Raw genomic sequence first — 81,040 nt, 5'->3', positions numbered from 1 at the left:
GAGCGTGAACCTGAAAAGGCCCACGACCTGGCTACCGAATTTCTTGACGACCATAGAGCATTGGAACCACCTGATCCCATCCCGAACTCAGCAGTGAAACGATGCATCGCCGATGGTAGTGTGGGGTTTCCCCATGTGAGAGTAGGTCATCGTCAAGATTAAATTCCGAAACCCCAATTGCGAAAGCAGTTGGGGTTTTGTTTTGTCCGTATGAAAGTGCTGGCTCTCGGGTTTTCTATGCAACGGCTCGAGGCATGGCTATCATGCGGGCCTCATTGTGAGGCGAGACTTGCATGCTGACGTTGTTAAAGCTTCTTAAGGATGGCAAGTTCCATTCGGGTCAGGCCCTGGGTGTCGCCTTGGGTATCAGTCGTAGTGCGGTATGGAAGCAGCTTCAGCATCTAGAGGCTGAGCTAGGCTTGTCTATCCACAAGGTGCGCGGTCGCGGCTATCAAATGGCTGCGCCATTGACGCTGCTTGATCCTGCGGACATAAAAGAGCAGGCGCCCTCGTGTGACTGGCCTATTCTGGTCTTTGACTCAATTGACTCCACTAACGCTGAAGCCTTGCGCGCAATCGAGCGTGGCCAGGCTGCGCCATTTTTGGTGCTCTCCGAGCGGCAGACTGCGGGGCGCGGACGACGTGGCCGTAATTGGGCCAGCCCTTTCGCGGAAAACATCTATTACAGCCTCGTATTGCGTATCGAAGGTGGAATGCGTCAGCTCGAGGGCTTGAGCCTTGTGGTTGGGCTTGCTGTCATGCAGGCTTTGCGAGATCTCGGTATTCCGGGCGCGGGCTTGAAGTGGCCCAACGATGTTTTGGTTGGCCAGAAAAAAATTGCCGGAATATTGCTCGAGTTGGTGGGAGATCCTGCTGATGTGTGTCACGTAGTGCTGGGCGTTGGAATTAATGTGAACATGCAGGCGACCGATGAGATTGATCAGCAATGGACATCCATGCGGCTGGAGTCGGGCAGAGTGTTTGATCGCAATCACCTCGTCGCGCAATTAGGGTTAATGCTTCAGAAGTATCTGGCTCGTCATCAGATCGATGGGTTTTCCGCCATACAGCGGGAATGGGAGCAGAACCATCTTTGGCAAGGGCGGGCAGTCTCGTTGATTGCTGGCGTTAACCAGATAGATGGCGAAGTATTGGGTATCGACAGTCAAGGTGCCTTGCGCTTGAAGGTAGATGGTGTGGAAAAAGTCTTTAGTGGTGGTGAGCTCAGCCTGAGGTTGCGCGATGATTCTTGAGCTCGACTGCGGAAACAGTTTCATAAAGTGGCGTGTTCTCCATGCTGATGCCGGGCGGGTGTTTGGTGAGGGCGTGGTGGATTCGGATCTCGCATTGCTGGAAAGCCTGAATGGACTTGAAGGGCTGGTCCTCAAGCAGTGCCGGCTGGTCAGTGTCAGAACGACCGAAGAGACTGGCGGGTTGACTTCTCTGCTGGCGCAAGCATTCTCTGTGTCCGCGATATGCGCTGCGCCGGCGTGCGAAATGGCTGGCGTTCGAAATGGGTACGAGGAGTTCGAGCGGTTAGGGCTTGATCGCTGGCTTGCGATGCTCGGTGGATTTCACCTGGCCGCAGGAGCGTGCCTGGTACTCGATTTCGGAACTGCAGTGACTGCTGATTTCATTGCGGAGGATGGAGAGCATCTTGGTGGGTTTATTTGTCCAGGAATGCCTTTAATGCGCAATCAGTTGCGAACCCATACCCGCAAGATTCGCTACGGCGATATTGCTGCCGAGCGCGCCCTGGAAAGCCTCGTGCCTGGCCGAACAACTGTTGAAGCGGTTGAACGGGGATGTTCGCTTATGTTGAGGGGCTTCGTTCTGACTCAACTGGAAATGGCGCGTAGTTATTGGGGGGAGGATTTTGCTGTATTTCTCACGGGAGGTGATGCGGCGCTCGTCTCTGAAATCGTGCCCGATGCCAGGCTGGTTCCGGACCTGGTGTTTGTAGGTTTGGCAATGGCATGTCCTTTGTCTTGAGGTTTTTATGCGTTGGTTGTTTCTGCTGCTTCTTGTTCTCAATGTCTTCTATTACATCTGGCATCAACAAGAAGCTCCGCTGCGTGCGAAAGACGTCACGCCATTAAGTTTGTATCGAGGATCGCAGCAGGATATCCGCTTGCTGAGCGAGGCGACTGATGCGGCTCGTGAGAAAGGAAAGTCAGCGTCGACGGACAGTGGGTGCCTCTATTTGGGTGGCTTTACTCGTCAGGAGATCGCGTTGGCAGCTGAGCGGCGATTGGGCGGGATGGATATCAAATTTCAGTCTTTGCCAAAAGACTCCTCTGATTCTGCTGGTTACTGGGTCCGTGTAGCGCCCGAAAGCCGGCGTTTAGTGGATGATCTTCAGCTGCTAAACCTTTCCAGAGAATTCAATGAGTTAAAACATAAAATAATGCCGTGCGAGGGGGTTGCGCCTGCGGAATAGTTTGCATAGAATGGCGCCCGCTTCGCAGTGAAGACCTTTAAGGGTCAACGGTGCAAAGCGGTGTCAACGCAGCTAACCTCAGGTTTTTAATGAGAAAATGCTTGACAGAAGGTCGGCATGATATAGAATGCCGGCTCGCTTAGGAGGGGTTCCCGAGCGGCCAAAGGGATCAGACTGTAAATCTGACGTCTACGACTTCGAAGGTTCGAATCCTTCCCCCTCCACCATTTTTAGCGAGAGCTGCAAGCTCCGCGGGTATAGTTTAGTGGTAGAACCTCAGCCTTCCAAGCTGATGATGCGGGTTCGATTCCCGCTACCCGCTCCAAGTTTGCAGATCCTGCAAAGTGTTACGCTCTTGTAGCTCAGTTGGTAGAGCACACCCTTGGTAAGGGTGAGGTCAGCGGTTCAAATCCGCTCAAGAGCTCCATATAACAAGGCAGATATGAAAATATCTGCCTTTGTTTTAATGGTTACGGTCGCATCTTGTTGTTTTTGCTGGGTGATCGTGCGGGTGGTTTTGGTGATGAAGTCAAGGCTGTCGAGTAAATTGTTGTAATGTCTTTTTCGGGTCGGCATAATGGTCGGCCTGATTTTGTTTTAGGTCAGTAGCTCAATTGGCAGAGCGACGGTCTCCAAAACCGTAGGTTGGGGGTTCGATTCCCTCCTGACCTGCCAGATTCACTAGGTGTGTCTGGCTTTCTTTTCACAGGATCTCATAGATGACTCCTAAAGCTGAAGCTCAAGGCTCTCGCTTCGATCTGCTCAAGTGGCTTGTAGTAGTCGCCTTGGTGATTGTTGGCGTTGTTGGCAACCAGTATTATTCTGCTTCGCCAATCCTGTACCGCGTACTTGCATTGCTCGCCATTGCTGCTGTAGCTGCCTTTGTAGGTCTGCAGACAGTCAAGGGCAAGTCTTTCTTTGTATTGGTTAAGGAAGCTCGCACCGAAATTCGTAAAGTCGTATGGCCAACTCGCCAAGAAACCACGCAGACCACGCTGATTGTTGTGGCTGTTGTTCTGGTTATGGCGTTGCTGTTGTGGGGGCTTGATTCCCTGCTCGGCTGGCTTGTTTCCTTGATTGTCGGCTAAGGGTGTCCCGTGGCTAAGCGTTGGTACGTTGTGCATGCTTACTCCGGTTACGAGAAGCATGTCATGCGCTCGTTGGTTGAGCGCGTAAAGCTGGCTGGCATGGAAGATGGCTTTGGCGAAATTCTGGTTCCCACTGAAGAAGTGGTTGAAATGCGTAATGGCCAGAAACGCAAAAGCGAGCGCAAGTTCTTCCCAGGTTATGTGCTGGTTCAGATGGACATGAATGAGGGTACTTGGCACTTGGTCAAGGATACTCCTCGGGTGATGGGTTTCATCGGCGGTACCGCTGATAAGCCTGCACCGATCACAGACAAAGAGGCAGAAGCGATTCTGCGTCGCGTTGCTGATGGTAGCGACAAGCCGAAGCCGAAGACGTTGTTCGAGCCGGGTGAGTCGGTGCGTGTCAATGACGGTCCGTTTGCCGATTTCACTGGCACGGTCGAAGAAGTTAACTACGAAAAGAGCCGGATCCAAGTGGCGGTGCTCATTTTCGGTCGCTCTACTCCGGTAGAGTTAGAGTTCAGTCAGGTCGAAAAGGTCTAGCTGAACAAGCATCCCAACCCCGCAGCCTAGGCTGTGGGGTTTTGTCGTCACTGGGATAAACGCGCAAGTAACCGGGGAGCCTTTCGAGGCGTTCGAACCCGTAATTGGAGTGCCTCATGGCCAAGAAGATTACCGCTTACATCAAGCTGCAAGTGAAGGCCGCTCAGGCTAACCCAAGCCCACCTGTTGGTCCTGCTTTGGGTCAGCACGGCGTGAACATCATGGAATTCTGCAAGGCTTTCAACGCCCGTACTCAGGGTATTGAACCAGGTCTGCCGACTCCAGTGATCATCACTGTCTACAGCGACCGTAGCTTCACTTTCGAAACCAAATCCACCCCTGCTTCGGTTCTGCTGAAGAAGGCTGCCGGTCTGACTAGCGGTTCCGCTCGTCCGAACACCGTTAAGGTTGGCACCGTGACCCGTGCTCAGCTGGAAGAAATCGCGAAAACCAAAAACGCGGATCTGACTGCAGCTGATATGGACGCAGCCGTGCGTACTATCGCCGGTTCTGCTCGTAGCATGGGCCTTAACGTGGAGGGTGTGTAATGGCTAAGTTGACCAAGCGTCAAAAGGCTATCGCCGGCAAAATCGAAGCAGGCAAGTCCTACAACTTTGTAGACGCTGCTGCTCTGCTGGCTGAGCTGTCGACTGTCAAGTTCAGCGAGTCGTTCGACGTTGCTGTAAACCTTGGCGTTGACCCGCGTAAATCTGACCAGGTTGTTCGTAGCGCTACTGTGCTGCCACACGGCACTGGCAAGACTGTTCGCGTAGCTGTGTTCACCCAGGGTCCAGCTGCTGAGGCCGCTTTGGCTGCCGGCGCTGACCGTGTAGGTATGGACGACCTGGCTGCCGAAATGAAAGGCGGCGACCTGAACTATGACGTAGTTATCGCATCCCCGGATGCAATGCGCGTTGTGGGTCAGTTGGGTCAGATCCTCGGCCCACGTGGCCTGATGCCTAACCCTAAAGTCGGCACCGTAACTCCAGATGTAGCTACCGCGGTTAAAAACGCCAAGGCTGGTCAGGTTCGTTATCGCACCGACAAAAACGGCATCATTCACACCTCCGTTGGCAAAGTCGGCTTTGATGCCGTCAAGCTGAAGGAAAACGTTGAAGCCCTGATCTCTGATCTGAAGCGTATCAAACCGGCTTCCTCGAAAGGCATTTATGTCAAGCGCATCACCCTGAGTACCACCATGGGGCCGGGCCTGGTCATCGACCAAGGTTCGCTGGAAGCGTAAGACAAAAATTGGCGCAAGCGATTGCGCCAATTGAAAGATTGGGGTCCCTGCCTGGCGGGGGCTATCCAAGACCGTAGGCGACGCAAGTCTTAAACCTCAAGCCTACGCAGATGGTGCTCCCGGTTCCTTACCGAATCAGACACCAAAACGACATCTGGCCTCGGTTGGATGAAACGGTAACAAGCAGGAGTTTTTCCCGTGGCAATTAAACTTGAAGACAAGAAGGCCATCGTCGCTGAAGTCAACAAGGCTGCCCAAGTTGCTCTGTCCGCTGTCGTGGCTGATGCCCGTGGCGTAACAGTAGGCGCTATGACCGGACTCCGTAAAGAGGCTCGTGAAGCTGGCGTTTACGTACGTGTTGTACGTAACACCCTGCTCAAGCGCGCCGTTGCTGGCACTCAATATGACGTGCTCAACGACGTGTTCACTGGCCCGACCTTGATTGCATTCTCCAAAGACCATCCGGGCGCTGCTGCCCGTATCTTCAAAGAGTTCGCAAAAGGTCAGGATAAGTTCGAGATCAAGGCAGCTGCGTTCGAGGGCAAGTTCCTCGCAGCTAATCAGATCGACGTACTGGCAAGCCTGCCGACCCGTGACGAAGCAATTTCTCAGCTGATGAGCGTGATTCAAGGCGCAACCAGCAAATTGGCTCGTACTCTGGCGGCTCTTCGCGACCAGAAAGAAGCAGCTGCAGCCTAAGGCTGAGCGACTCCTTTCAGCGTTTATTGTTTATTTCGATGGCCGCGTAGGCTGTCACCCCAATACAGGAATTTATAGTCATGTCTCTGACTAACGACCAAATCATCGAAGCAATCGGCGAAAAATCCGTTCTGGAAATCGTTGAGCTGATCAAGGCCATGGAAGAGAAGTTCGGCGTTTCCGCTGCCGCTGCTTCCGCTGGTCCAGCTGCTGTCGCTGCCGTTGTTGAAGAACAAACTGAATTCAACGTCATGCTGCTGGAAGCTGGCGAGAAGAAAGTTAACGTGATCAAGGCAGTACGTGAACTGACCGGTCTGGGCTTGAAAGAAGCCAAGGCTGTAGTTGACGGCGCTCCTGGCATGGTTCTGGAAGCTGTTTCGAAAGACGCAGCTGACAAAGCCAAAGCCACTCTGGAAGAAGCAGGCGCTAAAGTCGAGCTGAAGTAAGCATCGACTTTGCTCCTCCAGCCCGAGCGTTAAGCGAAAGGCTGATGGCTGGTGGCTCTTGCCACCGGCCTTTTTCCGTTATTGGCAGCCGACTGGGTCGGTGCTGGTAACGAGCTGTAACCACCCGATGCGGTGGCGCAAACCATGGGGTTTGCACGATTTTCTGGCTGCTCCCGTCGGGAGGGGCCAAACAAGCAGGTGACCAAGCTGGGGAACGCTGATGGCTTACTCATATACTGAGAAAAAACGTATCCGCAAGGACTTTAGCAAGTTGCCGGACGTCATGGATGTGCCGTACCTCCTGGCCATCCAGCTGGATTCGTATCGTGAATTCTTGCAAGCGGGAGCGACTAAAGATCAGTTCCGCGACGTGGGCCTGCATGCGGCCTTCAAATCCGTTTTCCCGATCATCAGCTACTCCGGCAATGCTGCGCTGGAGTACGTCGGTTATCGCCTGGGCGAACCGGCATTTGATGTCAAAGAATGCGTATTGCGCGGTGTAACTTACGCCGTACCTTTGCGGGTAAAAGTGCGCCTGATCATTTTCGACAAAGAATCGTCGAACAAAGCGATCAAGGACATTAAAGAGCAAGAAGTCTACATGGGTGAAATCCCCCTGATGACTGAGAACGGTACCTTCGTAATCAACGGTACCGAGCGTGTAATCGTTTCCCAGCTGCACCGTTCCCCGGGCGTGTTCTTCGACCACGACCGTGGCAAGACGCACAGCTCCGGTAAACTGCTGTATTCCGCGCGCATCATTCCTTACCGCGGTTCGTGGCTGGACTTCGAGTTCGACCCGAAAGACTGCGTGTTCGTGCGTATCGATCGTCGTCGCAAGCTGCCTGCATCGGTACTGCTGCGCGCGCTCGGCTATACCACCGAAGAAGTGCTCGACGCGTTCTACACCACCAACGTTTTCCATCTGAGCGGCGAAACCCTCAGTCTGGAACTGATTGCTTCGCGTCTGCGTGGTGAAATTGCGGTTCTGGATATTCAGGACGAGAAAGGCAAGGTCATCGTTGAGGCTGGTCGTCGTATTACTGCGCGCCACATCAATCAGATCGAAAAAGCCGGTCTCAAAACCCTGGAAGTGCCTCTGGACTACGTCCTGGGTCGCACTACCGCCAAGGTCATCGTGCATCCGGCAACCGGCGAAATCCTGGCAGAGTGCAACACCGAGCTGAACACCGAGATCCTGGCGAAAATCGCCAAGTCCCAGGTTGTTCGCATCGAAACTCTGTACACCAACGACATCGACTGCGGTCCGTTCGTCTCCGACACGCTGAAGATCGACTCCACCAGCAACCAATTGGAAGCGCTGGTCGAGATCTATCGCATGATGCGTCCAGGCGAGCCGCCAACCAAAGACGCTGCCGAGACTTTGTTCAACAACCTGTTCTTCAGCCCTGAGCGCTATGACCTGTCTGCGGTCGGCCGGATGAAGTTCAACCGTCGTATCGGTCGTACCGAGATCGAAGGTTCGGGCGTGTTGTGCAAAGAAGACATCGTCGCGGTACTGAAGACTCTGGTCGACATCCGTAACGGTAAAGGCATCGTTGATGACATCGACCACCTGGGTAACCGTCGTGTTCGCTGTGTAGGCGAAATGGCCGAGAACCAGTTCCGCGTTGGCCTGGTACGTGTTGAGCGTGCGGTCAAAGAGCGTCTGTCGATGGCTGAAAGCGAAGGCCTGATGCCGCAAGACCTGATCAACGCCAAGCCAGTGGCTGCGGCGGTGAAAGAGTTCTTCGGTTCCAGCCAGCTTTCCCAGTTCATGGACCAGAACAACCCGCTGTCCGAGATCACCCACAAGCGTCGTGTGTCTGCACTTGGCCCTGGCGGTTTGACTCGTGAGCGTGCTGGCTTTGAAGTTCGTGACGTACACCCGACTCACTACGGTCGTGTATGCCCGATTGAAACGCCGGAAGGTCCGAACATCGGTCTGATCAACTCCTTGGCTGCCTATGCGCGCACCAACCAGTACGGCTTCCTCGAGAGCCCGTACCGTGTGGTGAAAGACGCTCTGGTCACCGACGAGATCGTGTTCCTGTCCGCCATCGAAGAAGCTGATCACGTGATCGCTCAGGCTTCGGCCACGATGAACGACAAGAAAATGCTGGTCGACGAGCTGGTAGCTGTTCGTCACTTGAACGAGTTCACCGTCAAGGCGCCGGAAGACGTCACCTTGATGGACGTTTCGCCGAAGCAGGTAGTTTCGGTTGCAGCGTCGCTGATCCCGTTCCTCGAGCACGATGACGCCAACCGTGCGTTGATGGGTTCGAACATGCAGCGTCAAGCTGTACCAACCCTGCGTGCTGACAAGCCGCTGGTCGGTACCGGCATGGAGCGTAACGTAGCTCGTGACTCCGGCGTTTGCGTCGTGGCTCGTCGTGGCGGCGTGATCGACTCCGTTGATGCCAGCCGTATCGTGGTTCGAGTTGCTGATGACGAAGTTGAAACCGGCGAAGCTGGTGTCGACATCTACAACCTGACCAAATACACCCGCTCCAACCAGAACACCTGCATCAACCAGCGTCCGCTGGTACGTAAAGGTGATCGGGTTCAGCGTAGCGACATCATGGCTGACGGCCCGTCCACCGACATGGGTGAACTGGCACTGGGTCAGAACATGCGCATCGCGTTCATGGCCTGGAACGGTTACAACTTCGAAGACTCCATCTGCCTGTCGGAACGAGTTGTTCAAGAAGATCGCTTCACCACGATCCACATTCAGGAACTGACCTGTGTGGCACGTGACACCAAGCTTGGGCCAGAGGAAATCACTGCAGACATCCCGAACGTGGGTGAAGCTGCGCTGAACAAGCTGGACGAAGCCGGTATCGTTTATGTAGGTGCCGAAGTTGGCGCAGGCGACATTCTGGTCGGTAAAGTCACTCCGAAAGGCGAGACCCAGCTGACTCCGGAAGAGAAGCTGTTGCGTGCCATCTTCGGTGAAAAAGCCAGCGACGTTAAAGACACCTCCCTGCGCGTGCCTACCGGCACCAAGGGCACTGTCATCGACGTACAGGTCTTCACCCGTGACGGCGTCGAGCGTGATGCTCGTGCTCTGTCCATCGAGAAGACTCAACTCGACGAGATCCGCAAGGATCTGAACGAAGAGTTCCGTATCGTTGAAGGCGCCACTTTCGAACGTCTGCGTTCCGCTCTGGTCGGCCGCAAAGCCGAAGGTGGCGCCGGTCTGAAGAAAGGTCAGGAAATCACCGACGAAGTTCTCGACGGTCTTGAGCATGGTCAGTGGTTCAAACTGCGCATGGCTGAAGATGCTCTTAACGAGCAGCTCGAGAAGGCCCAGGCCTACATCGTTGATCGTCGCCGTCTGCTGGACGACAAGTTCGAAGACAAGAAGCGCAAACTGCAGCAGGGCGATGACCTGGCTCCAGGTGTGCTGAAAATCGTCAAGGTTTACCTGGCAATCCGTCGCCGCATCCAGCCGGGCGACAAGATGGCCGGTCGTCACGGTAACAAAGGTGTGGTCTCCGTGATCATGCCGGTTGAAGATATGCCGCACGATGCCAACGGCACCCCGGTCGACGTCGTCCTCAACCCGTTGGGCGTACCTTCGCGTATGAACGTTGGTCAGATCCTTGAAACCCACCTCGGCCTCGCGGCTAAAGGCTTGGGCGAGAAGATCAACCGGATGATCGAAGAGCAGCGCAAAGTCGCTGAGCTTCGTAAATTCCTCGACGAGATCTACAACCAGATCGGCGGTCGTAACGAAGATCTGGATAGCTTCTCCGACCAGGAAATCCTGGATCTGGCGAAGAACCTGCGTGGCGGCGTTCCAATGGCCACTCCAGTGTTCGACGGCGCCAAGGAAAGCGAAATCAAGGCCATGCTGAAACTGGCAGACCTGCCAGAAAGCGGCCAGATGCAGCTGACCGACGGCCGTACCGGCAACAAGTTCGAGCGCCCGGTTACTGTTGGCTACATGTACATGCTGAAGCTGAACCACTTGGTAGACGACAAGATGCACGCTCGTTCTACCGGTTCGTACAGCCTGGTTACCCAGCAGCCGCTGGGTGGTAAGGCGCAGTTCGGTGGTCAGCGTTTCGGGGAGATGGAGGTCTGGGCACTGGAAGCATACGGTGCTGCTTACACTCTGCAAGAAATGCTCACAGTGAAGTCGGACGATGTGAACGGCCGTACCAAGATGTACAAAAACATCGTGGATGGCGATCACCGTATGGAGCCGGGCATGCCCGAGTCCTTCAACGTGTTGATCAAGGAAATTCGTTCCCTCGGCATCGATATCGATCTGGAAACCGAATAACACGTGACGCGAATCGAGAGCGGGGCAGGATTGCCCGCTCTCTGCTCCGCCAGGAGGAAAGGCCTTGAAAGACCTACTGAATTTGCTGAAAAACCAGGGTCAAGTCGAAGAGTTCGACGCCATCCGTATTGGATTGGCATCGCCTGAGATGATCCGTTCGTGGTCGTTCGGTGAAGTTAAAAAGCCGGAAACCATCAACTACCGTACGTTCAAACCTGAGCGTGACGGCCTGTTCTGCGCCAAGATCTTTGGCCCGGTAAAGGATTACGAGTGCCTGTGCGGTAAGTACAAGCGCTTGAAGCACCGTGGTGTGATCTGCGAGAAGTGCGGCGTTGAAGTCGCGCTGGCTAAAGTTCGTCGTGAGCGCATGGCGCACATCGAACTGGCCTCGCCAGTTGCCCACATCTGGTTCCTGAAATCGCTGCCGTCGCGTATCGGCTTGCTGATGGACATGACCCTGCGTGATATCGAACGCGTTCTCTACTTCGAGAGCTATGTCGTTATCGACCCAGGCATGACCACCCTTGAAAAAGGTCAGCTGCTGAACGACGAGCAGTACTTCGAAGCGCTGGAAGAGTTCGGCGACGATTTCGATGCCCGCATGGGTGCCGAAGCTGTCCGTGAACTGCTGCACGCTATCGACCTGGAACACGAGATTGGCCGTCTGCGCGAAGAAATTCCGCAAACCAACTCCGAAACCAAAATCAAGAAGCTGTCCAAGCGTCTGAAGTTGATGGAAGCCTTCCAGGGTTCCGGCAACCTTCCAGAATGGATGGTGCTGACCGTTCTGCCGGTTCTGCCGCCAGATCTGCGTCCACTGGTCCCGCTGGATGGCGGTCGCTTCGCGACTTCCGACCTCAACGATCTGTATCGACGAGTGATCAACCGTAACAACCGCTTGAAGCGCCTGCTTGATCTGTCCGCTCCGGACATCATCGTGCGCAACGAAAAGCGTATGTTGCAGGAGGCCGTCGACGCACTGCTCGACAACGGTCGTCGTGGCCGCGCTATCACCGGTTCGAACAAGCGTCCTCTGAAATCCCTGGCTGACATGATCAAGGGTAAGCAAGGTCGTTTCCGTCAGAACTTGCTCGGTAAGCGTGTTGACTACTCGGGTCGTTCGGTAATTACCGTAGGTCCGACCCTGCGTCTGCACCAGTGCGGTCTGCCGAAGAAAATGGCTCTCGAGCTGTTCAAGCCGTTCATTTTCGGCAAGCTGGAAATGCGTGGTCTCGCAACCACCATCAAAGCTGCCAAGAAGATGGTCGAGCGCGAGCTGCCGGAAGTTTGGGACGTTCTCGCTGAAGTAATCCGCGAACACCCGGTTCTCCTCAACCGTGCACCGACCCTTCACCGTCTGGGTATCCAGGCGTTTGAACCGGTACTGATCGAAGGTAAGGCTATCCAGCTGCACCCTCTGGTCTGTGCTGCGTACAACGCCGACTTCGACGGCGACCAAATGGCCGTGCACGTACCGCTGACACTGGAAGCCCAGTTGGAAGCGCGTGCGTTGATGATGTCGACCAACAACATTCTGTCGCCAGCCAACGGTGAGCCAATCATCGTTCCGTCGCAGGATGTTGTATTGGGTCTGTACTACATGACTCGTGAAGCGATCAACGCCAAAGGCGAAGGTCGTGTGTTCGCGGATCTGCAAGAAGTTGACCGTGTGTTCCGTGCCGGCGAAGCCGCACTGCACGCTAAAGTCAAAGTGCGGATCAACGAAACCGTCAACGATCGTGATGGTGGCAGCGTCAAGAACACCCGTATCGTCGACACCACTGTCGGCCGTGCGCTGTTGTTCCAGGTTGTTCCACCTGGTCTGTCGTACGACGTCGTCAACCAGCCGATGAAGAAAAAGGCGATCTCCAAGCTGATCAACCAATGCTACCGCGTGGTTGGTTTGAAAGAGACCGTGATCTTCGCTGACCAGTTGATGTACACCGGTTTTGCCTATTCGACCATTTCCGGCGTTTCCATCGGTGTTAACGACTTCGTTATCCCGGATGAAAAAGCCCGCATCATCGGTGCTGCTACCGACGAAGTGAAAGAGATCGAAAGTCAGTACGCCTCCGGTCTGGTAACCCAGGGCGAGAAGTACAACAAGGTGATCGACCTTTGGTCCAAGGCGAACGACGAAGTTTCCAAGGCGATGATGGCCAACCTCTCGAAAGAGAAAGTCATCGACCGTCATGGCGTCGAAGTCGACCAGGAATCCTTTAACTCGATGTACATGATGGCCGACTCGGGCGCACGGGGTTCTGCTGCGCAGATCCGTCAGCTCGCCGGTATGCGTGGCCTGATGGCCAAGCCGGACGGTTCCATCATCGAAACGCCGATTACTGCGAACTTCCGTGAAGGTTTGAGCGTACTTCAGTACTTCATCTCCACTCACGGTGCTCGTAAAGGTTTGGCGGATACCGCGTTGAAAACTGCGAACTCCGGTTACCTGACTCGTCGTCTGGTAGACGTGGCGCAGGATCTGGTTGTGACCGAGATCGATTGCGGCACCGAACATGGCCTGGTAATGACTCCGCACATTGAAGGCGGTGACGTTGTTGAGCCGTTGGGTGAGCGCGTATTGGGTCGTGTCATTGCCCGTGACGTGTTCAAGCCGGGTACCGAAGAAATCATCGTTCCTGCCGGTACGCTGGTAGACGAGAAGTGGGTCGAGTTCATCGAGCTGAACAGCATCGACGAAGTGATCGTGCGTTCGCCGATCAGCTGCGAAACCCGCTACGGCATTTGCGCCAAGTGCTACGGCCGTGACCTGGCTCGTGGTCACCAGGTGAACATCGGTGAAGCGGTCGGCGTTATCGCTGCCCAGTCCATCGGTGAGCCGGGTACCCAGCTGACCATGCGTACGTTCCACATCGGTGGTGCGGCAAGCCGGACTTCCGCAGCCGACAGCGTTCAGGTGAAGAATGGCGGTACCGTCCGTCTGCATAACCTGAAGCATGTTGAGCGAGTGGATGGTTGCCTGGTTGCTGTGTCCCGTTCCGGTGAGCTGGCGATCGCTGATGACTTCGGTCGTGAGCGCGAGCGTTACAAGCTGCCGTACGGTGCTGTGATTTCGGTTAAAGAAGGTGACAAGGTCGACGCTGGCGCAATCGTGGCCAAGTGGGATCCGCACACTCACCCAATCGTTACCGAAATGAAAGGTACCGTGACCTACGTGGGCATGGAAGAAGGCATCACGATCAAGCGTCAGACTGACGAATTGACCGGTATGACCAACATTGAAGTACTCGACGCCAAAGACCGTCCAGCTGCCGGTAAAGATATCCGTCCTGCTGTGAAGATGGTTGATGACAACGGCAAGGATCTCTTGCTGCCGGGTACCGACGTAATTGCTCAGTACTTCCTGCCTGCCAACGCCCTGGTCGGTGTAGCGGACGGTGCGAAAATCGCGATCGGTGATGTTATCGCTCGTATTCCGCAAGAGACTTCGAAGACCCGTGACATCACCGGTGGTCTGCCGCGTGTTGCCGACCTGTTCGAAGCTCGTCGTCCGAAAGAAGCCTCGATTCTGGCTGAAGTCAGCGGCACCATCGCGTTCGGTAAAGAGACCAAAGGCAAGCGCCGTCTGGTTATCACCCCGAACGACGGTAGCGATCCGTACGAAGAGCTGATTCCGAAGTGGCGTCACCTGAACGTCTTCGAAGGCGAACAGGTAAACCGCGGCGAAGTTATCTCCGACGGCCCGAGCGATCCACACGACATCCTGCGTCTGCTGGGTGTGAGTGCGCTGGCCAAGTACATCGTGAACGAGATCCAGGACGTTTACCGTCTGCAAGGCGTGAAGATCAACGACAAGCACATCGAGACCATCCTGCGTCAGATGCTGCGTAAAGTTGAAATCGCTGAATCCGGCGATTCCAGTTTCATCAAGGGCGACCAGATGGAATTGACTCACGTTCTGGTAGAGAACGAGCGTCTGGCTGGCGACGAGAAATTCGTTTCCAAGTTCACTCGTGTGCTGTTGGGTATCACCAAGGCGTCGTTGTCCACCGAATCGTTCATCTCGGCGGCTTCCTTCCAGGAAACCACTCGCGTACTGACCGAAGCGGCGGTAACCGGCAAGCGCGATTACCTGCGCGGCCTGAAAGAAAACGTGGTCGTGGGTCGTCTGATCCCGGCAGGTACCGGTCTGGCTTATCACAGCGAGCGCAAGCGCCGTCGTGATGCTGACAAACCGTTGCGCGTAAGCGCCAGTGAAGTGGAAGCTGCACTGACCGAAGCGCTGAACTCGAGCGGTAACTGAGTTCTGCGGTAAGTGAGCGTAAGGCCCTGGCCGTTCCGTTCATCGAATCGAGACAATTTGTCGAGGTTGGATGAGCGGGGAGGTCGGGGCCTTGCCTTGACTGGGGACAAGATCCTCTTTAGACTCTTGTACCCCTAAATTTGGCGGGAATTCGTTCCTGCCATTTTGCTTTTCTTGCAAGACAATAGCGTCGCAAGACAACAGTGGAGCTAGTAGATGGCAACTATCAACCAGCTGGTACGTCAGCCGCGTAAGCGTATCGTCGAGAAATCCGACGTACCTGCGCTGCAGAACTGCCCGCAACGTCGTGGCGTATGCACCCGTGTGTATACCACCACGCCGAAAAAACCTAACTCGGCACTGCGTAAAGTATGCCGCGTGCGTCTGACCAACGGTTTCGAGGTTTCCTCGTACATCGGCGGTGAAGGCCACAACCTGCAAGAGCACAGCGTCGTACTGATCCGTGGCGGCCGTGTAAAAGACTTGCCAGGTGTTCGTTACCACACCGTTCGCGGCTCTTTGGATACTTCCGGCGTTAAAGGTCGTAACCAAGGTCGTTCGAAGTACGGTACCAAGAAGCCTAAGTAGTAGTGGCTTTTTGTAAAACTGATTTTCTATTTTTCTGAGTCGATAAGAGTAAGGTCGGAGGCGTCCTGAAAGGGCACCGATTCCGAGCGAACCTGAAGACCGTTTGAGGGCTTATCCATGCCAAGAAGACGCGTAGCAGCCAAGCGCGAAGTGCTTGACGATCCGAAATACGGCAGCCAGATCCTGGCCAAGTTCATGAACCACGTGATGGAAAGCGGCAAGAAAGCCGTTGCCGAGCGTATCGTTTATGGCGCGCTGGAAAAGGTTAAAGAACGCAAGAACAGCGATCCCCTGGAAATCTTCGAGAAAGCTCTCGACGCCATCGCTCCGCTGGTCGAAGTAAAGTCGCGCCGTGTAGGCGGTGCTACTTACCAGGTTCCGGTCGAAGTTCGTCCGTCCCGTCGTAACGCTCTGGCAATGCGCTGGTTGGTAGACTTCGCCCGTAAGCGCGGCGAGAAGTCTATGGCTCTGCGTTTGGCTGGCGAACTGTTGGACGCCGCTGAAGGCAAAGGTGCTGCAGTTAAGAAGCGTGAAGACGTGCACCGTATGGCTGAAGCCAACAAGGCTTTCTCGCACTACCGCTTCTAATTTTAGCGTCACTAATTTTGCGAGGGCTTTATGGCTCGTACAACACCGATTAACCGCTACCGTAACATTGGTATCGTTGCTCACGTGGATGCTGGTAAAACCACCACCACCGAGCGCGTCCTTTTTTACACTGGCAAAAGTCACAAAATGGGCGAGGTGCATGACGGCGCCGCGACCACAGACTGGATGGTTCAGGAGCAGGAGCGTGGTATTACCATTACTTCTGCTGCCATTACCGCCTTCTGGCAGGGTTCCGAGAAGCAGCACAAGGACCAATACCGTTTTAACGTCATCGACACCCCGGGCCACGTTGACTTCACTATTGAAGTTGAGCGTTCCCTGCGTGTTCTCGACGGCGCGGTCGTTGTGTTCTGCGGCACCTCGGGTGTTGAGCCTCAGTCGGAAACCGTATGGCGTCAAGCCAACAAATACGGCGTTCCACGTCTTGTTTACGTAAACAAGATGGACCGTGCTGGTGCGAACTTCCTGCGCGTGATCGGTCAGATCAAGCAGCGTCTGGGTCACACCCCGGTGCCAATCCAGTTGGCCATCGGTTCCGAAGACAACTTCCAGGGTCAGATCGATCTGATGGCTATGGAAGCTGTTTACTGGAATGACGCTGACAAAGGTATGGTTCCAGTTCGCAAGCCTATCCCTGCTGAACTGCAGGAACTGGCTGACGAGTGGCGCGGTAACATGGTTGAGGCTGCGGCCGAAGCCAGCGAAGAGTTGATGAACAAGTACCTCGAAGGTGAAGAACTCACCAACGCGGAAATCAAGGCCGCTCTGCGTCAGCGTACTATCGCTGGTGAGATCGTTCTGGCTGTTTGCGGTTCTTCCTTCAAGAACAAGGGCGTTCCCCTGGTTCTCGACGCCGTTATCGACTACCTGCCTGCGCCTGTTGATATTCCTGCCATCAAGGGTACTGACCCGGATGACGAGACTATCGATCTGGAGCGTCATGCAGACGACAACGAACCGTTCTCCGCTCTGGCATTCAAAATTGCCACCGACCCATTCGTGGGTACCTTGACCTTTGTTCGAGTTTACTCGGGCGTGTTGGCCTCCGGCGACGGCGTGATCAACTCGGTTAAAGGCAAGAAAGAGCGCGTGGGTCGTATGGTGCAAATGCACGCAAACGCCCGTGAAGAAATCAAGGAAGTACGCGCTGGTGACATCGCGGCCTTGATCGGCATGAAGGACGTCACCACCGGTGAGACTTTGTGCAACGCTGACAAGCCAATCATCCTGGTTCGCATGGACTTCCCGGAGCCGGTTATCTCGGTTGCCGTAGAGCCTAAGACCAAGGATGACCAGGAAAAAATGGGTATCGCTCTGGGCAAGCTTGCTCAGGAAGACCCATCTTTCCGCGTCAAGACTGATGAAGAGACTGGTCAAACGATCATCTCCGGCATGGGCGAGTTGCACTTGGACATCCTGGTTGACCGGATGCGCCGCGAGTTCAACGTCGAAGCCAACATCGGTAAGCCTCAAGTTTCGTACCGTGAGCGCATCACGAAGAGTTGCGAAATCGAAGGCAAGTTCGTTCGTCAGTCCGGCGGTCGTGGCCAGTTCGGTCATTGCTGGATTCGTTTTGCTCCTGCTGACGAAGGTCAGGAAGGTCTGCAATTCCTGAACGAAGTAGTGGGTGGTGTGGTTCCTAAGGAATACATCCCGGCTATCCAGAAGGGTATCGAAGAGCAGATGAAGAACGGCGTTGTTGCCGGCTATCCGCTGATCGGCCTGAAGGCTACCGTGTTTGATGGTTCCTACCATGACGTCGACTCCAACGAGATGGCGTTCAAGGTGGCTGCTTCCATGGCGACCAAGCAACTGGCCCAGAAGGGTGGTGGTGAGTTGCTCGAGCCGATCATGGCGGTAGAGGTTGTTACACCTGAAGACTATATGGGTGACGTGATGGGCGACCTTAACCGTCGTCGCGGCATGATCCTGGGTATGGAAGACACGGTCTCCGGCAAAGTAATTCGTGCCGAAGTTCCGCTGGGCGAGATGTTCGGTTATGCGACCGACGTCCGTTCCATGTCCCAAGGTCGCGCAAGCTACTCTATGGAATTCAAAAAATACAATACGGCTCCGTCGCACATCGTCGAAACCGTTACCAAAAAACAAGGCTGATTCAGCCCCTTTAGGCTAGGAGTTAATTGTCGTGGCTAAAGAAAAATTTGTACGTGACCTCCCGCACGTCAACGTTGGCACCATCGGTCACGTTGACCATGGTAAAACCACGCTGACCGCTGCTCTGACTCGCGTCTGCTCCGAAGTTTTCGGTTCGGCCGTTGTTGCTTTCGACAAGATCGACAGCGCTCCGGAAGAAAAGGCTCGTGGTATCACCATCAACACCGCGCACGTTGAATACAACTCGCTGATCCGTCACTACGCTCACGTTGACTGCCCAGGTCACGCTGACTACGTGAAGAACATGATTACCGGTGCTGCTCAGATGGACGGCGCTATCCTGGTTTGCTCGGCCGCTGATGGTCCGATGCCGCAAACCCGTGAGCACATCCTGCTGTCCCGTCAGGTTGGCGTTCCGTACATCGTTGTCTTCCTGAACAAGGCTGACATGGTAGACGACGCTGAGCTGTTGGAACTGGTTGAGATGGAAGTGCGCGATCTGCTGAGCACTTACGACTTCCCGGGCGATGACACTCCGATCATCATCGGTTCGGCTCTGATGGCTCTGAACGGCCAAGACGACAACGAAATGGGCACCACTGCCGTTCGTAAACTGGTTGAGACTCTGGACAGCTACATTCCAGATCCAGTCCGTGTTATCGACAAGCCGTTCCTGATGCCAATCGAAGACGTATTCTCGATCTCCGGTCGCGGTACTGTTGTAACTGGCCGTATCGAGCGCGGTATCGTCAAGGTTCAGGATTCGCTGGAAATCGTTGGTCTGCGTGACACTACCGTCACCACCTGCACCGGTGTTGAAATGTTCCGTAAGCTGCTCGACGAAGGTCGTGCTGGCGAGAACTGCGGCGTTCTGCTGCGTGGTACCAAGCGTGACGACGTTGAGCGTGGCCAGGTTCTGGTCAAGCCAGGTTCGGTTAAGCCGCACACCAAGTTCGAAGCTGAAGTCTACGTGCTGAGCAAAGAAGAAGGCGGTCGTCACACTCCGTTCTTCAAAGGCTACCGTCCACAGTTCTACTTCCGTACCACTGACGTGACTGGTAACTGCGAACTGCCGGAAGGCGTTGAAATGGTAATGCCAGGCGACAACATCAAAATGGTTGTCACCCTGATCAAGACCATCGCAATGGAAGACGGTCTGCGTTTCGCTATCCGTGAAGGCGGTCGTACCGTCGGCGCTGGCGTCGTAGCCAAAATCATCGAGTAAGCTCTTTTTGAGTAAGCTTTGATGAATTGAAAAAGCCCCCGCTTAGCGGGGGCTTTTTTATTGGGTTGACACCTATATGGGGCGTCTATAGAATTGCGCCTCCTTTTAACGGGCGTATTGCGCTCGGTGGGAATAGCAGCCGGAGTCTGAAATCCAATGCAAAATCAGCAAATCCGTATCAGGTTGAAGGCTTTTGACCATCGCCTGATCGACCAATCCACCCAGGAAATCGTGGAAACCGCGAAACGTACTGGTGCTCAAGTGCGTGGTCCAATTCCACTGCCTACCCGTAAAGAGCGGTTCACCGTTCTGGTCTCCCCGCACGTCAACAAAGACGCGCGTGACCAGTACGAGATCCGTACTCATAAGCGCGTTCTGGACATCGTCCAGCCAACGGATAAAACCGTTGATGCGCTTATGAAGCTTGATCTTGCGGCCGGTGTGGAAGTGCAGATCAGCCTCGGCTAAGACTCGGTCTTAGTCGTGTAACGCTCTGAAATGGGCGGCCATAGCGGGTGAAAGCCCCGTACACTCATGAGGTTTACAACATGACTATTGGTGTAGTCGGTCGTAAATGCGGTATGACCCGTATTTTCACCGAAGAAGGTGTCTCCATTCCGGTCACGGTCATTGAGATCGAGCCGAATCGCGTCACCCAGTTCAAAACTGAAGAAACCGATGGCTATCGTGCAGTGCAAGTCACTGTAGGCGAGCGTCGTGCTTCGCGTGTTACAGCTGCTCAAGCTGGCCACTTCGCTAAGGCGAGCGTTGCCGCTGGTCGTACCGTAATGGAATTCCGCCTTGAAGAAGGCGAGTACCAGGCCGGCGATCTGATCAACGCTGAAATCTTCGCCGCTGGTCAACTGGTTGATGTAACCGGTCAGTCCAAGGGTAAAGGCTTCCAGGGTACGATCAAGCGTTGGAACTTCCGCGGGCAAGATAATACCCACGGTAACTCCGTGTCCCACCGCGTTCCAGGCTCTATCGGCCAGTGCCAGACTCCTGGTCGTGTATTCAAGGGCAAAAAAATGTCCGGTCATATGGGCGCTGAGCGCGTGACCGTGCAGTCCCTCGAAGTAGTGCGCGTGGACGCTGAACGCAATCTGTTGTTGGTCAAGGGTGCTGTTCCTGGCGCTACTGGCGGCAACTTGGTTGTACGTCCAGCAGCCAAGGCTCGCGGTTAAGGGGAAGCTGACATGCAATTAAATGTAAATGACGCTCAAGCGATCGAAGTTTCCGAACTGACATTTGGCGGCGAATTCAACGAGACGCTGGTTCACCAGGCAGTCGTGGCCTACATGGCCGGCGGCCGTCAAGGTAGCAAGCAGCAAAAGACCCGTTCCGACGTTCGTGGTGGCGGTAAGCGCCCATGGCGTCAGAAAGGTACTGGCCGAGCTCGTGCCGGTACTATCCGTAGCCCAATCTGGCGTGGCGGCGGTACCACTTTCGCAGCTCGTCCTCAGGATCACACTCAGAAGCTGAACAAGAAGATGTATCGCGCAGCAATGCGTTCCATCCTTGCTGAGCTGGTGCGTACTGATCGTCTGGTTGTGGTTCAGGACTTCGCTGTTGATGCACCGAAGACCAAAGATCTGCTGAACAAACTGACCGGCATGGGCCTGACTGACGTCTTGATCGTGTCTGAAGTAGTTGATCAGAACCTGTACCTGGCTGCTCGCAACCTGCCACACGTCGATGTGCGTGACGTGCAAGGTTCCGATCCAGTTAGTCTGATCGCATACGACAAGGTGTTGATCACCGTGTCGGCCGTGAAGAAATTCGAGGAGCTGCTGGGATGAACCAGGAACGCGTATTTAAAGTTCTGCTTGGCCCGCACGTTTCCGAGAAGGCTACGGTTCTGGCTGACAAAAAAGGCCAGTTCGTTTTCAAGGTTGCAACTGACGCAACCAAGCTGGAAATCAAGAAGGCCGTCGAAAGCCTGTTCAGCGTGAAAGTAGAGCGTGTTACTACCCTGAATGTTCTGGGTAAGAGCAAGCGCACTGCTCGCGGTCTGGGCAAGCGTAATGACTGGAAGAAGGCAGTTATCTCCCTTCAGCCAGGCCAAGATCTCGATTTCAGCAGCAGTGCTGAGTAAGGAAGGGGTGCATCATGGCAATCGTTAAATGCAAACCGACTTCCCCTGGCCGCCGTTTTGTGGTCAAGGTGGTCAACCAGGAGCTGCATAAAGGCGCTCCTCACGCACCGCTGCTCGAGAAAAAATCGAAGACTGGTGGTCGTAACAACAATGGTCGCATTACCACTCGTCACATCGGTGGTGGCCATAAGCAGCATTATCGTCTGGTCGATTTCCGTCGCAACGACAAAGATGGCATCTCTGCCACTGTCGAGCGTATTGAATACGATCCAAACCGTACTGCTCACATCGCTCTGCTGCTGTACGCAGATGGCGAGCGTCGCTACATCATCGCCCCTAAAGGCGTGAGTGCTGGTGACCAGCTGATCGCAGGTGCTTTGGCACCGATCAAGCCGGGCAACGCTCTGCAACTGCGTAACATTCCAGTTGGTAGCACCGTACACGGCATCGAATTGAAGCCAGGTAAAGGCGCGCAAATCGCTCGTTCCGCTGGTGCTTCGGCTCAGCTGATCGCTCGTGAAGGTGTCTACGTGACCCTGCGTCTGCGTTCTGGTGAGATGCGTAAAGTGCTGGCTGAATGCCGCGCGACCCTGGGTGAAGTCTCGAACTCCGAGCACAGCCTGCGTTCGCTGGGTAAAGCTGGTGCCAAACGCTGGCGTGGCGTTCGCCCAACCGTTCGTGGTGTTGCCATGAACCCGGTTGACCACCCACATGGTGGTGGTGAAGGTCGTACCTCTGGTGGTCGTCATCCGGTATCGCCATGGGGCTTCCCGACTAAGGGCGCGAAGACTCGTGGTAATAAGCGTACCGACAAAATGATCGTCCGTCGTCGCAAGTAAATAGAGGGATACGACAGTGCCACGTTCTCTGAAAAAAGGTCCTTTTATTGATCTTCACCTACTGAAGAAGATCGAAGTGGCGGCGGAAAAGAACGATCGCAAACCAGTTAAGACCTGGTCGCGCCGTTCCATGATCCTGCCACAAATGGTCGGTTTGACCATTGCTGTGCATAACGGTCGTCAACATGTTCCAGTTCTCGTGAACGAAGACATGGTCGGCCACAAACTAGGCGAGTTTGCCGGTACCCGCACATATCGTGGGCACGTGGCAGACAAGAAAGCCAAGCGTTAAGGGGTAAGGAACGATGGAAGTAGCCGCTAAGTTGTCGGGCGCTCGAATCTCCGCCCAGAAAGCCCGCTTGGTCGCCGACCAGATCCGCGGGAAGAAGGTGGGCGAAGCGCTCAACCTGTTGGCTTTCAGCAGTAAGAAAGCCGCCGAGATCATGAAGAAAGTGCTGGAGTCGGCCGTAGCCAACGCCGAGCACAACGAAGGCGCAGACGTTGATGACCTTAAAGTCAGCACCGTTTTCGTCAACGAAGGGCGTTCGCTGAAGCGAATCATGCCACGTGCCAAAGGCCGTGCTGATCGCATCGTCAAGCGGTCTTGCCATATCACTGTCAAGGTTGCTGACAAGTAACGGAGTCGAAGAGATGGGTCAGAAAGTACATCCCATTGGCATTCGCCTGGGAATCGTCAAGGAGCACACCTCCGTCTGGTACGCAGACGGTCGGACTTATGCGGACTATTTGTTCGCTGATCTGAAGGTGCGCGAGTATCTCCAAGACAAACTAAAAAGCGCGTCCGTAAGCCGTATCGATATCCATCGTCCGGCTCAAACTGCACGTATCACCATCCACACCGCTCGTCCAGGTATCGTTATCGGGAAGAAAGGTGAAGATGTTGAGAAACTGCGTCAGGACCTGACCAAGCAAATGGGTGTGCCTGTGCACATCAATATCGAAGAGATCCGCAAGCCGGAGCTCGACGGTATGCTGGTTGCGCAGAGCGTAGCTCAGCAGCTGGAGCGTCGCGTAATGTTCCGTCGCGCTATGAAGCGCGCTGTTCAGAACGCCATGCGCATTGGTGCCAAAGGCATCAAAATCCAAGTGAGCGGTCGTCTCGGCGGTGCTGAAATCGCACGTACTGAATGGTATCGCGAAGGTCGTGTGCCACTGCACACCCTGCGTGCCGACATCGACTATGCCAACTACGAAGCTCACACCACTTACGGTGTGATCGGTGTAAAGGTTTGGATCTTCAAAGGCGAAGTAATTGGTGGTCGCCAAGAAGAACTGAAACCACAAGCACCAGCGCCTCGTAAAAAAGCTGCTAAGTAAGGGGTACGCCAAATGTTGCAACCAAAGCGTACGAAGTTCCGCAAGCAGATGACAGGCCACAACCGTGGTCTGGCTCAGCGCGGTAGCAAAGTCAGCTTCGGCGAATATGCGCTGAAGTCTGTAGCTCGTGGTCGTCTCACCGCTCGTCAGATCGAGTCAGCACGTCGTGCTCTGACCCGTCACGTTAAACGTGGCGGCAAGATCTGGATCCGTGTATTCCCGGACAAGCCTATTTCCAAAAAGCCACTCGAAGTTCGGATGGGTAAAGGTAAGGGTAGTGTGGAGTACTGGGTTGCCCAGATTCAGCCAGGCAAAGTCCTGTATGAAATCGAGGGTGTTACTGAAGAGCTGGCGCGTGAGGCTTTTGCCCTGGCTGCTGCAAAGCTGCCGCTCGCCACCGCCTTTGTTAAACGGACGGTGATGTGATGAAAGCGAATGAACTTCGTGAAAAATCCGCACAGCAGCTGAACGAGCAACTGCTCGGCTTGCTGCGCGACCAGTTCAATCTGCGTATGCAGAAAGCAACTGGCCAGTTGGGGCAGTCTCATCTGCTCTCGCAAGTTAAGCGTGACATCGCTCGCGTGAAGACTGTGCTCAACCAGCAGGCAGGTAAGTAATCATGGCTGAAGCCGAAAAAACTGTCCGTACGCTGACTGGCCGTGTTGTCAGCGACAAGATGGACAAAACCATCACCGTTCTGATCGAGCGTCGCGTTAAGCACCCGATCTACGGTAAATACGTTAAGCGTTCGACTAAGCTGCACGCGCACGACGAAACCAATCAGTGCCACATCGGCGACAAAGTCACTATTCGTGAAACTCGTCCTTTGGCCAAGACCAAGTCTTGGGCGCTGGTTGATGTTCTCGAACGCGCTGTGGAAGTCTAAGGACTAGGGGTCGGAGAAATTATATGATTCAGACTCAATCCATGCTCGATGTGGCCGATAACAGCGGCGCTCGCCGCGTTATGTGCATCAAGGTGCTGGGTGGCTCCCATCGTCGTTACGCTGGTATCGGTGACATCATCAAAGTTACCGTGAAGGAAGCAATTCCTCGCGGTAAAGTGAAAAAAGGCCAAGTGATGACTGCTGTTGTAGTCCGCACTCGTCACGGCGTACGTCGTGCTGATGGCTCCATTATCCGCTTTGATGGCAACGCTGCTGTTCTTCTGAACAACAAGCAAGAGCCGATCGGCACCCGTATCTTTGGGCCAGTGACCCGTGAACTTCGTACTGAGAAGTTCATGAAGATCGTCTCGCTCGCCCCAGAAGTGCTGTAAGGAGATCCGACATGCAAAAGATTCGTCGTGACGACGAGATCATCGTGATCGCCGGCAAAGACAAAGGTAAGCGCGGTAAGGTGCTTAAGGTTCTCGCTAATAACCGTCTGGTTATTGGTGGTCTGAACCTGGTTAAGCGTCATACCAAGCCTAACCCGATGTCGGGCGTACAAGGCGGTATCGTCGAAAAAGAAGCTCCACTGGACGCTTCTAACGTCGCCATTTTCAACGGCGAAACCAACAAGGCTGATCGCGTTGGTTTCAAAGTAGAAGACGGCAAGAAAATTCGTGTCTTCAAGTCGACCCAAAAAGCGGTTGATGCTTGAACACTGCTAGGTAGAAGACCATGGCACGACTAAAAGAGATTTACTGGAAGGAAATCGCACCGAAGCTTAAGGAAGAACTTAAGCTTTCGAACGTGATGGAAGTTCCACGCGTTACAAAAATCACCCTAAACATGGGTCTGGGCGAAGCGGTCGGTGACAAGAAAGTCATCGAGCACGCTGTTGCCGACCTGGAAAAGATCACCGGTCAGAAAGTCGTTGTGACTTACGCTCGGAAATCCATCGCTGGCTTTAAAGTCCGTGAAGGTTGGCCGATCGGCGTCAAAGTGACTCTGCGCCGTGAGCGTATGTACGAATTCCTGGATCGTCTGCTGTCGATCTCCCTGCCTCGGGTTCGCGACTTCCGCGGCCTGAATGCCAAGTCCTTCGATGGTCGTGGTAACTACAGCATGGGTGTTAAAGAGCAGATCATCTTCCCGGAAATCGACTACGACAAGATCGATGCTCTCCGCGGTCTGGACATTACCCTGACCACCACTGCCAAGAACGATGATGAAGGTCGCGCGCTGCTGCGTGCTTTCAAATTCCCGTTCCGCAACTGATTGGAGTAGGAAAATGGCCAAGATGAGCATGAAAAACCGCGAGCTGAAGCGTCAGCTCACGGTTGCCAAGTACGCCAAAAAGCGTGCAGCACTGAAAGCTATCATCGTTGATCTGAACGCAAGTCCAGAAGCGCGTTGGGAAGCTACAGTAGCTCTGCAGAAGCAGCCACGTGACGCAAGCGCTTCGCGCATGCGTAACCGCTGCCGCCTGACCGGTCGTCCACACGGCGTTTACCGCAAGTTCGGCCTCGGCCGTAACAAACTGCGTGAAGCTGCAATGCGTGGTGACGTACCTGGTCTGGTTAAAGCCAGCTGGTAAGCACTATCAATGTCTCGGTGCTCGGGATCGAAAGATACTGACCATCGGTGACCTTGAACTTGAATCAAGCCCCTTTTGGGGCTTGATTCATTTGTGGGGTGTGTCTAGAATACCCGGCTCGCCTGAGCCCGTGCTTTTTCCGCGCGGATGTCCTCGGCGACAAGTAGTAGCCGCAAGGCTAATTTTTTTGTATTAGGAGCGTCTAGCCCATGAGTATGCAGGACCCGTTAGCGGACATGCTAACTCGAATCCGTAATGCCCAGATGGCTGAAAAGTCCGTCGTAAGCATGCCATCTTCTACTTTGAAGGTAGCTGTTGCCAAAGTCCTGAAGGACGAAGGTTACATTGCGGGTTATCAGATCAGCAGCGAAATCAAACCACTGCTGTCCATCGAGCTGAAGTACTTCGAAGGCCGTCCGGTCATCGAGGAAGTGAAGCGCGTTAGCCGTCCAGGCCTGCGTCAGTACAAGTCCGTCGATGATCTGCCAAAAGTTCGTGGCGGTCTCGGTGTGTCTATCGTCTCCACCAACAAAGGTGTGATGACGGATCGTGCTGCGCGCGCTGCCGGTGTCGGCGGCGAAGTTCTTTGCACTGTGTTCTAAGGGGGGATAAGCATGTCACGCGTCGCTAAGAACCCCGTTAAGCTGCCAGCCGGTGTCGAAGTAAAATTCGCAGGTCAACAGCTTTCGGTGAAGGGTGCCAAGGGCACTCTCGAACTGAACATCCATTCGTCCGTTGAGATCGTTGAAGAAGCTGGTGAGCTGCGTTTCGCTGCTCGCAATGGCGATCAACAAACTCGCGCAATGGCTGGTACCACTCGTGCGTTGGTAAACAACATGGTCCAAGGCGTAAGCCAAGGCTTCGAGCGCAAGCTCCAGCTGGTCGGTGTTGGTTACAAAGCGCAAGCAAAAGGCACAGTGCTGAACCTGGCTCTTGGCTTCTCGCACCCAGTGGATTATGAACTGCCGGAAGGCATCACCGCTGAGACTCCTAGCCAGACCGATATCCTGATCAAGGGCATCGATAAGCAGCTGGTAGGTCAAGTGGCCGCCGAGATCCGCGACTTCCGTCCACCAGAGCCGTACAAAGGCAAAGGTGTGCGCTACGCGGACGAAGTCGTCCGTCGTAAAGAAGCCAAGAAGAAGTAGGGCATAGCAAATGACCGACAAAAAAGTTACTCGACTGCGTCGCGCTCGCAAAGCACGCCTGAAAATGCACGAACTCGAAGTCGTGCGTCTCTGCGTGTTCCGCTCGTCGCAGCACATCTACGCCCAGGTCATTTCGGCCGACGGCAACAAAGTCCTGGCATCTGCCTCGACTTTGGATAAAGAACTGCGTGATGGCGCCACTGGCAACATCGACGCGGCCACTAAGGTTGGCCAGCTGGTCGCTACGCGTGCTAAAGCCGCTGGCGTCTCGCAGGTGGCTTTCGACCGCTCTGGCTTCAAGTACCATGGCCGCGTCAAGGCGCTGGCTGATGCTGCTCGTGAAGCTGGGCTGGAGTTCTAAGTTATGTCAAATAACGACCAAAAGCGCGACGAAGGCTACATTGAGAAGCTGGTTCAAGTTAACCGCGTAGCCAAAACCGTTAAGGGCGGCCGTATCTTCACTTTTACCGCGTTGACCGTGGTTGGTGATGGTAAAGGGCGTGTTGGCTTCGGCCGTGGCAAGTCACGTGAAGTGCCTGCTGCGATCCAGAAGGCAATGGAAGCTGCTCGTCGCAACATGATCCAAGTTGATCTGAACGGCACCACTCTGCAGTACGCTATGAAGTCCGGTCACGGCGCTTCGAAGGTGTACATGCAGCCTGCTTCTGAAGGTACCGGTATCATCGCTGGCGGCGCTATGCGTGCTGTCCTCGAAGTTGCTGGTGTTCAGAACGTTCTGGCCAAGTGCTACGGCTCGACTAACCCGGTAAACGTGGTTCACGCCACTTTCAAAGGTTTGAAAGCTATGCAGTCTCCTGAATCCATTGCCGCCAAGCGTGGCAAAAGTGTCAAGGAGATCTTCTGATCATGGCTACCGTTAAAGTTACGCTGATCAAAAGCATGACCGGCCGCATCCCTAACCACAAACTGTGCGTTAAGGGTCTGGGTCTGCGTCGCATCGGTCACACTGTAGAAGTACTTGATACTCCCGAGAATCGCGGGATGATCAACAAGGCTTACTACATGCTGCGTGTCGAGGGTTAATCGATGAAACTCAATGATCTGAGTCCAGCGCCGGGTTCCCGTCGCGAAAAGCATCGTCCGGGCCGTGGTATCGGTAGTGGTTTGGGCAAGACCGGTGGCCGTGGCCACAAAGGTCAGTCCTCCCGCTCCGGTGGCACCATTGCTCCAGGCTTTGAAGGCGGTCAACAGCCGCTGCATCGTCGCCTGCCGAAGTTCGGTTTCGTTTCCCTGAAAGCCATGGATCGCGCAGAAGTGCGTTTGTCCGAGCTGGCTAAAGTGGAAGGCGACATCGTCACCGTGCAGTCCCTGAAAGATGCCAACGTGATCAACGTCAACGTACAGCGTGTGAAAATCATGCTGTCCGGCGAAGTTACTCGCGCTGTGACCATCGGAAAGGGAATCGGCGCCACCAAAGGTGCGCGTGCGGCTATCGAAGCAGCTGGCGGCAAGTTCGAGGAATAAATGGCTAAGCAAGGTGCTCTCTCTGCGCTCGGCAAAGGCGGTATGTCTGAACTCTGGGCTCGTCTGCGTTTTCTGTTCCTGGCGATTATCGTCTACCGAATAGGCGCACACATCCCGGTTCCAGGTATCAACCCGGACCGACTCGCGGACCTGTTTCGACAGAATGAGGGGACCATTCTTAGCTTGTTCAACATGTTTTCCGGCGGCGCGCTGGAGCGGATGAGCATCTTTGCACTAGGGATCATGCCGTACATTTCGGCATCGATCATCATGCAGCTGATGACCGCCGTGAGCCCGCAGCTGGAGCAGTTGAAGAAGGAAGGTGAAGCTGGGCGTCGCAAGATTGCCCAGTACACCCGCTACGGCACTGTCGTTCTCGCTCTCGTTCAGGCAATTGGCATGTCCATTGGTCTGGCAGGGCAGGGCGTATCGTTCACTGGTGACTTTGGCTTCCATTTCGTCGCGGTATCCACGTTTGTGGCTGGTGCGATGTTCATGATGTGGCTGGGTGAGCAGATTACTGAACGTGGTGTTGGCAACGGTATCTCGATGTTGATTTTCGCAGGTATCGTCGCCGGTCTTCCGAGGGCGATCGGGCAGTCTTTCGAGTCTGCGCGTCAGGGTGATATCAATATTTTCGCCTTGGTTGCCATCGGTTTGTTGGCAGTAGCGATTATCGGTTTCGTGGTGTTCATTGAGCGTGGTCAGCGGCGTATTGCTGTTCATTACGCCAAGCGTCAGCAGGGCCGCAAGGTCTTCGCTGCGCAGACCAGCCACTTGCCGTTGAAAGTGAACATGGCTGGTGTTATTCCGGCTATTTTCGCGAGCAGCATTTTGCTGTTCCCGGCTTCGTTGGGTACCTGGTTTGGTCAGTCTGAAGGTATGGGCTGGCTGCAGGACATCTCGCAGTCGATCGCTCCTGGTCAGCCGTTGAATATTCTGCTGTTTAGTGCAGGGATTATTTTCTTCTGCTTCTTCTATACGGCGTTGATGTTCAATCCGAAAGACGTAGCGGAAAACCTGAAGAAGTCCGGTGCCTTTATTCCGGGTATCCGTCCAGGTGAGCAGTCTGCGCGCTATATTGATGGCGTGCTGACTCGTTTGACCTTGTTCGGTGCTCTATATATGACGGCCGTGTGCCTGTTGCCCCAGTTCCTGGTGGTTGCAGCAAACGTTCCGTTCTACCTTGGCGGGACCTCGTTGCTGATCGTCGTCGTGGTTGTGATGGACTTCATGTCCCAAGTACAATCGCACCTCGTTTCGCACCAGTACGAATCCCTGATGAAGAAAGCCAACCTGAAGGGTTACGGCAGCGGCATGTTGCGCTGAGTACCCATAAGGTTCGAGGAGTTGGTGATGAAAGTTCGTGCATCGGTGAAAAAGCTGTGCCGTAACTGCAAAATTATTCGCCGCGAAGGTGTTGTTCGAGTAATTTGCAGCGCGGAACCGCGTCACAAACAGCGCCAAGGCTGAGTGTGATTGTGCTTCAAGCCCGGTAGCTAGTGCGCTACCGGGTTGATTATTTGTTATTACAGCGATATTATCTCGCGCCCTATTTCTTGGCTTCCGGGGCGTAGGTAGCTGTCAATTGGAGTCCCACTGAATGGCCCGTATTGCAGGCGTTAACATTCCAGATAACAAGCATACTGTTATCTCGCTGACCTACATCTATGGTGTTGGTCGCACTACTGCGCAGAAGATCTGTGCAGTGACTGGGGTAAACCCAGCCGCAAAGATCAAGGATCTGAGCGACGAGCAGATTGAACAGCTGCGTGGCGAAGTGGCGAAGTTCACCACTGAAGGTGACCTGCGTCGCGAAATCAACATGAAAATCAAGCGTTTGATGGACCTCGGTTGCTATCGCGGTCTGCGTCATCGTCGTGGTCTTCCAGTGCGCGGTCAGCGTACCAAGACTAACGCGCGTACCCGTAAAGGTCCGCGTAAGCCGATCCGCAAGTAATCGCCCCAGCGAATCGACAGGAAATTAATCATGGCTAAACCTGCTGCTCGTCCTCGTAAAAAAGTTAAAAAGACAGTGGTTGATGGCATTGCCCACATCCATGCTTCTTTTAACAACACAATCGTGACCATCACCGACCGTCAAGGCAACGCTCTTTCCTGGGCTACCTCCGGTGGTTCGGGTTTCCGCGGTTCCCGCAAGTCCACCCCGTTTGCTGCTCAAGTAGCTGCTGAACGTGCTGGTCAAGCTGCGCTGGAATACGGTCTGAAAAACCTCGACGTTAACGTCAAAGGTCCAGGCCCAGGTCGTGAATCTGCAGTCCGCGCTTTGAACGGCTGTGGCTACAAGATCGCCAGCATCACCGACGTGACGCCAATCCCGCACAACGGGTGCCGTCCGCCGAAGAAGCGCCGCGTGTAATCCAGGAGATTGTAAAGAATGGCTCGTTACATTGGTCCAAAATGCAAACTCGCTCGTCGTGAAGGCACCGATCTCTTTCTGAAGAGCGGCGTGCGCGCGATCGAATCGAAGTGCAACATCGAAGCAGCACCTGGTATCCACGGCCAACGCCGCGGTCGCCAGTCCGATTACGGCACCCAACTGCGTGAAAAGCAGAAGGTCCGTCGTATCTACGGCGTTCTCGAGCGTCAATTCAGCGGCTACTACAAAGAAGCTGCTGGCAAGAAAGGTGCAACCGGTGAAAACCTGCTGCAACTGCTCGAATGCCGTCTGGACAACGTTGTATACCGTATGGGTTTCGGCTCTACTCGTGCCGAATCCCGTCAGCTGGTATCGCACAAATCCGTCAGCGTTAACGGCCAGACCGTAAACGTACCGTCCTACCAGGTTCGTGCTGGTGACGTGGTCGCGATTCGCGAGAAAGCAAAGAACCAACTTCGCATTGTCCAAGCTCTCGATCTGTGTGCCCAACGTGGCCGCGTAGAATGGGTAGAAGTAGACACTGAGAAGAAGTCGGGCGTTTTCAAGAACGTTCCTGCTCGCAGTGATCTGTCCGCCGACATCAACGAAAGCCTGATTGTCGAGCTCTACTCCAAGTAAGGGCTAGAAAATAGGTGCATCCATGCAGATTTCGGTAAATGAGTTCCTGACACCCCGCCATATTGATGTGCAGGTTGTCAGTCCAACCCGCGCCAAGATCACTCTCGAGCCTCTCGAGCGTGGTTTCGGCCACACCCTGGGCAACGCGCTGCGACGCATCCTGTTGTCCTCAATGCCCGGCTGTGCAGTAGTCGAGGCCGAGATTGACGGTGTGCTCCATGAGTACAGCGCCATCGAAGGCGTACAGGAAGACGTAATTGAAATCCTGTTGAACCTTAAAGGTCTGGCTATCAAGCTGCACGGTCGTGACGAAGTTACGCTGACCTTGTCGAAGAAGGGTTCGGGGGTGGTTACCGCTGCCGATATTCAGCTGGATCATGATGTCGAGATCGTTAACCCCGATCACGTAATCGCTAACCTGGCGTCTAACGGCGCCCTGAACATGAAGCTCACCGTAGCTCGTGGTCGTGGTTATGAACCGGCAGACTCGCGTCAGAGCGATGAAGACGAAAGCCGCAGCATCGGTCGCTTGCAGCTTGACTCTTCGTTCAGCCCGGTTCGCCGTATCGCATACGTGGTGGAAAACGCCCGTGTCGAGCAGCGTACTAACCTGGACAAGCTGGTTATTGATCTGGAAACCAACGGTACTCTGGATCCTGAAGAGGCTATCCGCCGCGCTGCAACCATTCTGCAACAGCAGTTGGCTGCGTTCGTCGACCTCAAAGGTGACAGTGAGCCAGTGGTTATCGAGCAGGAAGACGAGATCGATCCGATCCTGCTTCGCCCGGTTGACGATCTGGAACTGACTGTACGTTCGGCTAACTGCCTTAAGGCGGAAAACATCTACTACATCGGTGACCTGATTCAGCGTACCGAAGTAGAGCTGTTGAAGACTCCGAACCTTGGCAAGAAATCCTTGACTGAAATCAAGGACGTTCTGGCCTCCCGCGGTCTGTCCCTCGGCATGCGCCTCGACAACTGGCCGCCTGCAAGTCTTAAGAAGGACGACAAGGCGACTGCCTGATCGTCGTAATCACCGAACGTTGTGTTTGGTAAGGAATGAACCATGCGTCATCGTAAAAGTGGTCGTCACCTGAGCCGCACTAGCTCGCACCGCAAGGCCATGTTTCAAAACATGGCAGTGTCGCTGTTCGAGCACGAGCTGATCAAAACTACACTGCCGAAAGCTAAAGAACTGCGTCGCGTTGCTGAGCCGCTGATCACTTTGGCCAAGACAGACAGCCTTGCAAACCGCCGTCTGGTTTTCGACCGTACTCGTTCGAAAGCTATCGTTGGTAAGCTCTTCAACGACCTGGGCAAGCGTTACGCTACCCGTGAGGGTGGCTACCTGCGCATCCTCAAGTGCGGTTTCCGCACTGGCGACAACGCGCCAATGGCGTACGTCGAGTTGGTTGATCGTCCTGCCGGTGGTGAAGCTGTATCCGCTGAGTAAGACGTCAGTCTGAAACGAAAAACCGGGCCTAGTGCCCGGTTTTTTGTGCGCGCTCGAAAGTATCCCTTCGATGCATAATCAGAAACGTAATTAGTAATTTTCTATCGATAACCGCAAGTTAATGAATTTGTAGCTGTAACGTTCGTGATCAATACTCCCTCTCAGCCGATTAGCCGGCAGTTAAAGACTGACAGAGGAAGAGATCGCATGAGCCAAAATAAAACGCTTACCACCGCCAGTGGCGCTCCTGTCGCCGACAACCAGAATTCCCGTTCCGCCGGCCCTCGTGGCCCGCTGCTGCTCGACGACTTCCAACTGATCGAGAAGCTTGCCCACTTCAACCGTGAGAACATCCCTGAGCGTCGTGTACATGCCAAAGGCTCGGGTGCTTACGGCACGTTTACCGTTACTCGCGACATCACCGAATACACCAGTGCCAAACTGTTTGAATCGGTCGGCAAGCAAACCCCGACGTTCCTGCGGTTTTCCACTGTCGGCGGCGAGCGCGGTTCGGCCGACACCGAGCGCGATCCACGTGGTTTTGCCCTGAAGTTCTACACCGAAGAAGGTAACTGGGACATCGTCGGTAACAACACGCCAGTGTTTTTCATTCGTGATCCGCTGAAATTCCCGGACTTTATCCACACCCAAAAGCGTCTGCCGCAAAGCAATCTGAAAAGCGCGCAGATGATGTGGGACTTCTGGTCGCACTCGCCTGAGTCCCTGCACCAAGTCACTATTCTGTTCTCTGATCGCGGCATTCCTGACGGCTATCGTCATATGCACGGCTTCGGCAGCCATACCTACAGCCTGATAAACGCCAATGGCGAGCGGCACTGGGTGAAGTGGCACTACAAGACCAAACAAGGGATCAAGAACCTGGCGCCTGCAGATGCCGCGCGATTGGCCGGTACCGATCCGGATTACGCGCAGCGTGACCTGTTCGGGGCGATTGACCGCGGTGACTTCCCGAAATGGCGTGTGTGCATCCAGATCATGACCGAGGCCCAAGCCGCCGCACATTACGAAAACCCGTTCGACGTGACCAAAACCTGGTCGCAGAAAGAGTTTCCGCTGATCGAGGTGGGTGAACTGGAGCTCAACCGCAATCCGCAGAACTACTTCGCTGAAGTCGAGCAAGCGGCGTTCGGTCCGAGCAACATGGTCCCGGGTGTTGGCCTCTCGCCGGATCGCATGCTCCAGGGCCGCGTGTTCGCTTACGCGGACGCTCACCGCTACCGCATTGGCACCAACCATCAACAACTGCCAGTGAACGCACCGCGCAGTCCGGTCAATAGCTATCAGCGCGATGGTTCGATGGCGTTCGGCAGCAATGGCGGTGCGGCACCTAACTATGAGCCGAACAGTTACGTCGAGTCGCCAAAACAAGCGCCTCGCTTTGCTGAGCCACCTTTGGCATTGAGCGGCGCCGCTGATCGTTACGATCATCGCGAAGACACCGACTACTACAGCCACGCCGGGGCGCTGTTTCGACTGATGAGCGACGAGCAGAAAGCACTGTTGGTCAACAACATTGCCGGGGCGATGGGCGGTGTTTCCAGTGATGTGGTCGATCGTCAATTGCAGCATTTCTTCAAGGCTGACCCAGCGTACGGAGAAGCAATCGCAAAGGCACTCAACGTACAGCTTAACGAAGTCTAAACGAGAAGCAGAACCGCCCTCATTTGGGCGGTTTTTGCGTTATTTAAACCACTTTTCTCAGAATATCTTCGCTTTTATCCCGCAAACGAAGTGACCAAACAGTCGCCTTGGTTCAAACTACAGACTTTCAAGCAGGGAGATGTAGGGCGATGCAAGGCCACCCAGACGTAATCGATTACCTCAACACGTTGCTGACCGGCGAATTGGCCGCGCGTGATCAATATTTCGTTCATTCGCGGATGTATGAGGACTGGGGATTCACCAAGCTCTACGAACGAATCAACCACGAGATGGAAGAAGAAGCAGGGCACGCCGATGCGCTGATGCGTCGTATCCTGATGCTGGAAGGCACGCCGCGCATGCGTCCGGACGATCTCGATGTCGGCACCACGGTGCCTGACATGCTCGCCGCTGACCTGCGCCTGGAATACAAAGTCCGCGCCGCACTCTGCAAGGGTATCCAGCTCTGCGAGCAGCACAAGGACTATGTCAGCCGCGAGATGCTGCGGGTTCAATTGCATGACACCGAAGAAGACCACACCTACTGGCTTGAAAAGCAGATGGGTCTGATCAAGTTGATCGGTCTTGAGAACTACCTGCAATCCCACGCCTGATTGCTCCAGATACAAAAAAGCCCCTGTCACCGATAAAGTGACAGGGGCTTTTTCATGGGGTCGAATCAGTCCCTGTCGCGAGCCAGTAGCGGCTTGAGGTAGAAGCCGGTGTGAGACTGCTTCATCTCGGACACTTCTTCTGGCGTACCGACAGCAATAATCTGCCCGCCCTTGGAACCGCCTTCCGGCCCCAGGTCCACCAGCCAGTCAGCCGTCTTGATCACATCCAGGTTGTGCTCGATCACCACCACGGTGTTGCCGTGATCGCGCAGTCGATGCAGGACGTCGAGCAGTTGCTGAATATCCGCGAAGTGCAGGCCAGTGGTCGGCTCGTCGAGGATGTACAGCGTCTTGCCGGTATCGCGCTTGGACAGTTCGCGGGACAGCTTGACCCGCTGCGCTTCACCGCCGGACAGCGTGGTCGCCGATTGCCCCAGCTTGATGTAGGACAGCCCCACATCCATCAACGTCTGAAGCTTGCGCGCCAGGGCCGGAACCGCATCGAAGAACACCCGCGCTTCCTCGATGGTCATCTCGAGGGTTTCGTGGATGTTCTTGCCCTTGTACTTGATCTCCAGAGTCTCGCGGTTGTAACGCTTGCTCTTGCAGACGTCGCACGGGACATAGATGTCCGGCAGGAAGTGCATTTCCACCTTGATCAGGCCATCGCCCTGGCACGCTTCGCAGCGTCCACCCTTCACGTTGAAGGAGAAGCGTCCCGGGCCATAACCGCGTGAGCGGGACTCCGGTACACCGGCGAACAATTCACGAATCGGCGTGAACAGCCCGGTGTAGGTCGCCGGGTTGGAGCGCGGCGTACGGCCGATCGGGCTCTGGTCGATGTCGACGACCTTATCCAGATGCTCAAGGCCCTTGATGCTGTCGTGAGCGGCCGCCTCAAGCGTCGTGGCACCGTTGAGTGCCGTAGCGCTCAAAGGAAACAGCGTGTTGTTGATCAGCGTCGACTTGCCCGAGCCTGATACACCGGTCACACACGTCAACAGACCAATCGGAATGTCCAGGTCGACATTGCGCAAGTTGTTGCCGCGAGCACCCTTGAGGGACAGCGACAACTTCTTGTTACGCGGTGTGCGCTTGGCTGGAACGGCAATCTTCACCCGGCCCGACAAGTACTTGCCTGTCAACGAATCAGGGTGAGCCATGACCTCGGCCGGCGTACCTTCGGCAACAATATGCCCACCGTGGACACCCGCGCCCGGTCCGATATCCACCACATAATCTGCCAGGCGAATCGCATCTTCGTCGTGCTCGACCACAATTACCGTGTTGCCGATGTCGCGCAGGTGCTTGAGGGTGCCGAGCAACCGATCGTTATCACGTTGATGCAGACCAATCGACGGTTCATCGAGGATGTACAGAACCCCCACCAGGCCGGCGCCAATCTGACTGGCCAAGCGAATCCGCTGAGCTTCACCACCGGACAATGTGTCGGCACTGCGATCCAGCGAAAGATAGTCGAGCCCCACGTTGACCAGGAACTGCAGGCGCTCGCGAATTTCCTTGAGAATCTTGTCGGCAATTTCGCCGCGGCGCCCAGTGAGCTTCAGCACACCGAAATACTCACAAGCATCGCCAATCGGCAGATTGGTTACCGCCGGCAGCGTCTTCTCACCCACCCAAACGTGCCGCGCCTCACGACGCAAGCGCGTGCCACGGCAATCCGGGCAAGGCTGGGTGCTAAGGAACTTGGCCAGCTCTTCACGCACCGAAGCCGACTCGGTTTCGCGGTAGCGGCGTTCCAGGTTCGGTACGATGCCTTCGAACGGGTGCGAGCGTTTGACGATATCGCCACGGTCGTTCAGGTATTTGAAGTCGACGTTCTGCGAGCCGCTACCGTGCAGGATGTATTTCTGTTGTTCGGCCGGCAGGTCGTTGAACGGCACTTCGAGGCTGAACTTGTAGTGCGAAGCCAGCGAGCCAAGCATCTGGAAGTAATAGACGTTGCGCCTGTCCCACCCGCGAATCGCGCCCTCGGCCAACGTCAGCTCGCCGTTCACCAAGCGCTTGATGTCGAAGAACTGCTTCACGCCCAGACCATCGCAGGTCGGGCAGGCACCGGCCGGGTTGTTGAAGGAGAACAGCTTGGGTTCCAGTTCGCTGATGGCGTGGCCGCAAATCGGGCAGGCGAAGCGCGCGGAGAAGATGATTTCTTCGCCCGGTTCGTCGTCCATCGGCGCAACCAGGGCAATGCCGTCGGCCAGTTTCAGCGCGGTCTCGAACGACTCGGCCAGGCGCTGCTGCAGATCGGCACGGACCTTGAAGCGGTCGACTATTACATCAATCGAATGCTTCTTTTGCTTATCCAGCTTCGGCAGCTCATCCAGTTCGCAGATCCTGCCGTTGACCCGGGCCCGTACAAAGCCTTGGGCGCGCAACTCTTCGAAGACCGAAAGGTGTTCGCCTTTGCGCTCGCGGATTACCGGTGCCAGCAGCATAAGCTTGCTGCCCTCCGGTTGCGCGAGGACCAGATCAACCATCTGGCTGACGGTTTGCGCTTCCAGCGGAATGTCGTGATCCGGGCAGCGAGGAATACCCACGCGTGCATAAAGCAGACGCAGGTAGTCGTAGATTTCGGTGATGGTGCCGACCGTCGAGCGCGGGTTGTGCGAGGTCGACTTCTGTTCGATGGAAATGGCGGGTGACAAACCTTCGATGGTGTCGACGTCAGGTTTTTCCATCATCGACAAAAACTGCCGGGCATAAGCCGACAGTGATTCGACGTAGCGGCGCTGGCCCTCGGCATACAGCGTGTCGAACGCCAGGGACGATTTGCCGGATCCGGACAGGCCGGTGATGACGATCAGTTTGTCCCGTGGCAGGGTCAGGTCGATGTTCTTCAGGTTGTGGGTTCGGGCCCCACGAATCAGGATCTTGTCCAAAGTGGCCTCGCTTGGCGGGCGTCGAAAACGTAGGAGTATACGGCCAAATACTGGATGGATGCACACTATCAAACGAGCGGGATGATGTCTTACATGAAGAGTCTGTCAGCGGAGCGCGTCAAAGCGTCGCGATATACCCCGTCAATCGATGGGACTGGTAGAATCGCCGCCGGTTCACATGAGGTTTTTCCATGCACGATCCCCACAGCGAACGCATGAGTGGCAGTGAGACCCGCGCAGCAAGCGGTCTGGCCCTTGTGTTCGCCTTCCGTATGCTTGGCATGTTCATGGTGTTGCCGGTTCTGGCGACCTATGGGATGGATCTGGCAGGAGCGACCCCGGCCCTCATCGGGCTGGCGATCGGCGCTTACGGCCTGACCCAGGCGATCTTTCAGATTCCATTCGGCTTCATCTCCGACCGCATCGGCCGTCGTCCGGTGATTTACCTGGGGCTGATCATCTTCGCCCTCGGTAGCGTGCTGGCAGCCAATGCCGATTCGATCTGGGGCGTCATCGCTGGACGCATCCTGCAAGGCGCCGGGGCGATTTCAGCAGCGGTCATGGCGTTGCTGTCGGACCTGACCCGCGAGCAGCATCGGACCAAAGCCATGGCCATGATCGGCATGACGATAGGTCTGTCGTTCGCCGTCGCTATGGTTGTGGGACCGTTGTTGACCCGTGCTTTCGGTCTGTCCGGGCTGTTCCTCGCCACGGGCGGCATGGCGCTCTTCGGCATCGTGATCGTGATGTTCATGGTGCCGCGAGCCAACGGCCCGTTGCAGCACCGTGAATCCGGCGTCGCGCGTTCGGCGCTGATCCCGACGCTCAAGCATCCGGACCTGTTGCGCCTGGACCTGGGCATTTTTGTGTTGCACGCGATGTTGATGTCGAGCTTCGTTGCATTGCCCCTGGCCCTGGTCGAAAAAGCTGGGCTGCCTAAAGAGCAGCACTGGTGGGTGTACCTGACCGCGCTGCTGATTTCCTTCTTCGCCATGATCCCGTTCATTATCTACGGCGAGAAGAAACGCAAAATGAAACGAGTTTTATTGGGCGCGGTGCTGACGCTGATGCTCACTGAGCTATTCTTCTGGCAGTTCGGCGATAGCCTGCGGGCTCTGGTGATCGGAACAGTGGTGTTCTTTACCGCGTTCAACTTGCTGGAAGCTTCGTTGCCATCGCTGATCAGCAAGGTTTCACCGGCCGGCGGCAAGGGCACGGCGATGGGGGTTTATTCCACCAGCCAGTTCCTCGGTTCGGCGCTGGGCGGGATCCTCGGCGGCTGGATGTTCCAGCACGGCGGTTTGTCGGTTGTATTCCTCGGATGCGCCGGCCTGGCTGCCCTCTGGCTGGCCTTTGCTGTTACCATGCGCGAACCACCTTACGTGACGAGCCTGCGCTTGCCGTTGTCGCCCGAGGCGATCCGCGAAGCGGGTCTGGTCGAGCGCCTGAAGGCCGTCGTAGGGGTAACAGATGCAGTGATCGTCGAAGATGAAGCGGCGATTTACATAAAATTGGACACCGAACTATTGGATCGCACCACCCTTGAGCGCCTGGTGAACAACCCGGCCGGGGCAGCGTGCGTAGCCTAGGAGAACGTTATGGCCCGTGGGGTTAACAAAGTCATATTGGTCGGCACTTGCGGCCAGGATCCCGAAGTTCGCTACTTGCCTAACGGTAACGCCGTGACCAACCTGAGTCTGGCGACCAGCGAACAGTGGACCGACAAGCAAACCGGTCAGAAGGTCGAGAAGACCGAATGGCACCGTGTTTCGATGTTCGGCAAGGTTGCCGAGATCGCCGGCGAATACCTGCGTAAAGGTTCGCAGGTCTACATCGAAGGCAAGCTGCAGACCCGCGAGTGGGAAAAAGACGGTATCAAGCGTTACACCACCGAAATCGTGGTCGACATGCAAGGCACCATGCAACTGCTCGGCGGCCGTCCACAGCAGGGCGACCAACAAGGCGGGGGCAACAACTATCAGCAGTCCGCTCCGGCCCCACGTCAGCAGGCTCCGCGTCCACAGCAGTCGGCACCCCAGCAATCGGCTCCGCAACAGTCGCGTCCAGCACCACAGCAGGCTCCGCAACCGGCTCCGGATTTCGACAGCTTCGATGACGATATCCCGTTCTGATCCGCAGCTTTTTCAGAACCGTAAACAAAAAAAGCGAAGCCATATGGCTTCGCTTTTTTGTTGGCGCTGTTTAACGGGATAAAGCGGTCACGTTGGCCCGCGCCGTATGCAGTTTTTTGTAGCTATCGATCAGCCGCAGGTGCCTATCGAGCCCCTCCAGTTTCATGCTCGTAGGCGTCAAGCCAAAGAAGCGCACGCTGCCGTCCACCGATCCAATCGCTGCATCCGTCCGCTCGTTGCCAAACATCCGGCGGAAATTGGCCTTGTAGTCTTCCAGTTCCAGGTCTTCGTCCAGCTTCATCTCCAGCACCACATTGACGGCCTGGTAGAACAAGCCGCGCTCAACCGTGTTGTCGTTGTACTGCAGGAACATTTCCACTGCCTCTTTCGCCTCTTCATATTGCTGCAAGGCGAGATAAATCAGCAGCTTCAACTCCAGGATTGTCAGCTGACCCCAGGCGGTATTGTCGTCAAATTCGATGCCGATCAAGGACGTAATGTCGGTGTAGTCGTCCAGCTCGCTTTCCACCAGACGCTCAACCAGTGCTTGCAGTTCTTCTTCGTCCAGGCGATGCAGGTTCAGGATATCGGCGCGGAAGAACAGCGCTTTGTTGGTGTTGTCCCAGATCAGATCGTCCGCGGGATAGATTTCCGAATAGTCCGGCACCAGGATGCGGCACGCCGTCGCGCCGATATGCTCGTAGACCGCCATGTACACTTGCTTGCCCATGCCTTCGAGAATGCCGAACAAGGTCGCGGCTTCGTCGGTATTCGAGTTTTCACCCTGGCCCGAGAAGTCCCACTCCACGAATTCGTAATCCGACTTGGAGCTGAAGAAGCGCCACGACACCACGCCGCTGGAGTCGATAAAGTGCTCGACGAAGTTATTCGGCTCGGTCACCGCATGACCTTCGAACGTCGGCTGAGGCAAGTCGTTGAGGCCTTCGAAGCTGCGGCCCTGGAGCAATTCGGTGAGGCTGCGTTCCAGCGCCACTTCCAGGCTCGGGTGCGCGCCGAACGAGGCGAACACACCACCCGTACGCGGGTTCATCAACGTGACGCACATCACCGGGAATTCACCGCCCAGGGAGGCATCTTTCACCAGCACGGGGAACCCTTGCTCTTCCAGCGCCTGAATACCGGCCAGTATCCCCGGGTACTTCGCCAGCACGTTGGCCGGCACATCCGGCAGGGCAAATTCACCTTCGATGATTTCGCGTTTTACCGCGCGCTCGAAGATTTCCGACAGGCACTGCACCTGGGCTTCGGCCAGCGTGTTACCGGCACTCATGCCGTTGCTCAGGAACAGGTTTTCAATCAGGTTGGACGGGAAATACACCACCTCGCCGTCCGACTGGCGCACGTACGGCAACGAGCAGATGCCGCGCTCTTCATTGCCCGAGTTGGTATCGATCAGATGGGAGCCGCGCAGCTCGCCGTCGCGGTTGTAAATCTTCAGGCAGTATTCGTCGAGAATTTCGGTCGGCAGTGCATCTTTGCGGCCAGGCTTGAACCAGCGTTCGTCCGGGTAGTGCACAAACGCCGCGTTGGCGATGTCTTCGCCCCAGAACTGGTCGTTGTAGAAGAAGTTGCAGTTGAGTCGCTCGATAAACTCGCCCAACGCCGACGCCAACGCGCCTTCCTTGGTGGCGCCCTTGCCGTTGGTAAAGCACATCGGCGAGTGCGCATCGCGGATATGCAGCGACCAGACATTGGGCACGATGTTGCGCCACGAGGCGATTTCAATCTTCATGCCCAGGTCCGCCAGAATGGCCGACATATTGGCGATGGTTTGCTCCAGCGGTAGATCCTTGCCCGCAATATAAGTGCTTGCCTCTGAACTGGAAGCCGGCATCAGCAATGCCTGGGCGTCGGCGTCGAGGTTTTCCACTTCTTCGATCACAAACTCAGGCCCGGCTTGCACCACTTTTTTCACGGTGCAACGGTCGATGGAACGCAGGATGCCCTGGCGGTCCTTGTCGGAGATGTCCGCCGGCAACTCGACCTGGATCTTGAAAATCTGGTTGTAGCGGTTTTCCGGGTCAACAATATTGTTCTGCGACAGACGGATGTTATCCGTGGGGATGTTGCGCGTGCTGCAGTACAACTTCACAAAATACGCCGCGCACAACGCCGACGAAGCCAGGAAGTAGTCGAACGGGCCCGGTGCCGAGCCATCGCCCTTGTAGCGGATAGGTTGATCGGCCACCACCGTGAAGTCATCGAACTTGGCTTCAAGTCGAAGGTTGTCGAGAAAGTTGACCTTGATTTCCATGGGGGATTACCAGAATAACGGCTAGACGATTTGGCCGCCATTATCCGGCTTTTCAGCGGTAAGTCTTGTGGTTGTCTGGTTCTCGATCAGGTTTACACCTGTTTCGCCCCAATGCCCGATGCACGGCACCGGGCTTTTTTAGTGGGGTGACGGAGGATCAGTCGAGTATCAGATGCGGCAAGAACCGACTCGAATCCTTGGTGATCAAGCTGTTGTCCTCACGCACGCCGATACCGGCCGCCTGATCGCCGATCACCCAGGAACCGATCAGCGTATAGCTGTCGCCAAACTTCGGCAGTGGCGCGAATTCCTGAAGGATAAACGGCGCATCGGTATAGGGGCCGTCCTCTTTCACGATCAGACCTTCGGCGGTTTGCAGCTCGATGTTGGCGCCTTCCCGCGAGAAGAATGGCTTGCGCACCCAGCCCTTGGGCACCGCTTTGTTCGGATCGGTATCCAGGTGGGCCGCGAGCAGGTTTGGATGACCTTTGTTGAACTCCCACAACAGCGGCAGGATGCCTTTGTTGGAGATGATGGATTTCCAGGCTGGCTCGAAAAACTGCGTATCACTCTGGGCAATCGCTGCACCAAAGGGCTCGTGGAAGATGAATTCCCAGGCGTGCAGCTTGAACAGGTGAGGAATCCAGCGATCCTCTAGGTCCACGAAACGCCCGTCACTGGTCAGGCCGATGTCTTCGATATCGATGTGGCGTGATTCGATGCCGACCTTTTCCGCCACCAGCCGCAGGTAATCAGTGGTGCCTTTGTCTTCGACAGAGTCTTTCATCGAGGCGAAGTAGAAGGGCTGCTTGAGCTGCAATTGAGCGAAGGCCTGATGCAGTTTGGTGTCGATGCTGTTGAACTGGTCGGCATGCTTGGGCAGCAAGCCGAGTTCGATGCATTGCTCCAGCCAGCCCCACTGAAATGCCGCGGCCTCATACAGGCTGGTCGGCGTGTCGTAGTTGAGTTCCAGCAACTTGGCGGGGCCGGTGCCGTTGTAGGAGAAGTCCATGCGCCCGTACAGGTGCGGGTGACCTTCGAGCCATGAGGTGCGAACCATGTCGAAGAATGGCGCGGGGATGCTCAGGCGCTCCAGCAGCTCCTCGCTCTGAACCACACGGGCCACCAGGTCCATGCACATCTCATGGATCTCGGTGGTCGGATCTTCGAGATCGTTCTCGATTTGCTTGAGCGTGAATTGGTAATACGCGCTCTCGTCCCAGTAGGGTTCGTTGTCGATGGTATGGAACAGAAAGCCGAGACCCTCGGCCGTCTGTTTCCAGTCAGGACGCTCTGCGCATTGGATTTTCTTCATGCCCCGGTCCCCTTAACTGCTCGATCCGCCGCCGCCCCAGCCGCTGCGTGCGCTGGCCTTGCTGCCAAAGCCGCCACGGGAGGTGGACGAGGCAACGGAAACCGGCTTGCTGGTAGAAGAACGGACCGAGTCGGCGTAGTTGCTGCTGCCGTACCTCGCCTGATTGGACTTGTTAAACGTCGAGCCCTTGGAAATCCGCTGGCTGAGTGTCGAGTTCGAATAGCTGCCGCGATCATCGCGATAGCGGTACACCGGCTCGGAGTAGTAGCTGTTGCGGTTGCTGCTCAGCATGTTGCCGATCAGCAGGCCGGTCAAAAGGCTGCTGGTGGAGAAGCCCGAGCCACCACTGTTCGCCGCTTCCGAGGCCGGCAATTGCGCCTTGGCCGCGTCCACTTGGGATTGCGTCACCTGGCCATCGGCGGTCAATTCGAAACCACCGAGCTTGGGGATGAACCTGCCGGCGGAATCCTGCTGGCACCAGTCGGCGACAAAGTCGGCATCGCAATCGGCCTGGCTGTCGTACACCGGCGCAATGCGGCGATGCTCGGCCATGGCGGTCATGTAGGCGTCCGAGCAGACGTCCACCGGGAGTTTTTCATCGGAGCATTGCTGAACGGACTGGAAGTTGTATTTCTTCTGCACCGGGTAAGTTTTTTCTGTCGGCCCGCAGCCTGATATCGCCATGGCGACCGAGGCTGCCAGCGACAGTTGAACGTACTTGCTTCGTTTCATCGGGAGCTCCGTGCGCAATCAGTTCGGGGTAGGGGTCATGCAGGCGGCGTTCAACATGCCAACGCTGATGGCCACGGCCGCGACATAGACACCCGCCGCGATTTCGCCTTTCTTGATCCGTTCAGAAGTGCCTTTCAACACCAGGCTGGTCACCAGGAACGCCAGCAGTTGCACGACTGCCGCGATCAGCGACCAGACGACGAAGTCGAGCAGGCTGATCGAGTAGGCAATCACATTGCTGGCCGGAATCGCGAAACCGATGAGGGCGCCGCCCAGAGCGATTGCGGCGGCGACGTTGCCCGAGCGGATCAGTTCGAATTCCTTGTGCGGTGTGATACGGGTGTAGATGAACTGGAACAGCGCGAACAGCACCGCGGCGCCGAGGATGTACGCGACAAACCCGAACACGGCGGCTTTGTTCAGAGAGATGGAGAGTGCTTCTAGCATGGACTGCTTCCTTTTTTCAGAACGTATTCAGGTCGGTTGTGTAGAGCGAGATGCCCAGCGACGTGCTCAAGCTGATGGTGCCTTCGGCGTCTTCTTCGACGGAAAACAGCAGGAACTCCCGGCGATCGGTCAGGCCGGTTTCACGGGCGTACAGCATCGAACGGTGCTCGATGTTGTAGGACTCCTCCGGATTTTTCAGCTGTTCGCTCAGTGCCACCAATTCTGTCTGGCCATTTTCGGTGCCCCATTCGCGGGTGTATTCGACGCCGTTATGGGTGTAGGTCGGCAGCCCGATCAGGCTTTGCGGGCCGGCCAGCCGACGCAGCTCCGCTTCACTGCTGATGGTGATGTAACTGAGGTAGTTGAACAGGATCACCGACTCGACCTGCCCGGCGATGTCGCCGGTGGTGTGCACCTGCAACCAGTAATCTTCGTCGTTCATGTAATAGCGCGACAGCCAGGTCGATTGCCCGAGATCGACGGTGCCGTTGCTCCAGATCTGCTGGGACCCCGGGATGGTTACCGTGGTGTTGCCGTCGAGCAACAATCTCAGGGAGGTGTCGAACATCACGCCCTTGCCCAATCCCAGGCCCAATGGGCCAGTGGCCGGTGGCGGAGTTTCGTTGGCGGTCCATTTCGACTCTGTCGTCGCGTTCGGGGCCTCAAGCCCCATCAACTGTTTAAACCATCCCATTGGAGATTTCCTTGAGGCGAGTGGAGGCGATGTAGAAGAGTTCGCCGCCCTCAACGCGCGTAGCGCTGGGCGGGTTGATCGACGGTTGTTGGGCACCTTTGGCGCGATAGCCGATGAGCGTGGCGTTGTGGTGTTCTTTCATCCGAGTGTACAGATCGCCGAACGTGGCTTCGAAGGCCTCGGGCAGTTTCATCAGGTATTGAGTGGCGCCTTGGCCCACGCACAGCAGTTCATTGATGACCACTGACGAGCCCGGATCCTGAGAGGCGCGCACCAGCATCTCGATGGCCATGCTTGAGGTGCATTCCAGGCTGGGCGCGTAGGCGCTGGCGAGCGCAGCGACTTCACTGTCATTGAAATGGGCGACCACATGCCCGACAGGTTTCAGTTGATTGACCGCCAGCACGGTGGCCAGGGTCAGGTCGTCTGAATGGGTTCGCACCAGGACGCGTTCGGCACCAGGAACGCCGGCGCGCAGCAACAACGCCACGGAGGACAGGCTTTCACCTTTGATAAAGGTCGCTTTGCCCGGCATCGGGTTTTCTTCAAGGGTGCAATCGCAAATGACGATCAGGTTGTCGTTCGAGGTTTCGTCCTGAAGCAACAATTCAATGACCCGCTCGCTGGACGCGCCTTCCCAGCCGATGAGAACCGTATGGCCGACCTTGCCGGTGAAATCGCCTTTGCCCTTCATGCCTTTTCTCCATGCATCGATGACACTGCTGGTGGTTTTGCCGATGGCTGCCGTCAGCAGCGCAATGCCCCCGAGCATGACCCAGGTGGCCACGAAAATTCGCCCCGCCGGTGTCTGCGGCGCGAGATCGCCATAGCCGACGGTGAGTGTGGTGGTGAGATAGAAGTAAGTAAACGTGGCGGGGGCGGTGAGGTGTTGTTCGCCCAGAAACACCAGGCCCAGATAAGCCGTGATCAGGTGTACGCCCAAGGCAATGACCAGGCCTGCCCAGCCGAAGCGGTGGAAGAGGGACGAGGCGTACATGCGCAATAAAAGGAAAATCGACATTTCGTCCCTGACTCCGTGGGTACTCGTTCCGACGAAGTAATCGCCCCGACTTCTGAACGCTTAAGTGCGGTTACCGGGCGGCATTAAACCTGCTGCGCGACGCGGAGAAAAGTACCTTGGCTGCAATAAATCCGGCGAGCGCACCAAACAGATGACCTTCGAAGGAAACGCCCTGACGAGGAAGAAAGCCAAATATCAGGCCGCCATAGAGCAGGGCCACGACGCCGGCCGTTATCAGGTTGCCCCAGCTCCTTTGAAACCAGGCACGGGACAAGAGGTACGCCCAGAGCCCGAATACCCAGCCGCTGGCGCCGATGTGTACGCCTGCAAAGCCGAACAGCCAGACCAGCGCGCCGCCCAGCAGAATAATGATCGCGCTGACGGCAAGGAAGCGGTTGAGCCCTTCGATAATGACCAGGGTGCCCAGTATCAAAAAGGCCACCAGGTTCGCGCTCAGGTGCGCAAAGGAAGCGTGCAGAAAAGGCGAGGTGATGATGCCGAGCAGACCGTGCACGGTTCTCGGGATCAGGCCGAATGCCATAAGGCTGTAGCCGGTCGCAACGTTGAGCAGTTGCAGCGCGACCATGAAGAGGGCCAGGCCTGCGATTGTCTTGAAACCCTTCAGGGCATCCATCCTTGACCTCGACAGTTGAATGTCCGTCAGTTGAGCACATTCCATGTGGGAGCGGGCTTGCTCGCGAAGGCGGTGTGTCAGGCAACATCGATGTCGACTGATACTCCCTCTTCGCGAGCAAGCCCGCTCCCACAGGTTACGCGTCCGGCGGCTGAGTCGATTACTCAGCCGATTTTTTCTTCAGGCGTTCCAGAATCGCATTGGCGCTGCCTTCGTTCGGCGTGATGCCGGCTTCGCGCAGTTTGCGTTCCAGGTCAGTGCCGGTCGACGCATCGGCCAGTTGGTCCTGCGCTTCCAGTTCAGCCGCGCGTTGCTGCTGCTTGGCCTGCAAGCGGTTCAGCGTGCCGACGGCGGTTTCCAGCTTGCCGTTGGCGCCGCCACTGGCAATCGAAGCGCTGACCTGGGCTTTCTGAACGCTTTCGCGGGCCTTGGCCATGTCCACTTGCTGGCGCAGGCTTTTGATGCGGTTTTCGGCCTTGGTGATGTCCTTGCGCATGTTTTCAGCGTAACCGCCGAATTCGTTGGCCTGCTTTTGCTCGACGTCCAGTTCGTTGGTCAGGGTCGATATGGCTTCGGCCACTTCCAGGGCCAGGTCTTCACGGTTGGCCTGGATCGCAGCCAGGGCCTTGGATTCCAGGTCCTTGATCTTGGCGTTGTACTCGCTGACGCGGTCGGCCGACAGTTTGTGCTTGGCCATGATGGTGACCAGCTCACGCTTGGCGTTGGCCAGGGCGCTGTCAGCATCGCGAATTTCCTGGTCGAGGATACGCAGGGCCTGTTGGTCGACGATCGATTCGCCGACTTCATTGGCACCGCCGCGCAGCGCGGTGAACAATTTGCTCCAGATGGACTGAGTCATTGGATATTCCCTATTCCCGAATAATTAATTGAAGAAACGTTCGAAGGCTTCGCTGGCGCGCTGGACGTTGTCGACGAGGGTTTTGGCCTCGGTCACGATGTTCGTCAGGCTGGAGTCGGAGCTCAGGGCGCCGAACATGTTGTAAACAATCTGCCCGTTCGGCATGGACTCGATACCGATCGAGGACAGCGGGAACATTTCCCGGCTGCGCAGCACGGCGTCATTGAATGCCGGTACGTCGTTGATGGACTCGACGTCGACCAGAACGGTATCGACGATGATCTGTTCACCCACCACCGCGATGTAAATCGGCAAGCCACCGAAATCGTTCATTTCCAGCTTGATGCTGGACTCGGAGCCTTGAACGAGAGAAAGCGTGATGTCGTTCGAAACCACTTCGTCCAGTGCCTGAAGGGCGGTGAAGAGTCGATCGATGTTCCAGTTAGTACCTGCGCTCATGTAATTCTCCGACATGAATGAGCCAGCCAGAATCGGTTGGCGAAGCTGTTTCTCCATCTGCTTGAGCAGGCTTCGGTTTTCGGGAAGCACCCAAGTCTCGTGTTTCACATAACCGGCGGCACCCAGGCCCGCGCGCATCTGCTTCATGTAAAAGCTCGATGGCTTTTTCGCGGACGGTTTCGCGCGCTCTCCCTTGCGGTTTGCTGAATCGGTATCGGGCCCGGTTGGAGGGCTCGATGGAGAGCTGCTTTTCATGGGGCTGACCTCGTTGTGAAAAACTCACGCGTGGGAAACACTACAGGCTATTTTTGCCACTCTCAATAGCTCACGCGTGAGATTTTTTGTATTACTTTTCCCGACCCACGAAAAAGGCCCGCAGCGCGTCAACGCGGCGGGCCTTTTTCGGAATTTGATCAATACGTTATGACGTTAGTGGCTGGCTGCCAGGAATTCATCAGTGGAGATCACGCTCGCATAGGCGAAACCCAGGGCCGACATAAAGGCAGCGTGAACGTGTGCGGCGGGCACCGTGACGCCGTTGAATTCCAGGTCGCGTGAGGCACAGGCGTCGTGGATCACGGTGACGGTGTAGCCGAAATCGGCAGCGGCGCGGGTGATGCCATCGACGCACATGTGGCTCATGCTGCCGACGACCACCAGTTCCTTGACGCCTTGCTCGTCGAGGATCGACTTGAGTTCGGTTTCACGGAACGAGTTGACGAAGTGCTTGAGCACCACCGGCTCATCGGCGCGATTCAGGACTTTGGGGTGCAACTTCGCGCCTTCCGAACCCGGGGTGAAAAATGGAGCTTCTTCGGAGGTGAATTCGTGACGGATGTGCACCACCGAATCACCGGCATCGCGAAAGGCTTTGAGCAGACGGACGGCGTTGTCGGCTGCAGCGTCGGCGCCGACCAGCGGCCACTTGCCGTGGGGGAAGTAGTCGTTTTGGATATCGACTACGATGAGTGCTTGCTTGGCCATGGCTGTTTCCTCGAAGTGTGTGCGTTGGGTGTGGAATGAAGTATTGGCTCTGGAAGGCCGACCGGGGATTGGCCGCACCGACAATAGAAAGGGGAAAACTGACAATGGACGCAGAAAGGGCAATCGCTGAACTCGGCGTGCTGATTTATCCCGGCGCGCAGATGGCGGCGGTGCATGGGTTGACCGACCTGTTCGGCGTGGCCAACCGAATTGCCGCCGAGCATCAGTCTGCGCAGTTGCCGTTGCTGCGGGTCAGCCATTGGCAAGTTGATGGCGATCAGGCGCCCGAGCGGGTTTACGACAGTCATCCGGGGCCCGACCGCCCATTGGTGGCGGTGTTGATTCCGCCGTCGATTGCCGGGTTTTCCGAAGGCCAGGCACCGCAGGCGCTGATCCACTGGATGCGTCAGCAACATGCGCAGGGCGCGACCCTCGGTGGCGTCTGCGTTGGCTCGATTCTGCTGGCGGAAAGTGGCTTGCTCGATGGCCGCAGCGCCACCACGCACTGGACCTCGGCCAAAACCTTCGCCGAGCGTTACCCGGCCATCAAGCTCAAGGCGGATACGCCCATCGTCGACGACGGCGACCTGATCACCACCGCCGGGCTGATGGCCTGGTCCGAGCTGGGCTTGCGCCTGGTAGACCGTCTACTCGGCCCGAGTATCGCCACCGGCACCGCGCGTTTCCTGGTGGTGGAGCACAGCGACAGCGCGAGTGAATGCGGCAGCAATTTTTCACCGATTCTCAGCCATGGCGATGCGTCGATTCTCAAGGTTCAGCATTGGCTGCAAAGCACCGGGGCTACTGATGTGTCGTTGACGGCAATGGCCGAGCGGGCGGGGCTGGAAGAGCGCACGTTCCTGCGCCGATTCCGCGCGACGACCGGGTTGAAACCCACCGAGTACTGCCAGCACCTGCGGGTCGGCAAGGCTCGGGAAATGCTCGAGTTCACCAACGGCACCATCGATCACATCGCGTGGACCGTGGGCTATCAAGACCCCGGGGCGTTTCGGGCGACGTTCAAGAAAATCACCGGGCTGGCGCCGAGTGATTACCGCACCCGATTTGGGGTGACGCCGACAGCAGCCCTAACGCGGTAGTCCATATCACCGCACTGTTAAATGTGGGAGCGGGCTTGCTCGCGAAAGCGGTGTGTCAGTCGACATTGATGCAGACTGACTCACCGCTTTCGCGAGCAAGCCCGCTCCCACATTGGCTCTGTGCAAGGCTTGGATCGTGCAAAATGCAGGAGCTGGGCGGGGCATCGTGCAGAATAAAACAGGCTTCGTGCCATTACCCTCTCAGCAACTGCCTGATTCGAAAGTCGTTTCTATCCAGCCCTCAATGGCTTGATCTCTGCACCCCTTCAACTACATTCATCAAACGCAGATTGAAGGGGGACGCATGACCCCAACAAATCGCAAGAAGCTGGTGGTCGCCCATTCTGTCCGCTCCGAGGCGCCCCTGCACGAAGTCGAAACCAATCGCGCGCTGGCCCGTTGGCTGGCGCAAATCCTCGGGCTCAAGTTCGGCGGCAGTTACGCCCCCGAACTTCACAACGGCCGGGACCTTTATCTGTTGCCGACTCAAACCCTGGTCGGTGTCGCTGCCGCCCGCGCTTTAGGCGTCAAGGGGCCTGACGATTTGTGGGGCGGTTACGTCGATCACGACTTCATCTGCACCAAAGCCATCAGCCACGGGTTGCGTAGCAAAAATGCGCATGCCCCGGAAGGCTGGTCTGCGCTGTTTTCCGAACGGGTATGCAACGTCGTGCTCGATGGTCTCAGCGTGTTCTCGTTCGACGATGCACGGCCGGCGGCGGAGCATTTGCTCTACGCAGGCCCTATTCGCATCAAACCGATTCATGCCTGCGCCGGACGTGGGCAGGAAGTGATCAAAAGCCTCGACCAATTCGATGCCGTACTGGCGCGCCCCGATGCCAAGGCACTGTTCAGCGAAGGCGTGGTGCTTGAGCAGGATCTCGACAAAGTGATCACCCACAGCGTCGGCCAGAGCTTTATCGGCGGCAAGGTGCTGAGTTATTGCGGTGATCAATACTTGACCGAAGACGGTCAGGGCGAGCAGGTTTATGGAGGTTCCAATCTGCTGGTGGTGCAGGGTGATTACGAAGACCTGCTGGAACTGGAACTGGACCTTCCTGACGATGTGCGACTGGCGATCCGGCAGGCGCAAGTGTTCGACAGTGCGGCGGACGAGGCCTATCCCGGTTTCTACGCCTCGCGCCGCAACTACGACATTGCCCAAGGCCTGGACAGCCACGGCAAACAGCGCAGCGGCGTGCTTGAACAGTCCTGGCGCATGGGCGGGGCCAGCAGTGCCGAAGTGGCCGCGTTGCAGAGTTTCGTCAACGACCCGCAGATGCGCGCGATTCGCGTGTCCTCGGTAGAAACCTACATCGATCAACCGCTGCCGGCGGACGCCATCGAGGTGTACCGCGGGCCGGCGGAAAACAGTGTCTTTCTTCTCAAGTACGTAACGGTCAAATCCTATGACGGCTAGAAGCGAAACCATTCAGATCGACATCGACGATGAACAGATGAGCGGCACTTTTCTGAGCCCCAAATCGAAAGTCCCCGGCGTGTTGTTTGTGCACGGTTGGGGTGGCAGCCAGGAGCGGGACCTGGAACGGGCCAAAGGCATCGCCGGTTTGGGCTGCGTGTGCCTGACGTTCGACTTGCGCGGGCACACCGGTGGCACCGGCATCCCGCTCACTCGCGTTACGCGTGAAGACAACCTGCGTGACCTGCTGGCGGCGTACGACCGCTTGCTCGCCCATCCGGCGCTCGATACTTCCGCCATTGCGGTGGTGGGCACCAGTTACGGCGGTTACCTGGCCTCGATCCTGACCTCGTTGCGCCCGGTGCGTTGGCTGGCGCTACGGGTGCCGGCGCTGTATCGCGACGATGAATGGCACACGCCCAAACGTGAACTGGACAAGGCTGATTTGCGCGATTACCGCAACACGCTGGTGCGCGCCGACAGCAATCGCGCGCTGCATGCCTGCTCGCAATTCACCGGGGATGTGCTGCTGGTCGAGTCCGAGACCGACGACTATGTGCCTCACTCGACGATCATGAGCTACCGCGCTGCATGCCAGCAGACGCATTCGCTGACGCACCGGGTCATTGACGGCGCCGATCACGCATTGAGCGAGCCGGTTTCGCAACAGGCATACACCTCGATTCTGGTGGACTGGATTACCGAGATGGTCGTGGGTGAGCGGTTGAGCATTATCCAGTCGAAATGAGTCGTGGTCTTACGGACGCCTTATCGGGCAAGTCGGGTCGCCGCATCGCTCGCTCCTACGGATTTATGGGGGGCGCAATATCGTGGTCGACGCCCAACCTGTAGGAGCGAGGCTTGCCCGCGAAGGCGTCCTCAAAATCAACCTGCCTCCTTGTGTTTCTTGGAAATCCGCAGCGACTTCGCTTTGGCCTCAACGATCAAATACATCACCAACGTAATCAACAACGGCAAAATAAAATAAATCGCCCGATACGCCAGCAACCCCGCCACCAGACTCCCCCGCGAAGCCTCATGCTGCAACAACGCCACGAACACCGCCTCCAAGACCCCAAGCCCGGCAGGAATATGGGTAATCACCCCGGCAATCGCACTGATCAGCAACACGCCCAACACCAACGGATAATCCAGCTTGTTTGGCAGCAGCGTGAAAATCACCGCCGCCATCAGCGACCAGTTAAGTGCCCCGAGGGCCAGTTGCAGCACCGCCATGCGCAAGGTAGGCAGGTTGATTTCCACCCCGCGTATCGACCACTCCCGACGCTTGGAGAATTGGCACGCCGCCAGATATCCCGCGCTCACCAGCAACAGCAACACGCCCACACCTTGCAATGCACCGCTGCTCAACTTCCAGCCCGGGGGCATTCTGACCAGGCCGCTGCTGAACACCGCGCCCGCAATCACCATGTAGCCGAACCAGTTCGTCGCCAGGCTCAGCCCGAGGATTTTCGCGATGTTGCTTTTGCTCACCCCGAGTCGTGAATAGAGGCGATAACGCATGGCTATGCCGCCGACCCAGGCACTCAGATTCAGGTTGAACGCGTAGCTGATGATCCCCACCGGCAAGATCTGCTTCCAGGTCAGGTCCTGGCGAATGTAGGTGCGACCGATCAGGTCGAAACAGGCGTAAACCAGAAAACTCACCAGCGTCAGGCCCGACGCGATGATCAGCGTACGCACCTTGAAATCGGCCAGGGTGTCGAAGACTTCGTTCCATTCGATGCGCTGGGCGAGCAGGGTGAACAGCACGATCAGCGCCAGGAAAAACAGCATCGTCAGCGGCTTTTTCCAGCGGCTCCAACGGGATTTGCTCGGGCTGTCGGCGTGAGGCGCCGAGTGCGCCTCAACGCGGCTCATGGTGGTCGCTCCCGGCGGAATGAGTGAAGGGTTTCAGGCGCGGTTTATGCGCCGGCAGCCAACCGGCCCATGCCGGGAAGTGACGCAGAAAGTGAAACACCACAAAGCCAACAGTCATGTGCCAGATCCGTCCGCGCGGTGACTTGTCCGCTGACATGGCTTTGCAGTGGTTATTGCTCAGCACCTCAAGCCGTTCGAACAGATCGTGGTTGAAGGCTCGGTCGCGGATCAACACATTGGCTTCCAGGTTCATGGACAGGCTCAACGGGTCGAGATTGCTCGAACCGACGGTGCTCCAGTCCTCATCCACCAGCGCGACTTTGCCGTGCAAAGGGCGTTCGCAATACTCGTAGATCTGCACACCCGACTTGAGCAAATAGTCGTAGGTCATGCGCGCGGCCAGTTTGGCCACCAGCATGTCCGGTTGCCCCTGCAGGATCAGACGCACGTCCACACCACGGCGAGCAGCGTTGCGGATTTCGCGCAGCAAGCGGTAGCCCGGAAAGAAATAGGCATTGGCGATCACGACGCGACGCTGGGCACTGAGCAGCACCTGCTGGTAAACCTCTTCAATATCCGTCCGGTGATCACCGTTGTCGCGGTACACCAGCCTAACCTGGCCGTCGTGGTCGCTGAGCGCCAGCTCCGAACGCCGCTGCCGGCGGCGCTGCCACCAATATTTGGCGCGAGCCGGGCGGCCACTTTGCAGCAGCGCGAAGTGATGGATGTCGGCCACCGCCGGGCCTTGCACTTCAACCGAGTAATCCTGCTTGGCCTCGGGACCGAAGTCGGCCAGATGGTCGGCGGAAAAGTTGATCCCGCCGATGAACGCAATCGTGCCGTCCACCACCACGATCTTGCGGTGCAGGCGGCGGAACCAGTTGGTGCGGATGCCCAGGTGCTTGGGCGCCGGATCGAATATTTGCAGGCGCACGCCGGCCTGGCTGAGCGCCGCAAGATACCCGGTAGTCAACTCGCCACAGCCAAACCCGTCGAGGCTGGCGGTGACCCGTACGCCGCGTTGAGCGGCTTCGATCAGTACTTGCTGCAGCTCATTGCCAACCTTGTCCTCGAACACAATGAAGGTTTCCAGGAGGATTTCAGTCTTGGCCTGGCGCATGGCCTCGAATACCCGCGGGAAATAGGCTTCGCCGTTTTCCAGCATTTCCACCAGGTTGTTGCCCTGCCAGCCGTATTCAACGTCGACCACGCCGGGTTCACGCACCGGCGGGGTGGTGGGTATGTGATCAACGGTTTTTTCCATCGGTGCGCTGCTCATAGTTCGATCTCCACCGACAGCGGTGCGTGGTCGGAAAGGTGTGACCAGGGGCGCGCCGCCAGCACTTTCGGACGGCTGGCCTTGAGGTTGCGCACGTAGATGCGGTCCAGGCGTAACGCCGGTAACCGCGCCGGAAAACTGCGCGCCGGTTTGCCGTGGTGCTCGGCGAACACCTCCCGCAGACCGCAGGGTTTGAGCAACGCATCGGCACGCTGGCGCCAATCGTTGAAGTCGCCGGCGACGATCACCGGCGCATCGGCCGGAAGGTCTTCAAGGCGTCGCGCCAGCAACTTGAGTTGTTCCGTCCGGTGGGTTTCACGCAGCCCCAGATGCACGCAAATCGCATGCACTTCCCGGCCGTCGCCAGGCAGGCGCAGCACGCAATGCAGGATGCCGCGGTTCTCATGGCCGCTGATCGAGACGTCGAGGTTGTCATGGCGAATGATCTGGAATTTCGACAGCAGCGCATTCCCGTGATCACCCGCCGGGTACACGGCATTGCGGCCGTAGGCAAATTGCGGCCACAGGGTGTCGGCGAGGAATTCGTACTGCGGCATTGCCGGCCAATTGGTGTAGCGCTGCGGATGATGTTCGTGGGTGCCGTGGACTTCCTGCAAAAACACCACGTCGGCGGATACGCTGCGCACCGCGTCGCGCAATTCCGGAAGGATGAAGCGCCGGTTGAGGGCGGTGAAACCCTTGTGGGTATTGACCGTCAGCACGGTGAAACTGCGCACGGAGGTGATGACGGTTTGCTGTTCATCGGTGATGCCGACCGGCTCGGAAATACTCATGACAGCACTCCTTCGGCAACCGGTTCACCGGGACGGGTGGCGAGGTCTTTGTCGAGATGGAAGTGCTCAAGCAAGCGCCGCGCATCGAAGGGCGCGCGCACTTTGATGTCGTTGTCGAAATAGCAGAACACTTCGCGGGACTTGCGCGTTTTCGGCTTCTGCCGAGGTGCGATCAGTTGCGGATCCGCCGGTTGCTGGCCGTGGTTCCAGGCTTCGATCCGCTCGCCCCAGCGCTCCAGCGCCTCAGGCGTGTAACCGCTGGCATAGAGTTCTTCGGCACCATGCATGCGCAGGTAAACGAAATCACTGGTGACGTCTTCGCGATACGGCCATTTGCCGGCGGTGTCGGCGATGACCAAGGCAATGTTGTAGCGTTTGAGCAGGCGCACGAACGACGGATCAATAAAGGTCTCGTTTCTGATTTCAACGGCATGTCGCAGCGGCTTTTTCTTGTAAGCCTTCAGGCTGGCGGGGCCGTGCAGGTGCGAATCATGCTGGCGGGCGAGGGTGGCCGCCTGCTGGGTGTCGTGGGGCAGTTGCTCGAGGAAGCTTTCGAACAGCTCGACGTCGAATTTGAAATTGGGCGGAAACTGCCAGAGGATCGGGCCGAGTTTCTCTTTGAGCTCCAGGATCCCGGAGGCAAAGAAATTCGCCAGCGGCTTATGAATGTCCCGCAGACGTCTGATGTGGGTGATGAAGCGTGGGGCTTTGACGCTGAAAACGAAGTCCGCCGGGGTTTCGGCGTACCACTGGGCATAACGTTCAGGCCGTTGCAGGGCGTAAAACGATCCATTGATTTCGATGCTGTTGACCGCCCGTGACGCGAATTGCAATTCGCGCTTCTGGGTCAACCCCTTCGGGTAGAAACCTCCCCGCCAAGGCGTGTAGCGCCAGCCTGAAATACCGATGTGAATCGCCGCCATGTCGCCTCCCGTCTAATGGTCCCCGGTTGCCCTGTCTTTTGATGACCGTGGGGCAAGCGAGAAAGTTTCGACGGGGGTACGGATGGTGTGCGTTCCGGAAACCACACCGACCTACTGTAGGAGCGAGCCTGCTCGCGATAGCGGTCTGTCAGCCACATTGATGCAAGATGTACCGCCGCCATCGCGAGGCGTAGACCAGCAACACCAGGCTGACGGTGCCGGCGCTGAAGCCGGAAATGTCCTGAAGAATCGGCGCCAGGAAGGTGAAGGCGATGAACGAGCCGCCGTAACCGACCGCGGCCATGGCGTACACCAGCAGCAGGCCTGGTTGCGTAGAGGCTGACCAATAGACCGGCGGACGGCAGGCTGACGCCGAGGTCGGCGCCGATGGTGGGTAACAGGCCAACGATGACGAACTCGGTCGTCCCGATGGCGAAGGCGCTGAGGGTCAGCGCGAGCAAGGCAATGGGCATGACTGCAACTGCGGTGGATTTGATTGATGGAGCGCAGTGTCGGGGTTTGGGTTGTGCGGAAAAATAGAGGAGTGGGCATTTGATATTTGCGTGCTGGTCAAAAATCGACAGAGCACCACAAAACCCTGTGGGAGCGAGCTTGCTCGCGAAAGCGACGGTACATTCAACATTGAAGTGTCTGAACCACCGCTATCGTGAGCAAGCTCGCTCCCACAGGGGGAATGGTCGCGTCTGTTATCTCGCGGGCAAAACCGAACTTGCCCGTCATTTGCCGATCAGTTCCTTACAGACCCTTCCCAAGGAGCTTCCCGTTTTGCTCAAGTTCAAGACCGCGATACTGCTGGGGGCGTTGCTGTTTCTGGGCAGCAACGAGTTGGAAGCCGTCACGCTGCCGGGTGTTCCCGCTGCTGCCGAGGAACCGGCAAAGCCTGAACCGCTGGTCCAGGGCGGTCTGCTCGGGGCCATCAGTTCCAGCATCGACGACGTTCAGGACAAGCTCGACCTCAACGAAGACCTGGTCGACGCCTGGCGCCTGCGGGCCGATCGGGCGGCAGATGAAGTGGATAAGCTGGTCAATCGACCCTCGAGCCGTTCAGGTTGGAGCGTGATCGGCGACTTCCTGATGTTGTCCGGCGTCTGGCTCGGCACCTTCGCCTTGCTCACCGTGCTCGGCGGGATCCTCGCCAAACGCTTGAACCAGGGCCGCTGGCTGCGCACCCGCCAGCGCAGTCAGGATCTGCTCAATTATGTGTTGCCTTACACGCTGCCGGCCTTGATCTGTCTGCCGTTGACCCTCTACGTCAGCCATTTCCTGCCCGCCTCGGTGGGCCGCGCGCTGGCGTTGTGTTTCGCCTACGCCACCAGCAGCGGTATTTTCTCGACCTCGATGCTGCTCTGCGTGATCGTCATGTTCAACACCGGCCACAAGCGCACGGCGGTGCAGATCATTCGCGATTACTGCCCTCGGCCGCTGTTCCTGATCGGCTTTCTCGCCGCGCTCAGCGATGCGTTGACCAGCCCGCAAATCGCCCGGCAACTGGGCGGCAACATCACCAGCAGCGCCGCAGTGCTCACCGGTTTTTTCGTCTCGATCATCTTCGGATTATTGGTGATTCGTTTACGCCGCCCGGTGGCGCATCTGATCCGTAACCGGCCACTGGCCCAACGCCTCAAGCAGCCATCGCTGCAAGAGTCCTTGCGGATTTTTTCCGGGCTCTGGTACTGGCCGATCCTGCTGATGGTGATGGTCTCGGCGATCAACCTGCTTGGCGTAGGCGATGACAATCAGAAGGCCCTGCGCTGCGCGTTGTTCACCACCATCCTGCTGATCGCCACGGTGTTTCTCAGCACGATTTTCCAACACATGTTCAAGTCGCGTCAGGTCACAGCGATCCAGCACAGCAGCGCCTACAAAGAGCGTTTTCTCAGTCTGTTGCATGCGTTGCTGCGGATCGTCATGGCCGTTGCCTTCATCGAAATCCTCGGGCGGATCTGGGGCGTGTCGCTGTTCGAATTCGCCGAGCGCAACTCGGTGGGCCGGGCGATCAGTGAGTCGTTGAGCAGCATGGGCCTGATCTTTCTGGTGACCTGGTTGCTGTGGGTGGTGCTTGATACGGCGATCCAGGAAGCGCTGAAACCGCCGCTCAACAAACGCACGACGCAGCCCAGCACGCGGGTCAAAACTATCCTGCCGCTGCTGCGCAACGCGATCAAAATCATCCTGGTGGTGATCTGCGCGATTACCACCATGGCCAACCTTGGAATCAACGTCGCGCCGTTGCTGGCCGGTGCCGGGGTGGTCGGCCTGGCCATCGGTTTCGGCTCGCAACAACTGGTGCAGGACGTGATCACCGGGTTGTTCATCATCATCGAAGACACCCTTTCAATCGGCGACTGGGTGGTGCTCGACTCCGGCCACGCCGGCACGGTCGAGGGCTTGACCATCCGCACCTTGCGCCTGCGTGACGGCAAGGGCTTTGTGCACTCGGTGCCGTTCGGTCAGATCAAGGCAGTGACCAATCAATCGCGGCAGTTCGCGTATGCGTTTTTCTCGGTGCAGTTCACCTACGACACCGATGTCGACAAGGCGATTGAGTTGATCCGTGAAGCGGGGGATTCGATCCGCGAGGACGCGTTTCTCAAGTACAACCTGCAAGGGCCGCTGGACGTGTTTGGCGTCGACAAAATGGACCTCAACGGCGTGGTGCTGACGGCGCAGTTTCGCACGGTGTCGGGTGGGCAATATGCGGTGAGCAGGGCGTTTAACCAGCGGTTGAAGAAGCTTGTGGATAACAGCCCGTGGGTGCATTTCGCGCAGACTTATCCACAGCAGGTTTTGATGCCGAGGCAGGCGATGGCAGATGATGGGCCGGTGGCCGAAAATTCGCCGGTGATGCTGCCGGATCAGCCTCGCACTCAATAAAACCGTAAACCCTGTAGGAGCGAGGCTTGCCCGCGAAGGGCGCACCGCGGTGTATCAACAGGACCGTGTCTTCGTTCTTCGCGGGCAAGTCGGATCGCCGCACCGCTCGCTCCTACAGGGGATTGTGGCGAATCAGTTTTTTGTGTAATTCAGCAGTCGCTGGCTGATCCAGTTCCACCCAGAAAACCTGCTTGCCGGCAATCTCGGCAGCCACCGGCAACCCATCCCGATACACCAACCGATTACTCGCCAACGCCGGCACTTTCGCGCCGGGCAATAACGTCCCGGCTAGGTTCAACGGATCAACCCCGCACACTGCAATCAAACTCCCGTCATGCGGCCGGCGCCGGACTTCGCGCAACAACGGTATCGCCTCCGGCAACGCAAACTGCTCCCCGGCCAAACCACTGACAAACCGGCCACCGCGAATCTCCCCCCGAGCCTCCAGCCGATGAAACGTGCGCAGCAATTCCCGCCAGCTCGGCAACCAATCCGCTTCCCGCTCCAGCAAGCGCCAGAACACCACGCCGTAGCGCCTCAGTAGCGTCATGGCGATGTGTTCCAGAGTGTCGCTTGGCGTCGGGGCCGGTCGTTTGTTATCCACAACCGGCGCGGCAGGACCCCGTCGCAGCAAGGCCCAGCGCCCGGCATCGTCCATCCCGCCGACAAACGCCCCACGGCCACGTCGGCTGCTGCGATTCTGCCGTTTACTGGCCGGCGTAATCAGCGCTCGCAGGCCCGCGAAACTGTCGGCGTTTACCAGCCCGGCGCCGACCAGTTCCTGCAGGGCAATTTCCAGCTCGGCGCGCAGCAGATGTGCCTCGTGAGTCAGCTCATCGAAAAACAGCGCGCCGTGTTCGCTGAGTGCTTCGTAAACCTTCTGCGTTTTGGGTGACAGCTCGCTGACCGGGGTCTGTTCGGTCAAGCTGCTCCACAACCCGACCTGACTGCGCGGCAGCAACAGAATCGGCGTGCTGCGCAGCGCCGTGCCGGCACTCTTATTGCGCGCCGTCAGACGCGTCCAGACCAGTTTCCCGCTGCGGCACAGGTCATCCAGCCAACTCGCCGAATAGCCTTTGATCCGCATCGGCAGAATGTCGCTGTCCCAGGCTGACGCAGCGGCGGGGTAGCCTTCGAACTGAGCGACGATGGCGGGCAACACCGCATTGCCCTGGCCTTGCGTCGCTGCGGACAGATGCTGCCAGTCGAACAGAAATCGCATGAAATCCTGCAACGCCACCGGCTCGATTTCCCGCCGCAGACGCTTGACCGTGTAGCGATGAATTCGCGCCAGCAGATGCCGTTCGCACCATTCATCCTCACTGGCGCCAGGGGTGAATTGGCCGCGCAGCACATAACCTTCGCGCTCCAGTTGTGCCAGCGCCTGGGTGACTTCAATGGCCGGCAATCCCAACCGTTCGGCAATCGCTTGCAACGGCAGTGGGCCAAACGCGCTGAGCCGCGCGCGAATCACTTCCAGCAGCGCTTCGTCCGGCTCCCAGACTTCATCGAACCCCGGCAGCGCCTCCATCGGTGGCTGCAAAGTCGCCTGTGGATAAAACGCGCGCAGGCAGGTCAACCGCTCCAGCGCCAGCCACAGCGATTGCTCGGCATTGATCTGCAAACGGCTGGCGCGGCCACTTTCAGCAAGGGCGTTCAGCCAGTCCAGCCAATGCGCATTGGCCTGCGCCTCGGCATCGGTGATGCACGTCAGGCTCATCAGTGCCTCGTGCATTTCATCGACGCCCGTGGGGGCTGGCCAGGCTTCGTCGCGTACCGCTTGAATCGCCTCGGCATCCAGCGCGCCGAGGTCGTCGGTGGACTGCGGGTCGCTCCAGCGCCGGTTGAGCACCGCTTGCGTACGGCGCTCTTCCAGCGGCGCATCGTCGAGAAAGGTATAGGGGCGGGCGCTGAGGATTTCTGCTGCCAGTGGCGAGGGCGCTGGCAAATCGCGGCTGATCAGCCGGACATCGCCGCTTTCCATGCGCCGCAACAACGCCAGCCAGCCTTCGCAGTCCATGGCCTCGTGCAGGCAATCGTCGAGGGTTTGTTCCACCAGCGGATGCTCGGGCACTTCACGTTCGCCGGCGAGGTTTTCCACGCAGGCGATCTGGTCGGGGAATACGCTGGCGATCAGGTCTTCGCTTTTCATGCGCTGGATCTGCGGCGCGACTTTGCGTCCACCGGTATAACGCGGCAACGCCAGCGCGACTCCGGCATTCCAGCGCCAGCGCACGCCAAACAGCGGCGCATCGAGTATCGCCTGGATCAGCAAGTGTTCGGCGGAGTTGCTGTGCACGTAGCGCCAAACGTCTTCGAGTTCGAAGCTGTGGCTGGTGGACAGCGACAGCACGATTGCGTCTTCGCTGGCGGCGGCCTGCAGTTCGAAGTTGAAGGTGCGGCAGAAACGCTTGCGCAAGGCCAGGCCCCAGGCCCGGTTGATGCGACTGCCGAACGGCGTGTGGATAATCAGTTGCGTGCCGCCGGACTCGTCGAAAAAGCGCTCCATCAGCAGCGTGTCTTGGGACGGCAGGGCGCCAAGCGTCAGGCGCGCCCGGGCCAGGTAATCCACCAGTTGCTCGGCACTGGCCAGGTTCAGATCGAGGGTGTCGGTCAGCCAGTCGGTGGCCGGCTGCAAGTTGCCCGGTGTGAGGCCGAGCAATTCGTCCAGCTGCGCTTGCAGGCGCGCTACGGCGAATGACAATTCTGCGCTGCGCCCAGGCGCTTCACCGAGCCAGAATGGAATGGTCGGCGGCTGGCCCTGAGCGTCTTCGACCCGGACCTTGCCGGTTTCGACGCGCAGGATTCGATACGACGTATTGCCCAACTGGAAGATATCCCCGGCGATGCTTTCCACCGCAAAGTCTTCGTTGACGCTGCCGATGTTCAGCCCTTGAGGTTCGAGCAGTACGCTGTGATCGGCGTTGTCCGGAATCGTTCCGCCGCTGGTCACAGCCGTCAGTTTGCTGCCCCGGCGACCGCGCAATGTGCGGGTCACGGCATCGCGGTGCAGGTAAGCGCTGTGGAAACCCTGCCGACCGTTGTAGCCCTCGGCGAGCATGTGCAGCAGCGCCTGGTAATGTTTTTCGTCGAGTTCGGCGTAGGGCGAGGCTTTGCGGAACATCTCCAGCAGCGCCTGCTCCTGCCATTCCTGGCAGCTGACTTCGGCGATGATCTGCTGAGCCAGGACATCCAGCGGCGCCTTGGGAATCTGCAAGGTGTCGAGTTCGCCACGGCGCACGCAGTCGAGCAGGGCGGTGCATTCGATCAGGTCATCGCGGGTAGTGGCGAATAAACGGCCCTTGGGCGTGCCGCCAACCTGGTGCCCGGAGCGGCCGACCCGCTGCAAAAATCCGGCAATCGAGCGCGGCGAGGCGATCTGGCAAACCAGGTCGACATCGCCAATGTCGATCCCCAGCTCCAGCGAGGCCGTGGCGATCAGCACTTGCAGGTCGCCACGCTTGAGCCGCTGTTCGGCGTCGAGGCGAAACTCCTTGGCCAGGCTGCCGTGGTGCGCGGCGACGGCTTCTTTGCCGAGGCGTTCGCTCAAATGCCGGCTCAGGCGTTCGGCCAGGCGCCGGGTGTTGACGAAAACCAGGGTGGTGCGGTGTTCGCGGGCGAGGGCGGCAAGGCGGTCGTAGACCCGTTCCCAGACATCGTTGGGCATCACTGCCGATAAAGGCACTGGCGGCACTTCGATGTCCAGATCCCGGGGGCGTGCGTGGCCGATGTCGATGATTTCGCAGGGGCGATCGCGACCGACCAGAAAGCGCGAAACCGCTTCGATGGGTTTTTGCGTGGCGGACAGGCCGATGCGCATCAGCGGTTGCACGCACAACGCCTGCAAACGTTCGAGGCTCAGGGCCAGGTGACTGCCGCGTTTGCTGGCGGCGATGGCGTGGATTTCGTCGACGATCACCGTGCGCGTGGTGCCGAGCATCTGCCGGCCGGAGTCGGAGCCGAGCAGCACGTAGAGGGATTCCGGGGTGGTCACCAGAATGTGCGGCGCATTTCGGCGCATGGCCGAGCGGTCTTTCTGCAGCGTATCGCCGGTGCGCACGGCGGTGTTGATCTGCAATTCGGGCAGGCCCATGACGCGCAATTGCTCGGTAATGCCGGCCAGCGGGGTTTGCAGGTTGATCTGGATGTCGTTGGACAGGGCTTTGAGCGGTGAGACGTAGACCACCAGGGTTTCGTCGGGCAGATGGCCGCCGTTGTCCAGACCCCGGTGGACCAGGTCGTCGATGACCGCGAGGAATGCCGTGAGGGTTTTGCCGGACCCGGTGGGCGCGGCAATCAGGGTCGAGCGATGCTGGCGGATCAACGGCCACGCCCGGGCCTGGGCGGCGGTGACCGTCGGGAACGTATTGCTGAACCAGGCGCTGACGGCGGGGTGGAAGCCTGCCAAGGCCGCGTCCGTGGGGATGGGCAGATTCATGGGGTAATTTATGCGGGCGGGGGGATGAAGATGCAAGTACCGCTCAAGACCTTCGCCGATTTTGAGGGCCTCTTCGCGGGCAAGTCGGATCGCCGCCCGCTCGCTCCTACAAGGGAATGCGATCACCTGTAGGAGCGAGGCTTGCCCGCGAAGAGGCCATTAGCCGCACCGCAAAATCCGGCGATCTACACTTTACGGATGACGGTTGCGCACTAAACCCGCAAAATGCAACGATTCCGGCAACTCACAACGACATCGCCCGTGGGCGCTGTCGATAAAGCCATCGTTCCAATCAGACTGGGCCTGCTGACTCTATGCGAATGCGCCTTATGTTACTGGGCGGCGGAAATGCCCTTGGGCAGGCGCTGATTCGCCTCGGTGCGGAGGAAGACATCGGTTTCCTCGCCCCCCGCCCACCGCAAGACGGCTGGGATGCCGCGAGCCTGACGCAACTGCTCGACGACACCCGCCCGGACGCGCTGATTAACCTCGCCTACTACTTCGACTGGTTTCAGGCGGAGACGGTCAGCGAGCAGCGTCTGGCCGGGCAGGAGCGGGCAGTCGAGCGTCTGGCCGAACTGTGCCAGCATCACAACATCGTTTTGCTGCAACCGTCGAGCTATCGCGTGTTCGACGGCTCCCGGGCGACCGCTTACAGCGAAAAAGACGAACCGGTGCCGCTGGGCCTGCGCGGTCAGGCCTTGTGGCGGATCGAACAAAGCGTGCGCGCCACTTGCCCGCAACACGTGCTGCTGCGATTCGGCTGGCTGCTGGATGACAGCCCCGACGGCACCCTCGGGCGTTTCCTCGGTCGTGCCGAACAACCTGAAGAGCTGCTGATGGCCGACGACCGCCGGGGCAACCCGACACCGGTTGATGACGCCGCCCGGGTGATCATCTCGGTGCTCAAGCAACTCGATTGCTCGGCGCCGCTGTGGGGCACCTACCATTACGCCGGGCATGAGGCGACCACGCCGCTGGCCTTGGGTCAGGCGATCCTCACCGAAGCACGCGCCTTGCATCCGCTGGCCATCGAGGCGCCAACCGCCCAGGCTCACGCCGCGCGACCGGACGCCGCCGAAGAGCCGCAACACGCGGTGCTGGCCTGCAAGAAAATTCTGCACACTTTCGGGATCAAGCCCCGCGCCTGGCGCGCGGCACTCCCGGGCTTACTGGATAGGTTCTATCGCCATGGCTGACGGCCCTGTTTTAATCACCGGCGGCGCCGGTTTCATCGGCTCGCACCTGACTGATGCCTTGCTCGCCAAGGGGCATTCGGTACGCATTCTCGATGACCTGTCCACCGGCAAACGCAGCAACCTGCCGCTGGACGACCCCAAGGTCGAACTGATTGTGGGCGACGTCGCCGATGCTGCGCTGGTGGCTCGGGCGATGCTCGGTTGCAGCGCCGTGGCGCATCTGGCAGCGGTGGCGTCGGTGCAAGCCTCGGTGGACGATCCGGTGAAGACTCACCGGAGCAATTTCATCGGTTCGCTGAATGTCTGCGAAGCCATGCGCCAAGCCGGCGTCAAACGAGTGCTGTACGCCTCCAGTGCTGCCGTTTATGGCAACAATGGCGAAGGCGAGTCGATCGACGAAGACACACCGAAGGCGCCGTTGACGCCGTATGCGTCGGACAAGTTAGCCAGCGAATATTACTTCGATTTCTACCGTCGCCAGCATGCTTTGGAACCGGTAATTTTCCGCTTCTTCAACATTTTCGGCCCGCGTCAGGATCCGTCCTCGCCGTACTCCGGGGTGATCAGTATTTTCAGCGAGCGCGCGCAGAAAGGCCTGCCGATCACCGTGTTTGGCGATGGCGAGCAAACGCGCGATTTCGTGTACGTCGAGGATCTGGTGGACTTGCTGGTGCAAGCCATCGAGCAACCGCAGGTTGAAGTCGGCGCTGTCAACGTCGGCTGGAACCAGGCAACGTCCCTCAAGCAAATGCTTGAAGCGTTGCAGGCGGTGGTCGGTCAATTGCCACCCGTGAGTTATGGCCCGGCGCGTTCTGGTGACATCCGCCACTCGCGAGCGAACAACCAGCGATTGCTGGAGCGTTTTACTTACCCTGAGCAGACACCGATGAGTGTCGGGCTGGCGCGGTTGTTGGGACGCTGAGGTTTATGCAGTCATGAAAAAGGCGCCTTTTGAGGCGCCTTTTTTGTGGCCGTAATGTTTCTTTGGTCGCCACAAAAGCCATTCAAGTTCTTCTCAGAATTTGTAACCAAGCCCAACCATGTAGATAAACGGATCCACATCCACATTCACTTTAGCCCGAGTACCCGGCGCAACCGCGTTGTTCTCAACAGTCGCGCGGGTATCGATGTCGATGTAGCGCACCTGGGCGTTGATCATCACGTTGTCGGTCAGCATGTAGTCGGCGCCGACCTGGAACGCCATGCCCCAGGAGTTTTTGGCCTTGAAGTTGCTGAAACCGTTGGCCTGCGCTTCGCTGCCGACGTGCTCGTCGTAGATCCAGGTGTAGTTGATGCCGGCGCCGACATACGGCTGGAACGCGGACTTCCCGTCCAGTGGGTAGTACACAACGCTCAAGGTCGGCGGCAGGTGTTTGAGGGTGCCGAGTTTGCCGTTGGCTGCGCCCAGCGCGGTGCCTTTGATTTTCACGTCATGTTCGAAGGGCGAGGCGGCGAGCAGCTCGATCCCCCAGTGGCTGTCGATCATGTAGGCGAAGTTCAGGCCCAGTTGCGTGTCGCTGCTCATGGTGGCCTTGCCACCCAGATCGGCGCCGGCCAACGGGCCTTGATCGACCTTGACGCTGGAGCTGTCGGCTTTCGGGTTGACGGTGATTGCACCGGCACGAACGATGATGTCGCCGGCATCGTGGGCGTAGGCGAGCGGGGCTGCAAACGCGAGGGCGAGCAGCGAAGCGCAGAGCGCGGACTTGTGCATGGGGGCTCCAAAGGACGTTAAAAATGTTCGATGTCCAATGGTACGGAGGCGTCTGATACGGTCTTTTGATGCAGCTCAATGAAACAGTAATGGGCCTGATTTTGTTGGTGATTCTAATGGCCCCTTCGCGGGCAAGCCTCGCTCCTACAGGTATTGCGTATCTCCTGTAGGAGCGAGGCTTGCCCGCGAAGGCGTCCTCACAATCAACACAGAACAGCCGGATTCACTCCGGCAGTTCATACACATAAATCTTGTCCGCCTCCATCTGATACCCCGCATCCGCCAACTCGCTGCTCGACGCTTTCACCTGCAACGCCCCCTCGATCCAGTACGGCTGATACAGCTCATCGAGCTTCACGCCCACTTCGCTTTTCACATGCACGATCTGGTTCGACGGCGGTGGCGGCACATGGATGCAGGCGCCGAAATACGGCACCAGCAAAAACTCCGTGGAGCGGCCTTCCTCACTCACTTCCAGCGGCACGATGTAACCCGGCAAGCGGATGTTCTGCCCGTCGAGGCTTTTCACCACCGGTGCATTGGGCATGTCTTGCTTGGCCGCCGGCGCCGACTCGGCGGCCAACGCGTCGCTCATCTGCGACAGGTCGTGCAGCGGTGTCATGTTTGGCACTTCCGGTGCGGCGTCCGGCGGAATCATTTCCGACCAGGTCAGTTCTTTCGGCTCGGCCGCCCACAGCGGCAGGGCAACCAGCATCAAAAGCGCAAGCAGAGCGCGGGGCATCATTAACGTCCTCATAGTCGGATCGACAGGCCATCGGCCAGGGATTGGCGATACGCGCGCCACGCCGGCACGCTGCCCATCAGCAACGCGGCGATCAGGATGCCACCGAGCAGCGTCCATTCATATTCACTGGGCCAGGCGAGTGGCAAATACAAGCCGTAATTGGCTTGCACATAACCCTGGGCCAAGGCGATACCCACATACAAAAGGCCCAACCCGGCAATCACGCCGGACAGCGCCAAGGCGAACGCCTCCAGCACCAGCAACGTTGCGATGTGCCACGGTCGGGCACCGACCGAGCGCAGAATCGCCATCTCGCGACGTCGCTCGTTGAGGCTGGTGAGGATCGCCGTGAGCATGCCGATCAAACCGGTCAGCACCACAAACAGCGAGACCACGAACAAGGCCTTTTCCGCCGTGCTCATCAAACTCCACAACTCTTGCAGCGCCACGCCGGGCAGGATCGCCAGCATCGGCTCGCCACGGAATTCGTTGATTTCACGCTGCACGGCGAAGGTCGAAATCTTGCTGTTGAGGCCGAGCATGAACGCGGTGATCGCTGGCGGCGTCAGGTCCATGTTGCGCGCCTGATCGGCACTGATCCGGCCTTTGCCCTGGGCCGGCACACCGTTGTGCCAGTCGATGTGAATCGCTTCCATGCCGCCGAGGCTGATGTGCAACGTGCGGTCCACCGGGGTGCCGGTGCGCTTGAGAATGCCGACCACGGTGAACGGCTTGTCATCATGCTTGACCAGGCTGATCACCGCCACGCCGTGAGCCAGCACCAGTTTGTCTCCGAGTTTGTAGTGCAGCGCCTCCGCTACTTCGGCACCGAGCACCACTTCGAACGGATCGCTGGCGAAGGCGCGGCCGTCGGCGATTTTCAGGTGTTGTTGATGGCCGTACTGGTAATGCTCGAAGTACGCCTCGGTGGTGCCCATCACGCGGTAACCACGATGGGAGTCGCCAAGGGACATCGGGATCGCCCACTTCACTTTCGGGTTGTTGGCGAAATGCTCGAAGCTGTCCCAACGAATGTTGTTGGTGGCGTTGCCGATGCGGAACACCGAGTACAGCAGCAGGTTCACCGAACCGGAACGGGCGCCGACGATCAGGTCGGTGCCGCTGATGGTGCTGGCGAAGCTGGCCTTGGCTTCGGTGCGCACCCGTTCCACGGCCAACAGCAGGCAGACCGACAGGGCAATGGCGAATGCGGTGAGGATCGCGGTGAAGCGGCGATTAGCCAGGCTGGCCATGGCTAGACGAAACAAATACATCTCAGACCTCGAACGGGGTGGCGGCGCGATTAAGTTCGGCCAGCGACAGGTGGCGATCGAACAGCGGCGCGAGGCTTTGGTCGTGGCTGACGAATAACAGGCTCGATCCGGCTTCACGGCATTCGGCAAACAGCAGGCGGATGAAGTTTTCGCGAGCGTCGTAATCCAGCGCCGAGGTCGGTTCGTCTGCGATCACCAGTTCCGGTTGACCGATCAACGCCCGCGCGGCGGCGACCCGTTGCTGTTGGCCGATGGACAGCGAATCGGCGCGGCGGCCGAGGATGCTTTCATCCTTCAGGCCCAGGTGGGCGAGCAGGGTGGCGGCGGCCTGGTCGACACTGCCGTGACGCTGTTTCGCACGCTGGGCGCGAAGTTTGGAGAAGTGGCAGGGCAATTCGACGTTTTCGCGGACCGAGAGAAACGGCAGCAAGTTGAATTGCTGGAAAATGTAGCCGGTGTGATCGACGCGAAAGCGGTCGCGCGCACCGGCGCCGAGTTCGGTGAGTTCCTGGCCCAGCAGGTGAATGCTGCCGCGATCGGGCTTCTGCACCCCGCCGAGCAGGCCGAGCAGGGTGGTCTTGCCACTGCCGCTGGGGCCTTTGAGGAACAGGGTTTCGCCGGGTTCCAGGCGAAACGCCGGGATGTCCAGCAGCGGCGGGTGACCGGGCCAGCTGAAGCCCAGGTCGGACAGTTCGATGAGTGCTTGGGTCATGTGAAACCGGTCAGGTTGATAGGTGAACCCTGTAGGAGCGAGGCTTGCCCGCGAAGGCGATTTACCAGCCGACATCAATGTTGAATGTGATGGCCTCTTCGCGGGCAAGTCGGATCGCCGCACCGCTCGCTCCTACAGGGGCGGTGGTGGTTTCAGAATTTCAGGGCGGCAGCCTTGGCCGTCACTTCAACCCCTTGCTGCCCGCTCGGGCTGATCAGTTGTACCTGAATCTTCTGGGTGGCCGGGAAGGTGTTGAAGATGTTCGCCAGGTCCAGCGTCTTCAGCGCGCCGGGTGCCGAGCAGCTGAATTGATAATGGGCATGGATTTCGCTGTGGTCGTGATGATGTTCGTCTTTGTCATCATCGGCATCCGGCTTGTCGCCGAACAACGGGCTTTCCAGTTCCTGTGTCGCGACCACGCAACCGGCGGCTTTCAGCAGGTTGAACAGCACCAATGGTTTTTCAAGCTGTGCGCGGACGGCGGCAACCTTGGCTTTGTCGGCGTCGGTGGTGGCGGCGTGTTCGAAGCCCACCAGGTTCATCGCCGGGCTTTCCAGTTCCAGCTCCAGGGTCTGACCGTCCAGCGCTGCGTTCAGGCGACCGACGCCATGTTCGTGGGCGCCGAGGCTGCCGTGCTCATGATCATGATCATGTTCATCAGCGGCGTGGGCGACGGCCAGCGGCAACAGGGCAAACGGCAGAGCGAGAAGCAGACGGCGCATGGCGGGTCTCCGGAAATAAAATGAATAATTTGTTATGTGATCTTATAACGAAAGTGTCGAGAGTTTGACCGTCTGCTTGGCGTTGCACAAGTCCCATGGGAGCATGCACGTCAGAAATGTGCAGGAGCAGACTTATGTTGCGAATTCGCGGAAGCATCGGCGACTGGCCGGTGGATTTGACGCTGGAGATGGATGACGGTGATTGGGCGCGGCTTGGTTCGCAGTTACAGGTGGTCAAGCCCGAAGCCAGTGCAGCGCCGGCGAAACCTGTCAATCAGGATGATGCGCTGTGGCAGATCGCCAAGGATTTGCTGCGCAAGGCCGGACAATTGAGCGGCCCGGATTTGCTGGATCAGTTGGAAGGATTGACCGGCAGCGCGGCGTCAGGCAAACGCTTGCTGGTGCGTTTGCGCCATTGCTCTGATGTGAAAGTGACGAGCGGCGGGGATACGCCGCTTTATAGCTGGCAAGAGCCAGGTAGGAGCTGAGCTTGCTCGCGATGGCGATCTCCAGGACGCCATCGCCGGCAAGCCGTGCTCCTACGGGGCGGGTTAATACAACGCAGCAAACAACTTGCGGCGGTACGTGGTCACCAGCGGGTGATCGTTGCCCAGCAGTTCGAACACCTGCAGCAAGGTCTTGTGCGGCAAACCTTCGCTGTAGCTGCGATTGCGCACGAACAGCTTGAGCAACGCATCCAGCGCCGCATCGTACTGCTGACGCGCCAATTGCTGGATCGCCAATTGATAAACCGCCTCATCGTCCTGCGGATTTTTCGCCAGGCGCGCTTTCAGGTCTGCCGCATCCGGCAAATCCTTGGCCTGGCCGAGAAACTGGATCTGCGCCTTGGCGCCGGCCAGGGCGGCCTTGTGTTCATCGCTCTTGACCGCGTCGAGCACGGTTTGCGCTTCGCCCAGCTCGCCACGCTCGGTGAGGCAGCGGGCGTAGAGAATCAATGCGCCGGCGTTGGTGTTGTCTTCGCCCAGCAGCACTTTGAGCGCGGCTTCGGCGTCGGCAAAGCGATTGTCATCAAACAGCGCCTGAGCTTGCTCAAACGGGTCGGCAGCGGCCGGCGGCGGCATTTGAACGTGAGGCTCAAGCATCGCGCGCACGGCAGATTCCGGTTGCGCACCGGCAAAACCGTCCACCGGCTGACCGTCCTTGAACAGCACCACGGTCGGCAGGCTGCGAATGCCGAAGCGCGAAACGATGTCCGGCTCGGCGTCGCAGTTGACCTTGGCCAGCAGCAACTCGCCCTGATAGCTCTCGGCGATGGTTTGCAGCATCGGCATCAACGCCTTGCACGGCGCACACCATTCGGCCCAGAAATCCACCAGCACGGGTTTGTGGAATGAGTTCTCGATCACCGACTGCTCGAAATCGGCAGTCGTGGCGTCGAAGATGTACGGCGTTTCCTGACTCATGGGGGATCTCTTGGAAGCGTGAATGGGGCAACTATACGGCTTGGTGGGGGGCGGCCGGAAGCGGGATGGCCTTTGAGATGTGTGTTGCCTGACCGGACGCCTTCGCGGGCAAGCCTCGCTCCTACAGATTTAGTGCCCCTCTCAATAACGACGCGGACTTGTAGGAGCGAGGCTTGCCCGCGAAGCTTTTAGCTACGCCGAGCGTGGTACAGGCTTACATGCCGAAACTCTTCAGGCTCAGCCAGATCCGGCAACGTCATCGCTTCCAGCATCTCGATACGTTGATACAACGGGTGACGAAAATCCCTCACCCGCGAATCCGCCACCAACGCTTCCCGGCCACGACTCAAAAACTCATCAAGCAACGGCAGATTCGCTCGGTCGTAAAGCACGTCGGCCACCAGAATCAGATCAAACCGATCCGCCTCGGCGAAAAAGTCCGTCGAGTAATCAAGCTGTACGTCATTGAGTTCAGCATTCGCCCGGCATGCGGCAATCGCCAGCGGGTCCAGGTCACAGGCCACCACTTCCAGCGCCCCGGCCTTAACCGCTGCGATCCCCGCCACCCCCGAACCGGCGCCAAAATCCAGCACGCGTTTGCCTTTGACCCACTCAGGAAATTCAGCGAGGTAGCGGGCGACTGCCAGACCGCTGGCCCAGCAGAAACTCCAGTACGGCGGTTCATGCAGAATCCGGCGGGTTTCCTCCGGGCTGAACGCGCGGTCCATGTTGTCGCCGTCGATCAGCCAGAGTTTCAGCTCGGTATCGGGCAACGCGACAGGCACAAGCTGCGCGTCACCGAGCAGTTCACCCAACGCCTGTTGCAGGTCGAGCGGTGCAATCATGGCGCTTTGACGAATTGCAGCTGACCCAGGGCCTGGGTCGTCGGCTGGGTAATGACCTGCGACGGCAAATGCAAAATCAACTGGCCAGACTGGCTGGCACGGCCCCGCAATTCAACGCGAACACCGGCCGGGAACGACTCCGGGTTAAAGCGCAGGTGAAACGGCAACACTTGATTGGTGCCGATCAGGCTCGAACTGGCGAGCAATTGTTGCGGGCGGTCCTTGTCGTCGATCACCAGCAGCGCCAGTTCGACTTCGGCACCGGCCGGCACGCCTTGCAGGGTGCCGCTCAGTTCACGCTGATAGGCGGGCAGCGGGCCGAGGTTGGCCGATTCCTTGGCTTTCTTCTGCGCCTGTTGTGGCGCGGGGCCCGGCGTCGGCGGTTGGGGCTTGGGCGCATCGCTGCTGCAGGCCACCAGCAGGCTGAAAAGACTGAGCAAGACGAGCGGTCTTAGGGACATTTGCGGCTCCAGCAAGGTGAAATCCATGAATCAGGCATATAGCCCGTCTGTATACCGTAAACCCTATGGCTTGTCTTGCCACGGGGATGCGCTACCATGGCCCTCCCTTTTTTTGTTGCCTGCCACCATGCACTGTCCCTTCTGCGGTGCCAACGACACCAAGGTCATCGACTCGCGTCTGGTCGCCGAGGGCGAACAGGTACGCCGCCGGCGTGAATGCCTGGCCTGCGGCGAGCGTTTCACGACGTTCGAGACTGCCGAACTGGTGTTGCCGCGCCTGATCAAAACCGACGGTAGCCGTCAGCCCTTCGACGAAGAAAAACTGCGCGCGGGCATGCAGCGTGCGCTGGAGAAGCGCCCGGTGAGTGTCGAGCGCCTCGAATCGTCGCTGGTGCACATCAAACACAAACTGCGCGCCACCGGTGAGCGCGAGGTCAAATCCCTCGTGGTTGGTGAACTGGTGATGGCCGAGCTGCAAAAGCTCGACGAAGTCGCCTACATTCGTTTCGCCTCCGTGTATCGGCGCTTCCAGGACCTCAACGAGTTCCGCGAAGAGATCGATCGCCTGGCCCGTGAGCCGGTGAAAGAATGACCACCTCCGCAGAACAAGCTGTCCTCGACGCCCATTACATGGCCCGCGCCCTGGAACTGGCGCGTAAAGGTCATTACACGACGCACCCCAACCCCCGGGTTGGCTGCGTGATCGTGCGTGACGGGCAGATTGTCGGCGAAGGCTGGCACGAGCGCACCGGCGAACCCCACGCTGAAGTCCACGCCCTGCGCGCCGCTGGCGACAAGGCCCGTGGCGCCACGGCTTACGTGACCCTCGAACCTTGCAGCCACCACGGTCGCACGCCGCCCTGCGCCGATGCGCTGGTGAACGCCGGCCTCGCTCGCGTCGTCGCGGCGATGCAGGACCCGAACCCATCGGTGGCCGGTCGCGGCATGCAGCGTTTGGCTCAGGCCGGTATTGCCATCGAAAGCGGCGTGCTGGAAGGCGAGGCGCGCAAGCTCAATCAAGGCTTCCTCAAACGCATGGAACATGGCTTGCCATTCGTGCGGGTCAAGTTGGCCATGAGCCTGGACGGTCGCACGGCGATGGAAAGCGGCGAAAGCCAATGGATCACCGGCCCGGCCGCGCGTTCGGCGGTACAACGCCTGCGCGCGCAGGCCAGCGTAGTGCTGACCGGCGCCGACACGGTGCTGACGGACAACGCCCGACTGACCGTGCGTGCCGATGAACTGGGCCTGGACGCCGAGCAAACGGCCCTGGCCATGAGCCGTCCGCCGCTGCGCGTGCTGATCGACGGCCGTTTGCGAGTACCGCTCGATGCGCCGTTTTTCAAGGCCGGGCCTGCGTTGGTCGCCACGTGCATGGCGGTCGAAGAGCAATACGCCAACGGTCCGGAATGCCTGATCGTGGCCGGTGACGATGGCTTGGTTGACCTGCGCAAACTGCTGGTCGAACTGGCCAATCGTGGGGTCAACGAAGTGTTGGTCGAAGCGGGTCCGCGTCTGGCTGGGGCTTTTGCCCAGCAAGGTCTGGTGGACGAATTCCAGATTTTCATCGCCGGCAAGTTTCTTGGCTCCTCGGCACGCCCGCTGCTGGACTGGCCGCTGGCGCAAATGAAGGACGCGCCCGAGCTCAAAATCACCGAAATTCGCGCGGTTGGCGATGACTGGCGAGTCATCGCCATTCCTGCGTCGGCGGCGAGCGTATAATTCCTGGCCGCAGCCTAGCGACGGCTTTGTTCTCGAGGAGGACTCCATGTTTACCGGCATCATCGAATCCATCGGCAGTATTCGTGCATTGACCCCAAAAGGCGGAGATGTGCGGGTACACGTAGAAACCGGCAAGCTCGATTTGAGCGACGTCAAACTGGGCGACAGCATCGCGGTCAACGGCGTGTGCCTGACTGCGGTTGAATTGCCAGGCAATGGCTTCGCGGCGGACGTCAGTCGCGAAACCCTCGACTGCACCGCGATGAATGACCTGAAAAGCGGCAGCCCGGTGAACCTGGAAAAAGCCCTGACCCCGACCACTCGCCTCGGCGGGCACCTGGTCAGCGGGCACGTTGATGGCGTGGGCGAAGTGGTTGCCCGTACCGAGAATGCTCGCGCTGTGGAATTCCGCATCCGCGCACCGAAAGAGCTGGCCAAGTACATCGCTCATAAAGGCTCGATCACCGTCGACGGCACCAGCCTGACCGTGAACGCGGTCGATGGCGCCGAGTTCCTGCTGACGATCATTCCGCACACCCTGAGCGAAACCATCATGGCGTCGTACCAGCCAGGTCGCCGGGTGAACCTCGAAGTTGACTTGCTGGCCCGTTATCTGGAGCGCCTGTTGCTGGGCGACAAGGCCGCAGAGCCAACGGCCGGCAGCACCATTACCGAAAGCTTTCTGGCCGCCAACGGCTACCTCAAATCCTGACCCAAGGGGGTGCCTAGTGGCGCTCAATAGCATCGAAGAACTGGTTGAAGACATCCGCCAAGGCAAGATGGTCATCCTCATGGATGACGAAGACCGCGAGAACGAAGGCGACCTGATCATGGCCGCCGAGTGCTGCAAGGCTGAACACATCAACTTCATGGCCAAGCACGCCCGTGGCCTGATCTGCATGCCGATGAGTCGCGAGCGCTGCGAACTACTCAAGTTGCCCTTGATGGCGCCGCGCAACGGTTCCGGCTTCGGCACCAAGTTCACCGTGTCCATCGAAGCGGCCGAAGGCGTGACCACCGGCATCTCCGCTGCCGACCGCGCGCGCACCGTGCAAGCGGCCGCCGCGAAAGACGCCAAGGCTGAAGACATCGTCAGCCCTGGCCACATCTTCCCGCTGATGGCCCAGGCTGGCGGCACCCTGGCACGCGCCGGCCACACCGAAGCGGCGTGCGACCTGGCGCGCATGGCCGGTTTCGAGCCGAGCGGGGTGATCTGCGAAGTGATGAACGACGACGGCACCATGTCCCGTCGCACCGAACTCGAAGCCTTCGCGGCCGAACACAACATCAAGATCGGCACCATCGCCGACCTGATTCACTACCGGATGATCCACGAACGTACCGTTCAGCGGATTGCCGAGCAGCCGCTGGACAGCGAACTGGGCCAGTTCAACCTGGTGACCTATCGTGATTCCGTGGAAGGCGACGTGCACATGGCCCTGACCCTGGGCACCGTGTGCGCCGAAGAACCGACCCTGGTTCGCGTACACAACATGGACCCGCTGCGCGACCTGTTGATGGTCAAACAACCGGGGCGCTGGAGCCTGCGCGCCGCCATGGCCGCGGTGGCCGAGGCCGGCAGCGGCGTCGTGCTGTTGCTCGGTCACCCGCTCGATGGCGACGTGTTGCTGGCGCACATCCGCGAAACCGCGGAGCACGTACCGGCGAAAAAACCGACCACCTACAGCATCGTCGGTGCCGGTTCGCAGATCCTCCGGGACCTGGGCGTGCGCAAAATGCGCCTGATGTCTGCGCCAATGAAATTTAATGCGATATCCGGTTTCGATCTGGAAGTTGTAGAATACGTGCCCTCCGAATAATGACCGGTTGTTTCCAGTCCTTGATTCGCGGCTAACACATCACCGAGGGACGCGTAGAAAACGTGTCCCGGCTCTTTAAGAGATCTAACGAATGACCCTGAAGACCATCGAAGGTACCTTCATCGCGCCTAAAGGCCGCTACGCTTTGGTAGTGGGCCGTTTCAACAGCTTCGTCGTTGAAAGTCTGGTCAGCGGTGCAGTTGATGCCCTGGTTCGCCACGGCGTGAGCGAAAGCGACATCACCATCATCCGCGCGCCTGGCGCCTTCGAAATCCCGCTGGTTGCGCAAAAAGTCGCTCAAAAGGGCGAATACGCAGCAATCATCGCCCTGGGCGCGGTCATTCGTGGCGGTACTCCGCACTTCGAATACGTGGCGGGCGAATGCACCAAGGGCCTGGCCCAGGTGTCCATGGAGTTCGGCGTACCGGTTGCTTTCGGCGTGCTGACCGTTGACTCCATCGAGCAAGCCATCGAACGTTCCGGCACCAAGGCCGGCAACAAAGGTGCCGAAGCTGCCCTGTCCGCTCTGGAAATGGTCAGCCTGCTGGCGCAGTTGGAGGCCAAGTGATTAGCGACGAAAGTGATCGTTTCAACCCGCGCGATCCGAAACCTGCGGACGCTGGCAAGCCATCCAAGAGCGTCAAGCGTCGCGAAGCCCGTCAGCTCGCGACTCAGGCGCTGTATCAATGGCACATGGCCAAAACTTCGCTGAACGAAATCGAAGCGCAGTTCCGGGTCGATAACGATTTCAGCGATGTCGATGCCGCCTACTTCCACGACATCCTGCACGGCGTGCCGGCGCACAAGACCGAGATCGATTCTGCCCTCGGCCCGTGCCTGGACATCACCATCGACGAGCTCGATCCGGTTGAACTGGCGGTTTTGCGCCTGTCCACCTGGGAACTGCTCAAGCGCGTCGACGTTCCATACCGCGTGGTGATCAACGAAGGTATTGAACTGGCCAAGGTCTACGGTTCCACCGACGGCCACAAGTTCGTCAACGGTGTGCTCGACAAGCTGGCCCCGCGTCTGCGTGAAGCTGAAGTCAAGGCGTTCAAGCGCTGATCGGCGCTTGCAACCGCTATGGGCGAGTTTGAGCTGATCCGCAACTTCTTCGCCGCCGCGCCTTGTGCGCAGGGCGGCGAAGGCGTTGCCCTCGGAATCGGCGATGACTGCGCCTTGCTGGCTGTTCCTCCCGGGGAGCAGTTGGCGATTTCCACCGACACACTCGTGGCCGGTGTGCATTTCGCAGATCCTTGCGACCCGTTTCTGCTCGGTCAGCGCTCGCTTGCTGTGGCCGTCAGCGATCTGGCTGCCATGGGCGCCACCCCCATTGCCTTTACCCTTGCCCTGACTTTGCCGACGGTGACCGCCGATTGGCTGGACGCCTACGCCCGTGGTTTGAACCTCATGGCACAGGGCTGCGGTGTGGCGCTGGTGGGCGGTGATACCACGCGGGGGCCGTTGAGCCTGACCATGACCGTGTTCGGTCGGGTGCCGGCTGGCAAGGCGTTGACCCGCAGCGGTGCACAACCCGGCGATTTGCTCTGCGTTGGCGGTGAGTTGGGCAATGCGGCGGGTGCCTTGCCGCTGGTGCTGGGTCAGCGGACGGCTGAATCCGCGATCGCCGATCCATTGCTGGCCCATTACTGGTCGCCGCAGCCGCAACTGGCGTTGGGTCAGGCACTGCGTGGCAAAGCCACCTCGGCGCTGGACATCTCCGACGGCCTACTCGCGGACTGCGGGCATATTGCCCTCGCGTCGAAGGTCGGCATTCAGATTGAACGGGACACGCTGCCATTGTCGAAAGCTTTAGTCGCCTTCCTCGGTCAATCGAGTGCAGAAATAGCGGCCCTGAGCGGCGGTGATGATTACGTACTGGCCTTTACCTTGCCGTCCGTGGAGTTAGCGCAATTGTTGAGCGACGGCTGGCCGATCCATGTGGTCGGGCGCGTTGTGACGGGGCAGGGCGTGACGCTACTGGATGCCACTGGGCAGGACATCACCCCGCAAACCCGGGGCTATCAACATTTTCGGGAGACACCGTGACAGATCATCCCAAACAGGTCCCGGCGGAATTCGTACCGCCTTCAGTCTGGCGCAATCCATGGCATTTCCTGGCGTTCGGCTTCGGCTCGGGCACCTTGCCAAAAGCACCGGGCACCTGGGGTTCGTTAGTTGCGCTACCCTTCATCCCGTTGTGGCAGATGCTGCCCGACTGGGGTTACTGGCTGATGCTCGGCATCACCATGCTGTTCGGCTTCTGGCTGTGCGGCAAAGTCGCCGACGATTTGCGGGTACACGACCACGAAGGCATCGTCTGGGACGAAATGGTCGGGATGTGGATCACCTTGTGGCTGGTGCCGGAAGGTTGGTACTGGTTGCTGGCGGGGTTCGTGGTGTTCCGCTTCTTCGACATTCTCAAGCCTTGGCCGATTCACTGGATCGACCGGCACGTGCACGGTGGCGTCGGGATCATGCTCGATGACGTATTGGCCGGGGTGTTTGCGTGGCTGGCGATGCAGGGGCTGGTATGGATTTTCGCCTGAAGGGCGAAACAGGGGATTAAGGATGGCTCGACGCTGGTTGGCGGTGATGGTGTTCACGATGTTTTGCTCGCTCGCCCAGGCGGGTGACGGGACGACGACGCCATCGGTTATTCATCTGGCCAGCGAAGACTGGGAAGACTACACCGCCGCTGATGGCCATGGCCTGGGCTGGGACGTGCTGCGGGAAGTGTTCGAGCCGGCTGGCGTCAAGCTGGACATTCGCACCGAGCCTTACACGCGCTCCGTCGGGCTGGCCCAGCGCCGCGAAGTGGATGCCTGTGTCGGTTCCTACCATGGCGAGAACAGCGATCTGCTTTATCCGCGCTGGAACTTCGACACTGATCACATCTATGCCCTGGGTCTGGCGAGCAATCCGGCGCCGACCCCGGAGACGCTGGGCAACTATCGACTGGCCTGGGTCCGGGGCTACGACTTTCAGGATTACCTGCCCAACATCCGCCGCTATAACGAAGTCATTCGGCGCACCGGCATTTTGTCGATGCTGACCCGCAACCGCGCCGACTATTACATCGACGCGCTGACCGAAGTCGACTATGTCCTCAAGTGGGCCAAGGATCCTTCGCAGTTTCGTCGTACCCATATCGCGGAATTGCCGCTGTACCTGTGCTTTGCCGATACGCCCAAGGCCCGAACGTTGATGGCGCTGTTCGACCAGCGCATGGAGCTGCTGGTGAAAAGCGGCCGGTTGAAACCGATCTTCGAACGCTGGAAACAACCCTATCCGTTTGACCCGAACTGACACTGATTTTCTACTGGCAATGACTCCACTGTGGGAGCTAGCTTGCTCGCGATGACGGTGTGTCAGTCAGCATCTTGGTAACAGACAGTCCGCCATCACGCCCTGAGCCTTTCCGTCAACGCGGTTTTGCTGTGTCCAGCTCGCTGGTCAACGGTGAGCCGTGCCGGAGCAAGGCCTGTAAATAAACCTTTTCGTCGTACACGGTACTGGTCTTCCAGCAC

The 81,040-nt window shown here is 57.9% G+C and carries 88 protein-coding genes, 4 tRNA genes, 1 rRNA gene and 1 pseudogene; 68 read left to right on the top strand and 26 right to left on the bottom strand.

Features of this window, described 5'->3' with window-relative positions:
- Positions 1-42: 42 nt before the first annotated feature.
- The 7 genes from rrf to EYC95_RS21035 all read left to right on the top strand — a co-directional run bounded on the left by rrf (position 43) and on the right by EYC95_RS21035 (position 2,867).
- A 5S ribosomal RNA gene (gene rrf / locus EYC95_RS21065) occupies positions 43-158 on the top strand.
- Positions 159-293: 135 nt separating this feature from the next.
- Positions 294-1,253: a bifunctional biotin--[acetyl-CoA-carboxylase] ligase/biotin operon repressor BirA gene (birA, locus tag EYC95_RS21060; protein WP_131062051.1), complete on the top strand. Its 960-nt coding sequence runs from the start codon at positions 294-296 to the stop codon at positions 1,251-1,253.
- Positions 1,243-1,992 (top strand): pantothenate kinase, encoded by a 750-nt coding sequence (locus EYC95_RS21055; RefSeq protein ID WP_131062050.1) that lies wholly within the window; start codon positions 1,243-1,245, stop codon positions 1,990-1,992. Before birA ends, EYC95_RS21055 begins: the two co-directional genes overlap by 11 nt.
- A 7-nt stretch (positions 1,993-1,999) precedes the next feature.
- Complete coding sequence (locus EYC95_RS21050; protein ID WP_131062049.1) at positions 2,000-2,440, top strand: hypothetical protein; 441 nt, start codon at positions 2,000-2,002, stop codon at positions 2,438-2,440.
- A 142-nt stretch (positions 2,441-2,582) separates the two neighbouring features.
- Positions 2,583-2,667 (top strand) — tRNA-Tyr (locus EYC95_RS21045).
- Between the two features lie 24 nt (positions 2,668-2,691).
- Positions 2,692-2,765: transfer RNA gene (locus EYC95_RS21040), tRNA-Gly, on the top strand.
- A 26-nt stretch (positions 2,766-2,791) separates the two neighbouring features.
- Positions 2,792-2,867 (top strand) — tRNA-Thr (locus EYC95_RS21035).
- Here EYC95_RS21035 and EYC95_RS30200 read toward each other — a convergent pair.
- Positions 2,846-3,016 carry a hypothetical protein gene (locus tag EYC95_RS30200; RefSeq protein WP_165557484.1) on the bottom strand — a complete coding sequence of 57 codons (171 nt, stop codon included), beginning with the start codon at positions 3,014-3,016 and terminating at the stop codon, positions 2,846-2,848. The genes EYC95_RS21035 and EYC95_RS30200 overlap by 22 nt on opposite strands.
- Before the next feature lie 23 nt (positions 3,017-3,039).
- Between EYC95_RS30200 and EYC95_RS21030 the strand changes: the two genes are divergently transcribed.
- The 43 genes from EYC95_RS21030 to bfr all read left to right on the top strand — a co-directional run bounded on the left by EYC95_RS21030 (position 3,040) and on the right by bfr (position 35,690).
- Positions 3,040-3,115, top strand: a tRNA-Trp gene (locus EYC95_RS21030).
- Positions 3,116-3,159: 44 nt separating this feature from the next.
- Positions 3,160-3,528, top strand: a complete 369-nt coding sequence (gene secE, locus EYC95_RS21025) for a preprotein translocase subunit SecE (RefSeq protein ID WP_131062048.1) — start codon at positions 3,160-3,162, stop codon at positions 3,526-3,528.
- Between the two features lie 9 nt (positions 3,529-3,537).
- Positions 3,538-4,071 (top strand): transcription termination/antitermination protein NusG, encoded by a 534-nt coding sequence (gene nusG, locus EYC95_RS21020; protein WP_007896622.1) that lies wholly within the window; start codon positions 3,538-3,540, stop codon positions 4,069-4,071.
- Between the two features lie 116 nt (positions 4,072-4,187).
- Positions 4,188-4,619, top strand: coding sequence for a 50S ribosomal protein L11 (gene rplK, locus EYC95_RS21015; RefSeq protein WP_003210097.1), 432 nt, complete (start codon positions 4,188-4,190; stop codon positions 4,617-4,619).
- On the top strand, positions 4,619-5,314 hold the full coding sequence (gene rplA / locus EYC95_RS21010; protein WP_128872506.1) for a 50S ribosomal protein L1: 696 nt from the start codon (positions 4,619-4,621) through the stop codon (positions 5,312-5,314). The genes rplK and rplA overlap by 1 nt, the downstream gene beginning before the upstream one ends.
- 198 nt (positions 5,315-5,512) lie before the next feature.
- Complete coding sequence (gene rplJ / locus EYC95_RS21005) at positions 5,513-6,013, top strand: 50S ribosomal protein L10 (RefSeq protein WP_008145489.1); 501 nt, start codon at positions 5,513-5,515, stop codon at positions 6,011-6,013.
- An 80-nt stretch (positions 6,014-6,093) separates the two neighbouring features.
- Positions 6,094-6,459, top strand: coding sequence for a 50S ribosomal protein L7/L12 (rplL, locus tag EYC95_RS21000; protein ID WP_010467258.1), 366 nt, complete (start codon positions 6,094-6,096; stop codon positions 6,457-6,459).
- 220 nt (positions 6,460-6,679) lie between these two features.
- Positions 6,680-10,753: a DNA-directed RNA polymerase subunit beta gene (gene rpoB, locus EYC95_RS20995; protein ID WP_131062047.1), complete on the top strand. Its 4,074-nt coding sequence runs from the start codon at positions 6,680-6,682 to the stop codon at positions 10,751-10,753.
- A 64-nt stretch (positions 10,754-10,817) separates the two neighbouring features.
- Positions 10,818-15,017: a DNA-directed RNA polymerase subunit beta' gene (rpoC, locus tag EYC95_RS20990; RefSeq protein ID WP_007896632.1), complete on the top strand. Its 4,200-nt coding sequence runs from the start codon at positions 10,818-10,820 to the stop codon at positions 15,015-15,017.
- A 216-nt stretch (positions 15,018-15,233) separates the two neighbouring features.
- Positions 15,234-15,605 (top strand): 30S ribosomal protein S12, encoded by a 372-nt coding sequence (rpsL, locus tag EYC95_RS20985; protein WP_002555494.1) that lies wholly within the window; start codon positions 15,234-15,236, stop codon positions 15,603-15,605.
- Positions 15,606-15,722: 117 nt separating this feature from the next.
- Positions 15,723-16,193: a 30S ribosomal protein S7 gene (gene rpsG / locus EYC95_RS20980; protein WP_002555493.1), complete on the top strand. Its 471-nt coding sequence runs from the start codon at positions 15,723-15,725 to the stop codon at positions 16,191-16,193.
- 30 nt (positions 16,194-16,223) lie between these two features.
- A complete protein-coding gene (gene fusA, locus EYC95_RS20975) occupies positions 16,224-18,329 on the top strand; it encodes an elongation factor G (protein ID WP_131062046.1) in 2,106 nt (701 codons plus the stop codon).
- Between the two features lie 31 nt (positions 18,330-18,360).
- Entirely contained in the window at positions 18,361-19,554 is a 1,194-nt protein-coding gene (gene tuf, locus EYC95_RS20970) for an elongation factor Tu (protein ID WP_131062045.1), read from the top strand.
- 156 nt (positions 19,555-19,710) lie between these two features.
- Positions 19,711-20,022 carry a 30S ribosomal protein S10 gene (gene rpsJ / locus EYC95_RS20965; protein ID WP_003186070.1) on the top strand — a complete coding sequence of 104 codons (312 nt, stop codon included), beginning with the start codon at positions 19,711-19,713 and terminating at the stop codon, positions 20,020-20,022.
- A gap of 80 nt (positions 20,023-20,102) precedes the next feature.
- Complete coding sequence (gene rplC / locus EYC95_RS20960; protein ID WP_131062044.1) at positions 20,103-20,738, top strand: 50S ribosomal protein L3; 636 nt, start codon at positions 20,103-20,105, stop codon at positions 20,736-20,738.
- 12 nt (positions 20,739-20,750) lie between these two features.
- Positions 20,751-21,353, top strand: a complete 603-nt coding sequence (gene rplD, locus EYC95_RS20955; RefSeq protein WP_007896707.1) for a 50S ribosomal protein L4 — start codon at positions 20,751-20,753, stop codon at positions 21,351-21,353.
- Positions 21,350-21,649, top strand: coding sequence for a 50S ribosomal protein L23 (gene rplW / locus EYC95_RS20950; RefSeq protein WP_002555488.1), 300 nt, complete (start codon positions 21,350-21,352; stop codon positions 21,647-21,649). The genes rplD and rplW overlap by 4 nt, the downstream gene beginning before the upstream one ends.
- A 14-nt stretch (positions 21,650-21,663) precedes the next feature.
- On the top strand, positions 21,664-22,488 hold the full coding sequence (rplB, locus tag EYC95_RS20945) for a 50S ribosomal protein L2 (RefSeq protein WP_003176423.1): 825 nt from the start codon (positions 21,664-21,666) through the stop codon (positions 22,486-22,488).
- 16 nt (positions 22,489-22,504) lie between these two features.
- Positions 22,505-22,780, top strand: coding sequence for a 30S ribosomal protein S19 (rpsS, locus tag EYC95_RS20940; RefSeq protein WP_002555486.1), 276 nt, complete (start codon positions 22,505-22,507; stop codon positions 22,778-22,780).
- A gap of 13 nt (positions 22,781-22,793) precedes the next feature.
- Positions 22,794-23,126, top strand: coding sequence for a 50S ribosomal protein L22 (gene rplV / locus EYC95_RS20935; protein WP_003103908.1), 333 nt, complete (start codon positions 22,794-22,796; stop codon positions 23,124-23,126).
- A gap of 13 nt (positions 23,127-23,139) precedes the next feature.
- Positions 23,140-23,826 (top strand): 30S ribosomal protein S3, encoded by a 687-nt coding sequence (rpsC, locus tag EYC95_RS20930; protein ID WP_003176422.1) that lies wholly within the window; start codon positions 23,140-23,142, stop codon positions 23,824-23,826.
- 12 nt (positions 23,827-23,838) lie between these two features.
- A complete protein-coding gene (gene rplP / locus EYC95_RS20925; RefSeq protein WP_045057467.1) occupies positions 23,839-24,252 on the top strand; it encodes a 50S ribosomal protein L16 in 414 nt (137 codons plus the stop codon).
- Entirely contained in the window at positions 24,252-24,443 is a 192-nt protein-coding gene (gene rpmC, locus EYC95_RS20920) for a 50S ribosomal protein L29 (RefSeq protein WP_002555481.1), read from the top strand. The genes rplP and rpmC overlap by 1 nt, the downstream gene beginning before the upstream one ends.
- A 2-nt stretch (positions 24,444-24,445) precedes the next feature.
- Positions 24,446-24,712: a 30S ribosomal protein S17 gene (rpsQ, locus tag EYC95_RS20915; RefSeq protein ID WP_003176419.1), complete on the top strand. Its 267-nt coding sequence runs from the start codon at positions 24,446-24,448 to the stop codon at positions 24,710-24,712.
- Between the two features lie 23 nt (positions 24,713-24,735).
- On the top strand, positions 24,736-25,104 hold the full coding sequence (gene rplN, locus EYC95_RS20910; protein ID WP_002555479.1) for a 50S ribosomal protein L14: 369 nt from the start codon (positions 24,736-24,738) through the stop codon (positions 25,102-25,104).
- Between the two features lie 11 nt (positions 25,105-25,115).
- Positions 25,116-25,430 carry a 50S ribosomal protein L24 gene (rplX, locus tag EYC95_RS20905; protein ID WP_003176416.1) on the top strand — a complete coding sequence of 105 codons (315 nt, stop codon included), beginning with the start codon at positions 25,116-25,118 and terminating at the stop codon, positions 25,428-25,430.
- Positions 25,431-25,450: 20 nt separating this feature from the next.
- Positions 25,451-25,990 (top strand): 50S ribosomal protein L5, encoded by a 540-nt coding sequence (gene rplE, locus EYC95_RS20900; protein ID WP_003176415.1) that lies wholly within the window; start codon positions 25,451-25,453, stop codon positions 25,988-25,990.
- A 13-nt stretch (positions 25,991-26,003) separates the two neighbouring features.
- Positions 26,004-26,309, top strand: coding sequence for a 30S ribosomal protein S14 (rpsN, locus tag EYC95_RS20895; protein WP_003176414.1), 306 nt, complete (start codon positions 26,004-26,006; stop codon positions 26,307-26,309).
- A gap of 209 nt (positions 26,310-26,518) precedes the next feature.
- Entirely contained in the window at positions 26,519-26,911 is a 393-nt protein-coding gene (gene rpsH / locus EYC95_RS20890) for a 30S ribosomal protein S8 (RefSeq protein ID WP_003186040.1), read from the top strand.
- A 12-nt stretch (positions 26,912-26,923) separates the two neighbouring features.
- The gene (gene rplF / locus EYC95_RS20885) at positions 26,924-27,457 is read left to right on the top strand and encodes a 50S ribosomal protein L6 (RefSeq protein ID WP_003176412.1); all 534 of its coding nucleotides are present in this window, start codon (positions 26,924-26,926) and stop codon (positions 27,455-27,457) included.
- Between the two features lie 10 nt (positions 27,458-27,467).
- Positions 27,468-27,818, top strand: a complete 351-nt coding sequence (gene rplR / locus EYC95_RS20880; protein ID WP_003186037.1) for a 50S ribosomal protein L18 — start codon at positions 27,468-27,470, stop codon at positions 27,816-27,818.
- A gap of 3 nt (positions 27,819-27,821) precedes the next feature.
- Positions 27,822-28,322 carry a 30S ribosomal protein S5 gene (rpsE, locus tag EYC95_RS20875; protein WP_007943782.1) on the top strand — a complete coding sequence of 167 codons (501 nt, stop codon included), beginning with the start codon at positions 27,822-27,824 and terminating at the stop codon, positions 28,320-28,322.
- A 2-nt stretch (positions 28,323-28,324) separates the two neighbouring features.
- On the top strand, positions 28,325-28,501 hold the full coding sequence (gene rpmD / locus EYC95_RS20870; protein WP_003186033.1) for a 50S ribosomal protein L30: 177 nt from the start codon (positions 28,325-28,327) through the stop codon (positions 28,499-28,501).
- Positions 28,502-28,504: 3 nt separating this feature from the next.
- Positions 28,505-28,942: a 50S ribosomal protein L15 gene (gene rplO / locus EYC95_RS20865; RefSeq protein ID WP_007896782.1), complete on the top strand. Its 438-nt coding sequence runs from the start codon at positions 28,505-28,507 to the stop codon at positions 28,940-28,942.
- Positions 28,943-30,271 (top strand): preprotein translocase subunit SecY, encoded by a 1,329-nt coding sequence (gene secY / locus EYC95_RS20860; protein WP_008073883.1) that lies wholly within the window; start codon positions 28,943-28,945, stop codon positions 30,269-30,271.
- Between the two features lie 27 nt (positions 30,272-30,298).
- Positions 30,299-30,415: a 50S ribosomal protein L36 gene (gene rpmJ, locus EYC95_RS20855; RefSeq protein WP_002555468.1), complete on the top strand. Its 117-nt coding sequence runs from the start codon at positions 30,299-30,301 to the stop codon at positions 30,413-30,415.
- 130 nt (positions 30,416-30,545) lie between these two features.
- Complete coding sequence (gene rpsM / locus EYC95_RS20850; RefSeq protein ID WP_003186020.1) at positions 30,546-30,902, top strand: 30S ribosomal protein S13; 357 nt, start codon at positions 30,546-30,548, stop codon at positions 30,900-30,902.
- A gap of 30 nt (positions 30,903-30,932) precedes the next feature.
- Positions 30,933-31,322, top strand: coding sequence for a 30S ribosomal protein S11 (gene rpsK / locus EYC95_RS20845; protein WP_002555466.1), 390 nt, complete (start codon positions 30,933-30,935; stop codon positions 31,320-31,322).
- An 18-nt stretch (positions 31,323-31,340) separates the two neighbouring features.
- Positions 31,341-31,961 carry a 30S ribosomal protein S4 gene (gene rpsD, locus EYC95_RS20840; protein WP_003210056.1) on the top strand — a complete coding sequence of 207 codons (621 nt, stop codon included), beginning with the start codon at positions 31,341-31,343 and terminating at the stop codon, positions 31,959-31,961.
- A gap of 22 nt (positions 31,962-31,983) precedes the next feature.
- Positions 31,984-32,985 carry a DNA-directed RNA polymerase subunit alpha gene (gene rpoA / locus EYC95_RS20835; RefSeq protein WP_003176403.1) on the top strand — a complete coding sequence of 334 codons (1,002 nt, stop codon included), beginning with the start codon at positions 31,984-31,986 and terminating at the stop codon, positions 32,983-32,985.
- Positions 32,986-33,027: 42 nt separating this feature from the next.
- Complete coding sequence (gene rplQ, locus EYC95_RS20830; protein ID WP_131062043.1) at positions 33,028-33,414, top strand: 50S ribosomal protein L17; 387 nt, start codon at positions 33,028-33,030, stop codon at positions 33,412-33,414.
- 207 nt (positions 33,415-33,621) lie between these two features.
- On the top strand, positions 33,622-35,076 hold the full coding sequence (locus EYC95_RS20825; RefSeq protein ID WP_131062042.1) for a catalase: 1,455 nt from the start codon (positions 33,622-33,624) through the stop codon (positions 35,074-35,076).
- Between the two features lie 149 nt (positions 35,077-35,225).
- Positions 35,226-35,690 carry a bacterioferritin gene (gene bfr / locus EYC95_RS20820; protein ID WP_131062041.1) on the top strand — a complete coding sequence of 155 codons (465 nt, stop codon included), beginning with the start codon at positions 35,226-35,228 and terminating at the stop codon, positions 35,688-35,690.
- 65 nt (positions 35,691-35,755) lie between these two features.
- On the opposite strand, the gene uvrA is transcribed toward bfr, so the two are convergent.
- Entirely contained in the window at positions 35,756-38,590 is a 2,835-nt protein-coding gene (gene uvrA / locus EYC95_RS20815) for an excinuclease ABC subunit UvrA (protein ID WP_131062040.1), read from the bottom strand.
- A gap of 191 nt (positions 38,591-38,781) precedes the next feature.
- Here uvrA and EYC95_RS20810 point away from each other — a divergent pair, with 191 nt between their 5' ends.
- Entirely contained in the window at positions 38,782-40,179 is a 1,398-nt protein-coding gene (locus tag EYC95_RS20810; protein WP_131062039.1) for an MFS transporter, read from the top strand.
- 9 nt (positions 40,180-40,188) lie between these two features.
- Positions 40,189-40,722: a single-stranded DNA-binding protein gene (locus EYC95_RS20805; protein WP_131062038.1), complete on the top strand. Its 534-nt coding sequence runs from the start codon at positions 40,189-40,191 to the stop codon at positions 40,720-40,722.
- 70 nt (positions 40,723-40,792) lie between these two features.
- On the opposite strand, the gene EYC95_RS20800 is transcribed toward EYC95_RS20805, so the two are convergent.
- From EYC95_RS20800 to EYC95_RS20750, 10 genes are all read right to left on the bottom strand, one after another.
- Positions 40,793-42,997 (bottom strand): OsmC domain/YcaO domain-containing protein, encoded by a 2,205-nt coding sequence (locus tag EYC95_RS20800; protein ID WP_131062037.1) that lies wholly within the window; start codon positions 42,995-42,997, stop codon positions 40,793-40,795.
- Between the two features lie 157 nt (positions 42,998-43,154).
- A complete protein-coding gene (locus EYC95_RS20795; protein ID WP_131062036.1) occupies positions 43,155-44,312 on the bottom strand; it encodes a glutathionylspermidine synthase family protein in 1,158 nt (385 codons plus the stop codon).
- A 12-nt stretch (positions 44,313-44,324) separates the two neighbouring features.
- Positions 44,325-45,044 (bottom strand): DUF1190 domain-containing protein, encoded by a 720-nt coding sequence (locus tag EYC95_RS20790; protein WP_131062035.1) that lies wholly within the window; start codon positions 45,042-45,044, stop codon positions 44,325-44,327.
- Positions 45,045-45,062: 18 nt separating this feature from the next.
- Positions 45,063-45,491: a DUF350 domain-containing protein gene (locus EYC95_RS20785; protein ID WP_131062034.1), complete on the bottom strand. Its 429-nt coding sequence runs from the start codon at positions 45,489-45,491 to the stop codon at positions 45,063-45,065.
- A gap of 16 nt (positions 45,492-45,507) precedes the next feature.
- Positions 45,508-46,185 carry a DUF2491 family protein gene (locus EYC95_RS20780; protein ID WP_131062033.1) on the bottom strand — a complete coding sequence of 226 codons (678 nt, stop codon included), beginning with the start codon at positions 46,183-46,185 and terminating at the stop codon, positions 45,508-45,510.
- Positions 46,172-47,206, bottom strand: coding sequence for an ion channel (locus EYC95_RS20775; RefSeq protein ID WP_131062032.1), 1,035 nt, complete (start codon positions 47,204-47,206; stop codon positions 46,172-46,174). Before EYC95_RS20775 ends, EYC95_RS20780 begins: the two co-directional genes overlap by 14 nt.
- 70 nt (positions 47,207-47,276) lie before the next feature.
- Entirely contained in the window at positions 47,277-47,840 is a 564-nt protein-coding gene (locus EYC95_RS20770; protein ID WP_131062031.1) for a rhomboid family intramembrane serine protease, read from the bottom strand.
- A 160-nt stretch (positions 47,841-48,000) separates the two neighbouring features.
- Positions 48,001-48,699: a PspA/IM30 family protein gene (locus EYC95_RS20760; protein ID WP_131062029.1), complete on the bottom strand. Its 699-nt coding sequence runs from the start codon at positions 48,697-48,699 to the stop codon at positions 48,001-48,003.
- A gap of 24 nt (positions 48,700-48,723) precedes the next feature.
- Positions 48,724-49,305, bottom strand: a complete 582-nt coding sequence (locus EYC95_RS20755) for a YjfI family protein (RefSeq protein ID WP_131062028.1) — start codon at positions 49,303-49,305, stop codon at positions 48,724-48,726.
- A gap of 282 nt (positions 49,306-49,587) precedes the next feature.
- Complete coding sequence (locus EYC95_RS20750) at positions 49,588-50,142, bottom strand: cysteine hydrolase family protein (RefSeq protein WP_131062027.1); 555 nt, start codon at positions 50,140-50,142, stop codon at positions 49,588-49,590.
- A gap of 104 nt (positions 50,143-50,246) precedes the next feature.
- Here EYC95_RS20750 and EYC95_RS20745 point away from each other — a divergent pair, with 104 nt between their 5' ends.
- From EYC95_RS20745 to EYC95_RS20735, 3 genes are all read left to right on the top strand, one after another.
- Positions 50,247-51,242: a GlxA family transcriptional regulator gene (locus EYC95_RS20745; protein WP_131062026.1), complete on the top strand. Its 996-nt coding sequence runs from the start codon at positions 50,247-50,249 to the stop codon at positions 51,240-51,242.
- A 304-nt stretch (positions 51,243-51,546) separates the two neighbouring features.
- Positions 51,547-52,662 (top strand): DUF3182 family protein, encoded by a 1,116-nt coding sequence (locus tag EYC95_RS20740; protein ID WP_131062025.1) that lies wholly within the window; start codon positions 51,547-51,549, stop codon positions 52,660-52,662.
- Positions 52,652-53,410, top strand: coding sequence for a S9 family peptidase (locus tag EYC95_RS20735; RefSeq protein WP_131062024.1), 759 nt, complete (start codon positions 52,652-52,654; stop codon positions 53,408-53,410). The genes EYC95_RS20740 and EYC95_RS20735 overlap by 11 nt, the downstream gene beginning before the upstream one ends.
- A 137-nt stretch (positions 53,411-53,547) precedes the next feature.
- On the opposite strand, the gene EYC95_RS20730 is transcribed toward EYC95_RS20735, so the two are convergent.
- The 5 genes and pseudogenes from EYC95_RS20730 to EYC95_RS20710 all read right to left on the bottom strand — a co-directional run.
- Positions 53,548-54,543: a lysylphosphatidylglycerol synthase domain-containing protein gene (locus EYC95_RS20730; RefSeq protein ID WP_131062023.1), complete on the bottom strand. Its 996-nt coding sequence runs from the start codon at positions 54,541-54,543 to the stop codon at positions 53,548-53,550.
- Positions 54,530-55,822: a cardiolipin synthase ClsB gene (gene clsB / locus EYC95_RS20725; protein ID WP_131062022.1), complete on the bottom strand. Its 1,293-nt coding sequence runs from the start codon at positions 55,820-55,822 to the stop codon at positions 54,530-54,532. Before clsB ends, EYC95_RS20730 begins: the two co-directional genes overlap by 14 nt.
- A complete protein-coding gene (locus EYC95_RS20720) occupies positions 55,819-56,616 on the bottom strand; it encodes an endonuclease/exonuclease/phosphatase family protein (RefSeq protein WP_131062021.1) in 798 nt (265 codons plus the stop codon). The genes clsB and EYC95_RS20720 overlap by 4 nt, the downstream gene beginning before the upstream one ends.
- On the bottom strand, positions 56,613-57,539 hold the full coding sequence (locus tag EYC95_RS20715; protein WP_131062020.1) for a DUF72 domain-containing protein: 927 nt from the start codon (positions 57,537-57,539) through the stop codon (positions 56,613-56,615). The genes EYC95_RS20720 and EYC95_RS20715 overlap by 4 nt, the downstream gene beginning before the upstream one ends.
- Before the next feature lie 190 nt (positions 57,540-57,729).
- A pseudogene (locus tag EYC95_RS20710) lies at positions 57,730-58,012 on the bottom strand (hypothetical protein); the annotation flags it as partial.
- A 313-nt stretch (positions 58,013-58,325) separates the two neighbouring features.
- Here EYC95_RS20710 and EYC95_RS20705 point away from each other — a divergent pair.
- Positions 58,326-60,434: a mechanosensitive ion channel family protein gene (locus EYC95_RS20705; protein ID WP_131062019.1), complete on the top strand. Its 2,109-nt coding sequence runs from the start codon at positions 58,326-58,328 to the stop codon at positions 60,432-60,434.
- Positions 60,435-60,546: 112 nt separating this feature from the next.
- Here EYC95_RS20705 and EYC95_RS20700 read toward each other — a convergent pair whose 3' ends face one another.
- Positions 60,547-64,872: a DEAD/DEAH box helicase gene (locus EYC95_RS20700; RefSeq protein ID WP_131062018.1), complete on the bottom strand. Its 4,326-nt coding sequence runs from the start codon at positions 64,870-64,872 to the stop codon at positions 60,547-60,549.
- Between the two features lie 314 nt (positions 64,873-65,186).
- Here EYC95_RS20700 and EYC95_RS20695 point away from each other — a divergent pair, with 314 nt between their 5' ends.
- A complete protein-coding gene (locus EYC95_RS20695) occupies positions 65,187-66,071 on the top strand; it encodes a sugar nucleotide-binding protein (RefSeq protein WP_131062017.1) in 885 nt (294 codons plus the stop codon).
- Positions 66,064-66,993, top strand: coding sequence for an NAD-dependent epimerase/dehydratase family protein (locus tag EYC95_RS20690; protein ID WP_131062016.1), 930 nt, complete (start codon positions 66,064-66,066; stop codon positions 66,991-66,993). Before EYC95_RS20695 ends, EYC95_RS20690 begins: the two co-directional genes overlap by 8 nt.
- 93 nt (positions 66,994-67,086) lie before the next feature.
- Here the strand turns inward: EYC95_RS20690 and EYC95_RS20685 are convergent, their stop codons facing one another.
- The 5 genes from EYC95_RS20685 to EYC95_RS20665 all read right to left on the bottom strand — a co-directional run bounded on the left by EYC95_RS20685 (position 67,087) and on the right by EYC95_RS20665 (position 71,238).
- A complete protein-coding gene (locus EYC95_RS20685) occupies positions 67,087-67,785 on the bottom strand; it encodes an OmpW family protein (protein WP_131062015.1) in 699 nt (232 codons plus the stop codon).
- A 223-nt stretch (positions 67,786-68,008) separates the two neighbouring features.
- Positions 68,009-68,527 carry a DUF3299 domain-containing protein gene (locus EYC95_RS20680; protein ID WP_131062014.1) on the bottom strand — a complete coding sequence of 173 codons (519 nt, stop codon included), beginning with the start codon at positions 68,525-68,527 and terminating at the stop codon, positions 68,009-68,011.
- Between the two features lie 11 nt (positions 68,528-68,538).
- On the bottom strand, positions 68,539-69,804 hold the full coding sequence (locus EYC95_RS20675; protein ID WP_131062013.1) for an ABC transporter permease: 1,266 nt from the start codon (positions 69,802-69,804) through the stop codon (positions 68,539-68,541).
- A 1-nt stretch (position 69,805) separates the two neighbouring features.
- Complete coding sequence (locus EYC95_RS20670) at positions 69,806-70,516, bottom strand: ABC transporter ATP-binding protein (RefSeq protein ID WP_131062012.1); 711 nt, start codon at positions 70,514-70,516, stop codon at positions 69,806-69,808.
- A gap of 152 nt (positions 70,517-70,668) precedes the next feature.
- The gene (locus tag EYC95_RS20665) at positions 70,669-71,238 is read right to left on the bottom strand and encodes a DUF2796 domain-containing protein (RefSeq protein WP_131062011.1); all 570 of its coding nucleotides are present in this window, start codon (positions 71,236-71,238) and stop codon (positions 70,669-70,671) included.
- Positions 71,239-71,372: 134 nt separating this feature from the next.
- Here EYC95_RS20665 and EYC95_RS20660 point away from each other — a divergent pair, with 134 nt between their 5' ends.
- Entirely contained in the window at positions 71,373-71,726 is a 354-nt protein-coding gene (locus EYC95_RS20660) for a hypothetical protein (RefSeq protein WP_131062010.1), read from the top strand.
- Between the two features lie 63 nt (positions 71,727-71,789).
- Here the strand turns inward: EYC95_RS20660 and trxA are convergent, their stop codons facing one another.
- From trxA to EYC95_RS20645, 3 genes are all read right to left on the bottom strand, one after another.
- On the bottom strand, positions 71,790-72,662 hold the full coding sequence (gene trxA, locus EYC95_RS20655) for a thioredoxin (RefSeq protein ID WP_131062009.1): 873 nt from the start codon (positions 72,660-72,662) through the stop codon (positions 71,790-71,792).
- 188 nt (positions 72,663-72,850) lie between these two features.
- Positions 72,851-73,507: a methyltransferase gene (locus EYC95_RS20650; protein ID WP_131062008.1), complete on the bottom strand. Its 657-nt coding sequence runs from the start codon at positions 73,505-73,507 to the stop codon at positions 72,851-72,853.
- A complete protein-coding gene (locus EYC95_RS20645; protein WP_131062007.1) occupies positions 73,504-73,968 on the bottom strand; it encodes a YbaY family lipoprotein in 465 nt (154 codons plus the stop codon). Before EYC95_RS20645 ends, EYC95_RS20650 begins: the two co-directional genes overlap by 4 nt.
- Positions 73,969-74,095: 127 nt before the next feature.
- Here EYC95_RS20645 and nrdR point away from each other — a divergent pair, with 127 nt between their 5' ends.
- The 9 genes from nrdR to EYC95_RS20600 all read left to right on the top strand — a co-directional run bounded on the left by nrdR (position 74,096) and on the right by EYC95_RS20600 (position 80,819).
- Positions 74,096-74,560, top strand: a complete 465-nt coding sequence (gene nrdR / locus EYC95_RS20640) for a transcriptional regulator NrdR (protein ID WP_003228656.1) — start codon at positions 74,096-74,098, stop codon at positions 74,558-74,560.
- A complete protein-coding gene (gene ribD / locus EYC95_RS20635) occupies positions 74,557-75,690 on the top strand; it encodes a bifunctional diaminohydroxyphosphoribosylaminopyrimidine deaminase/5-amino-6-(5-phosphoribosylamino)uracil reductase RibD (RefSeq protein WP_131062005.1) in 1,134 nt (377 codons plus the stop codon). Before nrdR ends, ribD begins: the two co-directional genes overlap by 4 nt.
- Before the next feature lie 46 nt (positions 75,691-75,736).
- On the top strand, positions 75,737-76,402 hold the full coding sequence (locus tag EYC95_RS20630; protein ID WP_008059524.1) for a riboflavin synthase: 666 nt from the start codon (positions 75,737-75,739) through the stop codon (positions 76,400-76,402).
- 16 nt (positions 76,403-76,418) lie between these two features.
- Entirely contained in the window at positions 76,419-77,510 is a 1,092-nt protein-coding gene (ribBA, locus tag EYC95_RS20625) for a bifunctional 3,4-dihydroxy-2-butanone-4-phosphate synthase/GTP cyclohydrolase II (RefSeq protein WP_131062004.1), read from the top strand.
- Positions 77,511-77,601: 91 nt separating this feature from the next.
- Entirely contained in the window at positions 77,602-78,078 is a 477-nt protein-coding gene (gene ribE / locus EYC95_RS20620) for a 6,7-dimethyl-8-ribityllumazine synthase (RefSeq protein ID WP_003185938.1), read from the top strand.
- A complete protein-coding gene (gene nusB, locus EYC95_RS20615; RefSeq protein WP_131062003.1) occupies positions 78,075-78,575 on the top strand; it encodes a transcription antitermination factor NusB in 501 nt (166 codons plus the stop codon). Before ribE ends, nusB begins: the two co-directional genes overlap by 4 nt.
- 18 nt (positions 78,576-78,593) lie before the next feature.
- Complete coding sequence (thiL, locus tag EYC95_RS20610) at positions 78,594-79,559, top strand: thiamine-phosphate kinase (protein ID WP_131062002.1); 966 nt, start codon at positions 78,594-78,596, stop codon at positions 79,557-79,559.
- Positions 79,556-80,059 carry a phosphatidylglycerophosphatase A gene (locus tag EYC95_RS20605; protein ID WP_131062001.1) on the top strand — a complete coding sequence of 168 codons (504 nt, stop codon included), beginning with the start codon at positions 79,556-79,558 and terminating at the stop codon, positions 80,057-80,059. Before thiL ends, EYC95_RS20605 begins: the two co-directional genes overlap by 4 nt.
- Positions 80,060-80,081: 22 nt before the next feature.
- Complete coding sequence (locus tag EYC95_RS20600) at positions 80,082-80,819, top strand: ABC transporter substrate-binding protein (RefSeq protein WP_131062000.1); 738 nt, start codon at positions 80,082-80,084, stop codon at positions 80,817-80,819.
- Positions 80,820-81,040 lie beyond the last annotated feature (221 nt).

Source organism: Pseudomonas sp. BGI-2 (genome assembly GCF_004310295.1).
Taxonomy (GTDB): domain Bacteria; phylum Pseudomonadota; class Gammaproteobacteria; order Pseudomonadales; family Pseudomonadaceae; genus Aquipseudomonas.
The sequence above is the reverse complement of the archived record's forward strand: the minus strand, read 5'-3'. Positions and strand labels throughout refer to the sequence as shown.

Coding starts and splice junctions, on each gene's coding strand:
- ribD (WP_131062005.1), top strand. CDS start 74,557: ATGACCACCTCCGCAGAACAAGCTGTCCTCGACGCCCATTACATGGCC.
- rplF (WP_003176412.1), top strand. CDS start 26,924: ATGTCACGCGTCGCTAAGAACCCCGTTAAGCTGCCAGCCGGTGTCGAA.
- trxA (WP_131062009.1), bottom strand. CDS start 72,662: ATGAGTCAGGAAACGCCGTACATCTTCGACGCCACGACTGCCGATTTC.
- EYC95_RS20785 (WP_131062034.1), bottom strand. CDS start 45,491: ATGCTAGAAGCACTCTCCATCTCTCTGAACAAAGCCGCCGTGTTCGGG.
- EYC95_RS20790 (WP_131062035.1), bottom strand. CDS start 45,044: ATGAAACGAAGCAAGTACGTTCAACTGTCGCTGGCAGCCTCGGTCGCC.
- EYC95_RS20805 (WP_131062038.1), top strand. CDS start 40,189: ATGGCCCGTGGGGTTAACAAAGTCATATTGGTCGGCACTTGCGGCCAG.
- rpsG (WP_002555493.1), top strand. CDS start 15,723: ATGCCAAGAAGACGCGTAGCAGCCAAGCGCGAAGTGCTTGACGATCCG.
- EYC95_RS20715 (WP_131062020.1), bottom strand. CDS start 57,539: ATGGCGGCGATTCACATCGGTATTTCAGGCTGGCGCTACACGCCTTGG.
- ribE (WP_003185938.1), top strand. CDS start 77,602: ATGACCCTGAAGACCATCGAAGGTACCTTCATCGCGCCTAAAGGCCGC.
- EYC95_RS20650 (WP_131062008.1), bottom strand. CDS start 73,507: ATGATTGCACCGCTCGACCTGCAACAGGCGTTGGGTGAACTGCTCGGT.
- rpsH (WP_003186040.1), top strand. CDS start 26,519: ATGAGTATGCAGGACCCGTTAGCGGACATGCTAACTCGAATCCGTAAT.
- rpsE (WP_007943782.1), top strand. CDS start 27,822: ATGTCAAATAACGACCAAAAGCGCGACGAAGGCTACATTGAGAAGCTG.
- fusA (WP_131062046.1), top strand. CDS start 16,224: ATGGCTCGTACAACACCGATTAACCGCTACCGTAACATTGGTATCGTT.
- rplX (WP_003176416.1), top strand. CDS start 25,116: ATGCAAAAGATTCGTCGTGACGACGAGATCATCGTGATCGCCGGCAAA.
- rplL (WP_010467258.1), top strand. CDS start 6,094: ATGTCTCTGACTAACGACCAAATCATCGAAGCAATCGGCGAAAAATCC.
- EYC95_RS20735 (WP_131062024.1), top strand. CDS start 52,652: ATGACGGCTAGAAGCGAAACCATTCAGATCGACATCGACGATGAACAG.
- rpmD (WP_003186033.1), top strand. CDS start 28,325: ATGGCTACCGTTAAAGTTACGCTGATCAAAAGCATGACCGGCCGCATC.
- EYC95_RS20675 (WP_131062013.1), bottom strand. CDS start 69,804: ATGTATTTGTTTCGTCTAGCCATGGCCAGCCTGGCTAATCGCCGCTTC.
- EYC95_RS20760 (WP_131062029.1), bottom strand. CDS start 48,699: ATGACTCAGTCCATCTGGAGCAAATTGTTCACCGCGCTGCGCGGCGGT.
- EYC95_RS20750 (WP_131062027.1), bottom strand. CDS start 50,142: ATGGCCAAGCAAGCACTCATCGTAGTCGATATCCAAAACGACTACTTC.
- rplO (WP_007896782.1), top strand. CDS start 28,505: ATGAAACTCAATGATCTGAGTCCAGCGCCGGGTTCCCGTCGCGAAAAG.
- EYC95_RS20775 (WP_131062032.1), bottom strand. CDS start 47,206: ATGTCGATTTTCCTTTTATTGCGCATGTACGCCTCGTCCCTCTTCCAC.
- rpmJ (WP_002555468.1), top strand. CDS start 30,299: ATGAAAGTTCGTGCATCGGTGAAAAAGCTGTGCCGTAACTGCAAAATT.
- rpsD (WP_003210056.1), top strand. CDS start 31,341: ATGGCTCGTTACATTGGTCCAAAATGCAAACTCGCTCGTCGTGAAGGC.
- thiL (WP_131062002.1), top strand. CDS start 78,594: ATGGGCGAGTTTGAGCTGATCCGCAACTTCTTCGCCGCCGCGCCTTGT.
- rplA (WP_128872506.1), top strand. CDS start 4,619: ATGGCTAAGTTGACCAAGCGTCAAAAGGCTATCGCCGGCAAAATCGAA.
- EYC95_RS20665 (WP_131062011.1), bottom strand. CDS start 71,238: ATGCGCCGTCTGCTTCTCGCTCTGCCGTTTGCCCTGTTGCCGCTGGCC.
- rpsQ (WP_003176419.1), top strand. CDS start 24,446: ATGGCTGAAGCCGAAAAAACTGTCCGTACGCTGACTGGCCGTGTTGTC.
- EYC95_RS21055 (WP_131062050.1), top strand. CDS start 1,243: ATGATTCTTGAGCTCGACTGCGGAAACAGTTTCATAAAGTGGCGTGTT.
- secY (WP_008073883.1), top strand. CDS start 28,943: ATGGCTAAGCAAGGTGCTCTCTCTGCGCTCGGCAAAGGCGGTATGTCT.
- rplD (WP_007896707.1), top strand. CDS start 20,751: ATGCAATTAAATGTAAATGACGCTCAAGCGATCGAAGTTTCCGAACTG.
- EYC95_RS20645 (WP_131062007.1), bottom strand. CDS start 73,968: ATGTCCCTAAGACCGCTCGTCTTGCTCAGTCTTTTCAGCCTGCTGGTG.
- clsB (WP_131062022.1), bottom strand. CDS start 55,822: ATGAGCAGCGCACCGATGGAAAAAACCGTTGATCACATACCCACCACC.
- EYC95_RS20810 (WP_131062039.1), top strand. CDS start 38,782: ATGCACGATCCCCACAGCGAACGCATGAGTGGCAGTGAGACCCGCGCA.
- rpsN (WP_003176414.1), top strand. CDS start 26,004: ATGGCCAAGATGAGCATGAAAAACCGCGAGCTGAAGCGTCAGCTCACG.
- EYC95_RS20670 (WP_131062012.1), bottom strand. CDS start 70,516: ATGACCCAAGCACTCATCGAACTGTCCGACCTGGGCTTCAGCTGGCCC.
- EYC95_RS20600 (WP_131062000.1), top strand. CDS start 80,082: ATGGCTCGACGCTGGTTGGCGGTGATGGTGTTCACGATGTTTTGCTCG.
- EYC95_RS20680 (WP_131062014.1), bottom strand. CDS start 68,527: ATGCCCCGCGCTCTGCTTGCGCTTTTGATGCTGGTTGCCCTGCCGCTG.
- EYC95_RS20745 (WP_131062026.1), top strand. CDS start 50,247: ATGGACGCAGAAAGGGCAATCGCTGAACTCGGCGTGCTGATTTATCCC.
- EYC95_RS20690 (WP_131062016.1), top strand. CDS start 66,064: ATGGCTGACGGCCCTGTTTTAATCACCGGCGGCGCCGGTTTCATCGGC.
- rplP (WP_045057467.1), top strand. CDS start 23,839: ATGTTGCAACCAAAGCGTACGAAGTTCCGCAAGCAGATGACAGGCCAC.
- rplE (WP_003176415.1), top strand. CDS start 25,451: ATGGCACGACTAAAAGAGATTTACTGGAAGGAAATCGCACCGAAGCTT.
- rplW (WP_002555488.1), top strand. CDS start 21,350: ATGAACCAGGAACGCGTATTTAAAGTTCTGCTTGGCCCGCACGTTTCC.
- rpsK (WP_002555466.1), top strand. CDS start 30,933: ATGGCTAAACCTGCTGCTCGTCCTCGTAAAAAAGTTAAAAAGACAGTG.
- rplB (WP_003176423.1), top strand. CDS start 21,664: ATGGCAATCGTTAAATGCAAACCGACTTCCCCTGGCCGCCGTTTTGTG.
- secE (WP_131062048.1), top strand. CDS start 3,160: ATGACTCCTAAAGCTGAAGCTCAAGGCTCTCGCTTCGATCTGCTCAAG.
- rplN (WP_002555479.1), top strand. CDS start 24,736: ATGATTCAGACTCAATCCATGCTCGATGTGGCCGATAACAGCGGCGCT.
- rplK (WP_003210097.1), top strand. CDS start 4,188: ATGGCCAAGAAGATTACCGCTTACATCAAGCTGCAAGTGAAGGCCGCT.
- EYC95_RS21050 (WP_131062049.1), top strand. CDS start 2,000: ATGCGTTGGTTGTTTCTGCTGCTTCTTGTTCTCAATGTCTTCTATTAC.
- EYC95_RS20825 (WP_131062042.1), top strand. CDS start 33,622: ATGAGCCAAAATAAAACGCTTACCACCGCCAGTGGCGCTCCTGTCGCC.
- EYC95_RS20720 (WP_131062021.1), bottom strand. CDS start 56,616: ATGAGTATTTCCGAGCCGGTCGGCATCACCGATGAACAGCAAACCGTC.
- rplC (WP_131062044.1), top strand. CDS start 20,103: ATGACTATTGGTGTAGTCGGTCGTAAATGCGGTATGACCCGTATTTTC.
- rplV (WP_003103908.1), top strand. CDS start 22,794: ATGGAAGTAGCCGCTAAGTTGTCGGGCGCTCGAATCTCCGCCCAGAAA.
- rpmC (WP_002555481.1), top strand. CDS start 24,252: ATGAAAGCGAATGAACTTCGTGAAAAATCCGCACAGCAGCTGAACGAG.
- EYC95_RS20770 (WP_131062031.1), bottom strand. CDS start 47,840: ATGGATGCCCTGAAGGGTTTCAAGACAATCGCAGGCCTGGCCCTCTTC.
- EYC95_RS20730 (WP_131062023.1), bottom strand. CDS start 54,543: ATGAGCCGCGTTGAGGCGCACTCGGCGCCTCACGCCGACAGCCCGAGC.
- EYC95_RS30200 (WP_165557484.1), bottom strand. CDS start 3,016: ATGCCGACCCGAAAAAGACATTACAACAATTTACTCGACAGCCTTGAC.
- bfr (WP_131062041.1), top strand. CDS start 35,226: ATGCAAGGCCACCCAGACGTAATCGATTACCTCAACACGTTGCTGACC.
- EYC95_RS20755 (WP_131062028.1), bottom strand. CDS start 49,305: ATGAAGCAGATGCGCGCGGGCCTGGGTGCCGCCGGTTATGTGAAACAC.
- EYC95_RS20630 (WP_008059524.1), top strand. CDS start 75,737: ATGTTTACCGGCATCATCGAATCCATCGGCAGTATTCGTGCATTGACC.
- EYC95_RS20780 (WP_131062033.1), bottom strand. CDS start 46,185: ATGGGATGGTTTAAACAGTTGATGGGGCTTGAGGCCCCGAACGCGACG.
- rpoB (WP_131062047.1), top strand. CDS start 6,680: ATGGCTTACTCATATACTGAGAAAAAACGTATCCGCAAGGACTTTAGC.
- birA (WP_131062051.1), top strand. CDS start 294: ATGCTGACGTTGTTAAAGCTTCTTAAGGATGGCAAGTTCCATTCGGGT.
- EYC95_RS20700 (WP_131062018.1), bottom strand. CDS start 64,872: ATGAATCTGCCCATCCCCACGGACGCGGCCTTGGCAGGCTTCCACCCC.
- EYC95_RS20685 (WP_131062015.1), bottom strand. CDS start 67,785: ATGCACAAGTCCGCGCTCTGCGCTTCGCTGCTCGCCCTCGCGTTTGCA.
- EYC95_RS20795 (WP_131062036.1), bottom strand. CDS start 44,312: ATGAAGAAAATCCAATGCGCAGAGCGTCCTGACTGGAAACAGACGGCC.
- rplQ (WP_131062043.1), top strand. CDS start 33,028: ATGCGTCATCGTAAAAGTGGTCGTCACCTGAGCCGCACTAGCTCGCAC.
- rpsM (WP_003186020.1), top strand. CDS start 30,546: ATGGCCCGTATTGCAGGCGTTAACATTCCAGATAACAAGCATACTGTT.
- rpsC (WP_003176422.1), top strand. CDS start 23,140: ATGGGTCAGAAAGTACATCCCATTGGCATTCGCCTGGGAATCGTCAAG.
- rpsJ (WP_003186070.1), top strand. CDS start 19,711: ATGCAAAATCAGCAAATCCGTATCAGGTTGAAGGCTTTTGACCATCGC.
- EYC95_RS20695 (WP_131062017.1), top strand. CDS start 65,187: ATGCGAATGCGCCTTATGTTACTGGGCGGCGGAAATGCCCTTGGGCAG.
- EYC95_RS20660 (WP_131062010.1), top strand. CDS start 71,373: ATGTTGCGAATTCGCGGAAGCATCGGCGACTGGCCGGTGGATTTGACG.
- rpoA (WP_003176403.1), top strand. CDS start 31,984: ATGCAGATTTCGGTAAATGAGTTCCTGACACCCCGCCATATTGATGTG.
- nrdR (WP_003228656.1), top strand. CDS start 74,096: ATGCACTGTCCCTTCTGCGGTGCCAACGACACCAAGGTCATCGACTCG.
- EYC95_RS20800 (WP_131062037.1), bottom strand. CDS start 42,997: ATGGAAATCAAGGTCAACTTTCTCGACAACCTTCGACTTGAAGCCAAG.
- rplR (WP_003186037.1), top strand. CDS start 27,468: ATGACCGACAAAAAAGTTACTCGACTGCGTCGCGCTCGCAAAGCACGC.
- rpsL (WP_002555494.1), top strand. CDS start 15,234: ATGGCAACTATCAACCAGCTGGTACGTCAGCCGCGTAAGCGTATCGTC.
- EYC95_RS20740 (WP_131062025.1), top strand. CDS start 51,547: ATGACCCCAACAAATCGCAAGAAGCTGGTGGTCGCCCATTCTGTCCGC.